Genomic DNA, 115343 nt, shown 5'->3' with positions numbered 1-115343 from the left:
TCCCATGCTGCCATCATCCAGCTGGACGAATTTACTCTTATTCCGGATGGCCCGGTGAAGCTGTTTCAGAGAAGCTTCTTTGGGACCAAATCCTACTTTCAGTTTAGCGTTAAACCAATCCAGTCCGCTGGTAATCTGAATATTGATTTTTGCCCGGTGAGGGTTTAATTTATTGTTTTTTAATTCGTTAAAGCCAAGTATGATGATCCCTTCGTTTCTCCAGGTTTCAAAAGCTTCAAGAAACCAGTTGTTATCCAGGAACTTATCCCTGTGAAGATAAAAATACTGATAGCCGTCCATCTGGTCTTCAAAATCAGGATGCTGCTGCATCACCAAAGAAGTAAAGCGGGCTTCGGCTGATTCATTTCTTTCTATTTTAAATGGATTTCCGTTCTGATCTGTATCAAAAAGCTGCTTCCTGGAATAGACCGGAACTTCCACATCACCATATTTCATGACGGGAGTAATTCCTATATAATTTTCCTGCTGACGGAGATAAATGACTTTTTCAGTCTGATAATTCTTGTCTTCAAGCTGTACTTTCGTTGCAGGTTGTATGTAGCTGTAATTAATATGAATACGTTCTTCTAAAGCAGACAGAATGTCCTGCATGAAAGCTTCATATTTTGAAGAATGAACCAGTAGAATTTCATTATGAGCCTTAAAGAACCGGATGATTCTGAGCATGTCCGGATTGTCTACAAAGCTGAAAATATTTCGGTTATACACAAAATACTCATTTCTGAGAACAATATTTTTAAAGGGAAGAGCAATGTCATTAAACAACAGTTCTCCGGTGATTTCAAAAAACGGATATTTCTTAAAGACAGATAGTTGAACCTCTGCATCTAAAGTGTTTAGTTCAATATGGGAAAGTGACTTTGCGGAAACGGTTTCTGCGATTTCCCGGTCATGATAATAGACTTCCAGCTCCAGAGGATTCCGTACAATAAGTTTTAACGCTTCCAGTTCTGCAGGATTGTAATCTTCATTATAGTTGTTCTGAAAAGTAGTAATGGCAGTATAAAATTTGATGTCTGCCGGTTTCTCTGCTTTCCAGATAAGCTGCATAGCATCTACAGGAGTTACGGGATTTTTGAGCTTTCCTGTCTGTGTTATTTCTGCCTCCATCAGAGAGAAGGTCATGTGATTGTAATAACGGTGTTTACCGATAACCAATATCTGTTTTTTACCTGTTTCCAGTATGGCCAGCTCATCCAGTTTAGATGGAAGCTGAGGAAGAAGGTCCCTTGTCAGCATCACATCATCTGCAGGAAGCATTTCTTTGATTCTGGGCTGTATTTTAATTTTGCCTTCAGTATATTCCAGTTCAAAATACTGATCCAGATCCGGCTCATTTTCCAGCCCATATTCTTTTGCTTTAGGAAGAAAGGTTTTTTTGCGGAGTGTTTCATCAAAAAACAGGCGATAGTTTTTATCTTCAATAATGCAGTGAATTATTTCTGCCTGATGAGAACAAAGCTGGTTCTTTTCATTGCTGCAGGTGCATGAACAAAGCAGAGTGCTGTTTATTTTGCTGATGGTAACCACCGGAAAATCCTGCAGTGAAGATTGTTTTGTAAATATTCCTATATTGTTTTCAATAGCAACAAGATAGATTTCACGAAAATCCCTGATCCCGATAAATGCACTGTCTGATGTATGTTTCAGCAGGTCATATACGGAAAGTGTACTGATATTGATGTTGTCAAGAATATATTCTGCCATAAAAATAGATCGGGACAAACTTACAAAAAACAAATATATTGAAGAATCCGTTTTGGCTACACCTTACCCCATTTTGGCAACTCGGGCGTTTGTTGTAATGCAGAACTTTGTCCTGTAATTTTAAACCAGGAAAAATGAAAACAATTTTTATAACAGGTGCTTCTACAGGATTAGGAAAAGCAGCTGCCCAATTATTTCAAAACAACGGATGGAAAGTAATCGCGACTATGAGAAACCCTGAAGCAGCAGCTGATCTTGCGGCTTTGGAGAATGTAACTGTACTTCCGCTGGATGTTACCGATCCGGAACAGATTAAGTCTACTGTAAAGCAGGCTCTTGAACTTGGAGACATCGATGTGGTGTATAATAACGCGGGATATGGTCTTATAGGACCTTTGGAAGCGCTTTCTGATGATCAGATCGTCAAACAGCTTGACACGAATTTATTAGGGGTTATACGCGTTACACAGGCATTTATTCCTTACTTCAGAGAACAGAAAAGAGGAATGTTCATTTCTACAACGTCTATAGGAGGACTGGTAGCGTTCCCATTGGGTTCTACTTATCACGCGACCAAGTGGGCGCTTGAAGGGTGGAGTGAAAGCTTAGCTTTTGAGCTTAATACTTTGGGGATTGATATTAAAACTGTTTCTCCCGGAGGAATCAAGACGGATTTTGTAAGTCGTTCTCTGGACTCAGCATCCAGTCCTGCTTATGAAGACATGACGAATTCTCTGTTTTCTAAAATGGAAGGGATGATGGAAGCGGCTTCTACACCGGAACAGATTGCAGCAGTAGTCTATGAGGCTGCAACAGATGGTAAAAAACAACTGAGATATGTGGCCGGAGAAGATGCTAAAGCCATCTATGCACAGCGTCTTGAACTAGGTGATGAAGCATTCAGAGAGCAGTTCGGAAAACAGTTTATGTAATCAGGTTTTTGAAAGACAGTATAAGTAAATTACATTTGTACTGTCTTTTTCACCCAATAATTTATAATTTTATATCATGGAAAAGAAAGATAATATTCCACTGAAGATCTCATCCATATCAGAATTGCACAATATGCTGCAGCTGCCCAAGCCGCTTCATCCGTTGGTAAGCCTTGTGGATAATACGAAAATGAGCATCAGAAAAGATATGCTGAAGAGAAGCTTTATCCTGAATTTTTATAAGATCTCGTATAAATATTCCACGGTTGGAAAAATGGGCTATGGACAGGGATATTATGATTTCAATGAGGGAGGAATGATGTTTACTGCTCCCGGTCAGGTTCTTTCTACTGATGAGAATGCAGAATACTGCGGATATACTTTGTTGGTACATCCGGATTTCATCAGAAGTTATCCTTTGGCAAAGAATATCAAAAACTTCGGTTTCTTTTCTTATGATACAAATGAAGCACTGCACTTGTCTGATCAGGAAAAGACAACGATAACAGGCTTGTTGGATAATATTGGAAATGAACTCAATACAGCTATTGATGAAGTGAGTCAGGACGTTATTGTTTCTTATATTGATGTGCTTCTTAATTACAGCAACCGTTTTTATAAAAGACAGTTTATCACCAGAAAGGCAGTTAATAATGATGTACTGGCTAAAATGGATGTTGTGCTGGAAAAGTATTTTAACGAGCAGGAAACCTTAAATAAAGGGCTTCCTACGGTAGAATTTCTGGCCTCCACGCTCAATCTGTCACCCCATTATCTGAGTGATATGCTTCGTAACCTTACCGGATTAAATGCCCAGCAGCATATTCATGAAAAACTGATTGAAAAGGCGAAAGAATATCTTACTACCACAGGTTTTTCTGTATCTGAAGTAGCGTATGCTCTTGGATTTGAACATCCGCAGTCTTTCAATAAGCTCTTTAAAAAGAAAACCGATAAAACACCATTGAGTTACAGACAGTCTTTCAATTAAATAAATACAAACACCCGTTTCAAATATCGGGTGTTTTTTATGGTATACTTTTAACCAATACTTTGCTTTTCTTTAATCAAAGCTTCAATTTTAAATTTTGCAGTGGCCCATTCATCATCCAAAATACTATAATAAGCCGCATTTCTTGTGCTTCCATCCCTGAGAACTTTGTCTTTACGTAAAATACCTTCAAATACACCACCGATTTTTTCGATCGCTTTTCGTGATCTGAAATTATCGTCTTTCGTTTTCAACTGTACCCTGTTTGTTTTCAGTACATCAAAGCAGAAGGTGAGCAGTAGTAATTTGCATTCCAGGTTGATGGCTGTTCCCCAGAACTCTTTGGTGATCCATGTCCATCCGATTTCCAGTTTTCTGTCTGCTGGATATATTTCAAAAAAGCGGGTGGAGCCGATCAATTTTCCGGTTTCTTTATGTCGTATGACAAACGGGTACTGATTTCCGGTTTCTCTTTCTGATAAAGCGAATTCATAAGTTTTATAAAACATCGTCTCCTCTGAACAGTCAGTAGGAATGAGTTCCCAAAGTTCTTTATCTGATGCGGCAGTATATAATTCTTCAAAATGCTGTTTTTCAAGAGGAATTAATTCAACTGTTTCCCCTTCCAAAATGGTGGGATAAGCAATCCATTTTTCTTTCATGGCTCATTATTTATACAACGAAATTAATGAAAAAGTTATTTAAACGTTATAAAACCACAAAAGACACAAAAGCTTTTTAAACACTTAAACTATTTAAAGTTATATGCTTTGTGTATAAAAGTATCCTAAAGTTTTGTTGAAAATCAAAGATTTTCATCTTATGTGAGCTTAATTACACGGTATTTACTTAAACTTTCTAAAGTATACCAAAGTGTTTAGAAAATAAAAACTTTTGTGACTTTTGTGGTTAAGTTTAAACAGACTTGAAAATAAAAATTTGTGTTCAAAAAATAATGTGATTTTCCACCATAATGAGGTCGGCAATTTCATTAATTGGTCAAAATGGAACATAAAAATGACAAAAATGAACTACATTTTAATAGCGCAGCGTGTCTAAATTTGCAAAAAGGATTTTTATTACCCTGTTATAATGAACGAGACCCCATCTTTTAATGCAAAAATGCCGACCGCCTGTTTTTTACTATTCTTTGCCCACGGGCTTGTTTTTTCCTCCTGGGCGAGCCGGATTCCTATCATTAAAACTGCTCTTTCCATTACTGAAGCACAGTTGGGAACGCTGTTGCTTCTGATGCCGATAGGACAGCTGTCGACGATGGTTCTGGCCGGAAAACTGATCAGCATCTACGGAAGCAGCGGAATTATTAAAAGATGCTTTATGCTGTATCCTTTTTTTCTTCTCTTAATTGGTTTATCACCTTCTTACTGGACTTTAGGGGCTGTTCTGTTCTTTTTCGGTGTGTCCGGGAATATGTGCAATATTGCCATCAATACACAAGCAATTGAGATAGAATCTATTACGAAAAGAACTCTTCTTTCTTCTTATCACGGAGCATGGTGCTTTGCAGGGCTTACGGGGGCAGTCATAGGTTTGCTGATGATTAATCTCCATGTAGGAACTTTTTATCATTTTGCTGTTATTTTCCTTCTGGTAGGAATACTTTGGTTGTACAGTACAAAAAATCTGACCAATATTATTCATAAAGCAGAACCGCAGACCCGTTCAATTTTCAAAGCAGTGAATCCTACACTGATTGGTTTGGGAATTATAGGCTTTCTGAGTATGGCGATTGAAGGAGCGATGTTCGACTGGAGCGGGGTTTATTTTCAAACTATAGTTAAAGCACCTGAAAACCTTGTCATACTGGGATATACAAGTTTTATCTTAATGATGACTTTAGGTCGTTTTATCGGGAATAAAATCATTGAAAAATATGGAAAAAAGATTGTTCTGCAGTGCTGTGGGCTATTGATGAGCAGCGGACTTTTTCTAAGTGTTTTCTTTCCGGAACTGTGGATCTGCATCATTGCTTTTATGATCATTGGCCTTGGAAGTTCCCTGAGTGTGCCTTCCGTTTACAGTACAGTAGGAAAAGTGAGTACAGTAGCTCCGAGTATTGCTTTATCATTTGTTTCCAGCATATCATTTTTAGGATTTCTGATGGGGCCGCCTCTTATCGGATATATTGCAGAAAGCTTTGATCTTAGGTATTCATATGGTCTTTTTGCCTGCTTTGGAATATTACTGGCTATTATGGCCGGACAGATGAAAGTATTCAGAAAATCATAATGAATTTAACAAATCATAAAACCTGAAGCTCTTTAAATACTTCTATAATGGCTTCAATAAGTCCTTTATCTACATTTTTTTCGGAAGCAGCATCGGGGAGAAGAGCTCTTAAGTCACCGTGATCATCACGCTCAATAACGACTTCAGTTCCATCTACGTCTACATACAGTTTATATCCGTAAGAGAATGTAGCCAGCTTTCCATTGAAAAGCAGTTCTTTGCCCTTATAAGTTACCGGTACTTCAAATTCTTCCATGCGTAAGCTTCTATTATAATTGGAGCAAATGTCGGAAAATTTTAATTCATATCATCATATTAACTGTAATGATAAAGCCAGATCATGCAAATTATTAAAAATATTAATGGAGTAAATCTGTATATTTATCCTTAGTTATGGAGTCATTCCCAAGCAGGAATGATCAATGAATTTGAATTAAGCAATTATGAAAGATACAATCACCATTTTCTGGTTCAGGCGTGACCTGAGATTGGAAGACAATATCGGACTTCACCACGCTCTGCAGTCTGATGCACCGGTACTACCCATTTTTATATTTGATACTGATATTCTCGGAAAGCTGGAAGATAAAGAAGACCGCAGGGTTGATTATATACATCAGGCTTTGACAGATATCAATATTTCATTAAAAAAGTATCATTCAAAAATCAATATCTATCATGGTAAGCCTATAGAAATATTCAGGAAATTGTCTGAAGAATACACTATCAAAAGTGTTTTCTGCAACAGAGATTATGAACCACAGGCGATTGAGAGAGATAAGGAAATCTATTATTTTTTCAAAGAAAAGAATATTCCTTTTAAGGCCAGTAAAGATCAGGTGATTTTTGATAAGGATCAGATTGTTAAAAAAGACGGTTCGCCTTATACGGTTTACACTCCTTTTGCAAAGAAGTGGCGGGAAGCCTTAACTCCTGAGCATTATCAATCTGTTGAATTGGATTTTAAGAACCTCTTTCCACAGAAATATTCTGAGATTGTGGCATTAAAGGAAATAGGTTTCAAAAAAACAGATTTTGATTTTAAAAAACCGGTCCTGGAGGCGTCTATTATTGATGATTACGATAAGTACCGTGATTTTCCGGCATTACAGCATACCACACAGCTCGGAATTGCTTTACGCTTTGGAACCATCAGCATCAGAAAGTGTGTGGCTTTTGCATTGAAGCATAATGCGGTATGGCTGTCGGAGCTGATCTGGCGTGAATTCTTTATGCAGATTTTATATCATTTCCCACAGGTGGTTCATCAGTCTTTCAAAAAGCAGTATGATAATATCCACTGGCGGAATAATGAAAAAGAATTTAAGCATTGGTGTGAAGGAACCACAGGGTATCCGATTGTAGATGCCGGAATGAGGGAACTGAATGAGACGGGCTATATGCATAACCGGGTAAGAATGATTGTGGCGAGCTTTTTATGCAAACATCTGTTGATCGACTGGCGCTGGGGGGAAGCGTATTTTGCCTTAAAACTGAATGATTATGACCTGTCTGCCAACAATGGAAACTGGCAGTGGGCTGCAGGCTCGGGATGCGATGCAGCACCTTATTTCAGGGTTTTTAATCCAACGGCTCAGACAGAAAAATTTGATAAAGACTTACTGTACATCAAAAAATGGCTCCCTGAATGGAATACACCAACATATCCATCTCCCATAGTAGAACACACATTTGCCCGTGAAAGAGCTTTATCCGAATATAAGAAAGCATTAACATAAATAATGTGATATGAAAAATGCCCGGTAACAAAATTGTCACCGGGCATCAACCAATTGATATTTAATATGAAAAGTTACTTGCTAAAGTAACAGGATCATCAGATTGTTTTCAGATACAGCTCCTGTAATTCCTGCGCTGTAAATGCTTTGGAAGGTAAATTCTGGACAAGTTCTCCCTGTTTCATAATACCGATATTGGTAGCAACACTTACCGCATTGAAAATGTCATGAGTTGCCATTAAAACCGTTCTGCCTTCTTTACCCAGCTGTCTTACAATTTCTGTAAACTCTGCTGTAGCTATGGGATCCAGACCGCTGGTAGGCTCATCCAGAAGAAGCACTTTGGCATCTTTGGCCAGAGCAATGGCAATTCCAACTTTCTGGCGCATCCCTTTGGAATAACTGCCCAATGCTTTATGATGGGCGGTTTCCTGCAAACCGGTACGTTTAAGGAGCGCAGACAGTTCATCTTTCTGGTAATCAAAACCTGCAATTTTGGAGAAAAAATCAAGGTTTTCTATTCCTGTAAGGTTAGGATATAAAAGAACGGTTTCAGGAATGTAAGCCAAATGTTTTTTTATTTTTTTGGGCTCTTCTGTTACCGAAGTATCATTAATAAAAGCATCTCCGGAAGTTGCTTTAATGAGTCCCAGAAGAATATTGATGGTTGTACTTTTTCCTGCTCCGTTTTGTCCGAGCAGTGCAAAAATTTCACCTTTTTTTACTTCCAGATTAAGAGAATGAAGGGCGGTGAAATCGTTGTATTTTTTATGCAGGTTGACTGTTTTTAACATAGTTTTCTGTATTTGTATTGTGAAAGAATGATGAATAAAGTAATGAAGATGAGGTAGGGAAGAAGTATCTGTATCCATTTGATAGAGGAAGAGAATTTGAAAACCTCTATCGTTTGCTGTGCCCAGTTGACAGATTCCGCACTCTTACCTGAGAAAATCAGAGGGTAGAAAAACAGCCTTTTTTTCTCATGGAATTTTTTGAGCGATGAAGCATACTGTAAATGATTATTCATATCAGATTTTGCTAAATGGCTTTGTGCCAGCTGAGTATGAAGATTCGGGAGGAAATAGCCTAAATAGTCTGCTGCCTGATTCCGTTTCTGCATTTTTTCCGTATACAGTTCGGATGATTTTGCAGATTCCAGGTCTCCCATATGCTGCATGGCATAATACCAGGTCCAGGTGAATGCATCATTCTCTTCCACGGTAAAATTTCTGTATTGAGGATATGCTTTGTAGAATTTTTCCATCGTAGGCTGCTTAGCTTCATCCCATTTGTTATGATAGCCTTCTCTCTGTTCCATCACAGCTTTAAGGGACTCATGAACCGGATACAGCTTCTGTATCAGAATATTACTGCTCATCGGGATAATAAAATTGATGCCCACCCAAACAATCAGCAGAATTAATGCATTCTGGGCCGATGTTTTACGGAACGATACCATCCATCTGCACAAGGCAAACCAAAGAATAATATACAGCCAGCCACTGATGATAAAGGCAGTATAATAAGAATCTAAAGGTATTTTTATCCAGACTGAAGCGATGATAATTAATGCGAAATAAACAGCTGTAACAGCCAAAAGACGTACGAACATCTTTTGATCCAGAAACTTTTGTAAATTACCGCTCTGAACGGACAGCAGCTTCCAAGTTCCTTTTTCTTCTTCTTCAGAAATCAGATTATAGCAGAATGCGACAATCACCAGTGGAAAGAGGAAAACAACAACAAAACTAAAGTCAAAATTTCCAACAGCTGCATTGGCGGGATTATAAAAATCTGCATTATAGCGCTGTTCTTCCAGATTCCGGATGGTTACTCCCTGAATAGAAGGGTTTAAATCACGCATTCCGATATTTAAAGCAGCCAGCCTGGGTGTTTCATTCACCAGATTGAATTTAATATAATAAAGAACCAGTCCCAGATCATCCTTATGAAATTTCGTATTTCTTTCAATACTTTCTTTCTGAAATGCTCCGCTTCGGGAGATGATGTCTTCGTTCCTGTCCAGGAATTTTTTTCCTGTATAAATAGCCATAAGTCCTGCCATCAATAGAAACAGAAGTGCAATGATGTACGATTTATTACGGTAAAATTGGATATATAAATAACGGTTCATTTAGATGAGTTTTAATTTTCTTCCACTTATTTCGATAGCAATGATGCAGATAACCATCCACAGAACTAATGCAGCAGCAGGTATTGGCTGTTGCTTTAAACTTTTCAGAACAGAAGTATACTGATACTGAAAATCCGGAAACTTTTCCCAGTTGTGCCTGTCGATCACAGCGGCCGGTCCGCCGTTTTCCGGTTTAATATTGCTGATGTGCTCGATTTGTAAATCATTTAAGTGCTGAGCCATTTTATAGCGATATTCTTCTGCCTGTTTCTGAAACTGGTTATAAGAGAAGAAATCTGTTCCTGCAGCAGTCATGGAAAAGTTTTTAATGGCAATGGCGGGATTAATGAATCCTGAAATATCAGTCAGATTTTGCTGTTTACTGTAAATGTTCTGCAGTTCTTTCTGATGTCTGATATAGATATGTGAACTTATTTTTTCCCCTTCCTTCATAACGAATCCGCCATAGTTGAAAGGAAGTTCATTGGTTGTTTTTACCTGATATTTTGCCAGTAAAGAATCCTTGATTTTTTTGAAATGCGGATCATCAGGATTATGGCTGTCTCCAGACTTTAAAATATCCTTTTCCAGGCTCGTTTCAAAAGCAATCCGGGAAGGTGCAGGATATAAATTCTGTGCTGCAAACTGAATTCCTTTAGGCAGAACGATAATAAAAAGAAGCCAGAACCCGATAAGGCTGATCAATGCTGATGAGGTACGTTTACTGTTTGCCGATACGACAACGGTTAATGTGCAGATAAAAAAATAATAAATCATGTAAGCAGGCAGCAGTAATGACAAACGTAATAGAATATCCGCAGAATCTGTTGTCTCGGACATCAGTGCAGCGACGAAAACAACAGGAATTACAGGAATAAGAAAACAGAGAGAAAACAGCCAGAGTCCCAGAATTTTGCCCCAGATAATCGCTCTTCCGGAAGTTCCCTGGACACTGATGATTTTTAAAGTGGCATTCTCACGTTCCTGTACAATTAACCCAAATCCTGAAAAGAGAATAATCAACGGGACAATGCTCTGCAGAATAAATGCACTGCTGAACGCTCCGAATCTTACCAAAGTACCCGAGCTTCCCGCTTCCGACAGATTGGCGGTATTCTGTTTATGAGCCTCCAGAAATATGACATTTCCCAGAAAGTCATCCAGTCCGTTGTCAAAAATATTCAGCGGATGTCCGATTCTGAAAACCAGATAGCCATAGTGAGCCATACGGTGCGGATGCTTATCCGGTCTGTGTTCCCAGTTTTCCCGGACTTCCTTCCGGTATTCTTTTATTTTCGAAAAAGAATCGGTGTATTTTGTATATCCTATGCCAATACTCAGCATACAGAACAGGAGTACGGCAATCGTGGTGAACAGATTTTGTTTTCCTTTAAACAAATCCTGCCAGGTTTTTCTCACCATCAGTTGTAAATTAGAAATAGCCATAGTTTAAAATTTATAAGTAGCAGTTAGCAGATAATTTCTCGGAGTTCCCGGAAACAGTCTTAAGTAGTTTTGAGCCCCGATCCAATAGACTTTGTTGGTTATATTATTCAGATTGAAAGAGAGCTGGACAGTTTTTGCCGGAGTGTAATACAATGCTGCATCCAATGTCGTATAGGCGGGAAGTTCAAAGCTTCTTGTAAACCAGGGGATTTTAGAACTCTGATAAAGCATTCCGGCACCGATTCCGAAGTCTTTCAGAAATTCAATGTTTGAAAAGTTGTAGCGTGTCCAGATATTCACCGAATTTTTAGAAGTGTTTTCCTTTCTTTTTCCCACAAGATCACGGTTGGTATCATCCAGTATTGTAGCATCAATATAGCTGTAGCCTCCGTAAATATGCCATTGAGGAAGGATATGTCCGGAAAATTCAGCTTCAAATCCACGGCTTCGGTCAGCACCACGCTGTACAAGCTCATCAGGTTCTGAAGGATTATTGGCATTGATGATTATATTTCTTTGTTTAATCTCATACACTGCAAGATTCAGTGAAATTCTGCCAAAAAGCTGCGCTTTGATTCCCAGTTCTTTAAGATCAGAAGTCAGAGGCTTAAATCTTGCTGCAGATCCGGTGAGGACTGAGGTATTGGGCATCAGCGTTACCGTATTGGACTGAGGTTGATACCCGGTTAAATAAGTTCCGTACAGATTAATATGATCCGTTACACTGTAGGTAATCCCGAATCTGTACAGCAGTTTATTATTTTTGAACGATGACTCATTGGCTTCTTTGAAATTGGTGATATCCTGAAACCATTCCTGACGTATTCCCGATAATATTGTCAACTTTTTCCAGGTAAGAAGATGCTGAATATAAGCAGCATGCGTTGTGGTAAGAGCAGAAGGCAAGGGTGTGATCACATTAAGGGTATTAAAATCAGTACCCTGATAATTGGCTGCTCCCGGATTCAGGTCAAATGGTGTTACATTAGGTCTGGGAATGATTGTTCCATTATAATTGATGGTCTGATAATCTGACGCTTTTGCAGGATTATAAGAGGAAATCACAGAGCCATTCTTTAAAAGAAAACCTCTTGCTGCATTCTGCTCTCCGCCTTTGCGTTTCTCCCAGATCTGGCTGTCGTAACCTATCAGAGCCTGATGCAGAACAGAACCCGTTTTGAATTTAAAATTGAAATACGCATTGATATTATCTGTTGCCCAGTTTTGTTTTCTTTGAACAAACTGCATCATAGCAAGGCTGGAAACCGGGATATTGTTCATATCAGGAACAAATGAATTGGTAGTTCTGTGCTCCTGAAGATTTTCTCTCCAGTATTGCTTCATATAAGATGCATTAAAGCTGATATATTGGTTAAAATGATGGGCAACGGTTCCCATCAGGATCAGTTCCCTTGTTTTAAAAAAATCATCAGGAGCTCCCAGGTTCAAAGATCGTGGAGTGCTGTATAAATCTGTTTTTCCTGCCACTGCCCCGAAAATAGGTTGTCCACGATCCAGATTTCCATAGAGATTATTGAAAATCATTTCCACATTCACGGATGTTTTTTCATTCGGAACAAAAGTGATGGAAGGGGAGATCAGGATACCACTGTTTTTAACATGATCCCTGAATGAACGGGCATTCTGATACGCTCCGTTAAAACGGTATAATAAAGTTTTGCTCTTATTTAAAGGACCTGTAAGATCTGTAGTAACACGATAAGTTTCAAAGCTTCCACCGGATAAACTGATTTCATGACGAGGATTGGATAATGGTTTTTTAGTAACCATATTGATGGTTCCTCCGGGATCTACACTGGACATAGTAATACTTGCCGGACCTTTGAAGACCTCCACACGTTCTATATTGGAAGTCATGGGCTGCAAAAAATAATATTGCCTTGTCCGCATTCCATTGATGATCTGGCCTTCTTCATTCTGGCTGATCCCACGGATATTGTATTGATTATAATAGCTTGAAGGAGAAACACCGTTCACATTTTTCATGACATCTCCAAGCTGAAAAGCCTGGCGGTCGGTGATCAGTTCTTTGGTAACGGTATTGAGCGTTAAAGGGAGATCTTTGTTTTTCATCGCAATCTTGGTGGCTGCAAAAGAGTAGTCGGAAGTATAATCTTTAGACTTTCTTCCGATAACCTCAACAGTTTGTACCACCGTAGATAACGAATCTTCCGGACGTGACTGAGCACAAAGAAGTGATGAGACTGTGATAAAGCCTGTGCTGAAAAGCTTTACAGGATTTGGGGAAATACAATAAATTATTCCCGAATAATTAAAATTACTGGTAGTCATGAATAAGCATGTACGGGCAGCGAATGGCCCATTAATAAAAGGATATCCTTAATTGTGTAAAGACACAGGTATCCACGGAATTACAGTACAGACCAAAAAATCTGTAAACGAAATATTAAGGCAGCATCGATTAAGCTACCGCGGAAAATAAGGCTGGGGGAGCTCTGGAGCTGAAAAAGTCAAGAAGACAACGATATGAAATGGCTTTTGGCTGCGGCATTTCATTATCACTGGTTGTGTCAATGGCAAAATCCATGTTCAAAGAGTCAGGAAGAAGAATTTGTGTCATATGCATATGAAGGGCACACTGACATTCGTCGTCCTGAGAAATGGAAAGAATTTTCTCTTCTTTTGACCCTTTTTTATAGATCACTTTACTTTTGGCGTGTCTGGCATGATCAAGACACGTGGTTACCCCGCTGACATTTGAAACAAATATCAGAAGTAAAGAAAAAACAAAAAAGACCCTGAGAAATTTTTGCATAATAGAAAACAAATGTACAATTTAATTTGATAAAAATTGAATGATGAAGAAAAAGTAGGTGATGTTTTCTTTAAAAATTAAAATAATTCAGTTCCAACTATCATTTACCGGATCGAAATGATTGTCTATTTGGGTTTGCAGCAATATTGATAAGCACTGATATGAAATAAAGCACTTATAAAACTACGGTATTTCGTATAGTATTTTTTGGTGACTCCATTTAAATAAGTTTATAATCAATGTATTATGATTTTGTGCCTGTTTATTGATTATAGATTATTGTAAAAATAAATACATTATGAATACTAAAGAATTCAGAACTTTTGATATGCCCTGGGAAAAGGCATATGGCTATGTGCAATCTGTAAAAAGCGGTGACACAGTGTGGATTTCCGGACAATTGGGCCACGATATGCAGGGAAATCTTGCAGAAGGAATGGAGAACCAGTTCAGACAGACCTATCAGAATATAGGCAAGTTGCTGAGTGAATTTGGATTAAATGCCGGCCATATTACAGAAGAAGTCATCTATGTTACCGATATGCAGGAAGGCTTTGAAAGCAGAAAGGTTTTAGGAAAAGAATTTTATGGTGAGTTCTGTATGGTTGCCAGTACCATTGTCGGAGTGACTGAGCTGGCACTTCCCGGACAGAAAGTGGAAATTAAAGTTACAGCTAAAGTTTAAAGGATTATCAGAATTCTTTGTACTGTTTTATCCGGTATATGATTGAGATCATATTCGACGGTATTGGCACTTTATTATATTTGGCCATTGAAAATTTCATATTTCTGACAAATTACAGTATAACCTCTCAGTGATTCGGGAGGTTTTTTGTTGAAAAAATTTAAGTATAACAATGTACAATTTGTTTCATGATTATTATTTATTTTCCTAAAATACAAATAATTAAACGCTAACATTACGGTTTCCCGTAGAGAATGATTACAGCTTATCCGTATATTTACAAAGTTTTAAATAACAATAAGTACAGAAAGTTTTTTTAGCCTCCTCAGGGAGGTTTTTTTATGACCATAATCATAACTCAATTTATGGAGATTTATTAATTTTGAAATGTTAATCAAATTTTTTTTATAAGTTTTATCCCCGGAGAGATCCGGGGATTTTTCATTGTATAATTTGGTATATCAGATTCAACCAGGGAAGCAGGCTTTGGAAGACTGTTTTATGATATTATGGATTGACAGGAAGATTGCAATCTGAAAATAAGATCAATCATACTTCCGGCTCAGACAGATGAGGCTATTTAATCTCATCTTTCAATTGAATCACAACTATTTCAAGGGTCTTTTTTATTTTTTCAAATAAGGAATACAGTTCAGGAAATTCCTTATTTTGTTCCTTTGCAAGTAATTCAAGCTGTTTTACAACATCCTCAATAGAAACTATTCCAATAGACTGTATGCCCGGTCTGATTTTATCCATCAGTGTTGCAATTTCGGTGTAGTTTTTCTCTTCAAACGCTTTTTCCACCAATGGAATTATTGTCTCGGTCTGCACAATAAATAATGAGATCATTTTCTGTATAAATTCTTTATCACCCCTGCTGAGTGCTTGTATCTTTTTCAGGTTGTAGAGGCTTTTTTCATCTGTATCAGATACTGTCTCTGCAGTTTTTTCATGAATTTTGACATACTTATAAATGATATTCAGTAAATTTTCTTCATTAAAAGGCTTAGTGATATAATCATTCATTCCCGCGTTAATGCAATGATCTATTTCTGTTTTAAAAGCATTGGCCGTAAGTGCTATTACGGGAGTCTTAATTCCAAGTTCCTTTCTTACTATTTTAGTTGCTTCGATACCATCCATTTCCGGCATTTGCAGGTCCATCAAAATAATGTCAAATTCTTCTCTTTTTAAAATTTCTATGGCTATTTTACCATTTTCGGCTTTGGCGACGCTGCATTTAAAATGATGTAGTGATTTTTCGGCAACCAGCTGATTAAGGGCATTATCTTCCACCAAAAGAACTCTTGTGCCGGCGATGGAAATATGTTGATTTTTCCAGTCATTTTTTTTCAGATCCTCTTCACTGCCTCTGTCCAGAAGTAAAGTTATTGTAATAGATGTACCTGTATTTTTTTCACTTTCTACATTAATTTCACCCTTCATAAGGTAAATAAGTTCCCGTGTAATAGACATTCCAAGACCAGTACCTCCATATTTTCTCGAAATTGAACTGTCTTCCTGATTGAATTTTTTGAATATATCACGTACATATTCTTCGCTCATTCCAATTCCTGTGTCCGTAATGCTGATTGAAATGGTCTGTTGGTCGGGGAAATTTTTCAGGACCTTGGATTCAACTCTGATCTGGCCCTCATTGGTGAATTTTAGGGAATTCCCAATAATATTATACAGAACCTGTTCAAGCCTTAACGAATCACCTTTTAAAACAGAAAAAATATCAGGTGAAAAATAGGTAATCAGTTTGAGTTTTTTCTCATCCGCTTTTGGTTTAAGAACAGAAATCACCTTTTGAATGCTGTCTTTTAAAGAAAAACTTTTGTTTTCCAGAGACATTTCTCCCGATTCAATTTTAGAGATATCCAGTATGTTATTGATAATTGATAATAAATGTTGTGAAGCATTATAGCTGTTTTCTACAAATTCTTGCTGATCTGAAGACAGGTGGCTTCTTTTAAGTTCACGCAAAAAACCAATGATGCCATTAAGAGGAGTTCGGATTTCGTGGCTCATATTGGCCAGAAAAACCTCTTTTGCTTTTGAGGCCTCCAGGGCTTTTGCTTTTTCAAGTTTTAATTCGTCTTCCAGTTTTTTTTGGTCGGTTATGTCAAGATGAATTCCTATGGACCCTAATAAATTTCCCTGATCATCATAACTGGGAGCTCCACTTATGGCCCACCATCTTGTTTCCCCCTTCTTATTCCTGACAGGAAGCTGATACACACTAGAAACTCCTTTTTTTCTTAATTCTATCTGATCTTGTATGAAACGGATATTATTTTCTCCATACAGGAAAAGTTCACTGGGATTTTTGCCAATGACTTCATCCAGTGAAAACCCTGAAACATCACAAAAACTCTGATTAGCGTAGCGGATAATTTCATGATTATCTACTTCAATGAGCCCTAAATTCATATTAGCAATAATATTACGGTATTTTTCTTCCTGTTGCTTTATGTAATCTTCGGCCCTTTTTCTTTTTCTCAGCTGTTCAGAAAGATACAGGGATAATTCTTTAAGGTCTTCTGATTTTTTTATTTCAATATCGGAGTCAATAATCTTTAATGACTCGTATAAATTGCTGATAGATTCCTGTTTAAGGGTATTTTCATCTTTAAGATTTTGATAAAGCTCCTGATATTCTTCTTCACTTTGTTTGAAAGCGTAGTCCATGAGTTCCTTATCCCTGTCAAATGATTTGTAGGATTCATTAACTGCATTGATGAAATTAGTAAACTGCGAATGATTTTTACAGTCGTCCGTAAGGTATTTATTAATCTGCCTTTCAAGCAAATTGTGTAATTTGATTTCCATAGCTATTCAATTTCATTCACTGTGGTAATGGTAATCGTTTGATTGTGCAGAGCACAGTTGCCAAACGGGCTTAAAGGAGATAATTCTCCATATGAATAAAATCCGGTCAGTACCGTATCTGATTTGAAAACATCCCGAACAATATCTGCTTCTTCATACACTCTGTCACCCAGTACGATCTTTCTTCCCACGCAGCTGATAATGATTCCCAGTTTAATGTTATGTTGGGTCATCCGTAGGCATTCATTGGCTGCGTCATTTGCTGCATCAATAAGCCTGTCCATATTGGCTTTCATAAACCTTACTTTGCTTCCTTCCGGTAAATCTCCCGCAAAAATCATTGTGTCATCTTTAATGGACAGAATCGTTCTTACTACTGATGACGGATCTTTGGATAGCTTAAGCGATAATGGAAAAAGCAGGGCAGAGCCGGGAAGCTCTTCAGCATATTTTCCCAGATATTTTTTATAGAGATCCAGTGCGTTTTTATTATCAATCTCGTAAAGAAGATTATTTTGTGATTTTGTAACTATCCTTTCAAGTCCAAAGCTTTCCCAGCCTCCGATTGAAGAATGTGATAATTCAAGATGTTCTCCATAAAATCCAACAGCAAGAATTTTATTGGGCTGGGGAACCTGATTGAGCCCAACCACTGTTTTTTCAAATTTATCCCCATCTCCGGCAAGTCCCCCTGAGATCAAAACTTTTTCCGGACGGCTGGCGTTAAGTCCATGTACCAGCTGGCTGCCATTTACCTTGTTGCCATCTGAAAGGATGAATACCCATCTAAGCCCTTCTGAAGGCAGATTTTCAATTAATTTTTTTCCTGCGTCATAGCTGTCTGAAAAATTTTCAATATCAATTTGTGACGTTTTTATGAAAGATGTTGAAAAACTGATTGCGGTTAAAACAACTGTTCCATCATACACTTCATTACAAAAAATTTCTCCTGAGGAAGAGGAGAGGGCGATCTCTGCATTCGGAAACTTTTTCTTTAAAAGAATAAAAAAGTCCTCTTTTTCTATAATATTTCTGGTTCCAAATCCTATGACGAGCTGCACTTCGTGATAGTCAAGCTTTTCTTCATTTCTTTCTGATTTGAAATCTCCGTTTATAAAAAGTAATTTGGCAACTTTCATGTAATTATTGCTGTTTCAAGGTTATTAATCGCTTATAAATAATTGATTTTCCTATTTTTTTTAGATGGCTTTAATCTGTTTAAAGAGTTCACCATCTTGAATGTCAGGTAATCGAAAGTCAGTACAAATTATACCAGGATATTTGTATGGGGTTGAAATGCAGTTTTTTGTATTGCTGAATAGCAGGACTTCGTAATCGGGATTTAGCGGGAGATGATATTTTAACATTTCTCCAAAGAAATTATTATCGTCGGCTATAAATATTTTACACATTTGCGTTGGTTTTAGTTTTAAGTTTACTACTAAAATAAGTAATTTTCATCAACTAATGAATTATTTTATCATAAAGATTGATAAATTTAAATTATAATCGATTATTATTGAATATAGTGTGTGAAAGTAGTAGGTGAGTATTTGAATCTATTAAAACAGGCTCTCACTTATTCCTAGTCTTTTTTTTGAAATATCCTCTCAATAAAAAGTTGTTTCGGGCCGCAGCCTCTAATTCCCTGAGTTCATCAACCCCTTTACCGATATTATTGATGGTAGAATCTACAGACCTTCCCAATCTTGGATTATCAACCAATTTGGAAACTACATTTTCGTCATTGTTGATCTTTGTAGTGAATTTTTTCAGATCCTCAGAAGATTTCTCCAGATTTGTCAATGTTTTTTCCAGTGAGGCCGCTAAAGTATCATTTGTCGTTATTTGAGAAAGTATATTGTTCTTATCATTGAGTTTCGCAGCGAAAAGGCTGATCTGCCCTGCACTGTTTTTTAAATCAAGAATACTGCTTTCCATATTATGGCTCAGACTTTTATCAGCAAATACCCTGTAGATAATTCCATCCTTATTGTGGAGAACAGGAGTGAATGAAGCGAAATCATTCATGCTTGTCTGAAGATTCTGTACCGTTTTGTCTATACGGTTCGCAAAATCCTTACTGGTCATTATTTTTACCAGTAAACCGTCCTTATTGTTCATCTTGGCTGTGAAATCAACCAGTCCGGTGGTAACGGTCCGGATATTGTCTGCGCTTTTCTTAATGCTGAAAAGGACATCTTCAATTTCCGTGCTTTTGTATGAAGCAATTACAGTATTATTACCAACTACATTGGCAGAACCTGTTCCCGGAGAAATAACAAGTACTTTATCACCAACCAATCCGTCTGAAGCGATGCTTGCAACCGCATCTGTCTTAATATACTGCTGAACATCTTTTTTGATGCTCATTTTTACCATAACCAGTGAATCAGAAATAAAATCTATTTTACTGACAGTTCCGATATTGATCCCGGAAAGGCGTACATTGCTGCCTTGTTTTAATCCGCTTACATTTTCGAATTCTGAACGCAGAATAAAGTTAGAACCAAATATATTTCTTTTAAGGCCAATAAAATAGATGGTCAATATAAAGAGGATGATCCCTGCGATAACAAAGATTCCTAATTTCAGATTATTTGATGATTCGTTTTTCATGACTTCCTCCGTTTATTTTTCAAAAAATGATTTTATCCAGCTGTCCATATTGCTTTCAATAGATTGATAGGTTCCTTCCATATTGACCTTTCCATCTTTCAGTACAATAACCCGGTCACTGGTATACTTTGCACATAATAAATCATGGGTGATAATGATAGAAGTTGTATTGAACTTCTGCTTAATGCTGCGTATCAGTTCTATAATTTCTTTGGCAGTAATCGTATCCAGCCCTCCGGTTGGTTCGTCATAGATCATTATTTCAGGCTTGATGATCAGAGCTCTTGCGAGGCCTATTCTTTTGCGCATTCCTCCTGAAAGTTCCGATGGCATTTTGTCGATGGCTTCTTCAAGGCCAACATTGCTTAGCGCTTCTGTAATGGCTTGATATATTGTTTCTTCACTCAGATTTTTATTATGATGCTGTAAGGTGAATGCTAAATTTTGTCTCACCGTCATAGAATCATATAAAGCTCCGCTTTGAAACAGAAAACCAATTTTTTTCCTCACCTTGTTAAGCTCTTCTTCATTAAGGCTGGTTATTGCTTTTCCGCCAATATAGATTTCTCCTTCATCAATTTTGGTAAGACCTACAAGGCATTTTACCGTAACGGACTTTCCTGAACCTGATCTTCCTAATATCACCAGATTTTCTCCTTTTTTAACCTGAAAGCTGATCCCGTCCAATACCTTATTATTGCCATAAGATTTGCATACATTCTTAAACTCGATTAGCGGTCCGTTAATCTGAGGTAAGGTAAATTCAGCGTTAAGGTTTTCATATGTTTTCATTACAGTTCAAAAAATAAATCCGCAATCTGTACTGCGAGCAAGTCAATAATAAAAATCATCAGGGAAGCTGAAACTACGGCTGTGTTGGCAGCTTTTCCTACACTCTTTGTTCCTCCTTCGGCACTAAAACCATGATAACAGCCGATAATTCCGATAAAAAAACCGAAAAAAAATGTTTTCAGGGTTGCCGGAAGAAGATCGGCAAATTCCAGTGACTCAAAAACATGGGAAAAATAGTGACTGATACTATTATCTCCGTGAATATTGATTCCTATAAAACCTCCCAGAATTCCTACCAGATCGGCAAAAATTACCAGGACAGGGATCATTAATGTTGTGGCAAGGGTTCTTGTCACTACAAGATAACGGTAAGGATTAATGGCAGAAACCTCCATAGCATCAATCTGTTCGGTAACCTTCATGGATCCAAGCTCGGCACCTATTCCGGATGAAACTCTTCCTGCACAGATTAAAGCGGTAATAACCGGGGCAATTTCTCTTATTAATGAAAGGGAAACCATACCCGGTATCCAGGATTCAGCCCCAAATCTGGACATTGCCGGACGTGACTGAATGGTAAGTACCAGCCCCATAATAAAAGCAGTTACGGTGACCAGAGGCAATGACTGGTATCCCACAACAAAACACTGTCTGACAAACTCCCTATATTCAAAACCGGGTTTCATCATCTCTCTGAAAAACCGGGCAGAAAAGGAGGCAATATTGCCTGCAAGAGTAAAGCTTTTTGTAAGAAAAGGTTTCACAATATTCTGTTTAATTTCTGATAACCGGAATCGTTTACTTATACATTGTATTCATAATCAACTTCCAGTTTGTTTTTTAAATGTTTAATACCAGGAGTTTTCCAGGCAATCCGGCCTGCTTCTTCCTTTTGCTGCCATGAATGGACAGTTCCTGTCAGGGTTACTGTTGTATCAGATACAGAAACCGTTATTTCTCTTTCATCAACAGCACTTCTTTTCAATGCTTCCTCTACTTTTTTTTTGTTTACTGTATCATCAGTATCGGGATTGATGGTGATATTATTAAAGATACCTTTTATTCCGGGGAGGAATTGTATTGCATTTTCAGTAATCTCTCTCTGATAATCCCAGGGAAGCTCACCATCCAGATCTACCCATCCGTTTTCGACCTTAACCTTTATCTTATCCTGAGGAATAATAACATTGGAAGTAAAAGCACTGATAATTTCAGCACCAATTTCAGCATCAGTTTTTACTTTTGAATCCGGGAGTTTTACCTGGATGTTTTCTACCAGTACCTTTACTCCGGCTACATTTCTGGCTGCATTTTCTGCCTGTTTCTTTTTCGAAAAGCTATCAACAGTTCCGGTTAAAGATACAACCCCATCTGCTGCCGTAACTCCTATTTCTGCAGGGTGGAGCAGAGGTTCCCACTTGATGGCATCCTGTACATCTTGCTGTAATTGTTCGTTTGTTTTCATCTGTAGTCAATTTTATACTTCAAAGTTCAGGAAGACTTACAGTTAAAGGAATGATGGCAGTCATTCTGAAAAATGATGTTGATCATATGATGGTTGTGCATATAATTTTTAAGTTGATTTATCAAAACAGATGATTGCTGTATTCATATAAGAAAAATAGAGTACAGGATTATGTCATTTTTTTATGTGATAAGGGTCATTATTCATCAGGCAATGAATTTGGAACTTTACATTCATAAATTAAGGATTATGAAGACTTTATTGAATTGGATAACTGTTATTTTCAGTATTACATTTTTCCACGGACAAGATATAAGTGCTGCCAATCAAATAGCAATTGTACTCCGTGATAAAGCTGAACTTACGGAACTGCACTTTCCAAAATCTGTAAACCAGTTTTATCATCAACACGGGTTTGAATATGTCTGGATCAATCCTTCTGTAAAGAAGAGCCTGCTTCAGGATGCCATTCTTTTATTGAAAGATACCGGTAAAAGGGGATTGTCTTCCAAAGATTACCATGGACAGAGTCTTACCCCGGAAATTTTAAATATTGTTGCAGAGCAAACTCAATATACAGATACCAAAGAAAATGCTGTAACTGATATTTTAATGACAGATGCTCTTATTACTTATATCAATTACCTGCACTTTGGAAAATACAATCCTTTTTACAGTTCGTCTTTTATTGATGGTAATAATATAGAAGGTTTTAAGGCAGTAGAGATATTGCATCAGGCATTACAGAAAGATGATTTACAAAAAACAGTTCTGGATGTTCAGCCTGAAATTAAGGAATACGTTGATTTTCAGAATTATCTGAATGTGAATTATGGCGATGGTGTTAAAAGCCGGGAAGAAGAATTTAAAAAGATAGCTATCAATATGGAGCGTTTGCGCTGGATGGACGCAAGCAGAGATACTTATCTGTTGGTGAATATTCCTGCTTATTCCCTGGATTTCGTTCAGAAAGACAGGATACTCCATTATAAAGTGATTGTAGGAAAGCCTTCTACACCAAGTCCTGTTTTAAAGAGTACCGTTGATTATTTTACAACTGCTCCTGACTGGAAAGTTCCTCAAAATATATTCGTAAAAGAAATGCTTCCTAAAATAGTAAAAAACAGCCGGTATCTCGAAGATCATCATTATTCACTGTATGACAGATCAGGAAAAGCAATACCTGCTACTTCTTCAAATTTGAAACAAATATATAAAAACCCGTATCAATACAGTATAAGGCAGTCTTCCGGCTGTGATAATGCGCTTGGAGCTGTCGTTTTCAGGTTTTCAAACTCCTATGGGGTATACCTTCATGATACCTCTCAGAAACAATTATTTGAAAAGACGCAGCGGGCCTTAAGCCATGGATGCATCCGTGTAGAAAATGCAGGAGACCTGGCTGCCCGGCTGCTGAAATATGATGGAGCTGAAAAAGAGATCCCGCTTATGAAATCTTTTATGGATCGTTATGAAAGAAAAGATTTTGTTTTAAAACAACCGGTTCCTATCATGATTGCTTACCTTACCTGCCTTATCAAAAACGGAAAGGTGGTATTCTATAATGATATTTATAATCTTGATCCTATCCTGGAACGTAAACTTCAATTTTAATACCTAAAATAATGAGAACAATTGTAGTACCCACCGATTTTTCAGAGCCCGCCAGAGCTGCCGCAGAATATGCTCTTCACCTGGCACATACATTAAAAAGTAATATAGAGCTGTGTCATGCCTTCCATATTCCTGTAGAAGAGCCGATGCTCGGACAGACCGCTTGGACTTTATATGAATATCCTGTACTAAAGAAAGAATATGAGGATGAATTGAAGAAAGAGGTAAAAAGTATTGAATATAAAGAAAAGCATTTGTGGGGAGAGGATTCTTTTCCTTTTCATCCTTCCATCTATTATACATGCGAAACAGGAGATCCCATACGGCTGATCAACGATACAGCGGCTAGAAACAGAACATTACTGGTGGTAATGGGAATGAAAGGAGCAAGCAATCTTGCACGGTTTCTTCTCGGGAGCAACAGTATCAAAATGATTGAGCATACTGAATATCCATTACTTCTCATACCGGCAGGATATCAATATCAGGACCTGAAAAAGATTGCATTTGCTACAGATTTGAATATACAGGATATAAAAATATCACATGCGCTGATCAAATTTGCGAAGTATTTCAATGCTGAGCTGCTTATTACCCATATCACAGACACCGCTGTTGATCTTATAGATAATACATCCTATCAGCAGAAGAAAGATACTTTTTTTAGAGATCTGGAAGGAAAAATTTGTTATAACTATATTGAAAGCGAGAGCATTGATACAGGACTGAACATTTTAAAAGAGAAAAGCATCGATATGCTGGTTATGGGTCATCAGCAAAAAGGTTTTATAGGCAGGCTTATTGCCGGCAGTCATGCAGCCAGACAAGCTCACGATTTGCAGATTCCTTTATTGATTATTCCGGAAGGAGGACACATCTATTTTTAAACTCCGGAATATTGATAAAAATAATAATTAAAAAATATTTATTTGTTAACATATTAAAGTGTTTCATAGGAGATTGATTTAAAATACTTATCTTTAATAAGGGTAAGTATTTATTTTTTTATGGAAAGCACCAGACTCTTACAAGCAATTATTGAAACAGCAATAGACGGGATTATTACTATTGACAGTCAGGGTAAGATTGAAAATTTAAATCCCTCTGCGTTAAAGATATTTGGGTACAGAGAAGAAGAGTTAATTGGTAAAAATATTTCTGTATTAATGCCGGAACCCGATCACAGCAGACACGATGGTTATCTTCTGCGCTATCAGCAGACAGGAGAGAAAAAAATAATTGGTAAAGGCAGAGAAGTAAAAGGACTTAGAAAAGATGGTACCCAGTTTCCATTCAGGCTTGCTGTAAGCGAAGTCCAGCTCCAGGACAGGGTTATTTATACCGGGTTTATTCACGACCTGTCTAAAGAGAAAGAAGCTGAGGAATTCCTTAAAAAATACACCGGAGAACTTGAAGACCTGGTTGAAAAGAGAACAAAATCTCTTCAGGAGATGCTAAGTGCTTTGGAAAAGGCAAAAGAAGAAGCGAATCTTTCCCTTGAAAAAGAAAAGGAGCTTAACCGGATGAAAAGCCGTTTTGTATCTATGGCTTCGCATGAATTCCGTACCCCTTTAAGCTCTATGCAGCTTTCTGTCGTTCTTATTGAAAAATACCTTCAGCTTGCTGATCATTCTCAAATCCTGAAACATCTTCATAAAATAAAAAATGCAATTGCTGGCCTCAACGGGATTCTTAATGATTTTCTTTCCCTGGAAAAACTGGAAGCGGGTATGGTAACCCCGGCTTATAATGAGTTTGATATTATAAAATTCTCAGAAGAACTTGTGGAAGAAATGCAGCTGATTACCAAAGACAATCAAATTATAATTTATCAGCATACCGGAGTAGAAAATCTTGTCAATCTGGATCAGAATTTATTAAGAAACTGCCTCATGAATCTGATCAGTAATGCCATAAAGTATTCCGGGGAAAATACACTTATTGAGTTTTGTACGGAAATAAATAAAGAATATTACCTGATGACGGTAAAAGACAATGGAATAGGGATTCCTGAAGATGATCATGCAGGGCTCTTCCAGCCTTTTTTCAGGGCTCATAACATTGGTAATATTCCGGGAACCGGGCTGGGACTAAATATTGTTCTCCGGTATGTTAATCTGATGAACGGGAATATAGATTTTAATAGCGAACCTGGTAAAGGAACTCAGTTTACGTTGTCTTTTACAAGAAAATAAGTTCATTATGTATGGAAAAAACAAAAATATTGATCATTGAGGATCATGATGACATCCGGGAAAGCACTTCTGAAATTCTGATGCTGGCCGGCTATGAGGTTTTGCAGGCAAAAAATGGCAGACAGGGAGTGGAGCTGGCCATCAGATATATCCCTGACATCATATTGTGTGATATTATGATGCCGGAGCTCGATGGGTATGGCGTATTATATCTTTTAAGCAAAAGAGAAGAAACTTCACTGATCCCCTTTGTCTTTATTACAGCTAAAGCGGACAGGGCAGAAATACGCAGGGGAATAGAAATGGGTGCGGATGATTATCTGACAAAGCCGTTTGATGATATTGAACTTTTAAATGCTATTGAGAGCAGGCTTAAGAAAAGAGAGCATCAGAAAAAGTCTTATAGCACCAATGATGATCAGATGAATCATTTGTTCCGATCTGTAAGCGGCCTTGAAGAACTGAAAAAATCTTTTGATGTCCGCAAAATCAAAACTCTCAAAAAGAAACAGATTATATACACTGAAGGTGATACGGCAAATGCTGTGTACCTCATACTTTCAGGGTCGGTAAAGACTACAAAAATGACGGAGGAGGGAAAGGAGCTGATGACATGTGTATATTACCCTGACGAATATTTTGGAATTACCTCATTGTTTACAGGAAGAGAGTATAAAGAAACGGCCGAAGTACTTGAAGATGCTGCTTTATGTTCTATTCCCAGAGAAGAGCTGGATCAGCTGATCTGTAAATATCCTGATGTGGCAGAAAAGTTTATTAAAATTCTTGCACAAAATGTGGTCAATCATGAACAGCAGCTTTTACATCTCGCTTATTTTTCAGTAAGAAAAAGGATGGCAGAAATTCTCAGCAGATTATATCAGGTGCATTCGGAGACGGGAAATTTTGAAATTTCCAGGGAGAATCTCGCTTCTATGGCCGGTATGGCTATCGAGACAGTAAGCAGGATACTCGGAGACTTTAAAGAAGAAGGTCTTATTGACAGAAATGCAGGGAGAATTACAATTTTGGACATTACCCGATTACAGAAAATGAAAAATTAAAATACAGATCATCTTTAATAATGATTTTGCACACGGCTGGCTTTTTTATTCTTCAATACATTTGATGAATGAACAGAAGCTATGAAAGTGATCGCATATAATATAAGTCAGATTGATAAACAATTTCTTGCTTTAGCCAATCATAAAAGACATAAAATGACCATCATCAGCGCTCCGTTGGATGAGACAACAGTATATTTTGCCCAGGCAAAGGATGTTGTTATCATTACCGGTGATGACTGTTCTGTTTCGCCCTCTATTTTTAAAATTCTTATTTCATTAGGAGTCAGATATATTATAGCATGGCTTAACGACCCTTTAAAAGATGATGTGCCCGGAATACAAAATGACAGTTTACGATGGACATCTGTCAGAAATGCAGATCCGTCCGGTGCCTGGGAAGTTATCAATATTATCAATAGGTGGCAGAAGGATGATGACGATCACAATTAAGTGCAATCACTGTCACGGTTTCTGAATACGTCTTATGGTACCTTTGATATCTAATCAAAAACGGTTATTATGAAAACTTTAGCCCAAAAACAATCTGCAGTAAAACTATTAACAGAAGAGTTCTGGAGTAAAAACGAAATTGTTAACCAGCCTGCTAAAATAGAACATTCAGTCAATATCATTGATAAAAACGGAAATTACAAGATACAGGTTAATGCTCCCGGCTTTAAGAAAGATGAATTTAAGATAAAGATAGAAAACGGCGTTTTGAACATTCAGGCTTATACATCAGATAAAAAAGAAGAAATTAAAAAAAATTATGTAAGAAAAGAATTTTTAACCTCTTCTCTTGCAAGAAGTTTCAGGCTTCCGGAAGGTATTGATATCAGTAATATCAAAGCCCACTATAAAAATGGCCGGCTGTACATTAAAATGGGTAAAGCCAATACCGTAAAACAGATGAATAAAAAAGTAAAGGTCCAGTAAATTATATCAAAATGAAAACGATTACTTTAAAATCACTTGGCGGTGCAGAAACAGTTACCGGATCGAAACATTTATTAAAAACTCCTGAACTTACTATTCTTATTGATTGTGGTCTGTTTCAGGGCGTAAAATACCTTAGAGAGCAAAACTGGATGCAGCTGGATACCGATGTTTCGGAAATAGATGCCATTATTCTTACCCATGCCCACCTTGATCATTGCGGATATATTCCGCTTATCGTAAAAAATGGGTTTAAAGGTAAAATTTACATGAGCGGCCCTACTAAGGAACTTACAAAATTGATATTACTTGACAGCGCCAAACTTCAGGAAGAAGATGCCGAAAAAGCCAACCGTCATCATTATACAAAACATCATCCGGCAAAACCTCTGTATACGGTAAATGATGCAGAAAGATCTTTCAAACAGTTTTTTGTGATTGATGAGAATAAGGAAATTAAGCTAAGCGAGCATATAAGCTGTATGTTTAAACCCTGTGGGCATATTATAGGAGCCTGTTCTGTGAGAATTACCTGCTTTGGGAAAATAATAGTTTTCTCAGGAGATATAGGAAGAAATCACAGCGCAGTTTTAGCTCCTCCCGATTTTTTTACACAGGCTGATTTTTTGGTTATGGAATCAACTTACGGAGACAGACTCCACGAAAATAAAGATTTATCTGATCAGTTGGAATATTGGATTAATAAGACTGTAAAAGACCGGGGAAATATAATTATTCCCTGTTTTGCAGTGGGGCGGGCACAGGAAATCATTTATATCCTTCAGGAACTTAAAAACAAGAATAAAATCCCGGTCAGTATTCCAGTGGTTCTGGATAGTCCTATGGCAGCTGCTGCTACCGAAATTATGGTAAGATACTCAGATTATACATTAGTCGGTAGGCAGCAATGGAATGATATTATGGAAAAGATTTGCATAACAAAAGATTATACTGAAACCCAGGAAATAATTGCAGAAAAGCAATCAAAAATTGTCATTGCAGGAAGTGGTATGATTACAGGCGGAAGAGTGCTTGAATATCTGAAACACTATATCGGCGACAGGAGAAATACAGTGCTGATCGTTGGATTTCAGGCTGAAGGTACGAGGGGCCGGGCATTGTTAAATCAATCTCATGAACTTAAAATGCACGGAAAATACTATGAGGTCAGAGCCCATATTGCAGAAATTACAGGGTTATCCGCTCATGCAGATCAGGCTGAATTATTGGAATGGATCAGAAAATATAAAATTCCTCCAAAGCAGGTCATGCTTGTCCATGGTGAGCTGTCTGCATTGGAAGCCCTCAGGGTAAAAATCCAGACGGAACTTCAGATCCCGGTTAAGATTCTTAAAAAAGATGAAGAAAGTATTTTAGCACAAGCGGAATAGGAAATTATTATTTTAAATGATAAACCGCATTGCCACTGAAATGGTGTCCATAAAGATAAAAGTGAACCACAATGAATTTTTCCAATTCTCCACAGTACGTTTCTTGCTGATAAAGTTCAGGTCTATATAATAATATAACAGAAAGCATAAAATAAGAGAGGCCTTTTTCCTTCAGGAACAAAACCTCTCTTTATTGTTGATATTTTTTAGGATTATTTAATGAGATATATCGGATATTCTTCTTTCAATTTCAATTTCAATTTCAATTACAATAATTGTTTCGTGGATTGGTATTGCTTCCGCAGAAAAACTGATATTTACTTTGCAAATACTTCGGGGTAGGATTATCTGTGACTTCGAGTGGGGCCATTATCTGTCCGTTGTAGGACGGCATAGTAACCTGTGCCGTTGAACCATTACCTAAAGCAACATTCTTGGCATTGACATTTCCATTAAAGCTATAATCCATCATGGCATCCAGAAGACGGTATACCCCATAATAATCCAAGGCATCAAAAGCTTTCCGTGAACTTGGCATAGCATGATCAGTGATGTAATTGTATCCATTAATAGCAGACGATTTAAAATAAATAAAATCTTTTTCAGTTGTAGAAATATTAATGTTTTTAAATATATCAATTGCCATTCTGTGATCATTTACAGTATCTTCATCATAAACCTGGGTAATCATTTTGGTATTGGCTGGAAAATTCTGCAGTTGCTGTTGTGTGGTTAACGGGCTGTTCCAGTTAAAAGAATACCAGGGTGCCATGGTAAAAAGAAAGCGTGCATTTTGTCCCCATCCTCTTTCTGTAAATGCTTTATAGGCAAGATCTATGCTGGCCCCACCACCAAAAGAATGTCCCATAAAACCTACTTTCTGCGTATCTATGATGTTGGGATAATCTGTTGCAGCTTTTATAAATCCTTCCCAAAGTGTCTGGTAACGGTGATCAACACTTATATCTACGGTACGGTATGGTACAAATACCACAACATAGCCTTTCTTGGCAATAAAATGATACAGCTCTATATTGTAATCCTTTTCTTCACCACCAAACGGATGCGAAAAGAATATAGTGGGTCTGGGTGAAGTAATCCCTTTTGGATAGAAAATTGAAACTTGTGTTCCTGCGTATTGCGGATTATTAAAATCGATTTCAGCAACTTCATAATTTCCATCTGAGCCATACCCTGATGCAGGTTTTTGTATAGGTCCCTGAAGACTGTTGGTGAGCTTGGATTGTTGAGAAGAGCCTTCCTCAGTATCATTATTACTCTGAGAGCATGCCGAAGTGGTAATAAACATTATCATTACCCATGGATAAAATAGTTTTTTCATTGTTTTTTGTCTTTAATATTATGAATCATCTGATCTTTAGCTTCCAGATATTTTCTATATTGTCCTGCATCCAGAATGTGGCTTAGGGCATTAGATTTTTCATTCTGTAACGCTTTCATCTTTTTGAATTTAAAAAAATTACCCTCCTTACTTTGAATAATGGGATCATTCTTTTGGGCATACTGAAGGTTAAGAGCATATACCTGTTTAACTTGTATCGTGTTTAATGCAAGCTTCGTTCGCATCCATTCAGTCTGCATTTTTGCCCTCTGTTCAGGGGTAGCTTGTTTGAGGCTTTTACTTTGTGCAGATACTGTAAAGGGTATACATAATATAACTGCAGTAAACAGAAGCATTTTCTTTATTGTTTTTACATGCATATTTGATAAGTTTTAGTTTTTAATGAAACAAATGTAATAATGCAGGTAGATTTTATAAAGAAAAAAAAGGGTCAACCGACTAAATCCGGGGGTGAAATTGTTACTGATCTATCCATTTTCGAAAAGCTGGTGCTTTTGCTTTACTTATAAGTACTTGTTCCTCCGGAGCAGGGTGTATTATAACGGATAACCTTCCATTGAAAAAATACTCAATAGAATCAATAGCCTTCTTATTAATAATAAACTGACGATTGGCACGGAAAAAAAGCTCCGGGTTCAGTTGCTGCTCAAGTTGTTCTAAAGTATATTCTACAATATATTTTTGTCCGTTCTCCAGCTGGGCATATACCATTTCATTGGAAGTTTGAAACCAATAAATTTTAGAAGCTTCAACAGGAATCAGCTTTCCGCAGTAATGGATAAGAAATGTTTTTTTATAACGACTCACAGAAGATTGTAGCTGTTGTAATAAGGCAAGTAGTTTTGATTGTTCCAGACCATTATCAGTAGCAGTCAGCGTTATATATTTCAGTAAAGAACGGTTGATTTCTTCTTTATCAAAAGGTTTTAAAATATAACCAATACCATTATTCCTGAAAGCTTCCAATGCATAACCATCATAAGCTGTCACAAAAATAACGGGTTTCAGGATAAGAATCTGCCGGAAAATTTCAAATGAGAGACCATCCGAGAGATGGATGTCCGAAAATACAAGATCATAGTGATCCTCGTTTGAAGAAAACCACAGTACTGACTCCCGGACAGTTTGTAAAATGACTGTAATCTCAAAACCAGAATTGATTTCTTTTAAAATAAACTCAAGATCTCTTGCTGTGGCAGCCTCATCTTCAATAATTACGATGCGAAGTTGCTGGCTCATAATAAGGGTAGTTTTACAATAAAATATTCTTTTGTTGTATGAATTTCTATCTCATGTTGTATTTGCAGCTTGTATCTTTCACCCAGATTAATTAACCCAAGTCCAGTACCTTCCGTCTCATGAGGTAAAGGCTGAAGATTGTTTCGGACAACCAGACTGTTGTTTTCATTATAAATATCAATACACAAAGGTTGTGAAATTGTAGCAATATTATGCTTAACCGCATTTTCAACCAATGGCTGCAAGGATAAATGCGGAATCTCCCGCTGTAAAGTCTCCTGGCTTATGGCGATGTTGATTTGGAAACTATTTTCCAGACGCATGCTAAGCAGTTGGGTATAGGAAGAAAGATGCAGAAGTTCCTGATTGATAGTTACCAAATCATTACCCGTGTGTACCAATGTGTATCGGAAAACTTTAGACAGATGTACAATATAGGATTGTGCCTGTTGGGGATTTTCCCGGACAATGGCAGACAGACTGCTGAGGGTATTGAAAAGAAAATGAGGATTAAGCTGCTCCTGAAGCTGTCTGAGCTGGGCCTGAAGATAGGCTGTTTGCAGTTGCTCATTAATCTGGTCCTTATTTCTGCTCTCCCGCATCAGCAGAATTAGCCGGATGACTACAGCAATCATAATGGTACTGAGTAAAAACCTGGCAAAATATCCTCTGATCATAGTCCCCGGAAGATGCACTGTACCGAAAAATATATAATGGATAGTACTTCCGGCAATAAAAAAAACAGCAATAAGAAAAGTATTTGCCAGATAGAACCTGATCCATTGTTTGTTTTCTCTGAATATGCCAAAAAATCTGTTGCGGGAAAGATTAAAATAAAACAGCAGAAGACAAAATACGAAGTTGTAAAGAAACTGAAAACTATATTCCCAAATATTGAAGTGCCAGTAGCGGGCAATAATTCCATTCGTGTTAAGTGCCATGAGTTTAGCTGAATTGACTACTAAAGTAATCAATAGTGAACTGTAAAAATATATTTTTCCTTCGTTTTTAATCATTTATACAAAGAAAATAAATATTAAGTTTAATATGATGAAATAAAATGCTGAAACTGGAAAATTAAAGGATGAACTGACTGCTTTGCTTCAGAAATCTTTATTATGAGCTATAGAACCTGTTATTTAAAATCATTCTTAATGAAAAAAGTTGTAATTTTGATAGAGTGAAAAAGCTGATTTCCATACTGTTGTTAACATTGTATTTGGTTTCTACAACCGAACTTTATCAGCTTTTGAAAATGCCGTTGCTCATTGAGCATTACATTCAGCATAAAGACCTGAATCCTGAAATGTCATTTACTGCATTTCTGAAAACCCATTACGATCATCCTGTAAAAGACAGTGACCACGATCAGGACCAGAGATTACCTTTTGTTTCACATGCAAACCTGCTAGCTGTGGTTTTCACTATTAATTCTTCCTTAGATTTTCATTGTATAGAAAAGGTTTGTAATCCTATTGAAATAAAAAAGACCTTTTACAAAAACGCACTTTATAACAAGGAAATTCTTAATTCTATCTGGCAGCCGCCAAGATTTTGTCAATCTTAATCTTTTTTCCCAGTCATTTTTTGACCGGAAAGGTATTCTGTATCTGTATGTCATGCGGATGCATTGAGTCTATGCGTCAGAATACCAGAATTTTATTACGATAATTAAGATTAATTAATCATTATATGCTTACAAAAATCATTGAGTTTTCTGTAAAGAATAAACTCATTATTGCATTGTTGGTATTGGGACTTATTGGTGTAGGCGCCTATCAGGTTACCAGACTGCCGATAGATGCGGTACCGGATATTACCAACAATCAGGTACAGGTTATTACCACTGCGCCATCATTTGGTGCAACAGATATAGAACGGCTTGTTACTTTTCCTATAGAGCAGGCCAACAATAATATTTCAGGATTAAAGGAAATCAGAAGTTTCTCCAGGTTTGGACTTTCCCTGGTGACTATTGTCTTTGAAGATGATGTTGACATTTACTGGGCGAGGCAGCAGGTTGCCGAAAGACTTCAGCAGATACAGGCTGTTATTCCGCAGGGAATAGGAAATCCACAGCTTGGGCCTATTTCTACAGGGCTTGGTGAAATTTTCCAGTATGTAGTAAGACCTGAAAAGGGATACGAAAAAAAATACAATATCACAGAACTCCGCACCATTCAGGACTGGATTGTAAGAAGACAGCTTTTGGGAGTAAAAGGAGTGGCAGAGGTGAGCAGCTTCGGAGGCAAGCTGAAACAATATGAAATTGCTGTAAATCCAGACAGGCTTAATGCCTATGGAATAACAATCAATGACGTATTTGATGCATTGCAGGCCAACAATCAGAATACAGGAGGTGCCTATATTGAGAAAGGGCCTACTGTTCTGTACATCAGGAGTGAAGGGTTAGTAGGAAGTATTGAAGAAATCAACAATATTTCTATTGCGACAAAAACAAATGATGTTCCGTTGTTTATACGGGATATTGCTGAGGTAAAGCAGGGGTTTGCAACCCGTTATGGGGCCATGACCTTTAATGATGAGGGAGAAGTCTCTGGAGCTGTAGTAATGATGCTCAAAGGCGAGAATAGTAATCAGGTCATAAAAAATGTAAAGGAAAAAATTGCCCAGGTTCAGAAATCGCTTCCGAAGGGAGTGGTGATAGAGCCATTTCTGGACAGAACCAAAATGGTGAACAATGCCATTGGAACAGTAGAAAAAAACCTTACGGAAGGAGCATTGATTGTAGTCTTCGTACTCGTTTTATTTCTTGGGAATATAAGAGCAGGTTTGCTGGTTGCCTCTGTTATTCCTTTGGCGATGCTTTTTGCAATATGTATGATGAACCTCTTTGGAGTCAGCGGAAATCTGATGAGTCTTGGGGCTTTGGATTTCGGGCTGATTATTGATGGAGCAGTGATTATTGTGGAATCTGTTTTACATCAGTTCAGTCATAATTCAAAGTTTAAAAAGATTTTCTCTGTCGGAAAATCAGAAATGGATACCGTCGTTATAGAATCTGCAGGAAAAATGATGAACAGCGCCGTTTTCGGACAGATTATCATTCTGATTGTCTATCTCCCGATCCTTACCCTGCAGGGAATTGAAGGCAAAATGTTTAAGCCTATGGCCCAGACCGTAGCTTTTGCACTGCTGGGAGCATTTTTGCTTTCATTGACCTATATTCCAATGATGAGCGCGTTATTGCTTAGAAAAAGAAGCGGTAAGCCTACATTATCAGACAGAATGATGAAAAAGGTAGAGAAGGTATATCTGGCAGTTTTGCTCAAACTTCTCAGAGTGCCCAAAATAGTTTTTGGGATAGTGGCAGTCTTATTTATAACTGCTGTTTTCATTTTGTCCAAAATGGGTGGTGAATTTATTCCTTCCCTTGAAGAAGGTGATTTTGCCGTAGATACCAGGGTTTTACCTGGAAGTAATCTGACGACAACTATCGAAAGTACCCAGAAAGCAGCACACATTCTCAAATCCAGATTTCCCGAAGTGGAAAAAGTGGTCACAAAAATTGGAAGCGGGGAAGTTCCTACAGACCCGATGCCGATGGATGCTTCTGATATGATGGTTATTCTAAAAGATAAAAAAGAATGGACTTCAGCGTCCACTTTTCCGGAGCTGGCTGATAAAATGGGGAAACAACTGCAGGATGTACCAGGAATTACTGCCAGCTTCCAATATCCTGTTCAGATGCGTTTTAATGAACTGATGACCGGGGCAAGACAGGACGTCGTGATCAAAATTTTTGGGGAAGACCTTGATGTACTTTCCCAAAATGCCCAGAAGCTCGGGAAAATTATAGAAACAGTGGAAGGAACCCAGAATCTCTATATAGAACCTGTTTCGGGAATGCCGCAGGTAATCATTGAATACAACCGTCCTCTGATCGCTCAGTACCATTTATCTGTCTCAGATATCAACCGGGTGGTTAATACCGCATTTGCGGGGCAAAGTACCGGATTGGTTTTTGAAGGTGAAAAACGCTTTGATATGGTCGTACGTCTGGATAACAAAGACCGGAAAAATGTTACCGATATTAAAAATCTTTTGGTTCCTACACCATTTGGAAATCAGATTCCGCTGTCCCAGCTTGCTAAAGTGGAAGTGAAGAATGGTCCCAATCAGATTCAGAGGGAAAATGCCCAACGAAGAATTGTAGTAGGTTTTAATATCAAAGGCAGGGATGTTCAGAGTATTGTAGAAGAACTTCAGCAGAAGGTAGATCAGAAGATGAAACTTCCTACAGGATATTATATGACGTATGGAGGTTCGTTTGAAAACCTCAATAATGCCAAACAGCGTCTCATGATAGCAGTTCCCATTGCTCTGGCTCTTATTTTCGTAATGCTTTTCCTTGCCTTTAATTCCGTTAAAGAAAGCTTGTTAATTTACACCGCGATTCCACTTTCTATTATTGGTGGTGTATTTCTGATGGCACTTAGAGGAATGCCTTTCAGCATTAGTGCGGGTGTGGGATTTATTGCTCTATTCGGAGTGGCAGTACTCAATGGAATTGTGCTGATCTCAGAGTTTAACCGTCTTCAAAAGAGAGGAATTAAAAATATTGTAAGAATCATTACAGATGGTGGAGAGTCGAGGCTTCGTCCGGTGCTGATGACAGCATTTGTTGCTTCCTTGGGGTTTATTCCGATGGCTGTCAGCAACGGAGCAGGAGCAGAAGTACAAAGACCTTTGGCCACAGTGGTCATTGGAGGACTGATGGTCGCAACTTTTCTTACTCTGTTCGTCTTACCATTATTGTATGTAACTATTGAAAAAGGATTTAAAAATGAAAAAAATAAAAAATAAAAAACAGATTTCCGTTCTGGTCTGTTTTATATGTTTCGGTTTTGCGGGGCAGGTAAACTCCCAGACTTCTGTTACATTGCAGGATGCTGTTGATATTGCTTTGAAAAATAACAGAAATCTTAAAAATGAAAAATTAAAATCAGAATATACAAAAGCCCTTATCAGGTCATCATCTGATATTCCTCAAACGGGAGTAACAGTAGATTATGGTCAGATCAACAGTGCACTGACGGATATGAAATTCGGAATTTCACAGAATATCGCATTTCCGACTGTGTATAAAAAGCAGAAGAATGTATACACGGAAGAATGGAAAAAGTCTCTGCTGAATGTTTCTCTTAAGGAATATGAACTGAAGAAAGCGGTGAGTCTTACTTTTTATAATATCCTGTATGCGAAACAAAAAGAAAAGCTGCTTCAGGAAACATTAAAGCTGTACACTGATTTTCTCGATAAGGCAAATATCCGTCTGAAAGCAGGAGAAAGCAATATTCTGGAAAAAACTACGGCTTCCAATCAGAAATCTTCTATTGAAATTCAGCTGAAGCAATTGCGACAGGAGCTTACTGTGTTGGGATATCAGCTTCAGTGGCTTTTAAATACAGAAACAGATTTCCTTCCTGAAGATCAGAAAATTTACCATGGAGGTCTTAAAGAGGAGCTTAGCTTGCATCCGGCTATTAAAGTATTACAGCAACAGAAAAATATTTCTGAACAGCAGATTGCCCTTGAAAAAGCAAAAATGCTTCCCGGACTTCAGCTGGCCTACAACCTCAACAGCTTTAGAGGGACGGGTGCTGATGAAAAAGTCTACAACGGTGCACCACAGTTTCATTCTGTACAGCTTGGGGTTTCGGTTCCTGTTTTTTCAGGCGGACAGAAAGCCAGAATTCAGGCCGCAAAAATTGCTGAATCTGTTGTGGACAGTGATATTGCCAACATGGAATTCAACCTGCAGAATCAATACAGAAAGGCATCCGGAATTTATCAGGCTAACCTTGATATTGTTTTGCAATACGAAAACTCGGAACTGAAAAATGCCGATATCATCACTGAAACAGCTAAAAAACAGTTTCTTGCCGGCGAAATCAATTATCTGGAATTTGTCATCCTGATCAATCAGGCGGTTACTTTAAAAAACAGCTATACCGATGCAGTCTGGAAACTGAATCAGAGTGCTATAGAGCTGGAATATCTCACTTTAAATCCATAACAATGAAACGTACATTTAAAATTATATCATATTCCCTGTCAATAATAGGATTGCTCATGTTTTATGAGTGTCGAGACCATGGAAAAGCCAAGCCGGCACCAGCCGCAGTATCTTCTAAAGATGAAAATGTTGTAACGCTTACGGATGCTCAACTGAAAAATGCACCTGTCGTAACAACGGTACTTTCTTTACAGAAGATTTCCTCTGTTTTAAAACTTAACGGAATGATAGATGTACCACCGCAAAATCTGGTTTCTGTCAGTATTCCTTTAGGCGGATACCTGAAATCGAGCAGCCTGCTTCCGGGAAAGCCGGTATCAAAAGGGCAGGTGATTGCAGTGATAGAAAATCCACAGTTTATTCAGCTTCAGCAGGATTATTTAATGGCAAAATCTAAAAATCATTTTGCCCAATTGGATTATAACCGCCAGAAAACCCTTAACCAAAGTCAGGCCACCAGCGATAAGGTAATGCAGCAGGCTCAGTCTGAAATGAACAGTCAGAAAATCCTGATGAACTCCCTGGCTCAGCAGCTCCGCCTTATCAATATCAATCCTGAATCTCTCAATTCGGGAAGTATTCAAAAAAGTGTACCGGTTTACAGCAGTATCAATGGCTTTGTAAGCAAGGTCAACGTGAATATTGGTAAATATGTGAATCCCTCCGATGTCCTTTTTGAACTTATTAATCCGGATGATATTCATCTAAATCTCAAAGTATATGAAAAAGATCTGGTAAATCTGAAGAAAGGGCAGAGGTTTGCTGCCTATACCAATGCCGAACCTGACAAAAAATACTATGGTGAAATTCTGCTGATCAGCAAAGATATAAACCCGGGCGGATGGGCTGAAGTACACTGTCATTTTGAAAAATATGACCAGAGTCTTGTACCGGGAATGTATATGAATGCCGAGATCGAGACCAGTACTTCTTTTTCCAATGCTGTTCCTGAGCAGAGTATTGTCAATTTTGAAGGAAAAGACTTTGTCTTCGTTGAAGAAAAAAAACAGACCTACCGATTGACTCCTGTAACATTAGGTGAAACAGAAAACGGATTCGTACAGATTATGAATACTGACGATTTTAAGAATAAAAAAATAGTCATCAAAAATGCATATACACTTCTTATGAAACTTAAGAACACTGCAGATGAATAAAAATTATAGTAAAATAAAAGAACTTATCAATAAATACAAATTATGAAAACATCATCTTTAATAAAAACAGGAGCAGGTTTTATAGCCTTGTTTCTGATTGTGATTCAGTTTTTTGATACTGATAAAAATATTGCAACAGTTCCTTCGGATAATGCCATTGAAAAACATTATCAGGTTCCGGTTCATGTACTGGGATTATTAAAAACAAGCTGTTATGACTGCCATTCCAACACCACGGCTTATCCATGGTACAATAACATACAGCCTGTAAAATGGTGGCTGGCAGATCATGTGAACTCAGGAAAACGGCATCTCAATTTTGATGAATTTAACAGTTATTCAAAAGAGAAAAAAATAAAGAAACTTGACGAGGTTGCAGAAACCATCAGAGAGGGCGAAATGCCCCTTACATCCTATACCGTTGTTCATCAGAATGCAAAGCTGACTGATACCCAAAAGTCAGAAATTGAACAATGGGTAAATGAGGTGAAAAAGCAGATTGAATAGGAGGCTGTAAAAAAACAGAAATAGTACCCTGATATAACAAAACAATCAGTAAATTTAATATCATATCCATTTCGTATGAATTACAATATACCGGAAAATTTGAAAGGGCTTACAGAATCTGAAGTAGCCGCTTCCAGAAAAAAATACGGATATAACCGTCTCGAAGCGGTTAAGAAAGAATCATGGGCAGATCTTCTTCTCAACATCCTTAAAGAACCGATGCTGATTCTTCTTATATGTGTTTCCTTCATTTATGTGCTTACAGGAGATTATGGCGAGGCTTTATTTATGTTTGCTGCTATTGTTGGAGTTACTGCAATTTCTTTTTATCAGGATAACCGGAGCAAAAAGGCACTGGAAGAACTTGAAAAATTGAATGAACCTTTAAGTAAAGTAATCAGGAATTCAAAGATTATAGATATTCCCACTTTTGAAATAGCAGTTGGTGATCTGTGTATTACCGAAGAAGGAAACCTCATCAATGCGGACGGAAGAATTGTTCATAGCAACGATTTTTCTGTCAATGAATCTTCCCTTACCGGAGAGAGCTTTTCTGTTTTCAAGGACAGCAAATCTGAAGATAATAAAGTCTATAGCGGAACAATTACAGTTTCAGGACTTGCGGTTTTTGAGGTTGAAAATATTGGAAAGGAAACAAGAGTAGGAAAAATAGGACAGTCCATACTCAATATAAAAACAGAAATATCTCCTTTACAGCTTCAGATCAGGAACTTTGTAAAGGGGATGGCTGTTATCGGGCTCATCATCTTCCTGGCAGTATGCATCTTCAGCTTTGTCAAAACAGGAGATTTTGTGACCAGTTTATTGAGTGGGCTTACATTAGCAATGTCTGTTCTTCCTGAAGAAATTCCTGTAGCCTTTACGACCTTTATGGCCTTGGGCGCATGGAAACTGATGCGGGAAGGAATTATTATTAAACGAAGCAGTATTGTAGAAACGCTGGGAAGCGTTTCTGTAATCTGTACTGATAAGACAGGAACGATTACGGAAAACTCCATGCAATTGAAACATCTATATGATTACCGTTCTGACAGAACTTATGAAGAAACAGAGTTTGAGACAACAGTGCTGCATGAACTCATTGATTATGCGATGTGGAGTAGTGAACCTGTACCTTTTGACCCCATGGAAATAACACTACATAAGGTCTATGAACAGAATCGTAAGCCTGATCAAAGAAAAGACTATCAGCTGTTTCATGAGTACCCGTTGGAAGGTAAACCGCCGATGATGACCCATCTTTTTGAAAATGAGCAAAAAGACAGAATTATAGCAGCTAAAGGAGCTCCGGAAGCCATTATAAGTGTTTCCAGTCTTTCAGAAGAAGAAAAAAATAAAATAAGAACGTTAATAAAGAATTTCGGAGAACAGGGATACAGAGTTCTCGGTGTTGCCAGATCTCATTTTGAAGGAAATGATTTCCCTGACAAGCAGCAGGATTTTAAATTTGACTTTTTAGGTCTGACTGTATTTTATGACCCTCCTAAAAAAGGAATAAAAGAAGTTTTTAAACATATCTATGATGCTGGTATTAAAGTAAAAGTCATTACAGGAGATAATGCAGATACTACAAGAGCTATTGCATTGCAGGCAGGAATAGAAAACAAGACTCTGCCCGTTAATGGAAGTGAAATAGCAGGGTATTCACAAACAGAGCTTATAAAAGTTTCAGAAGATACCACTTTGTTTACAAGAATGTTTCCCGAAGCAAAGCTGGAAGTGGTTTCTGCCTTGAAAGCGCAGGGCCATGTAGTTGCCATGCTGGGTGACGGAGTGAATGACGGCCCGGCTTTAAAAGCGGCTCATATTGGAGTGGCCATGGGAAATAAAGGGACTGAAATTGCCAAATCAGCCGCAGCACTGGTCATCACCAATGATGATCTGGATAAACTCGTAATTGGGGTTGCTGCAGGAAGAAGAATTTATGCCAATATAAAAAAAGCGGTCCAGTATATTATTTCTATTCATATTCCTATTATACTCACTGTTTCTTTACCTTTGTTTTTGGGTTGGGTATTTCCACATATATTCACTCCGGTACATGTTATTTTTCTGGAATTGGTTATGGGGCCAACATGTTCCATTGTTTATGAAAATGAGCCAATGGAAAAAAATGCAATGAAAAGACCTCCAAGAGCACTGACAGATACTTTTCTGAACTGGAGAGAACTCACAATAAGCATTATTCAGGGGATCATCATTACCGCAGGGATATTATGGCTGTATCAGTACTCTGTCAGTCATGGAAATGGTGAAGCTAAAACCAGAGCATTGGTTTTCACTACGCTTATATTTTCCAATATACTGCTAAGTCTGGTGAACCGTTCTTTCTATTACAGCATGTTGGAGTGTTTTAAGAACCGAAACGTCCTGCTTGCCGGGATTTCAGTATTGGTTGTAATTTTCCTTCTGATTATTCTCTATGCAGCTCCTGTTTCCGGGTTTTTCAGCGTAACCGCTCTCAGCATAGAAGAACTTGGACTGGCACTGCTCACTGCTTCAGTTTCCGTACTGTGGTTTGAGGTTTATAAATTCATAAAAAGACTTTATTTTAGGAAATAATCTATAATAAGAAAATAGAATTTAGATCGTATGCAGGAATATACATTAATAAACGTCCATATATTAATAAAAAAATAACATATTTTTGTTATATTGACTTGATTTTTTCCCCGGCGAGATCCGGGGATTTTTCTTTTCATAATTTAGGGTAAAAATCAACTATAGAAGTAAAGAAATTGCTTTTTAGCAAATTAATGACCGGAAATGGTAAGATGTTAGGAATTGATTTTTAATAAAACTACGATGCCCGGGAAATCATTTTCACTTACTCTCCAAAATTTACGTTAAACTTTTGAGCTGGTCGCAAAAGCTTTACAAGTATAAAAATTTTATTTTTTAATCGAATATCTCTTGTAATCATGTTTTTTAAAATAAACACCAATGGAGAAAGATGATATACAAAGTAAACTTTTATAAAATTGATAAACCCATCTTTAACACTTTAATTGTACTCATTTTCCAATATCTGCTGACAAATTTTTAAATTAATTTGTTAATATTACAAAATGACCTATTTTTAGTATTTTATTGCCAAAATACGATTAAATGCCAAAAAAAATTATTAGAAATCTTCAAATTGGAGTAGTAATTTCTTTGATGCTTCTGATTGCTAGTTCCATAGCATCTTATATCAGCATACATAAGCAGATGGAGAATAGGAAAGAGTTATTAAAAAATAAGGAATCTATAAGCTTAGCAAAAGATATCTTAAGTACTCTTTTAAATGCTGAAACTGGAAATCGGGGATATCAGCTTACCGGGAAGGAGAATTTTCTTGAACCTTTCAATAAAAGCAAGAATGAATATCCGCAGTTTGTCTCTCACAAAGATAGGCTTAATCTTAGAGATAAAGATCAGATTAATATCCTAAATGAACTGCTGTATACTTCAGAGGTGTTGATGAAAGAATATGCCTTGCTTATTGAGAATCGTAAAAAAGGAATTGTAATGAGTCCGGCAGAACTTGTACAAAACAAGGAGGCTATGGATAGATGCCGCATGCTCGTTCAGAAATTTGTAAAACTTGAGGAAGTTCAACTTGCCATAAAAAATGAAGATCTGAACAAATCTTCCAATCGGACTGTTTTATTCATCATCTTTTCTGCTGTTGCAGCTATCGGTGTAACCCTTTTTGTTTATATACAACTAAAATCTGACCTTATTCGTCGTAGTAAGTTAGAAAACGACCTGTCTTATACTAAAGAAATGCTTGAGGAAACAGGTTCAGTAGCCCAGGTGGGAGGCTGGGAAGCTAATATGAAGACGGGAAAGCTTTTCTGGTCTCAAAGTACAAGAGAAATTCACAAAATAGAAAATAATTTCCAGCCTACTTTTGAAAATGCCCTTGGATTTTACAAAGGAAAAAGCGGGGATAGAATAAAATATCTTTTTAACAGGGCAATACAACAAGGAATTCCTTTTGATGAGGAGCTTCAGCTATTGCGTAATGATGGCGCTACGATCTGGGTAAGAGTAAAAGGCATTCCCGAATTTGAAGGTGATAGTTGTAAAAGAGTTTTCGGAATCATTCAGGACATTGATGCCTTCAAAAAAATGTTTCTTGAAGTTACCCGAAAGGAGGCTATAATGCAGTCTTTTGCCACTGATGTTCCTGTTCCTTTGGCTATGTTTGATAAAGACCTTAACTATATTGCTGTAAGCAGCAGATGGAGAGAGGAATTTAATATGAATGATATAGATCTTATCGGTAATAATCTTTTCACAATATCACCTAATATTCCCGAAGAAGGAAAAGAGATCTATAAGAATGCGCTGTTGGGAAAAACGTACATCAACGGTGATTTTACGTTAAAGGTGGAAGGAAAAGAAGAAATTCAGCATTACGACCTTAAAGTGGGACCTTGGTATCTTACAAAAAATGAAGTAGGCGGTGTCATTATTTCCATACAGAATATTACCAATGCTGTTAAGATCAATGAAGAACTGAAAAATGCCAAAGAAACAGCAGATACAGCCAGCCAAGCAAAATCCGAATTTCTTGCTAATATGAGTCATGAGATCAGGACTCCTTTAAACGGAGTTATAGGTTTTTCAGACCTTCTCCTCACGACACCGCTGAATGAAACCCAGATGCAATATCTGAATTACATCAATGAGTCTGGGGAAAATCTTCTTAGCATCATCAATGATATATTGGATTTTTCTAAAATAGAATCCGGAAAAATGGAGCTCTTGATTGAAAAATGTGATGTTTATGATATGTTGAGCCAGGTGATCAATGTGATTATTTATCAATCCCAGAAAAAAGATATTGAACTTCTGCTCAATATTGAGCCGGGTCTTCCCAAAATACTTTTTATGGATGAAGCAAGGTTAAAACAGATCCTGATCAACCTTCTCGGGAATGCTGTGAAGTTCACAGAAAAGGGAGAGATTGAGCTGAAAGTTGAGAAATTGCGCATGGATGATCGTACTATTGCTTTGCGCTTCTCAGTAAGAGATACTGGGATTGGCATCCCTATTGAGAAACAAAAATACATTTTTAATGCCTTTACACAGGAAAACAGTTCCATTAGTAAACAATATGGTGGCACGGGTCTGGGACTTACGATTTCAAACAATATCCTGGGATATATGGGAAGCCATTTGTCGCTGAGCAGCGTAAAGGAAAAAGGGTCTGTATTTTTCTTTGACATTGAGATTCCTTACGAGATCCCTCCATTGAGAGACGAGGAGGAGATAACTATTAAAACAGCCTTAGTGGTTGATGATAATGAAACCAACAGGATCATTCTTGAGCATATGCTTACCTATAAAAATATCAAGTCTACCTTGGCTTCTAATGGGATGGAAGCCTTAGAGATCCTGTTGAAAGGTGAGCGGTTCGATGTGATCCTGATGGATTATCATATGCCTGTTATGTCCGGATTGGAAACAATAGATAAAATAACAGGACTGTTCAATCAGCGAAATGAGACTTCTCCATTTATAGTACTTTCTTCTTCTTCTGAAGAACTGGGCATACTTAGCTCAGTTAGAAAAATAGAAAATGCACATTTATTATTGAAACCCATCAAATCTCATGATCTATACAAAACCTTAAAAAAGGTAGACCAAAGTTATACAGTGAAAATTAATAAGGATCAGCCTGAGAAAACTTCGCATGTATTTGATTCGGAATTAGAAGTGCTTTTGGTTGATGATAACGTAGTGAATATGGTCCTGAATAATAGAATAATGAGATCTCTTGCACCTGGTATACATCTAACGGAAGCCGTTAATGGGCTGCAGGCTTTGGAAGAATGCAGGAAAAAACAGTTTTCCATTATTATGATGGATGTACAGATGCCGGTAATGAGCGGTATTGAGGCAACACGAAATATTAGAATGCTTCCGGGGTATGAACATATACCTATCATAGGTGTTACAGCTGGAAATGTGCTGGGTGAAAAAGAAAAGTGCCTTGAAGCCGGAATGAATGATTTCCTTCCCAAACCTGTAAAGCAGGCGGACCTTCTTGAAGTACTCAAAAAATATATTATCGTTTAGAAATGATGAAAAAACAGGACTTGATTTCTTCTTAAAATAGAAAGAAAATAAAATAATATATCTTATTTAGCTAGTGCCATTTGGCAAATTTGTGGCCTCACCAGGAATCGAACCTGGATCTAAAGTTTAGGAAACTTCTATTATATCCATTGAACTATGAGGCCTTGGTTTGATTCATAAAAATACAAATTATTTAATTTTAATAATCAACAATTAATGCAGAGAATGGAGACTGGGGCAAAGATGTTTGTACCGTTTTGTACATTTTATAGCAAATATGCGAAAATACTTCTATAAAAGGATGTAGGATAAAAGAATCTGCCCTTTAGAGGCAGATCCAGTAGATAAATACATCTCATTTTTTTAATTAGACAACAATAAAAAGCACAGCCGACAATGCTGTGCTTAAATTTTTATTTCAAATTTAATTGCAATTTCAAGAGTAGTAAGAAAAGCAAATAAAGTTTCCACTTCGATGTTTATTACATAGTAAATGTAGTAATTATTTTAATACGAAAAATGAATTAAATGTTAAAATTCACAAGTTATCCACATTTTTTTGTGGATAAGTCTGAAACTAATTTAAAATCCAGGCTTTAGCAGTCTCCAGATCCATATCGTGACCTTCTTTGGATTCTACCGGAACGTCCGGATCAATTTTCCCGTAGTAGACTTTCCCGTTTCGGTCCATTTCATAAGAAGAAGCCAGAGCAAAGCTTTTACCATCGCTTAACGGATAAATACTATTGGCCGAAGTATAGCCCGCAGATGGTTTTCCAAAGAGTTTTACATTGCTTTTTCCAATAAATGCAATTGTTGTAGCTTCTCCTGAACTGGCGGTGTTTGGACCTATCAGAACTGCAATTTTAGATTGTCCGCTTTTAAGATTATAAGGTTCTGTAATTTTATTGGAACCAAACTTCCTGTCTTTATAAATCCATGGAGTTTTTTTATCCTTATATACAAAATATCCCAAAGTTCCTTCTCCAATCAGACTTCCGAGACCTCCGATCATAGGATACATATTTCCTCCTGTATTGCCTCTCAGATCTACAATCCAGCCTTTAATCGTATTTTCAGAGTCCAGTTTTTTAATCATATTGTGAATCTGCAGGGCAAAATCATTTCCAACTTCTGTGTTGACGGAACCAAAGCCGGGAACAGAAATATAGCCAATACTCTGATCAATTAGTCTGGAATCGGGCTTTGCCTCATTGGTGTTGCTTTTCTTTTGTTTTTCTGAACGTTCTTTGCCGGAAATAAATGAATGGTTATCACCAACCTGTCTTAGATTTTGTATAATATAGCTCAATGCAGGGTCTGTATCATCAATGGTTTTCATGCCTTTTGAAAGATATTGAAGGTTGGTTTCAATATTTTTCCAGTCCAGTTGGTCTGAAAAGATTGAATTCTTTTTCACAATATCTTTAAACTCCTGAATATATTTTGCAGATTTTTTCGAAGGTTCTTCATTTGAAAATGCAATTCTGTTCAGTTCAAAGTGGTCAAACCAAACCGTTCCGTTTCCTGAGAATACGCCTCCAAGAAGAAGGCTTTTTACATTTTTATCAACAGTGAAAATTAAAGAATATTTTGTCCAGTCTTTATTCAATGCAATGGACTTTTGTTGTGACTCTGAGTTTCCAAAGTCTATCATCTGCCCCTTCTCATCCTTCACCTGTGTCCATAGATTGATTTTCCCATTGGTGTTCTCAGATTTTACATAGGCACTGATTTCTATTTTTTGCAATTGCTGAATATCAAGAGGTATTTTTTGAGAAAAAGATTGAAAGTCTTTGGAATGATCAGCCTTTCCTATAAGCTGCATAGAGGCTTTTCCTCCAAAATATTGGGTATAATCTACTTTTCCTTCGTACGAATCTGCTTTTTTTATATTCCAGTGATTGGGTAATCCATCGGTCATGTTCTCAAAACCGGCATTTTGTATCTGAGCTTGCACTGAGCAGAATAGAAATGCTGCTATAATCGTGAAGGACAATTTTTTCATAGTTATTAATTTTGGCTAAAATAAAAAACTTGCCAACAACTTTATACTCTATTAACAATATTTTAGTAATGGTTTAGAAGGATTAACATTTTACCATCAAAAAGGAGCTGCAAAAAGGCAGGACCGATTGTAGCTCATGAATTGTTTATGTGGCAGAATAAAAAAATGATCTCAGTTCATCTGCAAATAAATGAGGTAATTCCAGGGCGGCAAAATGGCCACCTTCATTCATCTTTTTAAAGCTGGTGACATTCACGAAACGTTCTGCCCATTCTTTCGGAAACTGAGCTTCACGGGGAAATACAAGCACTCCGGCCGGAATATTGCTCTTTTGATGCACATGTGTTCCGCTCCATAAAGCTGCTACATCTTCCTTATACATTCTGGCAGAAGAACCAATGGTTTGGGTTACCCAATAAATCATAATATTGGTAAGCAACTCATCTTTTCCGCCAAATGCTGTTTCAATCATTTCAGGTGGTGCGCCTGCATTGATAAAACTTATGATCCAGCCTGCCAGTCCGACAGGAGAGTCATTAAGACCATAAGCCAAAGATTGAGGTTTGGTAGACTGTACCATGGCGTAAGCTCCTTCACTGTACCACCATTGCTGAACAAACTGTGCGAATTTCTGTTCCTCTTCACTCATTGTAGCAGGGTCTTCCTGGCCGGTGGGGTAGCCAACATCTGTAAGGTGAACAGCTTCCAGGGCTTCAGGATATTTTGAAGTCAATGCCTTTACGACTCCCATTCCGATATCTCCTCCGGCAGCACAGAATTTTTCATAACCTAGGACTTCAGTCATCAGTTGTTTCCACAGATCTGCCACCTTTTCACTGCTGACCGCTGTTTTATCAGAAAAGCCAAATCCCGGAATGGAAGGAATAACCAGATCAAAACTCTGTTCACCTTCCGTAAGCAGTGGAATAATTTTATGAAAGCGGTAATAGCTGTCTGGCCAGCCATGAGTAAGAATCAGCGGTTTAGGATTTGACCCTTTTCCTCTGATGTATTGAAAATGAATCAAAATTCCGTCAATCCGGGTGACATACTGTGGATGCTGATTCAATTGCTGTTCGTGCATCTTCCAGTCGTAATCATTGATCCAATAGCGGGTAAGTTCTTTCAGGTATGTTTCACTGGTGCCGTAGTTCCAGCCGGATCCTTCCGGTTCTCCCGGCCAGCGGACATTTTGCAGACGGTTTTTAAGATCGGTTATAACCGATTCGGGTATGTTTACTGTAAATGGTTCCATATTATGATATTTTATTGGGTGTAAGTTTGTTTTAAGGAAAATACTGACAGTAAGATAGTTATCAAAGTTAAAAACTTTCTCTTTTAATACATGTTGTCAAAATCATAAATTTTTGATTTTTTTTGAGGGAAAAAATGTAACTTTAATTCATTAAAATCTCGTAATACATATTACTATGAGTCAGGTGTTACTTTTAAGCCTGAACATCTTAGGTTCAATTTTCTGAACCCTATATAGCTATTATTCTTATCTAAAGAAAAGACAATTCATCTTTTATAATACTAATGGTCATTAGCGGTGAATCAGCTGCTGATTATTGATATTTAATATTAAAAAAAATAATTATGAAAATCCATAAAATTGCCGTCATCGGCGGAACCGGAAAATCCGGACAATATCTGGTACAAAACCTTCTTGAGAAAGGATATCATCTTAAACTTTTATTAAGGCATCCCAAGAATTTCACCCTTCAAAATCCATTAATTGAAGTGGTAAAAGGAGATGCAAGGGATACAACAGCGATCGATAAATTGATTCTAGGAACTGATCTTGTCATGAGTACTTTAGGGCAGCCAAAAGGAGAGAAGTCTATTTTTAGTGATGCTACAAAAAATATCATTTCTGCAATGAGTCATCATGGAATCGGTCGTTATATTGTAACTACAGGCTTGAGTGTAAATACACCGTCCGATCATAAAAATGAAAAGGTAAAAATGGCTACAGGCTGGATGTATCAGAACTATCCTGAGACAACCGCTGATAAGCAGAAAGAATATGAACTTCTTCTGGAAAGCCATCTGGACTGGACATTGGTAAGATTACCACTCATTCATCTTACAGAGGAAAGCTTTCCAACGGAGACAAATCCTACAGACTGTAAAGGAGAAAGCATCAGTGCTACAGATCTGGCGGATTTTCTGGTTTCTCAGATTGAAAATTCTGAGTATATCAGGAAAAGTCCGTTCTTGTATAATCTGAAAGAGTAACTATTTTATTAATAAACAGAAGCAGCTGTCGCAATTTTGTCATTCTGAATGAAACGAAGTGTAATGAAGAATCTCATATCATTGGTTATTAATGAGATTCTTCCTTCGTAAGAATGACAATTGTGGCAGTTTTTTATTGGGCGTTAAGGTTTTCTATTTCTTACGGCCATACATCAGGATGCGCTTGAATGCATAGATAGCCGGATATTTTGTAAACCTTTTGGCGATACGCGATTTAAATTCGGAGATGAATTGTTCTTTCTGTTCTCCTTCCATGCGTTCTAAATAAGGTAACAATGCTGTTCCTGAAATAAAGGTGTATAAAGCCTCGTGATCATCCGCAATAATAGGGTATACCTTCTGAAATATTTCAATATCCTGAATTCCGTTATCAAATAATATCTGTGCATAGTCATCCATTGAAAGTACCGGAGAATCACGGTTGAAATGATTTAGTTGGGATGCGTAGGGTTCTTCACCTGCCATTTTTGTTAAAATCTGATTGAGGATATTTTCTTTCTGAACCGGCATTTGTATTGCTAACTGTCCATTCTCTGAAAGTAATCCAATGATTTTGGGAAATAAAGTTTCGTGATCATCAGCCCACTGTAAAGCGGCATTACTGAAGACAAGATCCCATTTCTCGTCAGACTGGGATGTTTCTTCAATGCTCTGAAGCTTAAAGTGTAAATGATCGTTTTCATATTTCCTCGATTTTTCAAGCATTTCTGCTGATGAATCAATTCCCAAGAATGTAGAGCCTGTCAGTTTTTCCGTAAGAATAGAGGTCTGTTCTCCGGTTCCACAGCCTAAGTCAATAGCTTTTATATTGTTTTCAGGCTTGATTAACGCTGCTAAATCATAAAATGGCTTATAACGTACATCTTTGTACTGATCATATAATTCGGGATTCCAGGGCATAAATAATAATTTTGTAATGGTTTGATAAGTTGAATAAAGATAAGTAATCTCAATAAAAAACCGGCTGTTTAAAAACAGCCGGTTGTATTTATTGTTCCAGTTTTTCTTTGATATATTTTGCCGTATAAGACTTTTTATTTTTAGTCAGATCTTCCGGTGTTCCTGCAAATACAACTTCTCCGCCGTGTTTTCCTGCTTCCGGACCGATATCGATAATATAATCGGCACATTTGATAATATCAGGCTGATGCTCAATAACAATCACCGAATGTCCGAGATCAATCAACGCCTGTAATGATTTCAATAATTTTTGAATATCATGGAAGTGAAGCCCTGTGGAAGGCTCATCAAAGATAAATAGCGTTTTATCCGTTGTTACCCCTTTTACAAGGAAAGAAGCCAGCTTCACACGCTGTGCCTCACCGCCGGAAAGGGTAGAGGAGCTTTGTCCCAGCTGTAAATAACCTAAACCTACTTCCTGCAAAGGTCTCAGCTTCGTTACGATCTTTTCTTCATTATTATCTTTAAAGAATTCCAATGCTTCATCTACGGTCATATGAAGGATATCAGAGATGTTTTTCTCATCAAATCTTACTTCAAGGATCTCATTTTTGAAACGTGTTCCTTTACAAACCTCACATTCAAGCTCGATATCCGCCATAAACTGCATGGAAACATTGATCACTCCTTCTCCTTTGCATTCATCACATCTTCCGCCATCTACGTTGAAAGAGAAGTGTTTAGGCTTATAACCCATCATTTTGGCTACTTTCTGCTTGGCAAAAAGATCACGGATATCGTCGTAAGCCTTTAGATAGGTTACAGGATTTGAACGGGATGATTTTCCAATAGGGTTCTGATCAATCAGTTCAATGTTTTTGATCAGTTTTTTTGGAAATTCGACAGTATCATAATCTCCTTTTTTACCGCCCATTCCCAACTGGATCTGGATGTCATTGGTAAGGATCTCTTTCATCAAAGTAGACTTTCCACTTCCTGAAACTCCGGAAATGACTACCAGACTTTCCAAAGGAACGTCTACATCTATATTTTTAAGGTTATTCTGACGGGCTCCTTTAATGTGAATCCATTCTTTTGCTTTTCTTCTTTTCTTCGGAACTTCTATTTCAAGTCTTCCGGTAAGGTATTCTGAAGTAAGTGTATTCGCTTTTTTCAGATCCTTATAATCTCCGGCAAATACCAGTTCCCCACCAAGATAACCTGCTTCCGGACCAATATCAATAATATAGTCCGCTGCTCTCATTACATCCTCGTCATGTTCTACCACAATCACGGTATTTCCAAGGTCGCGAAGATTTTTCAATACTTCGATCAGGTTTTCCGTATCTTTGGAATGCAGCCCGATAGAAGGCTCATCCAGAATGTAAATAGAACCTACCAAAGAACTTCCTAAGCTTGTTGCCAGGTTGATTCTCTGACTTTCTCCTCCTGAAAGGGTATTCGATGTTCTGTTTAATGTTAAATATCCTAATCCTACTTTTAATAAAAATTCCAGACGGGTGGTGATTTCGTAAATCAGTCTCTTGGCGACTTCCTTGTCATGATCTGAAAGTTTTAATCCGTTGATCACCGGAGCAAGTTCATCCAAAGGAAGTTCAATCATCGACTGGATATTGTGTCCGTCTACTTTTACCCAGCTTGTTTCTTCACGAAGTCTCAATCCTTCACATGTCGGGCAAAGGGTTTTTCCTCTGTAACGGGAAAGCATTACTCTGTATTGAATTTTATAAAGATTTTCTTCAAGCATCTTGAAGAAATTGTTGATACACGGGAAATTACTCCTTCCGTCACCTTTCCAAAGGAAGTTTTTCTGTTCTTTTGTTAATTGATGATAAGGTTTGTGGATAGGGAAGTCACCTGCTTTTTTGATGAAATCCTTTTTCCATTCGCTCATGGTTTCTCCCCGCCAGCAGACAACGGCATCTTCGTAGATGGATAATGTTTTATTTGGAACTACAAGATCTTCGTCAATTCCGATCACTTTTCCGTATCCTTCACATACCGGACATGCTCCGTAGGGGTTATTAAAGCTGAAAAAATGAACGTTGGGCTCAAGAAACTCCATTCCGTCCAGCTCAAATTTATTGGAAAATTCTTTTACCTTCTCAGTGTTTGTATTCTTTAATGAACAATATCCGCGTCCTTCATAGAATGCCATTTGAATAGAATCTGCAAGTCTTTGTAAAAAGCTTTCGTCTTCTTCGTAAGAAAAACGGTCGATGACAAGGTTGATCGTCATTCCTTTTTCCGGGGCAAAACCAAAACTTTCCAGATCTTCAATCCCGGCTACATTTCCATTAATTTCAAGTCTTGTGAAACCTGCCAGTTTTAAAACATTCAGGGTTTCTTTAAAATTGTCTGCATCATATTCCAAAGGAGCAGTTAATAGAAAGGAAGTATCTTTTTTTGAAGCCTTGATGAAGTCGACTACATCAGAAACCGAATCTTTCTTCACTTCTTCTCCCGAAACCGGTGAAAAGGTTTTCCCGATCCTTGCAAATAAAAGCTTCATATAATCGTAAATCTCTGTAGAAGTTCCCACAGTAGAACGCGGATTGGAAGAAATTACTTTCTGCTGGATGGCAATAGAAGGTGCGAGTCCTTTGATATCGTCCACTTTTGGTTTTTCTAATTTTCCCAAAAACTGACGGGCATAAGAGCTTAAACTTTCTACATATCTTCTCTGTCCTTCTGCGTAGATCGTATCAAAAGCCAAAGATGACTTACCGCTTCCCGAAACTCCTGTAATAACAATCAGTTTGTTCTTTGGAATAAGGACGTCTATATGCTTCAGATTGTTAAGATGTGCATTCTTAACGAAAATCTGTTTTTTTATATCTATTTCTGTTGTGTTAGCCATATTTTGTTTATTCATATAAAGACTGCACAGCATTAAGGCTGGCAGTAATGGTGTTTGGCTACAAATATTCTGTGGCCGGTATCAATTGAACTTTTACATATATCCTGATTCCTCCGAAATCTGTTGCTGCAATTTTTATAAACGCTGGCAAAATTACTGTTGAAATAGAATACTTTCATCGTAAAATTAAGACCCACAAAATTACGAAATTTTAGCGAAAAATTTACGCTTATCTTATTGTTAAAAATTGTTATAATGATCGTTACATTGAACAGGTTAAACCCATATTTTGCTTTCAAAACCACCTGAAAAGATGTATGTTTTGTGGACTTAATTTTATTTTGCTGTTTATTTTACAGTGTTTTATATAATTTTTTAAAATATATTGTGTTTTTTTATTGAACTATTGTTTTATATTGTAAAATTATTTAAAATTGCATTCATAAATATGTAATAGAGAAATGAGAAAATTATTCAGAGATCTGGTTACACATTTAATGAGAAAAAGATAGAAATTACTCCCTCAGAAAGATGCAGCGTGAAGCTGCATCTTTTTTATGACAACTATCATTTGCCTGTCTTGGTGAACTCCCTTACTTTTGGACTCTCTTAAAAAACTACGGAAACGATTATGATCAAAAAGATAGGAAGTGCTTTTTTTCTGGGATCTTTACTTTGGGTAAATGCACAGGAAAAGACTACAGATATTGAAAGCATTGAATTTCAGGGTAAATTTATCTCTACACCTTATAAAAGCGCTAACCAGAACATCAGCGTTATCACCAGAGAAGATATTGTAAATTCTCCGGCTAAAAGTATTGACGAAATTCTTCAGCAGGTGCCGGGAATGGATATCAGAAGGAGAGGAGCCAATGGAGTGCAGAGTGATATCGGTTTCCGTGGTAGTTCTTTTGAGCAGGTTCTTTTATTATTGAACGGAATCAGGATGAATGACTCCCAGACCGGACATAATAATATGAATATTCCGGTAGATCTGGATGAAGTAGAAAAGATAGAAATCATAAAAGGCCCGGCTGCAAGACGTTTCGGACAGAATGCTTATGCTGGTGTTATCAATATCATCACCAAAACTTTTCCGGGGAAAAAAGTGAAGATAAGCGCAGAGGGAGGAGATTACGGCAGCTATGGTCTGGGATTTAACGCGCAGATCGGAAATGAAAAATTTACGAACTCCCTGCAGGTGAATTCAGCTTCATCAGAAGGGTATATGTTCAATACTGATTATGAGATCAGAAATGTATTTTATCAGGGAAAACTGAATATCAAAAACGGAGATGTAAGAGTTCAGGCCGGCTTTTCGGAAAAGAAATTCGGAGCCAATGGCTTTTATGCTTCCAGTGCTGCAACGAAGCAGTATGAGGAAACGCAGGCTTCTATCGTAAGTGTAGCTCATCAGCAGACTTTTGGTAAGCTGAAACTTAACTCTAATGTATATTGGAGAAGAGGGCAGGATATGTACCTTTATGACAGATGGAATCCTGATTTTTACCGAAATATGCACATTGGAAATAATGCAGGTGGAGAAGTGAATTCCAGCTATCAGTGGGGGTTGGGAACAACCGGAATTGGTGTTGAACTGAGAAAAGAATTTTTAGTAAGCAGTAATTTAGGAGACAGAAACCGTTTTGTATCTCAGGTTTTCTTTGAACATCATTTTTCATTACTGGATAAAAAACTGAATATCAGTCCGGGGATTTCATGGGCCAATTATTCTAAAGAAGGGAATTTCTTCTATCCGGGGTTGGATGTAGGCTATAACTTTAATAACAATTCAAAAATCTACGGAAACATCGCAAAAGTACACCGTGTACCAACATTTACCGAACTGTATTATGTAAGTCCCACGGAACATGGAAATCCGGATTTACTTCCTGAAAATGCAGTTTCATCCGAGGTAGGATATCAATACCAGAACAACAGAATTTTGGCTAAAATCAGTGGTTTCCTGAGGAATTCCAATAATTCCATTGACTGGGTGAAAAAGGATCTGAGTGATAAAGTATGGTTTGCTCAGAATGTGGGAAATATTAAAACGAAAGGAATAGAAGCAGAGTGGAGCCACAGACCGACAGACTGGTTAAAATATACGGTTGGATATACCTACATTGACAGCAAATATGAAGAAAAAGCCGGTGTGGTTTCAAGATATATTCTGGATAATTTGAAACATCAGTTTGTGTCCAAGTTAGAGGTGAAATTCCTGAAAAACTTTACCAACGAGCTTGTTTACCGTTACAATGAAAGAGTTAATCTGGGAACCTATAACCTTGTAGATGAGAAGCTGAGCTTTGCCAAAAAAGATTACTCAGTATATGTGTTGATTAACAATTTGACCAACACAAAATATACCGAAGCATTTGGGGTGGGAATGCCGCAAAGGTGGTTCCATATTGGCTTTTCTTACACAATCAATATTAAGTAATTGTTAATTTACACATGAATAAAAGTTAATATTAACAAATTGTTAAAAAATATACATTTGCAAAAATTTTTTATGAAACGTCTTATAGGTTTAGGTTTATTACTTGGAATATCTTTTTTTAAAGCACAGGAACACATTTCCAGCTTCAATGCAGTGACTCTGACCTATAAGTTTCATCCGAAATTTTTCCTGTACGCAGAGGGGCAATTGCGTGGTAACGAAGATTATACCTACCCCGATTATTATGAAATAAAAGGGGGATTAGGGTATAATCTTACCAAAAACCACAAACCTTTTGTAGGGCTGGGAAGATATGTTAACTATAAAGAACATAGCCTGAGCAGAGAGGAGTTCAGGGTATGGCTTCAGGACGTTATTGATATCAAGAAAGGTATCGTAAAGTTTGAAAACCGTTTTCGTGCTGAAAAGAGCTGGTTCTATGAGCCGAAAACAGATCAGACTTCCCAGAGAATGCGTTACCGGTACCGTCTGAATGTAAGTGTTCCTTTAAACGCCAAAACCATCAAGAAAGGAACTGTTTTCGCCAATGCTTATGACGAAGTATTCTTTGTCTCTCCGATGAAGCCTACTTTTGCCAGAAACAGAGTTTATGGCGGTTTCGGCTATCAGATCGATGATTATTTTGGAATCGTGAGCGGATATCTGTGGCAGCGTGAATTTGAAGCAAAAGGGAACAAAAATTTACATTTCGTTTACCTTGCGTTAAACATCAACATCGATGGAACAGATCATCACACGAAAACATATGATTTCCCAGGTGCGGATTAATATTTCTCTATCAGATAACGATAGGCTTTCAGATATTTATTGAATCTTTTGATATCTTTAGGAGTAAGCTCTCTGTTTACTCTTCTGAGATCCATATTGTCTCGAAGGTCATTTAGTTTTACAGCTACAGAAAGGAGAGATCGTTCCGTTCTTTTGATGAATTCATCATAATCTTCTTCCGGATCAAGCTTTGTAAGGCAGCTGATGGCAAAAATAATATATTCAGGGAATCCCTCAGATCTTAAATAATCCAGACTAAACTCCTGTGGATGGTCTTCCACAACATCGTGAAGTACTCCAACGATTTTTTCATCCAGTGTTTTACCATAGTTCATCACACGCATTACGTGGGCAATGTAGGGAGCATGGTATTTATCGGTTTGTCCTTTATGAGCCTTATCGGCGATTTTGATTGCTTTATTCAGTAATTCTTCTTTTGTCATTGCTAATGAAAAATAGAGTACAAAAATAAAAAATGCCTTAAGAACTAAGGCATTTTTTATGAAGAATATTTTCAGATGATTTTACAAGTTTGTTTCATCCTCTATATGAGCATGCGGAGCATTGTTTTTTACAGATTCTATTCCGTTTTCCATACCATTGTCAGATTCATACATCTGGCTGGTTCCGATGATCTGTCCGTTTCCGGCTTTTAGATTAAAATAGCATCTGCCGTCATTGGCCGTATTTCTTTCAAATTTTGCATCTTCCTGTGCATTGAGTTTTACGGATCCGATTCCGCTTTCACAGGAAGGTTTGGTACTGTATCCCTGGCTGGTTAAAATGACCTGTCCGTTTCCAGCTTTGAGGTTGAACTGAAAGTCTCCGTTTGTTCTTTTAGAGATAATAAATTTTCCCATGGTAATAGTTTTTAGTTTGTGTTATGTTATTTGGATGGTAGTATTTTTTTCCGATTGACCTGAAGCTTATCAGGAGTAATCGAATTTAAAATTTTATATTGTGAATAATCCTTTGAAGATTCTTTTAAAGCCAGATAAAGAATTGTATCATTGGGCTTAACCGTTAATATTTTGTAAAGTTCTTTTTGAGGTTGATCGGGTTTCAGAGTAAAATATCCCGGGAATTTCCCTTTAGCAACAATTTTTGTGGTATCTACCTTGGGAACAGGAAGTAAATTGTCTTTTTTTTGTGCTGAAAAAGTAATGGAAATAAGGAGTATTGGAAATAATAAAATTTTCATGTGTTAGTTATTTTAAAATAAAAATAATAATTTTTTTTGAATAACCTTGCTAAATACCATTAATTTCAATGGATGTCATCATTGATAAAGATCAAAAAAGCGCCCCAAAAATTGGGACGCTGAATCAAATTTATATTATTAAAGACTAATAAGCTCCTTTCTCAATATAGTGAGCTGCTACTTTTTCAGTAAGGGCTACCACATTTGGATGGTTGGTATATTTTGTGAATCTTCTTAGTCCTGAAAGCATCATTCTCTGCTCATCTCCTTCAGCAAAAGAAACAATTCCTTCTTTAGCTGCAGTAATGATTTTCTCCACAGCTTTGTAAAGGTTTAACTGAGCCATAGCTGCTTCTACAGATTCAGGAGAGAAGTGTTTTTCTGCTCTTAATACTGCGGATTCTGCCATATAGATCTGGTTAAGGATTTCAGATGCATTCAGTAATAAATGCTGCTGTTTTTCAATATCCATCATATATTTCTGAAGAGCTGCTCCGGAAACCATTAAGAATACTTTCTTAAGATTGGCGATAATTGCTTTTTCTTCGCTCATGAATTCTGAATAATCAGGAACTTCAAATGAAGGGATGCCCATCAATTCTTTGCTGATCGCCATTGCAGGAGATAAAAGATCCAGCTCACCTTTCATGGCTCTCTTAATAAGCATTCCTACAGCCAGCAGTCTGTTGATTTCGTTGGTACCTTCATAGATTCTTGAAATTCTTGAATCCCTCCAAGCCGCTTCCATAGGAGTGTCTTCAGAGAATCCCATTCCTCCGTACACCTGAATTCCTTCGTCTGCGGTGTGTTGTGCTAGATCAGAAACGAAAACTTTAAGGATTGAACATTCAACAGCGAATTCTTCTACACCTTTTAATTCTGCTTCCTGATGGCTTAATCCTGCTGCAACAAGCTCATCAATTTTATCCTGAACATTTTTAGCGGCTCTGTAAGAACCTGCTTCACTTACGAAAACTCCGGTTGCCATTTCTGCCAGTTTCTTTCTGATCGCTCCAAAAGTAGCGATTGAAACACCAAACTGTTTTCTTTCGTTAGAGTACTGGATAGAGTGGTTTAAGATTCTTCTTTGTGCATCAAGACAAGCGGCAGCCAATTTGATACGGCCTACGTTTAATGCATTTAAAGCGATCTTGAAACCATTGTTTCTTTCTCCTAAAAGATTTTCCACAGGAATCTTCATATCATTGAAGAAAACCTGACGGGTAGAAGAAGCACGGATACCCAGTTTATGCTCTTCCTCACCGAAAGTTAAGCTTTCAGGGTTTTCAAGTTCAGATCTGTTGATGACAAATCCTGTGATATTTTTATCATCATCAATTTTAGCGAATAATGTAAATGTATCTGCAAATCCTGCATTGGAGATCCACATTTTCTGACCGTTGATGATATAATGTTTTCCGTCTTCGGAAAGTTTTGCTTTTGTTTTTCCTGAATTGGCATCAGAACCAGCATCTGGCTCTGTCAAACAGTAAGCTCCGAATTTTGTTCCCGTTGCTAAATCCGGAAGGTATTTTTTCTTCTGCTCTTCAGTTCCGTAAAGAACTATTGGCAGGGTTCCAATTCCGGTGTGTGCACCATAAGCTGTAGCCAATGAACCTGTAGTTCCTGATAGATAATCACAGGCAAGCATTGTAGTCACAAAGCCCATTCCAAGACCTCCGTATTCTTCAGGAACAGCGATTCCCAACATCCCCATTTCTCCCAGTTTACGCATGATCTCTTCAGTAAATGCGTAATCTTTCTTCTCAAAACGTTCTCTTTGAGGAACTACTTCTCTATCTATAAATTCCTTCGCAGAATCACGAAGCATCTTTTGTTCTTCATTCAGTTCTTCAATACTGAAAATTTCGTTTGCAGGAATTTGTTTGATCAGGAATTCCCCGCCTTTTAATGTAGCCATATATTATTTTGTTTTTTAAATTTTTTGAGACCTTCAGATAATAGACGGATAGATGATAGATTATTAGTGGCATCTATTTTCTATCTGTCTATTCTCTCTTTGTCTTTTGTCTTATTAGTCTTTATTTAAAGTATTCTGAAATACCGTTGTTGCTTTTTAAAATTCTTTAATCTTAATTTCAAAGATTTCAGTTTTTTCATCAGATAAATATTTTCTATGATTTGCTAACAATATTTGTGTTTGCAATTCAAATGAAGAACCTAAAGAAATATCCAAAAAATGACTAAAAGACTGATTTGTCCTGCTTGAACCTTCAGCTATATTTGATGGAATTGAAATTGCAAATCTGTCCATTTGATTTTTCAAACCATACTTTTCATAAGTCGGAAAAGTATCTGTAAGATCTAAAGTTAATCTTGATAATTCCATACTCATTTGCCAGATTTTAAGCTTTTTAAAATTGTGCCTCTTAGAAAATCATTCATTCATTTTTTGGTGTCTTTAAGTCTATTATCTATCCGTCTATTCTCTATTGTCTATTAAAGAAGTTCAAAAATAGAAGCTGCTCCTTGGCCGGTTCCTACACACATAGAAACCATTCCGTACTTGTTGCCTCTTCTTCTCATTTCGTCAAGAAGTTGTACTGTCAGTTTTGTTCCTGTACATCCAAGCGGGTGACCAAGGGCGATAGCTCCTCCGTTTACGTTTAAGATGTCAGGATTTAATCCTAATTCTTTTTTGATTGCAACCGATTGAGAAGCGAATGCTTCGTTAAGTTCGATCAAATCGATATCTTTTAATTCTAAACCAGCCTGTTTCAATGCTTTTGGAATAGCATAGATAGGACCCATTCCCATGATTCTTGGTTCTAATCCGGCTGCAGCATAAGCCACTAATCTTGCCTCAGGCTCCAGTCCTAATTCTTTTACCATTTCCTCACTCATTACCATTACGAAAGCCGCTCCGTCACTCATTTGAGAAGAGTTTCCGGCAGTTACGCTTCCTCCGTTGGCAAATACAGGTCTTAGTTTTGCTAAACCTGCTAAAGAAGTATCTGCTCTAGGCCCCTCATCTACTGAAAAATCAAACTTTTTAGTCTGCAGTTTCTGATTTTCGTCCAGGAAATTATACTCTACAGGAATCGGAACAATCTGGTTGGCAAATTTACCTTCCTGATTAGCCTTTAAAGCTTTCATATGAGATTCAAAAGCAAACTGATCCTGTTCTTCTCTTGTAATATTATATTGTTTTGCAACTTCTTCCGCAGTGTAGCCCATTCCCCAGTAGTAATCAGGGTTTGTTTTTGCGATATCCGTTTCAGGAACCGGCTTATAACCTCCCATAGGAATATATGACATAGATTCTGTACCACCAGCGATGATACAATCTGCCATACCAGCCTGAATTTTCGCAGAAGCAATAGCAATTGCCTCACTTCCTGATGCACAGTATCTGTTCACGGTAACTCCCGGAACTTTATCGGTATTTAACCCCATCAAAGAGATCAGACGCGCCACATTAAGCCCTTGTTCAGCTTCCGGCATTGCATTTCCTACGATAAGGTCATCAATTCTGTTTTTATCTAATTGGGGTAGCTCAGCCATTAATTTTTCAATAACGGTAGCCGCCATGACATCAGGTCTTGTAAATCTTAAACTTCCTTTTGGAGCTTTTCCAACGGCAGTTCTAAAACCTTTTACTATATATGCTGTCTTTGACATTGTTTTATTAATTAATTGTTATAAAAATTAACCATACTGTTTGTCATGCTGGAAGCATCTATTCAATGTTTGGATTCCTTCAGAATGACAAAGTGTTTGTTAATTATTTTTGAAAGTATTAGTTTCTTAATGGTTTTCCGTTCTGTAACATGTACTGGATTCTCTCTAAAGTTTTTCTTTCCCCACAAAGCTGAAGGAAAGTTTCTCTTTCAAGGTTCAATAGATATTGTTCCGTTACAACTGTTGGCTCTGATAGATTTCCACCTACCATCACGTTGGCTAGTTTATCAGCAATTTTCTTATCGTGTGCAGAGATGAAATTTCCGGTTAGCATCTGGTCTGTTCCTACATAGAACATTCCTAATGCGTCTTTACCAAGAACTTTTACTTTTTGCTCGATCGGCTGGGTATAGCCTTGTTCCGCTAATAGTTTTGCTACTTTTTTAGCCTCGGCAATCTGTCTGTTTTTGCTTACGGAAACGATGTCTTTCCCTTTTTCAAGGATTCCCATATCGTAAGCTTCGTAGGCAGAAGTAGCTACTTTACCCATGGCGATGTTCATAAATGCATCACGAAGTCTGTTATTTTTAACATCATCGTTGTGGAATTCTCTGGAAGTTCTTAAAGTCAATTCTTTAGTACCTCCACCACCAGGAATTACTCCAACTCCGGTTTCAACAAGTCCGATATAGGTTTCTGCAGCGGCAACCACCCGGTCTGCATGCATCGTCATTTCGCATCCTCCACCTAAAGTCATTCCGTGAGGAGCAACTACTACAGGAATAGAAGAGTAGCGTACTCTCATCATTGATTTCTGGAAGTAAGCGATCGCCATATTCAGATCATCCCAATCCTGTTCGATTGCCATCATAAGAATCATCGCAAGATTGGCACCTACAGAGAAATTAGCTCCCTGGTTACCAACTACTAATCCGTCATATTCTTTTTCTGCCAAATCAATCGCTCTGTTCAATCCGTCAAGAACTTCGCCTCCAAGAGAGTTCATTTTTGAACGGATCTCAAAGTTGATAATTCCGTCTCCTAAATCTTGAATTGCAGCCCCTGAATTACTCCAAAGCGTTTTATTTTTTCTGATATTATCTAAGATGATGAATGCATCCTGACCAGGGATCTTGTTGTATTCTCCTGAATTTTTATCAACATAGATACTTTGTCCTTCATCATTAACTTTATAGAAGGTTTCTACATTTTTCACCCAGTCAGAAACTTCGTATCCTGCATCTTTTGCCAGTTCAATACCTTTCTGAACACCTACGGCATCCCAGATTTCAAATGGACCGTTTTCCCATCCGAAACCGGCTCTCATCGCATCGTCAATTTTATAGACCTCGTCAGAGATTTCAGGTACTTTGTGCGAAACGTAAGCGAATAATGCCCCTAAAGACTTTCTGTACAATTCACCAGCTTTATCTTTACCACCAATTAATACTTTAAATCTGTCAATCGGTTTATCTATAGATTTTGTTAATTCCAGAGTAGGGAAGGATGATTTTCCTTGAAGTTCATACTCCAAAGTATCAAGGTTTAATCCATGAATTTCAGATTTTCCTTCTGCGTTTTTCACTTTTTTATAGAATCCTTGTTCCGTTTTTGAACCCAGCCATTTATTATCCATCATTTTCTGGATATACCCTGGAAGGGCAAATACATCATTGAAGTCGTTTGCTTCCGCACCGCTCTGGCGGACACCGTTGGCTACCATTACCAAAGTATCAAGACCTACAACGTCAGCTGTTCTGAATGTAGCAGATTTTGGACGTCCGATTACCGGACCAGTTAATTTATCAACATCAGAAACGGTAAGTCCTAATTTCTGTACATTGTGAAGAAGATCCATCATGGAGAACACCCCGATTCTGTTGGCGATGAAGGCTGGTGTATCTTTGGCTAAAACAGTCGTTTTACCTAAGAATTTTGCTCCGTAATTCATATAGAAATCGATGATTTCAGGAGCTGTATCGTTAGTTGGGATAATCTCTAAAAGGGGAAGATATCTTACCGGGTTGAAGAAGTGTGTTCCGGCAAAGTACTTCTTGAAATCCTCGCTTCTCCCTTCTGTAAGGAGATGAATAGGAATACCGGATGTATTGGAAGAAATTAATGTTCCCGGTTTTCTGAACTGTTCAATTTTTTCGTACACAGACTTCTTGATGTCAAGTCTTTCAACGACTACTTCAATGATCCAGTCGGTATTTTTTATTTTCGGCAAATCATCATCGAAATTTCCGATTGTAATTCTGTCTGCAAACTTGGGTGAATAAAGAAGTGCAGGACTTGCTTTTTTAAGTTTTTCAAAGTTTTCGGAAGCAATTCTGTTTCTTACTGCTTTGTCATCTTTGGTCAAACCTTTTTTCTGTTCAGCTTCAGTTAGTTCAAAAGGAACAATATCCAAAAGTGATACTTCAACGCCTATGTTGGCGAAGTGAGCAGCGATTCCGCTTCCCATAATTCCTGAACCAAGAACCGTTACATGTTTGATTCTTCTTTTCATATGTAAATTTTTATTTGTATAAGATGATATGAACCCGAAGGCTTCATCATAATTTATTTTCTGTTATTTAATAATTCGTTTGCTATTTTCATGATTTCACCCATCACATCCTTGAAAGCCTCCAGTTTTTCCGGAGAAATTTTTTCCATCACCTTCTTGTTGAAATTCACAACGACTTCCTTAGACATATTTCTGGAGTTTAATCCTTTGTCTGTAAGTTTGATGATCACCTCTCTTTTATCAGTGGTGGTTTTCTCCTTATAGATGTATCCGTTATCTTCAAGAAGTTTGATAATTCTTGTTAATGAAGTAGGTTCAATAGCCATCTTAGGTCCAAGATTCGTACTTCGGGTTCCTTCTTTAGGATCTATTTTTAAAAGTGTGAGTGCCTGTACCGCTGTGGAATCATGTTCCTGGGCTAATTCTGTGTACATTTTAGAAACAGCCAACCAGGTCTGCTTTAAAATTAAATCTACGTTTTCTATTTTTTCCTTATTATGATCCATCATTTTTGCGCCAATGGTTTTACCCAAATTTAATAAATATTATGCATGCATAATATTTATTAACGTTAAATTTTGTTAATGGGCTGTAAATAAACGGATTAAATTGTATGATTAGCATAATACTATGCATGCATAGTATATGGATAAATCAAAGAAAATCAAGTATTAATGAATGTTTGAGACTAAATTGATGATTTCTTCAAAAGATTCACATTGATAGATGGCGGAATCCTTAGTAATTACCCAAAATGGGTTCTGAAATTCGAAATTCAAGTCAGACAGGTCTTTTTGGAAGTTTTTTTGAAGCAGAGAATACAGCATTTCCTTATGAAACTGAGGTGCAGAAATAAATGGCGGAATAAAGGTCTCACTGATTTGAAATAAGGAAGCATTGGTAAGTTCATCATGCTGAAGCAAAATGTCCTCAACAATTCCCGAATACAGATGATTCTCCTTTACATACCATATTTTGTCCGCAAACTCTTTGGCAAGGCGCCAGTCGTGGGAGGAAAACAGGATAAGTTTGTTTTGTTCCTTAGCCAGCTTTCTCAGGGTTTTTAGAATGATGATTTTATTTTTTTCATCCAGATGGGTAGTAGGCTCATCCAGAATGATAATAGGCGAATTTTGGGTGATAGCCCGTCCGATAAATGCTTTTTGAAGATTTCCGTCAGAAAGGTTTTTCAAAAGAGTATATCTGTACTGATTCAGATCCAGTTCTTCAATAATATGACCAACCTCTTCGCGATCTTCTTTTTTGAGTTCAAAATAAAAAGGATAGTAGATATACTTTCCGAGAGAAATAAGATCTTCAACGGTATAATGCTGCGGAATAACTGACTTTGAAAAGACAATGGCAATATTCTGCGCAATCTCTTTTACCGAAAGATTTTTTACATTTTTTTCATTAATAGAAATTTCTCCATTCAGCAAAGGGAGCTGATGCAGGATAGATTTGATTAATGTTGTTTTTCCTACACCGTTATTACCAATCAGCAGGCATACATCACCAAGCTTTAAATCTGCATTGGCATTGGAGATTAATGGGGTATTGTAGCCGATATTTGCCTGTTTGATCTGTAGATGCATGTTTTTGTTCGTTTTCGCGAAGACGCAAAGTTTTTTACAAAAATAATGTTTTAAGACGCAAGGAATTTGACTTTGTCAAATTTTTATCATGTTTTATTTTATAAGTTGTTCACAATTCTTGTTACTCCGTTTTTGAAGACATCAGATTGAAAGTTAAGTAATAATCCCAATTTACAGTTTGTCATTTTTAAGTAAGTTAAAAGCTGCGCTTTATGAGTAGGTGATATATACTCAACTGTTTTTATTTCCAGAATTACTTTGTTTTCAATAATCATATCGAGTCTGAAAGCGTTCTCTATTTTCAAATCTTCATAAATGATTGGAAGTAGCTTTTGCTTTTCTACTAAAAATCCTGCTTTTGTTAACTCATAGAACATGCATTCTTCGTACACATGCTCAAATAATCCTGCTCCAAGTTTTCTGTGAATCTTTAAACCTGTTTCAAAAACTACTTTTGATAATTCATTTTCTGTCATTTGTGGTGTTTTGTTGGACTTAAATATATGAATAGTTGCTTAATAATTACAAAGACTGTTACTAATGATTTTGGAACATAGTATGCCTATTGATGCGAAATGTTGGGTAAACGCGAAGACGCAAAGGCTTTTAATATTTTGTGTAATATTTTAAGGCGCGAGAAAATCGAAGATTTTCAGCAAGGTATTGGAGAAATTTTTTGTTTAGAATATGAGGTGTTCAATTTTATCGGAGATAAAATCTTTGCGCCTTAAAACAATGTCAAACTCATTTTTATTGCGTCTTTGCGTTTATCCAACAAAAAAGCTACCTCTTATTCTGTTTCAACAGCATCATCAGAATCACAGGAATTCCGAATACAGAGCTTATCACATTCAGAGGAATCTGTGTTTTTTCGGCAATGACAGAGAAAAATAACATAATCAGCATTCCCAGAAACATATCAAGAATCTATTCCTAGCATAGTTGAGCTTAAATATATGAATTGTTAGATAAGTATAATAGATGTAAGTATGTACTTATCAACATTTCAAAACTATAATATTAAGTTTATTAGGAAGTCTGTTGGGTAAACGCGAAGACGCAAAGGCTTTTAATATTTTGTGTAATATTTTAAGGCGCGATAAAATCGAAGATTTTCAGCAAGATATTGGAGAAATTTTTTGTTTAGAATATGAGGTGCTCAATTTTATCGGAGATAAAATCTTTGCGTCTTAAAAATATAAAATTTTTAAAAGTTTTTTGCGCCTTTGCGTTTATCCAACAAAAAAATCACACTTTATTCTGTTTCAATAGCATCATCAGAATCACAGGAATTCCGAATACAGAGCTTATCACATTCAAAGGAATCTGTGTTTTTTCTGCAATGACAGAGAAAAATAACATAATCAGCATTCCCAGAAACATATTAAGAATCCATTGCTGCCATAATCTGGATGGATTATAAACAAGTCTGCAAAAGTGTGGCACAATGATTCCAATAAACAGAATAGGTCCTAAAAATGCAGTAACAGAAGCAGATAGGAGGGAAGATGCTACTATGATTAAGAGTTTCAGCTGTTTCAGATTGACCCCTAAACTTTGTGCATAGGAATTGCCCAGAGAATTTCCAATGAGTGGTTTTATCGCTCTGAAGCAGATCAACATACCGATTAAAACAAGGATGGAAAGTACATAGATCTGATTCCTCGTTACCATATTATTCGCTCCGAAAGACCATAAAATATAATTTTTCAGACTCTGGTTTTCCGCATAAAATTGCAACAGAGATACAATGGCACCGGCAAAAGCAGATACCAAAAACCCGAAAATAATAAGATATGATTTGTCCTGAAATCTATTGGACATAGAGAGGAGTACCAACATCAACAGTAAGCTGCCTCCAATAGCTGATAAGCTGAGAAAACTATTCTGTAAAAATTCAGGAAGGGAAATAGTATGGGAAAAGAAAATATAAAAAGCAACCGATAAACTGGCGACCGATGTTATCCCTAATATATCAGGCCCTGCCAGTGGATTTTGAAAATATTCCTGCATCAGAAAACCTGAAGTGGGAATGGATATTCCAGCCAGCATCATCACCAGAACACGGTTGATACGGATTTCAGCAATTTGATTCTGAGCGGAATCCTGAAAGAAATCCTGGAAGCTTAAACTTAAAAATCCTGTGTTCAGATTAATAATTGCGCTTGCAATAATGGCAATCACGAATAATAAACACAGGATTTTAAATCTTTTTGACATGATTCAGAAAGAGTTCAGTCTATTTATTTTAGGAAAGAATCGATTTTAGAATTCAATACATCTTCCGTCATCATTCCCAGATATTCGTCGGTTTTATCACCTTTTCTCATGAAAGTAAAAGGGATAGAACCTCCGTCCCATTGTTTGAAGTTGTTGTGAAAGAAGTTTGGATCTAATTTTTGTCCATCCAGTAATATAATGCTGCCTCCCAATTTATTTTCTGCAGCAAAATTCTTAACAGCACCAGCCCAATCTGCCTTATCATCAAGGTTGACGAAAGTGAACTTTACAGGTTTTCCTTTCAATTCCTCCATTTTACTTTTAAAGCTTGGAATTTCTCTGATACATGGGCCACACCAGGTTGCAAAAAAGTTGGTTACATATAACGTATCATTATTTTTTGCCAAATGCTGGCTTACGTTTTCAGGAGAAAGTTCTTTGGGAATAGCGGTACTTCCTTCTGCCTCTGCAGTTTGAGATACAGAAACAGAATCTGCAGCTGCGATATTTTCAGATTTCTGACCTTCTTTTTTACAGCTGTAGAGTGCAGTAAGAAGTAACGTGGAAAAAATTATCTTCTTCATAAATTATTTTTTATCTATTTTTGAATTGAAGTTATGGAACAACAAATCTATAAAGGGAAACTGATACAGTTTCATCCGTTAAAAATAGCGAAAAAGGAAGAGCTGACCAAAAATACTTTTTCTCTGGAGTTTGATATTCCTGAGAATTTAAGAGAAAATTTCAGGTTTGAAGCCGGGCAATTCGTCAGTATACGATTTCAATCACATGGGAAGGAGGTTATTAATGATTATTCAATGACTTCGGCTCCTTATGAAGGGAAAATATGTCTGGGGATAAAGGTGAATTCATCTGAAGGAGCGAGTTCTCAGTTATTTCAGAATTATAACGAAGGTGATGAACTGTGGGTAAGTGAACCTGCCGGAAGATTTACCATTGTATCCAAGCCCAGCGAATTCAGAACTATTGTTGCTTTTGCTGCTGGTATTGGGATTACGCCCATTTTGAGTCATTTTAAAAATATTCTCCACAACGAACCCAGAACACGGCTGTTCTTATTTTTTGGAAATAAAAGTTCAGAAGATTTAGCCTATCGCGAACAGCTGGATAATCTTGCCAGAACATGTGGTGACAGACTTCAGATATTTTACTTTTTTTCTCAGGAGAAAACGGCAGATCAGTTTTTTTATGGAAGACTTGATGAAAAAAAGCTGAATCTTATCATCAATCAGATCCTTCATTTGGATGATACAGACGAGGAATCTACAATCTGGGATGCTGTAGACGAAGTGCTGATCTGTGGAAAAGGTGAAATGATCAAAACTTTGGCTAATGCCTGCTATCATCACGGAATTCCGAAAAAGAATATCCATTTTGAACTTTTTGAAGAATTTAATGACGATATTTATCCTGTGGAAAAAGAATTTCCTCTTATTGAAAATATAGAGGTTGAATTTACCATGCTTGGAAAGAAATATACCACTTATCTGTCTGATAATAAGGATAAAATCTTACAGCAGCTTTTGATGCAGAAATTCCCTGTTCCTTATTCCTGTAAGTCTGGGATCTGTGGAAGCTGTGAATGTTCTCTGGAAGAAGGGGAAGTAGAACTGCTGGAGAATGAGTATCTTACCGAAAAAGAGGAGGAGCAGGGACATATTTTAGCTTGTATGTCTATTGTGAAAAGTAAAAAAATAAAGCTTAACTTTGATCTTAGTTGAGAATTATTAGGAACATATTTAACCTTGGATTTATATCACTGGAATTGGGAATTCTGATGATATGCTTCTGTAATGTGTGGGTTTTCGGGCTTACCAACGGAAGAACTTATACCAAAATCTCAAAAATTCCGCCAAGGGAAATTGCACTGGTTCTGGGGACATCTCCAAAAATGAGATCAGGAAAATCAAACCCTTATTTCACCAAAAGAATGGATGCGACTGCCCTTCTTTACCATCATGGGAAAATCAAGAAAATTATAGTAAGCGGGGAAAAAAGCAAAGGTTATAACGAACCGGGAGCAATGAAAAACTATCTGATCAATCAGGAAGGTGTGCCTGAAGATATTATTGTGGAAGATCCTAAAGGTTTTAATACCTATAAAAGTATTCTTCGTTGTAAGGATGTTTATAAGAAGAAGAATGTCATCATTGTATCTCAGGGATATCACAACCTGAGAGCATTGTTTTTTGCAAGAAATAATGATATGAATGCTTTGGGATTTGATGCGCAGGATGTCACAAAACCCGAGAGTTTCTACAGAAACCAGACGAGGGAAATCCTCGCCCGTGTGATTGCTGTAGTCTATTTTATTTTAGGCGTTTCTCCGGATTAGAAAGGATATCCGAACGCGATATTAACTGTTGGTTTGAAAGGCTGGATGAATTTGAATCTCCATCGGTCGCCTTCAGGTTTATTCGGGTCATAGATCTTATACGCAAGGTCAATTCTCGCCGTTACATAAGCAATATTTAATCTTAATCCGAATCCACTTCCGATACCCACCTGTTTCCAGAACTTACCGAACTTAAATTCATCTCCATATCCATCGTTATAGTTACGAAGACTCCATGTATTTCCGATATCGGTAAATAAAGCGCCTTCATAAGTTTTATTGAAAGGAATTCGATATTCAATATTAGTGGTAAGCTTTAGATTGTCTGTCATATAGGTACGAACTCTTTCATCCACCTGGGAATCTGCAGGACCTAATCCTCCAAAGGCTACCCAGGCTCTGATATCGTTGGAACCTCCGTTGAAATAAGACTTGATGATGGGCATATCCTGAGAGTTTCCGTAAGGTATTCCAACTCCGATAAACTGGCGCAGCACCAATGTCTGGTTTCCGTTAAACTTGAAATATTTTCTTGTATCAATATCAAATTTTACAAACTGTGCGTAAGGCAGTCCGAAAATAGTTCCTTGCGGGCCGGTAACAATACCTCCGCCGTTATCCTTTTTATTGAATATACTCAATATATTTCCCGCAAGCTCAACTTTTCCGTTAAAATAAAAGGCATTTGGATATTCCTTTTTTCCAATTTCACTATAAACAAAATTATAGATCATAGAAGAGATAAGGACATCTTGGGTCTGTCTGTCTTTGTTGACCAATGTTCCGGTAAAGGCCGTTAAAAGATCTCTTCCCTGCTGATTAAGACTTCCACGGTAAGCATCGTTCTCAATAATCATTTTGGAAACTTCATCTACATTCAGTTTTCCATCTTTGTAATCTTGTCCGGTCTGCGCGGTTTCCGGGCTAAACATAAAATAATTTCCGAAAACTTCATCTTTTACCCTTCCGTCATTCACAAAGTAGTCATAGTACGCATCTTTATTTTTTGTCAGACTGACCTGAGTATTGAATAAAGTAAGCTTGTGATACACCTGATCATTAACACTTGCCTGATAATTCAGTCCCGTATTGAAAATCAACCTTCCCAAACCGATGTTGTTCTGTATCGACGCCCCCAGCAAAATAGATGATGTAGGTGTGTATCGTTTTGGAATGAATTTATAATAATTAAAAGGAAGCAGCAGTCTTGGGAAGTTCAGGGATGCCTGAGCCGATATTTCGTAGGCTGCAACTCTTTTACTGATATCTTTTGTACTTCTGATAGAACCAAATGTTCCTGAAAGACTGGTAGAAAGGTTTTCCGCTCCTCTAAAAACATTTCGGGTGGTAAGGTCCACAGAAGGAGAGATCCCCAGGTTTAAAACCTGAGAATAGTTAATATCTGTTCCCACTTTAAGTTCGTATTTCGGAAGTGGTTTCAGTACATACAAAACATCAACAATACTGTCGTTAGGAGAGGTCATTCCGCCTTGTCTCAGTGAGTCTCTCGCTTTAACGATGCTGAAGTTATTCATCGATAAAAGATTTCTCTTGGTTACGTCCAGTTTCGTTTGGTCAAAAACCTTTTTACTGTCCGGAATAATCGCTCTCCAAACCGATGAAAGTTTGTATTTGTCATTCATCGTATGAAATCTTATTCTCCTTAAGCTGTCTTTTTTGGTATTTTTAGGATAATCACCGGGTTCATCCACAATAGCAACGTCAATATTTCCAAAAGTGGCTATTTTATAGGGAGTATCCAGAGAATCTTTATGAATTTCCAGGGTTAAAGGAACCTGTTTTCTACTTTTAAGGGAATCTGCAACGAAATAAACTTCATCATTGGAAGCATTGAACCTGTAGAAACCAAACTCTCTCATCAGATCGGTGATTCTGGTAACCTCTCTTTCCAGAACGGTCTGGTCAAGGATCTGTCCGGATCTTACAAGACTTCTGTTCAGATTATAGTTGTAATACCCTTTGATCCCCTGATCCGGAATATTATAGAAGTAATCCTTGATACGTGTAGGATCATTATGTTTGATGGAATAATTAACCGATGCTTTTTTGGAAGCTGAATCCAGTGTATGTTTAAAATTGACATCAGCATCCCAATATCCCCTGTAGGTAAGTCTTTTCTTGATAGATTCAGCACTTTTTTCACTTCTTGTCTGATCAAGAATAACCGGCGGTGTTCCCCAGTTGTGCAGTAAACGGTCGAAAAGAAGACTTTTTCCGACACTGCTTTTCATATTATATTTAAGGAATAAAGAATCTCTCAGCTTCTGATTTCTCATCTCACCGGGATAGGTCATATATTCATTAAGTATGGTGTCGTATTTCGGATCCGCCATATTGTACAGAAGGAGACTTAATGGCATGAAAAGAAACTGCTTTTTATTGGGCTTCTGCTGAATATAATCTTTAAGTTCCTCATCGAAAAATACTTTCTTATCCTCGAACTCTAAATTGTTCTTGGTAAGCAGATATTCGCCGTCAGGAACTTTTTTTGTCGTACTACAAGCATAAAGGAGACCAACAAATGTTGCAAATGAGATAATTTTATAATATTTTTGAGGAGAATTCTTATAATGCTTACAGCTCATACAATAAAAGTTTTACAATCTTTAGATAAAAAGAAGTTCAGACAAAAATACAATTTGTTTTTGGTTGAAGGTAATAAAATCATTTGTGAACTTTCTAATTCTAACTTTAAAGTTAAAGAAATATTGTCAACCGATCCACAAAAATTGGACCGTACTGACGTTCCTGTTACCCATATCTCTGAAAATGAATTAAAAAAAATAAGTTTTCTTAAAACTCCAAAAGATTCCGTGGCGGTATGTTATCTTGCCGAGGAAGAAAAATGGGAAGATAAGAATATACAATTGGTTTTGGATGGAATACAGGATCCCGGAAACCTGGGAACCATTATACGTCTTGCAGACTGGTTTGGTATTGAACAGATCATCTGTAGTGAAGATACCGTAGATGTGTACAATCCGAAAGTCATTCAGGCAACCATGGGATCTTTTACCAGAGTGAATGTGGTGTATACTGATCTGGTGGAATATCTTTCCAAAACAGAGAATGTAAATATCGGAACGGATATGGAAGGGGAGAATATTTATACTTTCCAGAAACCCGAAAAGCTAAACCTTATTTTAGGAAATGAAGGAAACGGAATGAGACCTGAGACGGAAAAACTGGTACAAAAAAGTATCAGTATTCCTAGATTTGGAAAATCCCAGTCTACAGAAAGCCTGAATGTATCAATGGCTGCAGGGATTATTTTAGGACAGTTATTTTCAAAATAGAAAATCAGAAACCAGAGGTTGGAATGGTGGATAAACTACTTATCAATATTCTCTAACTTCTGGTTTCTGATATTTAAACCTATATCAATTGTTCCATACTTGAAACACTTTTGTTTTTCTGGTATACTTCTATTTTTTTTCTGACATATTTCAGTGCAATAGGAGCAAGGTAAATCAGAGCTGCACCAATCAGTTTTTTCTTCCAGTTGGAACTTTTCATATTCTTTTTGGCATAGTTCCCTACGATAGCAGTAACCCCTAGTTTTACAAGCCCGTCTGCAAGATTTCCTCCTTTGAAAGCAGAGCTGGCAATTCCTACAGCTGTATTTTTGCTGATTAAAAGGTCTTTCACCTCTGAAGTAAGCTGTTTGGCAATGACATCCTTCCTTAGGACCACTTTTTCATCACCGTCTTCATCAATCTTTTCCTGAAGATACTGATCAGTTAAACCATTGGTAAATGCACTCAGGCTTTCTTTTGTATTTTTGAAGGTCAGAAGATTTTCAAGATCACTAATTTCACCCTGAAGCAGTTTTTTCTTTCTTCTTAATTCTTCTATGCTCTCGTATTTTCTGCCCATAGTTTAATGATTTAAAAATTTAATAACCTGATCTGCAACAGTATTCACAATTTTTGTTTTGAAGGCAACAACAAACGCCATTACCAGTGCATAAAATGCAGCAACAATTAAGAATCCATAGGAATAATTATCCAGTGCTTTTCCGATAAGGAAAGCAATTCCAAAGTTGAAAAGGATAATAAAAAAAGCAAAAGCAACAAGCAGTACTACAAAGTAAGTAATGAGCCCGGCAGAAAGTGACGACTTTTCAGTCGCTTCAATTTTCAGAAGATCGATTCTCTTGGAGGCGTATTCTTTAATAGTTTCTATCATTGTTTTTTTTTAAAGTTACAAAAAAAGGAACTTTCGCACAAAAGTTCCTTTCTGTAATTTACTTAAAAAGATAAATTACTTATTTTTTCAGATCATTCAGTTCTGCTTCTACATCTTTTGCCAAATCTGCAGTTTTAGAAACAATCTGATCTTTGTATTTGTCATATCCGTCTTTCACAGTATGTGCTACACTGTTAGCTGTTTCCTTGAAAGTAGAAGAAATATTGCTGTACTGGTCTTTCACCTTTTCAGAAACCTCACCGTATTTGTTCTTTGCCTGATCTTTAAGATCATTTGCCTTCGTTTTGATTTTTTTTCTGGTTTCTTTACCTTCTTCCGGTGCGTATAACATTCCTAAGATTACACCTGCCGCAGCACCTGCAAGAAGTCCTGCCAATATACCTGCTGTATTATTTCCTTTTCTAGACATTTTAAGTTTTTTAATAATTAATAATAGATTAGTTTTTACAGTAATAAAACTTACAATTTGTATACCAAAGGAGGCCTGAAGCCTATTAAAAATTGTTAAATCTTTTTGATGTGAGATAAAATAAGCTGTATGGTTTCTTCTTTGGTGAGTGCCGAATTATCAATAACAATAGCGTCGTCAGCCTGCTTCAATGGGGCTATTTCACGCTCACTATCGATTTTATCGCGTTCTATAAGGTTTTGCTTTACCTGTTCCTTATCCGCCTCAATTCCCAGTCCTTTCAGTTCCAGAAACCTTCTGTTGGTTCTTTCATCAATACTGGCAGTAAGAAAGAATTTATAGTCTGCATTTGGCAGAACTACTGTCCCGATGTCACGCCCGTCCATAATAACGCCACCTTTTTCTGCCAAAGTGCGCTGTGACTGCAGGAGGAAATCTCTCACCTCTTTTTGCTTGGCAACAAGGCTCACATTATCAGATACGATATTGGTACGGATTTCCGTAGAGATATCTGTGTCATTCAGGAAAAGAATAAGGGTGCCGTCGTTATTTTTAAATTCAAGTTTGATCTGATTAAAAGAAGAGAACAATGTATTCAGATCAATCTCACCGTTTTCATTCAGACAATGCTGCAAAGCATACCAGGTAACTCCTCTGTAAAGTGCTCCTGTATCCATATGAATAAGTCCCAGTTGATCAGCAATGATTTTTGAGATAGAACTTTTTCCGGTAGACGAGTACCCATCGATAGCAATTACAGGTTTTTTCATACTGCAAATTTCAAGATTTTTTTTAGAAAATCAAGAGGAAGTAAGAAATTTTCGGAATAATTAAGAAATTTCCGGCCAGGAAGATTATTCTCCTCTGTGGCTGGAAAGGTCCATAGAAATTCCTATCTGATTGACGTTCGAAGAGTTGTGATATCTCGCGTGGGCATAATCAATACGGAATCTGGAAACTTTAACTCCAAATCCTGCAGAAAGTCCCGAGAAATTTCTTTGATCCGCAACCGCCAGCTCATTTCCTCTTTTTACATTATATCCCAGCCTGATATTGAAATTCTTTTCCGGAAACAATTCGGCTCCCAAAGAAAAGTGATCGGCAATCTTTCTGCCGGCACCCACTTTCTGCCCGTCCAGGTTTTCTTCTGAAGAAATATCAAACTTCTGAAGGTCATGTGCGGTAATAGTAATGGCAAGAGGGAAGTTCTTGATGATTTTGGTATATCCAAGATCGATTCTGAAAGGAAGATTTTCTCTTGTCCCGTTAAAGGATTTCAGCTGAAACCCAAAGTTTCTCATGACCAGTGAAACGACTTCCTTGCTCTTTTTATTATGATAGGTAATTCCCGCTGTTCCTGAGATCGCGGAAGAAGTATAGTTGTCAATTTTTGAGGTAATAAAATTAAGTCCTCCACCAATCGTCCAGTCTTCTTCAAACTGGTAGGCATAGCCTGCGCCAATCGCTACATCTGAAGCTTTGAATTCTCCGTTTTCAAAACCGCTTTCATCCGTCCTCGGAATACTTCCATAGCTCATATACCTTGCATTGATGGTAGCCATATGGCCATTCTCAAAGTCTTTGGCATAAGCAATCGTTCCGTATTTCGAGTCGGCAAGGTAAGCCGTTGCGTTTACAGAAAGCTGTTTGTCAGAATCTTTATTTAACAGGGCAGGGTTTGCAATAGCAAAGGAAACATCATAATCTCTTACCGAAATTGCATCTCCGCCCAAAGCAGCCTGTCTTGCAGATACAGGTACATTTAAGAAAGGATAAACATTTGTTCCTGTTTGCGCATAAGAAACAATTCCTGATAGAAATAATGAAAAAATGATAATTTTCTTCAACTCAATTTATAATTAATGCAAAAATAATCCTTTTTCGTACTTTTCAAAATATTTCTGACATTATTTCTATTTAAATATTTTTCTTTCATCAATATCTTTAATGATTATATTTGCAAAATCAAATTCCGGGGAAACCGGTACTAATAAAAAGTTATTAAAAATAAAAGATGAAATATAAAAGAATCCTTCTGAAACTGAGCGGTGAGGCCTTAATGGGAAACAGACAATACGGTATTGACAACGAAAGACTGCAGGAATATGCAGCTGAGATCAAAAAGGTAGTTGAAAAAGGCTGTGAAGTAGCGATCGTAATCGGAGGAGGAAACATTTTCCGTGGTGTTGCAGGAGCTGCCAAAGGAATGGACAGAGTGCAGGGTGATTATATGGGAATGCTGGCCACGGTAATCAACGGAATGGCTTTGCAGGGAGCATTGGAAGATGCAGGAATTAAAACAAGACTTCAGTCTGCTATAGAAATGGATAAAGTAGCTGAACCTTTCATCAAAAGAAGAGCGGTAAGACACCTTGAAAAAGGAAGAGTAGTGATCTTTGGGGCAGGAACAGGAAATCCTTATTTTACGACAGATACAGCGGCTACCTTAAGAGCGATCGAAATCGGAGCTGATGTGATCTTAAAAGGAACAAGGGTAGACGGAATCTACGACAGCGATCCTGAAAAGAATGCAGATGCTGTAAAATACAATTCATTATCTTTTGATGAAGTATTTGAGAAAAACCTTAAAGTAATGGATATGACCGCATTTACTCTGAGCCACGAAAATAAATTGCCAATCATTGTATTCGATATGAACAAAGATGGAAATTTAGAAAAAATCGTAGACGGAGAAAATGTAGGTACTTTAGTTGATTTATAATCAGTTTAACCGTTTAAAATATAAAAACACCTGTTACAGTAATTGTGACAGGTGTTTTTTATTAATGATTGTTTTAAGTACTTATTTGTCTGCTTCAACATTCTGTGTGGCATTTTCCTTTTCAACCAAAACATAACGGGAAGAAATCCATCCGATGATCTGATTTATTATTTTAAGAATCATCTCCAATTCCGTGACAGCAGTTACTCCCGGTACCAGCTTCACCTCTGGTTTTGGTAATGGCTGTGATAAAATAAGTCCTTCTACCTGTGGATTGGATCCTTCCGCAGGAATGCCATTATACATTCCTACATGCTGTACGGATAGCTGCAGCATATAGTCCTGCAAAGACTCAGGAGGTGTCTTAATGCTCACCGAGGAGGCACTTGAGTGTTGGAGCCGGCCTGGCAGCGATTGGTTCTGTATTCTTGTATAACTGGCTCCTGAATTTGAAGAATCAGCAATTGCCATCTTTTGTAAAGCGTTTAATAAGGCTGCCGTCATATAGGTAGGAGCCTGGCCATAAATCGTTGCAATTTTCCCCAGTTCCGATACCGGCCATGCATGAGGAACAACGTCCAGATCGTTCCAGTGCATGGTATTCCAGCTTTGATAAGTACCTGTCTGTTGCTGCCATCCCGGAGGTAATGGTGGGAATTTACTATTGAACAGATTGGCGAATGCTGCCTCACCTGGCGTTGGCCCGGCAGTAGGATATACAAGCGTTACCCCGAAAGCATCCAGATCTTTATTTTCTTTCAGATAAAGAGCAAGGGTAGGAGATAATGCTCCGGCAAGGCTATGTCCACAGAATATGATGGCTGTATCCGGATCCGGACTTAAGCTGGCAAGAAACTGTTGAAGCGTGGTATTGGGTGCGGCTGCATCACCCGGACTTATAAGTCCCAGAAGTATACCGACTCCGGTAGCCGTTCCTTTTGAAATATAAGGGTCAATGCCGTTAAAGGCTGATGGAGCAAAGTTGGAAGGATTATAAGTGGTCCAGTTTACTACTTCTGCCACTGAGAAATCTTCTGTTTCCCAATCGTAAAGTGACGAAGGATTAGTGGCAGCAATAGCCACAACGTAGGTAGGCAATGTAGGACCTCCCGGAAATGCGACAGCATCAGATTTAACAACATATAATGCATTATCTGCAACTCCGGTAGGAACTCCCTTTTCATTTTTTTCTTCGATCAGGGCAGGTCCCCAGACCAGATCCCAGTTTCCTAATTCCGCTACTGCTGTAGGATTAGCTATGGAAGGTGTTTTCTGATCCATTATTTTAACCGGAGGAACATTGTTAAAATAATAGGATAAATCATACTGAAGCTGTTGCTGTAGTTGGATACCAAAACCGTTGTAGCCTCCGGCACGGTTGGCAAGACCTGCCATACCGAAAACTTGTTGATAGGCATCTAAAGATGGATTTGTCATGATGTGATGGGTTTAAATTAGTTTATAATTGTTCATTTCTGCAAAATGTCTTATCCAGGACTTTCCGTTTGAAATACCTGCCGACGTTTCGTTTAAAAGAATAGAGTAAAGGACGTTATTAAAAATGATATCACACTAAGTAGAAATAACCAAAATGTTTGGTAGGTATTTGTACCCGAAGCTTTTGCTTGCAGTTGGATTTTTAGGTAAAAACAAGTTTCTTTTTTCAAAGAGGAGATTAAGAAAGAAAATCCCATATCGCTGAAAACAGTAGTTTCTCAACAATATACAAGCATTCTTTTTAAGATGGCTTTTTATTATATTTGTGAAAACAGGTATTATGAAAGATTTTTTAACACATGCAGGATTGTATGAAAAAAAGGTTATTCTCGAAGATTATAAAGTTGGAAACAAGAATTATTATAAAGAGGAGCATTTTAGCGGCATTACATTCGATTATTATTGTGAAGAAGAGGAAAAAATCACTACTTTCCAAACAGGTTTAGAATATTCAGGACCTGCTTTCTATAATGGAGAAATACATGATGGCTATTTTAAAGATGAATTTTTAGATTTCACATTTAATGCAATTTGTACTTGTCAGTCTTGTAAAAAACAAATAGTAAACTTTTTGCTACATGTATTTAGGAGTTGGTGCCTTGGGCTATTTTAGAAGAATAGTGGAAAGCGAATTAATGCACATTGTTACTGAGGTGAAAAGCCTTCCGAATTCAGATAAAGGTGCAATACAAAAATTACTAGATGAATATGAAAGAAGTGGAAGAGTTGCTTCAATATATGAGAATATTTTTGAGTTCTTACCATTAAGTCTGCAGAGTATTGATTATAATCCACTAATGTTGTTGTATAACCAAACATCTGAAGGACTGCATAGTTATTCGGAGGAAGAATCTTTAGATAAAGCGTTTAAGGTGAAAGCTTTGCTTGATTTCGTTATCATAAAAATTAATGAAGAAAAATCAACACTTAAAGATATTAGGCAAATAGTAAAAGATTTGCGACCTGATCAATAAAAATAGCCCATTAATTGGGGCTTTATTTATTTTTCTTTTGTACAGAATTCAGAGTAAGATATTATTGCCTCATGGAAATAATTAAAGGAAATTCCTTTTTGTATTATTGTACTGCGTACTTTCTCAATTGATAAACCCGTAGCATTTGATAGTTTGTTAATAATCGGGATTCCAATATCAGTAATTTGTCGGTAATCCTCGGAACTCATAATGCCTTTTTCTTTTACAATGTTGTAAACATTAATAAGCTTTTTTGAAGGGACCGAAAACCATTTTTCAATAATGTCTAATTTAGCTTCAATATTTTCCATTAGTTTGTTTTATTTCAAAGTTAATTCTTTTCCTTTAAGTGCAAAGAAATGTTTTGGAATTGATTGAAGAGTAAAATAATAATACTTGGCAGGATACAAAACAAAAAACTCATTAAAAAAACATCTCCCTAATTGCTCAACTTAAATCCGCCAAAGCAAAACAAGCAACAAATAACGACTGGCAATAAAACAATTTTGCACAGTGTCCTATTTAAAAATATCAACGTTTTCACAAAATACAGAATGCAGTCTTACCAGAATATGGAAATAATCATTATTTTTGCAGCACTGAATAGCAAAAAATAATTTAAAATAGTAAGAAAACACTGATGTTTACAGTGTTTTTAGTTTTAATTGATTGATATTCAGATGGATTAATAGATGTGTAATTTATCAAACTATACTATAATAATGGAAGAATTAGATCTTATATTAGAATCTGTAAAACAAGACATGGATGCAGCGGTAAAGCACCTGGATCACGCATTTCAAAGAATTAGAGCAGGACGTGCTTCTACGACAATGGTTCAGGATGTAATGGTAGAATACTACGGAGCAATGACTCCTATCAACCAGGTTGCGAATGTTTCTGTTCCGGATGCAATGACAATCTCTATTCAACCTTGGGACAGAACAGCAATCAATGCGATTGAAAAAGCAATCATTAATTCCAACTTAGGTTTTGCACCTTCTAACAACGGGGAAAACATTATCCTTAATGTTCCGCCTTTAACAGAGGAAAGAAGAAAAGAGCTTGCAAAACAGGCTAAAGTGGAAACTGAGAACACTAAAGTAACGGTAAGAAATGCAAGACAGGACGGTTTGAAAGAACTTAAAAAACTGGAAGGAGTTTCTGAAGATGTCGTAAAAGGCGTGGAAGAAGAAATCCAGGCTTATACTGATAAATACGTTAAGCTTTGCGATGAGCATCTTAAGACAAAAGAGGCTGAAATTATGAAAGTATAATTTTCAGTTTTTAAAATATTTGTAAAGAGGTTTCCGATGTGAGACCTCTTTTTTTATTATTTTTCAGCCATTATTTTAACTTTTTATGATGCAATGCATTCTTATTCCATACTATATTGTGAAGTATTTACGTTCATTCATTATATTTAATGAATTATTCCTGACGTTCAATTAAAAAACAGGAAACAGATACTATAATGATGACAAAAATAATCGGGGTAGGAAATTATATCCCATCGGAAACAATAACCAATTTATTTTTTGATAAACATATTTTTCTTAATGAAGAAGGGATTTTATTAAAGGAGAATAACGCTTCCATTACGGATAAGCTTAAAAAGATTACAGGTATTGAAGAAAGGAGATATGCACATAGTACACAGGTCACTTCAGATCTGGGCGTCATTGCGGCGCGTGCAGCTATAGAAAATGCAGGAATCGATCCTGAAACATTAGACTATATTATATTTGCCCATAATTTTGGGGATGTTCGCTTCGGAACGGTTCAGTCTGATACGGTGCCCAGCCTTGCTGCAAGGGTGAAGCATGTATTGGGAATCAGAAATAATTTCTGTGTGGCCTATGATGTTCTTTTCGGATGTCCGGGATGGATTGAAGGGGTAATTCAGGCTCACGCGTTTATCAAATCCGGTATAGCGAAGCGATGCCTGGTTATTGGGGCAGAAACACTTTCCCGTGTGGTAGATATCCACGACAGAGACAGTATGATCTATGCCGACGGTGCCGGGGCGGCTGTTCTGGAAGTAAATCAGGATGATGATGCCGGGATCAAATCCCATTTGTCAGCTTCTTATACCCTTGAAGAAAAAGACTATCTGTATTTTGGAAAATCTTACAACAACGAAAGATGCCCGGATACCCGGTATATTAAGATGGATGGTCGTAAAATATATGAATTTGCTCTCGTGAATGTTCCGGATGCCATGAAAAAATGTCTGGACAACAGTGGATATTCCATTGATCAGTTGAATAAGATTATTATTCATCAGGCGAATGAAAAAATGGACGAAGCCATCGTTAACAGGTTTTATCAGCTGTATGGAAAACCGGTTCCGGAAAATATCATGCCTATGGTTATTCATAAATTAGGTAACAGCAGTGTGGCTACGATTCCTTCTTTGCTGACGATGATTTTGCAGGATGAACTTGAACATCATAAAATCAAAAAAAATGATATTGTGTTATTTGCTTCAGTAGGAGCAGGGATGAATATCAATGCTTTTGTGTATCAGTTTTAAAAATAAAAAGAGGTTTCCAACCGGAAACCTCTTTTTGTATATTCTATTTACAGTTCTCATTGTAATCATAGATCACTTCATTGATAATTGAAAGTTTATCCACCGTTGAATTGTTGATTTCATCCCGGATGAATTTTCCAAGACCGCTTCTTTTCTTCTCTTCGTTTTTCAGGGAACCATATTCTCCCTTTGTTATTTTTGCTTTTACGTAAGGGCAGTCTGCCAGGATAATTTTGGCTTTTGCGGGCGTTAATTCTTCAGCTTTTCCTCCTTTCTTTGAAAAAATATAATTGGGATTCTCTCTTAACCGGTCTGTTTCTCTCTGCGTGATGGCCTGAGTACTGTTTGCAGAAAGAGCCGTAGGGTAGCCATAAAGCTTATAAACTGTAATTTTGCCCTCCGTTACGACTTCTGCAAACTGTTCTGTTCTTGACAGATTGTTGATTGCCTTAAAGCCGGCCGATAATCCTGTTGAACTTTCAGAGCTGTTCAAGGCTTCTCTCATGTTTGAGTATTTTACAGACTTGAAAACCCTCGGAGTGTCACCTTCATACAACATATATTCTTTGATATCGTCTGTGTCGTAGGTTTTGAATTTTATCTTATTCTTTACTTTGTCAATATCAGCAATGGCCGCAAATTTTACTTTTAACTGATTTTGCCACGGACTTGAATAGCCGCCGTGCAGATGTACAACACCTTCAATTTTCTTTCCGGATTTGTCAATGATGTAGCCGTATTTTTCACCGTTGTAGGTTCCGGTTTCATCCTGATCCTGAGCATGGGCATTGAGTGACACAAGACCGAACAGGCCAATAAGTAGTAATTTCTTCATGGTTTTGTTTTAAATTCCCACAAATATAAATTTTTAAATTCAAAATCATTATCAATTAAATATTGTAATAATAATCAACAAAAAAGCTCCGGAATTTCTCCGAAGCTTTTAATTTTATTTTAAAATCAGAATTATTGGTATCTCTGATGTTCCTTACTTTTGGTAAACCTTTTGGTGATAGGTTTGAACAATGCTTTGTATTTTTCTGCATCAAACAGTTGCGAATCTGTAAGTGCTTTATAAGTCATCCAGACTCCAAAGGGAAGAAGGATCAGGTTGGGAAGCCATGCTGCAAGATAAGGATTCATTTTCCCGCTCCATGACATATTTTCCACCCCGACATTCATGACATAAAAGATGATGAAAATAACGATAGCGATGATGACCGGAAGCCCCATTCCTCCTTTTCTGATGATAGAACCTAAACTTGATCCAATCAAAAAGAAGATGATACAGGTCACAGAATAGGCAACAATTCTCTGCTGGTAAATCACTACCTTACTGAAGTATTTTACATTAGAACTGTATTCATTCTTTTTGGATTCCAGTGTTGATTTCAGGTTGTCCAGCCTGGTGTAGGAATTATAAATGATTTCCATTTTTCTTTCACCTTTTACCGTATCCAGTTTGATCTGGGTTTTCGGAGCAGCTTTATGTTTATTCCCTTTATCCATATAGGTAATCACAGAATTGGTCTGGTTAAGAACTTCCGAACCTATATTGTCAAAGAACTGTTTATTGTCTTTTTTGGTTTTGGTAATCGTTCCGTCAAGCTGGTTGTAGGTCTGGAAACGGTAGTCATCCGTAATCTGTTCCTTTTCGATCGCTTTATTGATGATTTCACTGATGTCAAAGTGAGAAACCAGTGTATCGAATTTAATAGCCTGGTCCGGCTGTTTCAGCCTTACGTTATCGCCTTTTCCGGCAAAGGCATCTTCAAATACATAACCGTTATACAGTACCAGTTTTAAAAAGTTCTTGTTGGCCGCTGGAACAAATTTTCCTTTTTCTGCAACAACAGACTGCTGGTTTTCGTAAGCATTGGCTTTTTTATGAACAAAAACGCCTTCAATATTTTCACCGTTCTCCCCGTATATTTTATCAAATTTTACCATATAACCGGGAATCTGATCAATAAACTGTCCCGGAGTAAAGTTGATAGCCGGTTTGGTTTGAGCAATATTAAAAAGCATATTCTTGGCTTTTTTCTGAAAATCCGGAATAATATTGTTGGAAAAGAAAAACAGCATGATCGCAAGTGCTGTTGAGATTCCAAGAAGAGGCGTCATTACTCGGGTCAGAGGAATTCCCGCTGCTTTCATGGCAGCAAGCTCGTAGCGTTCTCCAAATTCACCGAACGACATAATACTCGCCAGAAGGATGGTAAGCGGTAGAACCATACTGATGACGTTTACTCCAAGATAAAAAAGAAGTTTAAGGATCTGCCAGTAGCTTAATCCTTTTCCCATAAACTGTCCCAACTGTACCCAGATAATGTTTACAATAAAAATGAAAAACAATACGCTGAATATAAAGAAAAACGGTCCAAAGAAGGTTTTTATAATGTATCGGTCTAGTATTTTTAACATGCGCCAAAATTAATCAAAAAGCCACAAAGTTTACTTGTGGCTTTTTATATTTTGTTATTTTTTTAACTTTAAAAGTAAATTTACATAGTTGCGAATTCACTTTCAGCTTTTTAAAGTTCTGTAACGATGTAGTTTTTAAACTTATTTTTGTCAAAAACAAACATATTAGGATCCAGTTCCTGGTTTTCTTTATATTCTTTAATAGCAATTACTGCAACATCTTTATTGTTTCCGTGCTGTTCCAGTTTTACCATCTGCTTTTTCGCTGAATCGACAAAAAGGTATACATACTTTATTCCGTTGGCTTTTACTGGAGTCAGTTTAATAAAATCGGCATTCACGCCATTCACTATTTTCTTACCGTTGTATGTTACATTATAATCGTTTCTATACGTTGTAAGATAGTTGATAGGGGAGAACATGGTGCTGGTTCCGTTGGGCTTGGCAATGGTAACTTCCATATCATCGGCGTTGATGTTGTAAATTTTATTTCCGTCAAAGATCTGTTCCGTATCCATGATCTTCAGTTTGTATTTCTCTCCGGCAACATAATAAATACCAGGTTCTGTTTTGGTCACCTGTCCGTTAAGGCCGCTTCCAAAAGAAAATTTGAAGTAAGAATTCTTTTTAGAATTGTAGTTGGCTGTAATATCATCCAATATCTTTTTAGCTTTCGCATCAATCTTTTGAGCGTTGGCCATACCTACTGCACCTACAACAAAACTTCCCAATATAACTTTTGAAATAATATTTTTCATTTTCTTAATTTAATAATCGTTAGATTTTCTTTAATTCTTAAGGTTAAAACGATGTGTTTTTCCTTTAACTACGCAGATCTTCCAAAAACTGTTCCAAAATCCACCTTTTAATGCCTGATACTTTATGGCAGATAGGTTACAGATTATCTTGTTTCCGGTCTTTCAATGTACTGATCAAATTTTTCAGGAAGAATATTGGTCACAGTTAACTTATTGGAAGTAATGGTTGGTTCAATTTTAATTACTTTAGTATTTTCATCAATTTCAACCTGATGCTTACTTCTCATATTTACCATATCTATATGAAGAACCGTAAACTCATGTTTTCCTTTCTCTAAATCAACAATAACATATTCTTTCGGTCTGATTTGTCCTAATGATTTGCCATCAAGTCCGATATTCAATCTTGCCGTGTTATCCATTTTATGGAGAATTCCGGCGCCGTTATAAATAAGTACTTTGCCATTTCCCAGCGTGTTATTATCAATAACGTCCAGTTTCACAGAAGCATAATCACTGGGAACAGTTCTTAAGGCGCATGAAGATAATGTTAATGTACATGCCAGAAGACTCAATGCAATAGTTTGTTTTAATGTAATTTTCATGGTAATAGTTTTAGTGATTCTTATATCCCGGTCTCCAATCAGGAGTATCCGGGATTAATCTTTGTATTGATGATTTTTTATAATTAGTTTCTTAAATCTTCAAGAAACTGTTCCAGAGAATGAAGATCACTGATCAGAACCTCTCTTGCTTTAGCACCATTGAATCCTCCCACAATACCACTTGCTTCCAGCTGATCCATAATTCTTCCGGCTCTGTTATAGCCCAGTTTCAATTGTCTCTGAAGCATTGAAGTAGATCCCTGCTGGGTAGAAACGATTATTCTTGCGGCTTCTTCAAATAAAGCATCTTTTTCGTTCGGGTCAAAAGCACCTACTGTACTTGATGAATCTTCAGATACGTATTCAGGAAGTAATAATGCTGAAGAATACCCTTTCTGTTCTCCGATAAACTCTGCCAGTCTTTCCACTTCCGGAGTATCCACGAAAGCACACTGAAGTCTCAGGATCTCGTTTCCGTTGAAATAAAGCATATCTCCTTTACCAATCAGCTGATCTGCTCCCGGAGAATCAAGGATGGTTCTGGAGTCAACACTGGAAATTACCCTGAAGGCAGCTCTTGCAGGGAAGTTAGCCTTGATCATACCTGTAATAACATTAACGGAAGGTCTCTGTGTAGCTACAATAAGGTGGATTCCTACGGCTCTTGCAAGCTGTGCAAGTCTGGCAATCGGTAATTCAACCTCTTTTCCTGCCGTCATGATCAAATCTGCAAACTCATCTACTACCAATACGATATACGGTAAATAACGATGTCCGTTTTCAGGATTTAATTTTCTTTCCGTAAACTTTTTATTATACTCTTTTAAGTTTTTACAAAAAGCATTTTTCAGAAGATCATATCGGGTATCCATTTCAATACAAAGAGAGTTCAGTGTATTGATTACTTTATTGGTGTCTGTGATGATGGCTTCTTCTGCATCCGGTAGTTTTGCCAGATAGTGTCTTTCAATTTTAGAATATAATGAAAGTTCCACTTTTTTAGGGTCTACCATGACGAATTTCAGTTCGCTCGGATGTTTTTTATAAAGAAGGGAAGTAAGGATAGCATTAATACCAACAGACTTACCCTGACCTGTTGCTCCTGCCATCAATAAGTGAGGCATTTTTGAAAGGTCAGCCATAAAGATTTCGTTGGAAATGGTCTTTCCGAAAACTACCGGAAGATCCATATCCGTATTCTGGAATTTCTGGGAAGCGATAACAGAACGCATAGAAACCATGGTAGGATTCTTTCTTGGCACTTCGATACCGATTGTTCCCTTTCCTGGCATTGGCGCTATAATTCTGATTCCTAATGCGGAAAGGTTCAGCGCAATATCATCCTGCAGTTTTTTAATCGCTGCTACTCTGATTCCTGCTTCAGGAACAATTTCATACAGCGTAACTGTAGGACCGATTGTTGCTTTAATCTCTGCGATTCCAACATTGAAATTCTTAAGAAGTCCGACAATCTTGTTTTTATTTTCTTCTAATTCTTCCTTATTGATAGAAATTTCTTCATTACCGTAATCTTTCAGCAAATCTACAGGTGGCATCTGGAAGTTGGCCAGATCTAGCTTGTGGTCATATAAACCATGCTTTTCTACCAGTTCCTGAGACTTTTTATCAGAATCATCCAAAACATCAACCACCTGTGCCACTTCTACATTGAATTTAATATTTTCCTGTGCCGAAGCAGTGGTTACTGCCGGAGACGGAGTAGAAGGTCTGATATCAAATGCTTCCTCCGGGCTTGAAACCGGAACAATGGGCTTGGTAGAAAGGTTTAAGCTTACCTGTTGAGAAACATCTCTTGGCTCTGCTTCAAAAGAAGTATGGTTGGGCGTAGAAATGGTTTCTATTTCGTTGGAAACCGGAACCTCAGGAAATCCTTTCGGAGCACTTACAGGTTCTGGTTCTTTCATTGTATTGACAGGAGTTGTAACGGGCTTGTTGGCAACATCACTCACCGTAACTCTGGAAAGCGTCTCTTCTTCCGCTTCCTCTGCTTCCTCTTTCAATTCCTCATCAGCTTCGAAATCATCATTGGAGTCCGGCATCATAGATTTTACTTTTCCAATCGTATTTTCATTGATTTTATCCAGTTTCGCTTTGATAGAACTTGGACGAAGATTGAATTCAAGAATAAAATAGAGAAGAATGCTTGCAGCTAATACCGTCCACAGACCTACTGCTCCGATGATAGAGTTAAGATAGTCCATGATCTGATATCCATAAACACCGCCTAAAACACCCTGGCCTTTCGTAAGTGCCCCCATAAAAATAGGAAGCCAGCAGATGAAAAATAAAGAGTGGCCGATCGTTTTCCACGGTTTGAAGATTTTCTTCTTAAGGATCAGAGTCCCCACTACAAGGAATAAAAATGCAATGATAAATGAAGCAATACCAATACTTTCAAAAATGAAAATATTTCCAAGCCAGTCACCTACCTTGCCAAAGATATTGGAAGATTTTATGCTTTTGTCCAGCATGGTTCCGGCCTGGCTTTGATCTGCTTTCCAGTTCATCAGATAAGAGACGAATGAGAGTGCAAGAACAGCCGATAAAAGTATAAAAGTAAGCCCGAAAAAAATACGTGGCTTAGATAAGATTCTGCCTTTCTCAGGCGATTCAGTCGGTTTTTTTTGTGTCTTTTTATCCATAATATCAATGTCGCAAATTTAATGTTTTATTCAACACTAAATAAATCTTTTTTATCCAAAAAACATTTTGGTAATCCCGCTTTTATAAAGGGTATTTAAAATTTTTACTTTAAGAATATTTTCTCTTATGACAGAATAAAATAAGGTTATTTTTTTGGCTTATCCAAATCTGATACCGTTAAATTATATTAACTGTTTATGAGTTGTTTTTCTTTAAAAAGGTAATAAAATTTTTGATTTAATCGGACAGAGATGAAAAAAATTAACAATATTAAAGTTTTTAGATAGCAACAGTGTTTTTTGAACTAGTTCAAAGGTCAGGAGGTGAAGCCTCTGTAATTTTGGCCAATACAATTTTACTCATGAAAAATAAATTTAAAACTATTCTGACCTCTTGTCTGATATTAATTTCAATGATTACAATGAACGCACAACAACAAAAAACGGAACACACGGCGCTATTAATTATCGACGTACAAAACGATTATTTCCCGGGCGGAAAAATGACACTGGAAAAAAGCGTACAGGCCGCTGAAAACACCAGAAGAATTTTAGAATATTTCAGGAACAATCATCTTCCTGTCATTCACATTCAGCATATTTCTACCAATGATGGTGCAACGTTTTTCCTTCCGGGTACAGAGGGCACTAAAATCAATCATCTGGTTTTACCGAGGGAAGATGAAAAAGTTATCGTTAAGCATTTTCCCAACAGCTTCAGAGAGACAGATCTTCTAGGTTATCTTCAGTCAAAGAAAATTAAAAATCTGGTGATTACAGGAATGATGACAGATGTCTGTGTGGAATCTACAACCAGAGCTGCTTTTGATTTCGGGTTTACCAATACCATTATCGGAGATGCTACAGCAACCAGAAACCGTGAACTGAATGGGGAAGTGATAAAGGCTGAAGAAGTTCAAAGATCCTTTTTGGCCGGGATTTCTGCTCTTGGAAATCTTTATGCCCGTGTAATAAATACTGATGAACTTTTAAAATAAGGCTATTTTTTAGATAGGGAACGTGTACAATGAACTTCAATTTTTGTTGGGTAAACGCAAAGGTGCAAAGTTTTATCATACGTATTGTTTAATTTAAGACGCAAGGAAATCGAAGATTTCCAGCAAAATGAATCTAATAAATTTTATCATAGATAAAATCCTTGCGCCTTAAAAACTGCTGATATTTCAAAAAAATCTTGGCGCCATTGCGTTTTCTAATATTTTTTATTTAGCAAATACCGAAGATTTCTAATAAACTTATTTAAAAAGATCATTTGCTTAATATAAAAACAGCTTAACATAACTTAATTTGATAAAGGTGCCAATAATTTTGATACCTTTATTTTGCTTAAATAATCCGATGTCCGATTTACTTTTTAAAAATATCAGTCAATATATCAATCTTCCAGAAGAGGATTTTCAAAAGTTTGCAAAGCCTTTTGAACGCAAAACATTTAAAAAGAAAGAAGTGGTGCTCAAAGAAGGAGATTATTGTTTCTTTGAAGGATTTGTTCTGAACGGGTGTTTTAAAATCTATTATCTCAATGAAAACGGATTGGAGCAAACCTTATATTTTGCGGTTGAAGGCTGGTGGATTACTGATATTGACAGCCTCATCAATACCGTTCCCAGTATTCTCAATATTGAAGCCCTTGAAGACAGTGAAGTTTTGATGATTTCTAGAAAAGATAAAGAAAATCTGTATAAAACAATGCCGCAGATAGAAAAGCTTTTCAGAATCATGAACCAGAAATCTTCGGTAGCGTTGCAGAGAAGAATTCTTTCCTTAACGGGCAAAACAGCAGACAAACGATATCTTGAATTCCTTGAAAAGTATCCTGGATTGGAACAACGGATTACCCAGCAGCAGGTAGCATCCTATCTGGGAATTACCCATGAGTTTTTAAGCAAAATCAGGAGGAAAATGTCATTGGAAAAATAAGTATATTGCAACAGTTTTCTTTATCATATCAGGATTTGTATCCGATTAGGATAAAGAATGATAATTAATAACCGATTGAAGACTTTTTAATGGAATTTTTTGGTGTCCCCGGAATTTTTATTTTCATCTTTTTAATATTGATCAGACCTTTAACAGTCTTTTTTCATGAAATGGGGCATGCCGTTACCGCCTGGCTGGTGACAAGAAAGAAAGTACATGTCTTTATGGGTTCTTACGGAGATAAGGATAACAGTTTTCTCATCAATTTCAAAGATTTTTCTTTTTTTTTTTTTAAAATCCCCTTAAATGGGGAAGAGGACTCTGTGAAAGTGAAGAAAAAAGATTTTCTGTCAATAAGCATATTTTATATGTATTTGGAGGGCCGGCTGCATCATTATTACTGGCTTTACTCTCTTATTTAATCATTTCAAATACTCAATTTCTTACTTTGTTTTTCATCATCTTAATGGTTTCTTCAGCAATTGATTTTTTGATCAATATTTTTCCGAGCCACAAACCTATTTATATGAGTGATGGAAGATTAATATTTAACGATGGAAAAGCTATTGTCAATCTTATCCGTCAGAAAAAACTGCCTAAAGAATATACAGAAGGAATCTATAAATTTAACGAAAAGAAGTATTGTGAAGCGGCATCAATCTTTGACAGTTTACTGCAGGAATCAAAAGATCTTGATATCTACAGGATGGCAATAGTATCTCATATTAATGCTAAGAACTTTGAAAAAGCAAAAGAGACAGCCATTACATTCAAAGAAAATAATTCTTCCATGACTACGGATGACTGGACGAATTTTGCATTGACCTTTACTGAAACAGGATCGTTGGAAGAATCTCTTGAATATTATGATAAAGCCTTAAAAATAAATCCGGACAACAAATTTGCTTTAAATAATAAAGGGTATACACTAATTCTCCTCGAAAAATACGAAGAGTCTATCCCTTTATTAAACAAAGCTATTTCAGTGGATAAAAAGTTTTCATATTCCTATAATAACCGCGGACTGGCAAAAATTAAATTAAACCTTTGTGAAGAAGGACGTAAAGATATTGAAGATTCATTAAAGCTTGATTCGCAAAATGCTGATGCCTATAAAAATTTAGGAATTTACCATATGAAAAAAATGGAGTATCAGGAAGCAATGGATTTGTTTTTAAAAGCTAAGAAAATGGATGGATCATTCACCGGAATTGATACTTTAATCAATAAGCTGAAATTAAAAATGGAGGTGAATCATACTTTGGATACGTAAAATGTTTTATATGAGTTGATTATGTTGAGAATATGGAATTGGTTATAGAGTTTCTCAATCAGTCGGATAGGCAATATAAATCCAGATATTTACATTTTTAAAAATTGAATTTTTCTTAATGTTTCTGGGGCTTATTAAGAACGTTTCAAAATAAGCAAAACCAAGGCCAAAGTGATAAAAAACAGCTTTTTTTAAGCTCTTTGTGGTTTATCATGCTTATTTTTGCATGTCAAGTACAATAAATCATGAAGAAGCTCCAAGATATTCTTATCTCAACCAGGACAATGGCTGTATTGTTGCTGGTGTACGCATTCGCGATGGCTTATGCAACGTTCTTAGAAAACGACTACGGAACTCCTACAGCAAAAGCATTAATTTATGAGGCTAAATGGTTCGAACTGATCATGGTCTTACTGATTCTCAATTTCATAGGAAATATCGGAAGATACAGACTGTGGAAAAAAGATAAGTGGCCGGTTCTTGTTTTCCACCTTGCCTTTGTTTTTATTTTTATCGGTGGTGCCATCACCAGATACATCAGTTTTGAAGGAACAATGCACATCAGAGAAGGTGAAACGTCCAACGAAATCGTAACCGATAAAAATTTCTTTAAAATTCAGATCGAAGAAAAGGGTGATGTACTGAATTATCAGGATGTTCCTTATCTGATGTCTCCGTTACACAAAGATTTCAAAGCAACTTATGACTTCCACGGAAAAGAAGTGAAAGTGTTTGCCAAGGAATACATCCAAAGAAAAAAAGACAGCCTTGTAGCTGAGCCAAATGGTGCTGAGTATCTTCATCTGGTTTCTACCGGAAATACTGGAAGACAGAATATTTACATCAAACCGGGAGAAACAAAATCCATCAACGGTACTTTGGTGACATTCAACAGAGCGATTGAAGGTGCTGTTGAATTTAAAAATGAAGGCGGAAAATTATTCATCAAAACTCCTGTAGATGCCAGCTATATGACCATGGCTACACAAGCAACAGGAACTACAGTGAAAGATGCGTTTCAGCCTTTGGCATTAAGAAGTTTATATACCATCAACGAGCTGAAGCTGGTAGTACCTGAAGGTCTTAAAAAAGGAAGACTGATGGCTATTGAAGGCGACAGAAAGAAAGATGCTAATGTTCCTGATATGCTTCAGATTGAGCTTCAGGGACCAAAAACAAAACAAATTGTAGACCTTTCGGTTGAAAAAGGAAACCCGAATGCTTACAAGCAGGTTACTATGGACGGTTTAAACATCATGGTAGGTTTCGGACCTAAAGTATACAACACGCCTTTCGCATTGAAACTGGATGATTTCGTGATGGAAACATATCCGGGAAGTTCATCTCCAAGTGCTTATGAAAGCCACGTAAAAATCATTGACGAAGGTAAAGAAACTCCTTATAAAATCTATATGAACCACGTTCTTAACCATAAAGGATACCGTTTCTTCCAGTCGAGTTTTGATCCGGACAGAATGGGAACCGTTCTTTCTGTAAACCACGATTACTGGGGAACTTTGATTTCTTACATCGGATACGGACTTTTATTCCTTGGAATGTTTGTCATTTTCTTCTGGAAAGGAACTCATTTCTGGAAATTAAATAAAATGCTGGCTGACGTGAATAAAAAGAAAGCAGCAGGTATCCTTTTATTGTTCTTAAGTTTAGGTTTACATGCACAAAAAATCGAAACTCACGGAACTACCGACGGAAGCAGAGAACATATTCATGTTGAAGGAGACAATCATTCCCATGCTCCGGCACCGTCTGCCCAGCCGCTTGATGGCGCTGCTCCAAAGCAGAACTCTCTGGCAACTCCAATGGGAAAAATGAGAACTATTTCTCCGGACGAGATCATTGCAAGAAACAAAATCAGTAAAGAACACGCTGATAAATTCGGATATCTTTTGGTTCAGAACTTTGAAGGAAGAATTGTTCCTATCAATACAGAAGCAATCGATATTTTAAGAAAATTATACAAGAAAGACGAATTTAAAGGAACAGACGGAAAATCTCTTACAGCCAACCAATGGTTCCTTTCTATCAATACAGATACTCCGAGCTGGACAATGGTTCCGATTATTAAAGTAGGAACTAAAGGAGGTGATGAGCTGAAGAATAAAACAAAAGCAGATGAAGATGGTTATACTTCATTGATGAACCTTTTCCCTGCAGATGCAAACGGTAATCTTACTTATATTCTTGAGCATGATTACAACACCGCGTTCCGTAAGAAACCGGCTGAACAAACAAATTATGATAAAGAAGTAATTGCTGTAAACGAAAGAGTACAGATCTTCAATGAGTTTTTCAGCGGTCAGTTTATGAGAATTGTTCCTGTGAAAAATGATGCTAATCACACTTGGCATTCATGGTTAGATCAGAAATTCGAACCGGATATGGAATCTCAGCAGGTAATGGGACCTTATTTTGCAGAAGCGCTTACGGCACAAAAAACCGGTGACTGGAGCAAAGCAGATGCAGAATTGAAAAAGCTTTCAGACTATCAGCAGAAATGGGGTAAAGCAGTTGTTCCTGCTAAATCCAAAGTAGATCTTGAAGTATTTATGAATAAAGTAGATATTAACTTCAAATTATTGATCTTCTACACGCTTATCGGTGGTCTTCTTCTGATCTTAGGTTTTGTTGAATTATTCAAATCAAATAAAGTATTAAATAAAGCAATTAAAGTAATCATTGCGATTGGTTTAATTGGATATCTGTGTCATTTCTTAGGACTTGTTGCAAGATGGTATATCTCAGGACACGCTCCTTGGAGTAACGGATACGAAGCAATTATCTTTATCTCCTGGGTAGGTATTACGGCAGGTTTAATCCTGTACAGAAATGCCAATGCATTGATTCCTGCAGCAGGATTTATGGTAGCTGTTATCATGATGGGATTTGCCCATGGAGGTTCAGCTCTTGATCCGCAGATTACACCACTTGTTCCGGTATTGAAATCTTACTGGTTAATTGTTCACGTAGCTATTATTACATCAAGTTACGGATTCTTCGCGCTCTCCATGATTATTGCTGTAATCTCATTGGTATTCTATATTATCTCTAATAAAGAAACGTATAAAATTCACCACGATACGACATTGAAGGAACTGGTAATTGTTTCTGAAATGTCATTAACCATCGGATTATTTGCTTTAACAGTAGGAAACTTCTTAGGAGGAATCTGGGCGAACGAATCATGGGGAAGATACTGGAGCTGGGATCCGAAAGAAACATGGGCTTTCATCTCTATCATGGTATATGCATTTGTACTGCACATGCGATTAGTACCGGGATTGAGAAGCAGATGGGCATTCCACGTAGCAACAATGTTTGCATTCTGCTCAATGGTAATGACCTATTTTGGAGTAAACTATTACTTAAGCGGACTTCACTCATACGCAGCGGGAGATCCGGTACCTGTACCAGCCTGGGTATACATCGGAATCTCAACAATGATTATTTTATCAGCTGTTTCTTATATCAAGTTTAAAGCTTTAACAAAGAAATAAAATACTGAAACTATAAATTAAAATCCCGGAATTCACTTTCCGGGATTTTTTTATTTCTATTGTTTTTAGCATTAGGGTCAGCTGTTTTAACGCTAAGGATCGCAATGATTTTGGGATACTAAATATTGCTCTCAAAGGCGTTTCACTCAGCAAAGAACTAGCGGTCTTAGCTAAACGAATTGGCTTTGCGAACAAAAATATAAGACATCCTAATAAATTAAACTTCCGAACTTTGCATTAGTTAAAAATTCCCGGATCCCGAAACTCGTACCTCAAAAAAATCAAAATTTATAATTCATAATTCATAATTCATCACTATCTTTATGATATCAAAATAATATCAAATTAAAATTCAATCATGGAAAAAATCTTAAAACCTATGTCCGGCTATCTTACATTGGTTATTTGCCTGGCTTTGTTTATCGCAGCTGTCTACTTTTTTATTACCGGAGTAGACCAGAATATAACTTTTGTTGCGCTCGCTATGCTGTGTTTTCTGATATCATGCTTTTTCTTAAAAGGATTAATGATTATTCAGCCTAACCACTCAAGAGTGCTTAACTTTTTTGGAAAGTATGTTGGAACGGTAAAAGAAAACGGACTTTTCTTTATCAACCCGCTTTATTCATCACAGAAAATAAGTCTTCGTTCCGAAAACCTTCAGGGGCAGACTTTAAAAGTAAATGATAAGATGGGGAATCCTATTGAAATTGCAGCCGTAATTGTATGGAAAGTAGGAGATACTTACAAAGCAGCTTATGAAGTAGAAAGATATACGGATTATGTAAGAATGCAGAGTGAGGCCGCAGTAAGACACCTTGCGGTAAGCTTTCCTTATGATAACCTTGAAGATGAACATGCGAACATTACCTTAAGGGACGGTGGGGATCAGGTCAACAAAATTCTCGAGCAGGAATTATTAGAAAGACTGGCACCGGCAGGAATCATTATCCAGGAAGCGAGAATTACCCATTTGGCTTATGCTTCAGAAATTGCGGGAGCAATGCTTCAGAGACAGCAGGCTACTGCGATTGTTGCTGCAAGAACCAAGATTGTGGAAGGAGCGGTAGGAATGGTAGACCTTGCCCTGAAAAAGCTTTCTGAAGATAATATCGTTGAACTGGATGATGAAAGAAAAGCGGCGATGGTAAGCAATTTAATGGTGGTTCTTTGCGGTGAAAAAGCGGCAACACCTATCCTAAATGCAGGAACACTTTACAATTAAGAAATTTAACAGTGGGCTTTTGGTACAGACAGTTTCTATACTGACAGCAACTGTAAATAATGTTAGAGAATTAAAAAAATGAAATCAGAAAAAGCTCAGAACTCTTCAGAAAGCAAAGGCAAAAAATCCTTTGTGATAAGAATAGACGAGTCTACTTATAAACTCCTTGAAAAGTGGGCCAATGATGAATTCAGAAGTGTAAACGGACAGATAGAATACCTGCTGCATCAGAGTCTTGTTAACGCAGGGAGAAAGAAAAAAGAGTAAATGAAAGGAAAGAATAGAGAAGGAATGATAATATTTTGGGGAAGTATACCCACAAAAAATGATGATATCCCCCTTTTCTAAAATTACAGAAAATATAAAAAAGACCTTCTTTTTTAGCTTTTCAATAAAAAAATAACAATTCAGTTAATCTTATACCAAAAAAGAAAGCAGAGAAATTTTCTCTGCTTTTTTATTGTATACAACTTTGAAGACTATCTGCTCCAACGTAGAATATGACGAGCCAAATCAAGCCTTTAATGGTAAAGAAAGCTAATCCTGCCCATCCCACACGCTTGAACCACTTTTTAAGCTTTGAGTTGTTTTCCTGTGAATTTTCCATTGGTGATTATCAAAATGATTACTTTACAAAGATAAGCATGTTTATAATTAGTCCAAATAAAAAGCCTATTAAAAATTAAAGTTTTGAGGTTCACATAATATTTTTATCTTTAGAGAGAACGAAAAGTAAGATTTTATGTCAAAAAAAGTAAAAGATTTCGGAATCGAAAAAACACTCAGAAATCTTGGGATTAAAGAAGAGAACAAAGGGACTTCAGTGGGCGGAAAATATTTCGCATCAGGAAAAGTGATAGAAAGCATTTCTCCTGTGGACGGAAAGTTGATTGCTAAAGTAAAAACTTCCGGAGAAAGTGATTATGACAAAGTAATTGAAACTGCTCAAAAGGCATTTCATGAATTCAGGCTGATTCCGGCTCCCAAAAGAGGAGAGATGGTAAGACAGCTGGGCTTAAAATTAAGAGAATATAAAGACGACCTGGGTAAACTTGTTTCTTATGAAATGGGTAAATCATTACAGGAAGGTCTTGGAGAAGTTCAGGAGATGATCGATATCTGTGACTTTGCAGTTGGACTTTCAAGACAGCTTCAGGGGTACACTATGCACTCTGAAAGACCTGGACACAGAATGTATGAGCAATACCATCCGCTGGGAGTTGTTGGGATTATCACCGCATTCAACTTCCCGGTAGCCGTATGGTCCTGGAACACTGCATTAGCATGGATCTGTGGTAACGTTACCATTTGGAAGCCATCTGAGAAAACACCGCTTTGTGCTATTGCATGCCAGAATATCATGATGGAAGTTTTGAAGGAAAATAATCTTCCTGAAGGAATTTCAAGTGTATTGGTATCGGACCACGAAATCGGGCAGAAACTGGTAGATGATAAAAGAGTAGCGCTGGTATCTTTCACTGGATCTACAAGAGTTGGAAGAATGGTTTCTTCTAAAGTAGCTGAAAGATTCGGAAAGTCTATCCTTGAATTGGGTGGAAACAATGCGATCATTATTACAAAAGAAGCTGATATTGATATGTCAATTATCGGAGCTGTTTTCGGAGCTGTAGGAACTGCAGGCCAGAGATGTACTTCGACAAGAAGACTGATTATCCACGAAAGTGTGTATGATGAAGTGAAAACAAGATTGGCAAAAGCTTATGGCCAGTTGAAAATCGGAAATCCATTGGATGAGAAAAACCATGTAGGACCGCTTATTGATACTGATGCTGTAAACCAATACGAAGAAGCCATCAAAAAATGTAAAAAAGAAGGTGGAAAGTTCGTTGTTGAAGGCGGAGTTTTATCTGGTAAAGATTACGAATCCGGATGCTATGTGAAACCTTGTGTGGCTGAAGTGAAAAACTCTTATGAAATTGTTCAGCACGAAACTTTTGCACCAATCCTATATCTGATCAAATACAAAACATTAGAAGAAGCGATCGCTATTCAGAATGATGTTCCTCAGGGATTGTCTTCTGCAATCATGACCCAGAATCTAAGAGAGGCAGAATTGTTCCTTTCTCACGCTGGTTCAGACTGTGGAATTGCCAACGTCAATATCGGAACATCCGGTGCTGAAATTGGTGGAGCTTTCGGTGGTGAAAAAGAAACCGGTGGTGGAAGAGAGTCAGGATCTGATGCCTGGAAGTATTATATGAGAAGACAAACCAATACTATCAATTACACCGCACAACTTCCTTTAGCACAGGGAATTAAATTTGATTTATAAAAGCTTTACTTAAAGCACTCAAAAAACATAAAACTTAATAACCTGAATGATTAAAGGCTTCATTTTTGGATCATTTAATCGTTCATTTATTAAATCACACTACAATTTATTATGGAACACACATTAGATATAAAAGCAAATAAAGTAAAAGAAACAGTAGGAAAACATGTGTTGGCAGACGGTTTCGATTTTGTGATGGATATTGAAAAGTCACACGGATCATGGCTTTATGATAAACTGACAGACAGAGAATACCTGGATATGTTCTCTATGTTTGCATCTGCATCCATCGGATACAACCACCCTTATCTTGTTGAAAGATCAGAATGGTTAGGAAGAATGGCTGTTAATAAACCTACTCTTGCGGATGTTTACTCAGAAGAGTACGCTCACTTCCTTGAAGTATTCGAAAGAGTGGTTATCCCTGAAGAATTACAATATGCTTTCTTTATCGAAGGCGGAACGATGGGCGTTGAAAATGCAATGAAAGCATGCTTCGACTGGAAAACCCGCAAAAACTTTGCAAAAGGATTAGACACTGAAGCAGGAATCTGTATTCATTTCAAACAGGCTTTCCACGGAAGAAGTGGTTATACTTTAAGTTTAACAAACACTGCTGATCCGAGAAAATACCAATATTTCCCGATGTTCAACTGGCCGAGAATTTTAAATCCCAAATTAAAGTTCCCGATTACAGAAGAAAACCTTGAAGAAACTATCAAAAACGAAAACCTTGCTTTACTTCAGATTGAAGAGGCTATTTTGATGAACCCCGATAAAGTGGCGTGTATCATCATCGAACCTATTCAGGCTGAAGGCGGTGACAATCATTTCAGAGACGAATTCCTGCTGGGATTAAGAAGAATCTGTGATGATAACGAAATCTTACTTATTTTTGATGAAGTTCAGACGGGAATTGCCATTACAGGGAAAATGTGGGCATTCCAGCATTTTACAGCAAAACCGGACATTATTTCTTTCGGGAAAAAAGCTCAGGTTTGTGGTGTGCTGGCTAATAAGGAAAAATTTGATCAGGTTCCAAACAATGTTTTCAGGGAAAGTTCAAGAATCAACTCAACATTCGGAGGAAACTTTATTGATATGCTTCGTTTCCAGCTGGTAATGGAGGTGATCGAAAAAGAAAATCTTGTAGAAAATGCAAGAGTAGTGGGAGATTTCTTACTGGAAAGCTTAAAAGCTCTGGCAGAAAAATATCCTGAGAAAATTTCAAATGCAAGAGGAAGAGGGCTTATGTGTGCGATCGATCTGCCAACTGCAGAACAGAGAAACCACCTGATGAATGAGCTTTTCAATGACGGATTGATTATTCTTCCTTGCGGGGATCAGTCTCTTCGTTTCAGACCTCATTTGAATGTTACTAAAGAAGAAATCCAGCTTGCTTTAGACAAAATTGAAAACAATATTAATAAAATTTAAAATCCGGAATTTGTAATTTTAAAAAAAACATTGTATATTTAGATACTCAAACAATTAGAATATGGAAAGAAGTACGAGAGTATCAGTTTATGAAAGTGATAACCCTTCAGAAATTCAGTTGGTTAAATCTAAATTGGATGACGCACAGATTACAAACACGGTTGAAAATAACTATCTTACATTTACTACAACGCCAACAGCCACTTCGCTGAAGGTAATGGTAGATCTGGAAGATGAATCCAAAGCATTTGAAATTATTGATGCTTACCTTCAACAAAGTGAAAATCAATAAACAATTTCATAATTTTAAATTTTACTACTTCGAACCGAAAATTAATTTTAATTAATTTTCGGTTTTTTAATTGCAACCCATCAAAAAATAAATATTTCAAAGATTGAACGGAAAGCAGCAATTCTGATTTTAAATTCTTAAATCATTCAATCTTTTAATCAAATTTTATAACATGAATCCAGAGATTAAACTAAGACAAGCGGAAATTGAAGACAGAAACATTATTTGGAAAATCATCCAGCAATCCATTGAAAGAAGAAGACAGGACGGAAGCACCCAATGGCAGAACGGATACCCTAATCTAGGAACGGTAGAAAGTGATATTGCGAAAGGATTCGGGCATGTATTGACCGTAGACGGAGAAATTGCAGTATATGCAGCCCTGATTTTGAATGATGAACCGGCTTACAGTACCATTGAAGGAGCATGGCTAAGTGACGGTGAATTTGTTGTGGTTCACAGAGTGGCCGTAGATGAAAAATTTGCCGGACAGGGAATGGTAAAGAAACTTTTTGATCAGATTGAATATTTTACCAAATCTCATGGAATTCAGAGTATTAAAGTAGATACCAACCATGATAATATCGCCATGCTGAAAATTCTTGAAGGCAGAGGGTATTCCTATTGTGGAGAGGTTCTTTTAAGAGACGGGATGAGGAAAGCTTTTGAGAAGATTATAATTTAGGCAAAAAGTTAAATCAACTTTCATTGAATTTTTAAAACGTCCAGTATTTATAAACTCTATCGGGTTTGTTCGTTTGGTTCTGAACTAATTTCTACTTTTGTTCAAATTTTTATATTATGCACCAAAGTATAGAAATTGATGAAAAAATTTTTCAGGATGCCGTAAAATTTTATGGTACTGTGTTCAGCTTACCTCCTTTAGCATCAAAAATTTATTCCTACCTTCTTTTTGACTATGAGAAAGTAGGAATTACTTTTGACGAGTTCGTTGAAGTGCTCTCCGCGAGCAAAAGTTCTGTTTCCACCAGTATTTCATTACTACTGAATGCTCAGCTTATCGTAGACCATAACAAAATGGATGAGCGGAAACGGTATTTTTTCATCAATGATGAATACAAAAAAATACGATTCGAGAAAATTGTCCAGAAAATGCAGGACGAACTAAGACTATTAGATGATTTAAACAATTTTAAAAAAAGTAAAGACGATGGATACAACGAAAGAATAGAAGTTTACAAAGCACTCTTAAATAAAAACATAGAAAATATTCAGGAATCTCTTAATAAACTATAAAATGAATAATAAGCTAGTTATACTTTCCATTGCAGCGCTTTCACTGACTGCCTGCAAAAAAGAAGCTCCGAAACAGGATGGTGCCAAGCCATATCCTGTTATCTCAGTGGAGTCAAAAAATATAGTGGGTTATCAGACGTTTCCGGCTACCATCCAGGGTAGAGTAAACAATGATGTACGTGCAAAAATACAGGGATATATTACCCAGGTATTGGTAGATGAAGGACAATATGTTACAAAAGGACAGCCATTGTTTCGTCTGGAAACCAATATCCTGACCGAAAATGCAGCTGCTTCCAAAGCAGGAATCGGTGCTGCAGCATCAAGCGTTGCCGCAGCGCAGGCTTCTGTAAATGCAGCTCAGGTTGAAGTCAACAAACTTAAACCACTGGTTCAGAAAAATATCATCAGTAACGTACAGTTACAGACCGCTCAGGCTCAGCTGTCACAGGCACAGGCACAGCTTCAGCAGGCCAATGCTGCTAAAAGACAGGCAGAAGCCAACTATAAAGGAGTAGAAGCCAACATCGAATATTCTATTATCCGTGCTCCTATTTCAGGGGTAATCGGAAGACTGCCATTGAAAGTAGGAAGTTTGGTAGGGCCGTCTGATCAGACTCCTCTGACAACGATTTCTGATACCTCTGAGATCTATGCTTACTTTGCCATGAATGAAAAAGAATATTTTGATTTCCTTGAAAAATCTCCGGGAGCTTCTATGCCTGAGAAAATCAAAAACTTACCTATGGTTGAACTTCAGTTAGCCAACGGAAGTCTTTATCCTGAAAAAGGGAGAATTGAAGCCATTACCGGCCAGATTGATCCTACAACCGGAACCATTCAGTTCAGAGTTGCTTTCTCGAATGCCCAGAAATTATTAAGTAATGGGAACAGTGGAACGATCAGGTTCCCTCAGCATTATGACAATGTACTTGTAGTACCTGAAAGTGCTACTTATGAGCAGCAGGGTATTGTTTACGTTTACAAAGTAGAAAAAGGAGATACTGCCAGAAACGTTGTTGTGAATGTTATCGACAGAATCGACAATATGGCTCTTATCAAATCCGGAGTTAATAAAGGTGAAAGAGTTATTGCAGCTGGTATCGGAGGTCTGAAACCGGGAACAGCCGTGAAACCGCAGCCAATTAAAATGGATAGTCTTGTTCAATCAATAAAACCGAAATTCTAATGATAAAAAACTTTATTAACAGACCGGTTTTATCCACCGTAATCTCAATCCTGATTGTGATTCTCGGTGTGCTGGGACTGATCTCGTTACCGGTTACACAGTATCCGGACATTGCGCCGCCTACGGTAAGTGTCTCCGCAAACTATACGGGAGCCAATGCCGAGACGGTAATGAAAAGTGTAGTAGTACCTTTGGAAGAACAGATCAATGGGGTGGAAGGTATGGATTATATCACTTCCAGTGCCGGAAACGACGGTTCTGCCCAGATCCAGGTTTTCTTCAAACAGGGAATAGATCCGGATATTGCAGCGGTAAACGTACAGAACCGTGTAGCGAGAGCTACGCCGCTTTTACCTGCCGAAGTAACGCGTTCAGGGGTAGTAACCCAGAAGCAGCAGACCAGTGCCCTGATGTATATGTCCTTCTATTCTGAAAATAAAGACCTGGATGACGTATACCTTCAGAACTTTTTGAATATCAATATTATTCCTAACCTGAAAAGGGTAAATGGTGTTGGAGATGCGAACGTTTTCGGGGGTAAAAACTACTCGATGAGAATCTGGCTTGATCCTGCAAAAATGGCTGCCTACAGTGTAACTCCTACCGACGTTACCAATGCCATCAATGAGCAGAGTAGAGAAGCAGCAGCAGGTTCTATCGGCCAGAACAGCGGTAGTTCTTTTGAATATATCATCAAATACGTAGGAAAATTCAACGATAAGGAACAGTACGATAATATCATCATCAAATCTCTTGCAAACGGACAAAACCTGATGCTGAAAGACGTTGCCAAAGTGGAACTGGCAGGACAGTCTTACACAGGAATCGGGGAGAACGGAAACAATCCTTCCATCAGTATGGGGATCTTCCAGACTCCGGGATCCAACGCACAGGAGATTATTAAAAATATCAAAGCCTATCTGAAATCGGCTGAAGGAACTTTCCCGCAGGGAATCAAGTATACATTTAACTTCGATACCAACGAATTTCTGGAAGCTTCTATTGAAAAGGTGGTTCATACCCTTATTGAAGCCTTCATTCTGGTATTTATCGTAGTATATATTTTCCTTCAGGACTTCAGGTCTACGCTGATCCCGGCTATCGCGGTTCCGGTATCTATTGTGGGGGCATTCTTCTTCCTGAATCTCTTCGGATATTCATTGAACCTCTTGACTTTATTTGCATTGGTACTGGCCATTGGTATTGTAGTGGATGATGCCATCGTCGTCGTCGAGGCCGTTCATGCCAAGATGGAACATGGTATTTCTGATGCTAAAAAAGCGACCGTAGAGGCAATGGATGAGATCACAGGGGCTATTATTTCGATTACTTTGGTAATGGCAGCTGTATTTATTCCGGTGACGTTCATTACAGGTCCTACAGGGGTATTCTATCAGCAGTTTGGTATTACGCTGATTATAGCCATCATCATTTCTGCGATTAATGCATTGACCCTGAGTCCGGTTTTATGTTCATTATTCTTAAAACCTCACGAAGCGCATCATGCAGAATATAAAAATCTGAACCTGTTACAGAAGTTTTTCTATAAGTTTAATATTGCTTTTAAAACAACTACTGAACGTTACGGAAGAGGATTTGTATTCCTGTTGAGACATAAATGGGTAACCCTGATAATTTTTGCTGTTACCGGAGGTATTCTGTTCTGGGCAAGCAGCAGCATGAAGAAAGGGTTTGTACCTACAGAAGACAGAGGGATTATTTTTACCGATGTTCAGCTTCCTCCGGGAGCTTCTATGGAAAGAACTTACAACGCATTGAAAACTCTTCAGGCTAAAGCATTGAAAGTTCCGGGCGTACAGAACGTAACGATTTCAACAGGTAGAGGGTTCTTGTCCGGAAACGGAAGTAACAACGGTCTTGCCTTTGTTAAACTGAAACCATTCGAAGAAAGAAAAAAAGACGGACAGACTTCTGAAGATATCACCAAAAAACTATTCGGAATTGTAGGATCTGTTCCTGACGCTAAAGTAGTATTCTTCCAACCGCCAAGTGTACCGGGATTTGGTAACAGTGCAGGTTTTGAAATGGTATTGCTTGATAAATCAGGTGGAGAATATGCCGATCTGGATGCTAAAACCAATGAATTCATCGGTAAGCTGATGCAGAGACCGGAAATTCAGTTTGCACAGACTTCATTCAATACCAAATATCCTCAGTATCAGATGGAAATTAATGTTCCTCTGAGCAAACAGCTTGGAGTTTCTGTCAATGAAATTCTGGCTACAATGCAGGGGTATATCGGAGGTATTTATACTGCAGACTTTACCAAGTATGGAAAGCAGTTCAGAGTGATGGTTCAGGCTCTTCCTGAAAACAGAAAGAATATTGAAAACCTGAATCAGCTTTATGTGAGAACAGGATCAGGGATCATGACTCCGATTTCACAGTTTGTAACATTGACAAAAGCATACGGACCACAATCCGTAAGCCGTTACAACCTCTTTACTTCAGTGAAGGTAACGGGAGCAAACTCTGACGGATACAGTTCTGGGGATGCCATTGCTGCGGTGCAGCAGGTGGCAGATGAAACCCTGAATCAAAACTATGCCGTAGAATTTACCGGGTTAACGAGAGAAGAATTAAATTCAGGATCTCAAACGCTTTTGATTTTTGGACTGAGTTTGATCTTTGTTTACTTTATCCTTTCCGCACAGTATGAAAGTTATATCCTTCCGCTGATTGTTATTATTTCTCTTCCTCTTGGGGTAATGGGAGCTTATTTCGGCCAGAAGATCATGGGACTTGAAAATAATATTTACTTCCAGATTGCCCTGATCATGCTCGTGGGACTACTGGCGAAAAACGCAATCCTTATTGTTGAATTCGCTGTCCAGAGAAGGCATCATGGAGAAACGATTGTGATGTCGGCCATTAATGCAGCGAAAGCCAGGGTAAGACCTATTCTGATGACCTCATTCGCCTTTATTTTCGGTTTATTGCCGTTGGTACTGGCAAGCGGAATCGGAGCAGTAGGTAACAGATCTATCGCTACGGGAGCGGCCATCGGACTATTGATAGGAACTGTTTTGGGATTATTTGTAATTCCGGTTCTGTATGTGATTTTTGAAACACTGCAGGAAAAAATCAAACCTATCAAAAAAGAAGATATCAATTTAGCAGAATAAAATTAAGATTTAAGAAATTAGAAGTTAGCAATTAGAGATAAGTCTAAAAACTAACTTCTAACTTCTAAACTCTAACTTCTAATTAAAAATAATGAAGAGTTTATTAAACATCATAAAAGGGATCACTTTTTCAGTTTTCATACTCGGAGCCATCTCATCCTGTATGGCGAGAAAAGAATATGAAAGACCGAAAAATGTTGTAGACGAAAAGCTTTTTCGTACAGACATGCTTCCTTCGGACAGCACGAATATTGCAGATATTTCATGGAAAGAAATATTCACTGATCCGATATTGCAGGGGCATATTTCCAAGGCACTGGAAAACAATCTTGATATCAGAATTGCTTTGGAAAGTATTAATTCTGCGGAAGCCTATCTTAAACAGAGTAAGGCAGCGTATCAGCCGACGCTTTCTATCGGACCCAACTATACATTTCAGACCCAGTCTATCAATACCCAGTTTGGACAGATCATCGGAGAAAGACGTTATGTAAACCAGTTTGACATTACGGCAAGTATCGGATGGGAAGCTGATATCTGGGGCAAATTGAAAGCACAGGAAAAAGCCCAGCTTGCGACTTATTTAGGAACTGTTGCCGCTCATAAAGCCGTTAAAAGCAGCTTGGTGTCTTCCATTGCTTCTGCGTATTATCAGTTGCTGACTTTTGATGCCCAGAAAAGAATTATCACGGAAACAATTGCTGTAAGGGAGAAAAATCTTGAAGCCACAAAAGCTTTAAAAGCTTCCGGGTCTCTTACTGAAGTAGCAGTTCAGCAAAGCGAAGCGCTTGTTTTCAATGCCAAATCATTACTGATTGATATTGATACACAGATCCAGCTGCTCGAAAATACAATGAGCCTTTTGATGGGAGAGCCTTCTCATTCTATAGAAAGATCTACATTGGAAGGGCAAAAACTCCCGATCGATTTAAAACTGGGTTACCCGACTCAGCTTCTGGCCAACCGCCCGGATGTAATGAGAGCAGAGTTTAACTTAATGAATGCTTTCCAACTGACGAATGCTGCCAAAGCTCAGTTTTATCCTACTTTAAAACTGACAGGAAGCGGCGGATTGCAGTCTGTGGATATTGACCACTTATTCAGTGTAAACTCTTTATTTGCGAATGTAGTGGCAGGACTGGCCCAGCCGATTTTAAATAAAAGACAGATCCAGACCAACTATGACGTAAGTCTTGCCAATCAGGAAACGGCTTACCTTAACTTCAGAAAAACAGTTTTGACTGCCGGAAAAGAAGTTTCGGATGCCATCAGGGTTTTCTCTGTTCAGGATTCATTTATTGAATTGAAACAAAAAGAACTTGATGCCTACAAAAAATCGGTTGACTATTCCCAGGAATTAGTGAACTATGGAATGGCGAACTATCTTGAGGTATTGAATGCAAATGTGAATTCATTGAATGCAGAACTTAACATTTCCAATGCAAGATACAGTAAAATGAAAGCAGCCGTAGAGCTCTATCAGGCTTTGGGCGGAGGCTGGAAATAACCGCTTCAGCAATGTAATATCATAAAAACGTATGTCAGGAATGGCATACGTTTTTTTATTGACAATATTAATCTGATTTTACCAGTGTTGTTATTATTTGTAAAAAATAAATGATCAGGTTTTAAAAGTATAAAAATGAGACTGTCTCCTATATCTGACAATACAAACATAGGAGACTTACTCAAAGTTAATTTTTATTGAATATAGGCTACATAAGATTCATTTATAGCTCCTTTTCTAGCCTTGGCAAAAAATGCATAGTCTATCCAGAAAAATCCATTGTTTCCCCATGTGGTACCCCAGGAATTTTGTACTTTAAAAGCTTGTTTAGCATCGTCATAACCCACTACACAAATGGCATGTCCTCCTCTTACAGCACCAGAATGACTTTTCCATATCCAATTGTTTGCCGAGCTTAAACTATCAAAGCTTCCATCTACCGTCACCGTAATAATTATTGGTAAATTCATGCTTAAAAGTGTCTTTACATTGGTGATATTGGTCTTATCTACAGTAGCCCAGGTTGTAAATTTATGAGTACTTGCTGCACTTTTTTGTGTTGCATTGGGCTGTGTAGAGCACTCTACATCTGTGTAGGGCATTTCATCCCAGCTGCAAACTCCCTGATCTTTTATTAAATTTAATCCACTGGATGCATAAGTTCCATTAGCGCAGCCATTTATCTTTATCTGATTATATACGTACTCAGGGCTTCTTGGGGTTGTTATCCCTTTAAAATTATATTCCAGAATACTTGCAGCAGCATAAGCTGTAGCAAATGCAACGCATGAACCTTCCTGTCCCTGATTTACTATTGGAGGAGTGTTGGGTATGGTATAACTTGATGGAATAGAAGCTATAAGCGTTTCTGCCGATTTGCCCTTAAATTTTATAGTTAATGCATCTATATCAGCTTTAGCAAATGAACTGTAAGTTTTGTCATCTACCAGGATTGCTCCTAAGGAACGCATTGCCTGATTTTCCTGCTTAGGCTGCTGAGTATTTTGTTCTTCTTCATTTCTGTTACATGAAGACAGAGATAGCATCCCTAATGCGATTGCAATTAATTTTAGATTTTTCATCATTGTATTATTTAAAATTTATTATATAAAAATATAAATTATTTTCATATAATTGCGATATAATTTATGAATAATATATTATTTTAGCTTTTTTTATGTGTTTGTATGTTTTTATTTATCGATTTGTTGATGGGTGTTAATATTATTCATTATTTTGTGAATTTATTATAACAGGAGTACCCGTTTCTTTTCCAGCTATAAAGTTGTCAATATCTCCATAGTTCTTTTTTCTTTTCCAGATATCTCTTTTAAAATATCCGAAGCCTGATGAATATATTGAATTTCCTTTGTCTGGTTTACTTTTTCAAACAGCTGAGACACATTTGTCCAGAGTCCGGCAATTTCAGTGAAGGCTTCATAGCCTGATTTTAAAGGATCAAGCTGAAGGAGTTCATAGCTTTCTTTCAAAAAATCACGGTATAAATTTCTGAACAATGCACCTCCGGTTCCTGCTTTTTCCATTAGTAAAGCCGCTTGCTTAAATTCTCCTTCAATATCTTTACTTGTATTGAACCATTTGACAATTTCAGTACTTGTTTTTAAAATCCCTTTGTAAGAAATATTGGTAATGGGTGGATTTAGGTATTCGGCCGCATTATTCCTGATTGCGGCGGATATGGCTTTTTCCAGATCAAATTTTCTGTCTGTGTTCCTGAGGGTATAATACATATTTTTGGAAGCCATCGGGCCTTTTTCAGAACGGGCCATAGCCAGACTTTTTAAAGATGTTTGTACTTGTCCGCCTTGTTGTCTGGTATCAATCAGGAAAGCATTTTCATCATCATAACCATAAATGGCGGCATAATGTCCTGCAAAATGGAAAGGATTTGAGAAATATTCCAGATGATAGCAATCCATTTTCAATCCTACTGCCTGTCCGTCATCGAGAAGTTCTTTTACCTGATCCCAGGCCTTTTGTTGTGAAGAAGTTTCCTTTATGGTTAATTCCAGATTCAGATTTCTGGCTAAATTTTGAGTGAGCAGGTCAGGTTTTATCCTTCCTCCAATGAAAGGGAAGTCCATTGTTTTCATGTTCCAATAGATAAAGCCCAGCCCTTCACCCAATCCGAAAAGCATTGGTTCGGAAAGGTCGATCCCGATTTGTTGTAATAATGTTCCCGTAGCGGTCGTTTCACAATGCTGTCCGTTAAAAGGTTTTATGTTTTCTATTTTCATTGTTAAAGTAAAGTTTTGAATGGTATTAATTTTTTGAGAAAATTACATAAATATCATCATGTAGAAATTCCGGTTTTGAAAATTTAGTGTTAAAATTTTTTAAAAAGTAGAATTGATTTGTATTTATGTATTCAACTACGTAGTTTTGTGCTTTAAAAGGTGAACACTATGAAATTAGAAATACAACCCATAGGAAATTCTTATTCGGAACAAGCCATTGATTTGATTTTGACGATCCAGCAGAAAGAGTTTAATATTCCGATTACCATAGAAGATCAGCCTGACCTTTTGCAGATAGAAAGTTTTTACACAGCAGCCGGAGGTAACTTTTGGGGTGCTTTTGCAGATGGTGAGCTGGTAGGTTCTATCGCTTTGGTTAAATTTGACGAAAGGGCAGGAGCCATCAGGAAAATGTTTGTTAAAAAGGAATTCAGAGGAAAAGAACTGAATATTGCGCAAGAATTACTGGAAGTTTTAATTTCTTTCTGCCGTGAAAACAGAATTGATGATCTATATCTGGGAACCATAACGGTACTGAAAGCAGCCCGGCGTTTCTATGAAAGGAATCATTTTGTAAAGATTGAAAAAAGCAATCTTCCTGCGAAATTTCCTTTAATGAGTGCCGATGATGTTTTTTACCACTTAAATCTCGACTGAATATGAATGTAATCAACGAAGCAGGAATTCTTGCCATATCCACAAGGCTACACCGCCTCAGTGAACAATTGAGGAAAGACGGAGCACTCATCTATAAAGCATTCGGAATTGATTTTGAACTGAAGTGGTTTCCGGTTATTTTCACCATTTATAAAAAAGAAATGGCAAGTGTTGTTGAAATAGCCAATGAAATAGGATATACCCATCCATCCACCATAACACTGCTCAAAGAACTTGAAAAGCAGGAGTTGATCCAATGGGAAAAAGATAAACAGGACGAGCGCAAAAGGCTTTTTAAACTCACTTCAAAAGGGCAGGAGCTCATTGAAAAAATGAAACCCGTTTGGGAACTGATGTCCCAGATTTTAGGTGATATTGCAGACAATAAAAATAATCTGCTGACTGGCATTGATGAAGCCGAAGAGAAAATTGCCAATCAGTCCTTTTATCAGAGAGCACTGCAGGTGAAGAACTCGAAAAAATAATTTATTCTATTATGATGTCAAGTGGATCTCTGACAGGCATGATATTTTTTAAATATTCTTTATCTTCTGCAGTTAGCTCATCTATGCCCAGTGCAATATCTTCCCACGCTTTTCCGCCTTGACGTGTAAGGGCAAATTCAATGGATTGAATTTTAGGCTTTTTATTAAGACCCAATATTCTTAAATCTATTCTTTGTCCTTCTTTTATTTTACCTTCTTCAATTTTTCCTATTAAGAAAAAATTTCTTCCTGTAACTTGAAATGTATTATTGAGTTGAAATTGAGCAACCGTTAAATGATGCCAGTTATATCCACAATATCTGCATTGCTTTGCACGTGGAGTACGGGCTAGTTTGTGGCATTTAGGACAATTGTTGAAAAAAACTTTTTCAGGAGTTTCTTTCATGATCCGGGTTACAACATTTTGTTCAAAAACTTCATATCCATGTTCTAATAGTTGTATGACTTCAGGATCAGAATTTATCCAGCCTCGCTCAATCATTATATTTCTCATACGTGTATTTTCAGAGCTCTTCAAAGTATACATATGATGATTCAGTGCTAAAGCTTCATCCTTGGTCATTAATTTGCTAAAATATCTGATCATATAATCTATAGTTTCTCTGTCCATATCCAAGTGAAAAAAATAGAATGTTTTTTAATGATTTATTTTGCCTAATTTATAATTTATTTCTTGAAGATAAGTTTGCGTATTATGAAATTAAATATTTAATACTGACAAACTATTGTCACTAAAGTATTTTAATTTTACATCATCAATAAAATAAAAGCTATGGGAAAAATTGCAGAGAAACAAACTTTCAATGTTAATACCAGGGCAGAATGGCGGCAATGGCTGGAAGAGAATCATCATACAGAACAATCGGTATGGCTGATCTGCAATACCAGAAAATCCAATTTACCCAATGTTTCCTGGAGCGAACTGGTAGATGAAGCGCTTTGTTTTGGCTGGATTGACAGCACAAGAAAGACTATTGATGAAGGCTCGTTTATGCAGTTATTCAGCAGACGCAAGCCGAAGAGTACATGGTCTAAAATCAATAAAGAGAAGGTTCAGAAGCTGATCAAAAATAATCTGATGATGAAAGCGGGATTTGAAACCATCAGAATTGCCAAAGAAAACGGCTCCTGGACTATTTTAGACAGTGTGGAAGACCTGATAATTCCGGAAGATCTGAATGAAGCATTTAAAATTCATGAAGGCTCTGAAGCCTATTTTCAAAGCTTGAGCAAGTCCATAAAAAAATGCTGCTTCAATGGATTGTGTTGGCCAAAAGACCTGAAACAAGAAAAAAACGTGTTGACGAAATCGCAAAACAGGCTGCTCAGAATAAGAAGCCAAAAAATTTTTAATTTTTTATTGATGATTAATAGATATAAAGACAGGCTGATCCAAAAAGGAACAGCCTGTTTAATAGTTTCATTATTGAAACGATATTGTATTAGAATCTCAAAGTCGCTGCAACAGACCAGGTTCTTCCGAAACCAAGGAATCCTGTATTACCGTCTGCAACACCCTGATACACTCTGCCAGCTTCCTGATATGTTTTTCCGGCATCCGGGCCATTGGCAATTTTATCGCCTGCAAAGATATTGGAGCTTAATTCAGAAATATAATATTTGTTGAATAAGTTGTATATGTTCGCTCTCAATGTCAAAGATTTTTTCGCATCAAGCGTGAATTTGTAAGAAGCTCCTACATCAAATAAATGATAGCTTGGCAATTTTACAATTCCTTTTTCTCTTGCCGCTTCAGTAAGGAAGTTGATCGGGTTGAACTGAGCATAAAGCTTGTCATAATATTCCCAGTTGGCATCGATACTGAAAGCTTTGGTAATATTGTAATCAGCTCCGATGCTTGCTGTTGTCTGGGCCGCATCTCCAACCTTTAGGTCTTTGATATTGATCATTCCGGTTGCTCCTGCTATTTCCTGATTGCTCTGAACATCAAGAATATTGAAGTTAGCGTTTCCTTTATATTTCCAGTTACCCATTGATACCATTCCTCTTAATCTTAGATTCGTAAAAGGTCTGGCTTTTGCTTCCAATTCGATTCCCTGGTGGAGCTGACCTACGTTCAGAGCATTGTAGAAATATGCACTTCCAAGGTTAAGCTGAGGGAATTTAGCAACATCTGCCGCTGTAGCATTGAATGTTCTTGAGATAAATCTGTCATCCCACTGCGTTCTGTAAGCATTGATGTTCACATCTATATAACGCGATTTGAAACCATATCCTAATTCCACAGAGAAGATTCTTTCATTCTTAGCATCATTATAGATATTCTGGTTAGACGGGAATAATGCATTGAATAAAGGCTGTCTTGAGATAACTCCTGTATTGAAAAATACATTGTGGTGGTCGTCAATATTATAGTTGGCACCTCCTTTTACAATATAACCTGTTTTATGATACCATTTTGTCTCCTGATTTCCAGGAGTATATAGCATATAGTCTCTTCTCTTGTAATATTGCTCGGAAACAGATCCCTGAACGGATGCACTTAGCTTTTCAGAGCTGTATTCAACCATACCGTAGATCCCTGCCCATTTTACAAGACCTTCGTTGTGTATGGATACTTTCTGAGCATCTTTAAGCTTGGTAAGCGGCTCCGGTTTTACAGTTTGATTAATATAATATCCTTTTGGAGCATTGGCTGTAGTAGGAACAAATAGCGCATCAGATCCTAACATATCAGTTACAATGTCATACAAAGCTCCTTTGTACGTTTTAAGATCAATACCTCCGTTGAAAGTCCAGTTGTTCTTTTTGTAATTAAGGTCTGCAATTACGCCATACCAGTCATGAGCATTGATACTCTGCTTTCTTACGATACCAGTGGTTCCGTTCAGAGTAGATACATATTGTCCGTTATAATCACCAGGAGAGCCTACAGGAGCCGTAAAAGTAGATTTCTGGAAGCTATTTCCATTATAATCCGTCACCATACCGCCTCTGTTATAACGGTAAATCATATCCCAGTTGATGGTACCGTCTCCTCCTGCACCATAATTCATGAAATTCATGGTTTGTCCTGCAGCGTTTTTGATAGAACCGTTAAGTCCGGTACCGCCGCCACCGCGTCCCCATGAGCCGTAAACCACTGTAGATAACTTCAGGTTGTCATTCATGGTCCAGTCCCAGTTCAAAGAGGCGATAGGCTTATGATAGAAATTAGGAGCTAAATTGAATTGAGAACCAT

General features: G+C 37.2%; 96 protein-coding genes, 1 tRNA gene and 2 pseudogenes (2 of these 99 running past the window's edge). 46 read left to right on the top strand and 53 right to left on the bottom strand.

Annotated elements, in window-relative coordinates; all coding sequences use genetic code 11:
- Positions 1-1728: the 5' portion of a DEAD/DEAH box helicase gene (locus tag ACLI50_RS04800; protein WP_411413276.1), read on the bottom strand. 1614 nt of this gene lie to the left of the window's left edge; only the first 1728 of its 3342 coding nucleotides appear in the window; it begins with the start codon at positions 1726-1728; the stop codon falls past the left edge of the window.
- Between the two features lie 134 nt (positions 1729-1862).
- Between ACLI50_RS04800 and ACLI50_RS04795 the strand changes: the two genes are divergently transcribed.
- The gene (locus ACLI50_RS04795; RefSeq protein ID WP_411413275.1) at positions 1863-2660 is read left to right on the top strand and encodes an SDR family oxidoreductase; all 798 of its coding nucleotides are present in this window, start codon (positions 1863-1865) and stop codon (positions 2658-2660) included.
- Between the two features lie 76 nt (positions 2661-2736).
- Positions 2737-3651 carry a helix-turn-helix domain-containing protein gene (locus ACLI50_RS04790; protein WP_280211672.1) on the top strand — a complete coding sequence of 305 codons (915 nt, stop codon included), beginning with the start codon at positions 2737-2739 and terminating at the stop codon, positions 3649-3651.
- Between the two features lie 50 nt (positions 3652-3701).
- On the opposite strand, the gene ACLI50_RS04785 is transcribed toward ACLI50_RS04790, so the two are convergent.
- A complete protein-coding gene (locus tag ACLI50_RS04785) occupies positions 3702-4313 on the bottom strand; it encodes a GNAT family N-acetyltransferase (protein ID WP_411413274.1) in 612 nt (203 codons plus the stop codon).
- A 430-nt stretch (positions 4314-4743) separates the two neighbouring features.
- On the opposite strand from ACLI50_RS04785, the gene ACLI50_RS04780 reads away from it, so the two are divergent.
- Entirely contained in the window at positions 4744-5901 is a 1158-nt protein-coding gene (locus ACLI50_RS04780) for an MFS transporter (protein WP_202842570.1), read from the top strand.
- A 13-nt stretch (positions 5902-5914) separates the two neighbouring features.
- Here ACLI50_RS04780 and ACLI50_RS04775 read toward each other — a convergent pair whose 3' ends face one another.
- The gene (locus ACLI50_RS04775; RefSeq protein WP_110008709.1) at positions 5915-6157 is read right to left on the bottom strand and encodes a hypothetical protein; all 243 of its coding nucleotides are present in this window, start codon (positions 6155-6157) and stop codon (positions 5915-5917) included.
- Positions 6158-6344: 187 nt separating this feature from the next.
- On the opposite strand from ACLI50_RS04775, the gene ACLI50_RS04770 reads away from it, so the two are divergent.
- Positions 6345-7640 carry a cryptochrome/photolyase family protein gene (locus ACLI50_RS04770; protein ID WP_411413273.1) on the top strand — a complete coding sequence of 432 codons (1296 nt, stop codon included), beginning with the start codon at positions 6345-6347 and terminating at the stop codon, positions 7638-7640.
- Positions 7641-7738: 98 nt separating this feature from the next.
- Here the strand turns inward: ACLI50_RS04770 and ACLI50_RS04765 are convergent, their stop codons facing one another.
- From ACLI50_RS04765 to ACLI50_RS04745, 5 genes are all read right to left on the bottom strand, one after another.
- Entirely contained in the window at positions 7739-8434 is a 696-nt protein-coding gene (locus tag ACLI50_RS04765) for an ABC transporter ATP-binding protein (RefSeq protein ID WP_411413272.1), read from the bottom strand.
- Positions 8428-9774, bottom strand: coding sequence for a DUF3526 domain-containing protein (locus ACLI50_RS04760; RefSeq protein ID WP_411413271.1), 1347 nt, complete (start codon positions 9772-9774; stop codon positions 8428-8430). The genes ACLI50_RS04765 and ACLI50_RS04760 overlap by 7 nt, the downstream gene beginning before the upstream one ends.
- Entirely contained in the window at positions 9775-11220 is a 1446-nt protein-coding gene (locus ACLI50_RS04755; protein WP_343639996.1) for an ABC transporter permease, read from the bottom strand.
- 3 nt (positions 11221-11223) lie between these two features.
- Positions 11224-13533: a TonB-dependent siderophore receptor gene (locus ACLI50_RS04750; RefSeq protein WP_411413270.1), complete on the bottom strand. Its 2310-nt coding sequence runs from the start codon at positions 13531-13533 to the stop codon at positions 11224-11226.
- 130 nt (positions 13534-13663) lie between these two features.
- Positions 13664-14017, bottom strand: a complete 354-nt coding sequence (locus tag ACLI50_RS04745) for a hypothetical protein (protein WP_411413269.1) — start codon at positions 14015-14017, stop codon at positions 13664-13666.
- A gap of 298 nt (positions 14018-14315) precedes the next feature.
- Between ACLI50_RS04745 and ACLI50_RS04740 the strand changes: the two genes are divergently transcribed.
- Entirely contained in the window at positions 14316-14702 is a 387-nt protein-coding gene (locus tag ACLI50_RS04740) for a Rid family hydrolase (protein WP_202842553.1), read from the top strand.
- Between the two features lie 576 nt (positions 14703-15278).
- Here the strand turns inward: ACLI50_RS04740 and ACLI50_RS04735 are convergent.
- From ACLI50_RS04735 to ACLI50_RS04710, 6 genes are all read right to left on the bottom strand, one after another.
- Entirely contained in the window at positions 15279-17540 is a 2262-nt protein-coding gene (locus tag ACLI50_RS04735) for a PAS domain-containing hybrid sensor histidine kinase/response regulator (RefSeq protein WP_411413268.1), read from the bottom strand.
- Between the two features lie 2 nt (positions 17541-17542).
- Positions 17543-18679: an FIST signal transduction protein gene (locus ACLI50_RS04730; RefSeq protein WP_110008718.1), complete on the bottom strand. Its 1137-nt coding sequence runs from the start codon at positions 18677-18679 to the stop codon at positions 17543-17545.
- Positions 18680-19115: 436 nt separating this feature from the next.
- Entirely contained in the window at positions 19116-20159 is a 1044-nt protein-coding gene (locus ACLI50_RS04725) for an MlaD family protein (protein WP_411413267.1), read from the bottom strand.
- 12 nt (positions 20160-20171) lie between these two features.
- Positions 20172-20951 carry an ABC transporter ATP-binding protein gene (locus ACLI50_RS04720; protein WP_110008721.1) on the bottom strand — a complete coding sequence of 260 codons (780 nt, stop codon included), beginning with the start codon at positions 20949-20951 and terminating at the stop codon, positions 20172-20174.
- Positions 20951-21715: an MlaE family ABC transporter permease gene (locus tag ACLI50_RS04715; protein WP_411413266.1), complete on the bottom strand. Its 765-nt coding sequence runs from the start codon at positions 21713-21715 to the stop codon at positions 20951-20953. Before ACLI50_RS04715 ends, ACLI50_RS04720 begins: the two co-directional genes overlap by 1 nt.
- Before the next feature lie 38 nt (positions 21716-21753).
- The gene (locus ACLI50_RS04710; protein ID WP_330746232.1) at positions 21754-22416 is read right to left on the bottom strand and encodes a BON domain-containing protein; all 663 of its coding nucleotides are present in this window, start codon (positions 22414-22416) and stop codon (positions 21754-21756) included.
- A 249-nt stretch (positions 22417-22665) separates the two neighbouring features.
- On the opposite strand from ACLI50_RS04710, the gene ACLI50_RS04705 reads away from it, so the two are divergent.
- The 7 genes from ACLI50_RS04705 to ACLI50_RS04675 all read left to right on the top strand — a co-directional run bounded on the left by ACLI50_RS04705 (position 22666) and on the right by ACLI50_RS04675 (position 29619).
- On the top strand, positions 22666-24030 hold the full coding sequence (locus tag ACLI50_RS04705) for a L,D-transpeptidase family protein (protein WP_411413265.1): 1365 nt from the start codon (positions 22666-22668) through the stop codon (positions 24028-24030).
- 11 nt (positions 24031-24041) lie between these two features.
- Complete coding sequence (locus ACLI50_RS04700; protein ID WP_330746234.1) at positions 24042-24917, top strand: universal stress protein; 876 nt, start codon at positions 24042-24044, stop codon at positions 24915-24917.
- Between the two features lie 120 nt (positions 24918-25037).
- Complete coding sequence (locus ACLI50_RS04695) at positions 25038-26225, top strand: PAS domain-containing sensor histidine kinase (RefSeq protein WP_411413264.1); 1188 nt, start codon at positions 25038-25040, stop codon at positions 26223-26225.
- An 11-nt stretch (positions 26226-26236) separates the two neighbouring features.
- Complete coding sequence (locus ACLI50_RS04690) at positions 26237-27289, top strand: response regulator (protein WP_411413263.1); 1053 nt, start codon at positions 26237-26239, stop codon at positions 27287-27289.
- 81 nt (positions 27290-27370) lie between these two features.
- The gene (locus tag ACLI50_RS04685) at positions 27371-27742 is read left to right on the top strand and encodes a hypothetical protein (protein ID WP_411413262.1); all 372 of its coding nucleotides are present in this window, start codon (positions 27371-27373) and stop codon (positions 27740-27742) included.
- A 69-nt stretch (positions 27743-27811) separates the two neighbouring features.
- On the top strand, positions 27812-28228 hold the full coding sequence (locus ACLI50_RS04680) for an Hsp20/alpha crystallin family protein (RefSeq protein ID WP_202842537.1): 417 nt from the start codon (positions 27812-27814) through the stop codon (positions 28226-28228).
- A gap of 11 nt (positions 28229-28239) precedes the next feature.
- Positions 28240-29619 (top strand): MBL fold metallo-hydrolase RNA specificity domain-containing protein, encoded by a 1380-nt coding sequence (locus tag ACLI50_RS04675; RefSeq protein ID WP_411413261.1) that lies wholly within the window; start codon positions 28240-28242, stop codon positions 29617-29619.
- A 262-nt stretch (positions 29620-29881) separates the two neighbouring features.
- Here ACLI50_RS04675 and ACLI50_RS04670 read toward each other — a convergent pair whose 3' ends face one another.
- The 4 genes from ACLI50_RS04670 to ACLI50_RS04655 form a co-directional block, all read right to left on the bottom strand.
- On the bottom strand, positions 29882-30961 hold the full coding sequence (locus tag ACLI50_RS04670) for an alpha/beta hydrolase family protein (RefSeq protein ID WP_343639968.1): 1080 nt from the start codon (positions 30959-30961) through the stop codon (positions 29882-29884).
- The gene (locus tag ACLI50_RS04665; protein ID WP_343639966.1) at positions 30958-31341 is read right to left on the bottom strand and encodes a DUF4890 domain-containing protein; all 384 of its coding nucleotides are present in this window, start codon (positions 31339-31341) and stop codon (positions 30958-30960) included. The genes ACLI50_RS04670 and ACLI50_RS04665 overlap by 4 nt, the downstream gene beginning before the upstream one ends.
- A 100-nt stretch (positions 31342-31441) precedes the next feature.
- Positions 31442-32221, bottom strand: a complete 780-nt coding sequence (locus tag ACLI50_RS04660; RefSeq protein ID WP_411413260.1) for a LytR/AlgR family response regulator transcription factor — start codon at positions 32219-32221, stop codon at positions 31442-31444.
- A complete protein-coding gene (locus ACLI50_RS04655) occupies positions 32218-33162 on the bottom strand; it encodes a sensor histidine kinase (protein ID WP_395973415.1) in 945 nt (314 codons plus the stop codon). Before ACLI50_RS04655 ends, ACLI50_RS04660 begins: the two co-directional genes overlap by 4 nt.
- Positions 33163-33401: 239 nt before the next feature.
- Here ACLI50_RS04655 and ACLI50_RS04650 point away from each other — a divergent pair, with 239 nt between their 5' ends.
- The 6 genes and pseudogenes from ACLI50_RS04650 to ACLI50_RS04625 all read left to right on the top strand — a co-directional run bounded on the left by ACLI50_RS04650 (position 33402) and on the right by ACLI50_RS04625 (position 46018).
- Entirely contained in the window at positions 33402-33788 is a 387-nt protein-coding gene (locus ACLI50_RS04650; RefSeq protein ID WP_202842525.1) for a hypothetical protein, read from the top strand.
- A 125-nt stretch (positions 33789-33913) separates the two neighbouring features.
- Positions 33914-38261 (top strand): annotated as a pseudogene (locus tag ACLI50_RS04645) (CusA/CzcA family heavy metal efflux RND transporter).
- 2 nt (positions 38262-38263) lie between these two features.
- Complete coding sequence (locus tag ACLI50_RS04640; RefSeq protein ID WP_411413259.1) at positions 38264-39418, top strand: efflux RND transporter periplasmic adaptor subunit; 1155 nt, start codon at positions 38264-38266, stop codon at positions 39416-39418.
- A gap of 42 nt (positions 39419-39460) precedes the next feature.
- Complete coding sequence (locus ACLI50_RS04635) at positions 39461-39925, top strand: heme-binding domain-containing protein (RefSeq protein WP_120230995.1); 465 nt, start codon at positions 39461-39463, stop codon at positions 39923-39925.
- Between the two features lie 75 nt (positions 39926-40000).
- Positions 40001-42508 (top strand): cation-translocating P-type ATPase, encoded by a 2508-nt coding sequence (locus ACLI50_RS04630; RefSeq protein WP_411413258.1) that lies wholly within the window; start codon positions 40001-40003, stop codon positions 42506-42508.
- Positions 42509-43054: 546 nt separating this feature from the next.
- Positions 43055-46018, top strand: a complete 2964-nt coding sequence (locus ACLI50_RS04625; protein ID WP_238349679.1) for a response regulator — start codon at positions 43055-43057, stop codon at positions 46016-46018.
- A gap of 92 nt (positions 46019-46110) precedes the next feature.
- Here ACLI50_RS04625 and ACLI50_RS04620 read toward each other — a convergent pair.
- The 3 genes from ACLI50_RS04620 to ACLI50_RS04610 all read right to left on the bottom strand — a co-directional run bounded on the left by ACLI50_RS04620 (position 46111) and on the right by ACLI50_RS04610 (position 49281).
- Positions 46111-46182, bottom strand: a tRNA-Arg gene (locus tag ACLI50_RS04620).
- A gap of 413 nt (positions 46183-46595) precedes the next feature.
- The gene (locus ACLI50_RS04615; RefSeq protein WP_343639951.1) at positions 46596-48026 is read right to left on the bottom strand and encodes a S41 family peptidase; all 1431 of its coding nucleotides are present in this window, start codon (positions 48024-48026) and stop codon (positions 46596-46598) included.
- A gap of 145 nt (positions 48027-48171) precedes the next feature.
- Positions 48172-49281 (bottom strand): epoxide hydrolase family protein, encoded by a 1110-nt coding sequence (locus tag ACLI50_RS04610; protein WP_411413257.1) that lies wholly within the window; start codon positions 49279-49281, stop codon positions 48172-48174.
- A gap of 344 nt (positions 49282-49625) precedes the next feature.
- Here ACLI50_RS04610 and ACLI50_RS04605 point away from each other — a divergent pair, with 344 nt between their 5' ends.
- Positions 49626-50267: an NAD(P)-dependent oxidoreductase gene (locus ACLI50_RS04605; protein WP_123278372.1), complete on the top strand. Its 642-nt coding sequence runs from the start codon at positions 49626-49628 to the stop codon at positions 50265-50267.
- Positions 50268-50420: 153 nt separating this feature from the next.
- Here the strand turns inward: ACLI50_RS04605 and ACLI50_RS04600 are convergent, their stop codons facing one another.
- Positions 50421-51188 carry a methyltransferase domain-containing protein gene (locus tag ACLI50_RS04600; protein WP_411413256.1) on the bottom strand — a complete coding sequence of 256 codons (768 nt, stop codon included), beginning with the start codon at positions 51186-51188 and terminating at the stop codon, positions 50421-50423.
- An 88-nt stretch (positions 51189-51276) separates the two neighbouring features.
- Positions 51277-54069: an excinuclease ABC subunit UvrA gene (gene uvrA / locus ACLI50_RS04595; protein WP_411413255.1), complete on the bottom strand. Its 2793-nt coding sequence runs from the start codon at positions 54067-54069 to the stop codon at positions 51277-51279.
- A gap of 631 nt (positions 54070-54700) precedes the next feature.
- Here uvrA and ACLI50_RS04590 point away from each other — a divergent pair.
- Entirely contained in the window at positions 54701-56512 is a 1812-nt protein-coding gene (locus ACLI50_RS04590; protein WP_411413254.1) for a TonB-dependent receptor plug domain-containing protein, read from the top strand.
- Positions 56513-56584: 72 nt separating this feature from the next.
- Positions 56585-57301 (top strand): DUF2490 domain-containing protein, encoded by a 717-nt coding sequence (locus tag ACLI50_RS04585; protein ID WP_411413253.1) that lies wholly within the window; start codon positions 56585-56587, stop codon positions 57299-57301.
- Here the strand turns inward: ACLI50_RS04585 and ACLI50_RS04580 are convergent.
- The 12 genes from ACLI50_RS04580 to ACLI50_RS04525 form a co-directional block, all read right to left on the bottom strand.
- Positions 57298-57744, bottom strand: a complete 447-nt coding sequence (locus ACLI50_RS04580; RefSeq protein ID WP_041461800.1) for a phosphohydrolase — start codon at positions 57742-57744, stop codon at positions 57298-57300. The genes ACLI50_RS04585 and ACLI50_RS04580 overlap by 4 nt on opposite strands.
- Positions 57745-57825: 81 nt before the next feature.
- Complete coding sequence (locus ACLI50_RS04575) at positions 57826-58161, bottom strand: YegP family protein (RefSeq protein ID WP_110008738.1); 336 nt, start codon at positions 58159-58161, stop codon at positions 57826-57828.
- Positions 58162-58187: 26 nt separating this feature from the next.
- Complete coding sequence (locus ACLI50_RS04570; RefSeq protein ID WP_411413252.1) at positions 58188-58502, bottom strand: hypothetical protein; 315 nt, start codon at positions 58500-58502, stop codon at positions 58188-58190.
- Positions 58503-58647: 145 nt separating this feature from the next.
- Positions 58648-60423, bottom strand: coding sequence for an acyl-CoA dehydrogenase FadE (locus tag ACLI50_RS04565; RefSeq protein ID WP_411413251.1), 1776 nt, complete (start codon positions 60421-60423; stop codon positions 58648-58650).
- 156 nt (positions 60424-60579) lie between these two features.
- On the bottom strand, positions 60580-60858 hold the full coding sequence (locus ACLI50_RS04560; RefSeq protein WP_411413250.1) for a four helix bundle protein: 279 nt from the start codon (positions 60856-60858) through the stop codon (positions 60580-60582).
- A gap of 104 nt (positions 60859-60962) precedes the next feature.
- Positions 60963-62144: an acetyl-CoA C-acyltransferase gene (locus ACLI50_RS04555; protein ID WP_062670092.1), complete on the bottom strand. Its 1182-nt coding sequence runs from the start codon at positions 62142-62144 to the stop codon at positions 60963-60965.
- Between the two features lie 118 nt (positions 62145-62262).
- Positions 62263-64656, bottom strand: coding sequence for a 3-hydroxyacyl-CoA dehydrogenase/enoyl-CoA hydratase family protein (locus ACLI50_RS04550; RefSeq protein ID WP_411413249.1), 2394 nt, complete (start codon positions 64654-64656; stop codon positions 62263-62265).
- A gap of 53 nt (positions 64657-64709) precedes the next feature.
- Positions 64710-65162: a MarR family winged helix-turn-helix transcriptional regulator gene (locus ACLI50_RS04545; RefSeq protein ID WP_062671553.1), complete on the bottom strand. Its 453-nt coding sequence runs from the start codon at positions 65160-65162 to the stop codon at positions 64710-64712.
- A 165-nt stretch (positions 65163-65327) separates the two neighbouring features.
- A complete protein-coding gene (locus tag ACLI50_RS04540; protein WP_411413248.1) occupies positions 65328-66251 on the bottom strand; it encodes an ABC transporter ATP-binding protein in 924 nt (307 codons plus the stop codon).
- A gap of 98 nt (positions 66252-66349) precedes the next feature.
- Positions 66350-66727, bottom strand: coding sequence for a GxxExxY protein (locus ACLI50_RS04535; RefSeq protein WP_062670086.1), 378 nt, complete (start codon positions 66725-66727; stop codon positions 66350-66352).
- A 772-nt stretch (positions 66728-67499) separates the two neighbouring features.
- Positions 67500-68471 (bottom strand): FecCD family ABC transporter permease, encoded by a 972-nt coding sequence (locus ACLI50_RS04530; protein ID WP_343640981.1) that lies wholly within the window; start codon positions 68469-68471, stop codon positions 67500-67502.
- Positions 68472-68494: 23 nt separating this feature from the next.
- On the bottom strand, positions 68495-69055 hold the full coding sequence (locus ACLI50_RS04525; protein ID WP_395973434.1) for a thioredoxin domain-containing protein: 561 nt from the start codon (positions 69053-69055) through the stop codon (positions 68495-68497).
- A 33-nt stretch (positions 69056-69088) separates the two neighbouring features.
- Between ACLI50_RS04525 and ACLI50_RS04520 the strand changes: the two genes are divergently transcribed.
- Together ACLI50_RS04520 and ACLI50_RS04515 are read left to right on the top strand one after the other, a co-directional pair.
- Positions 69089-70213 carry a 2Fe-2S iron-sulfur cluster-binding protein gene (locus ACLI50_RS04520; protein ID WP_343640986.1) on the top strand — a complete coding sequence of 375 codons (1125 nt, stop codon included), beginning with the start codon at positions 69089-69091 and terminating at the stop codon, positions 70211-70213.
- Positions 70214-70269: 56 nt separating this feature from the next.
- Positions 70270-70827 (top strand): SanA/YdcF family protein, encoded by a 558-nt coding sequence (locus tag ACLI50_RS04515; RefSeq protein WP_373427997.1) that lies wholly within the window; start codon positions 70270-70272, stop codon positions 70825-70827.
- Here the strand turns inward: ACLI50_RS04515 and tamL are convergent.
- A complete protein-coding gene (tamL, locus tag ACLI50_RS04510) occupies positions 70824-73433 on the bottom strand; it encodes a translocation and assembly module lipoprotein TamL (protein ID WP_202842463.1) in 2610 nt (869 codons plus the stop codon). The genes ACLI50_RS04515 and tamL overlap by 4 nt on opposite strands.
- Between tamL and ACLI50_RS04505 the strand changes: the two genes are divergently transcribed.
- On the top strand, positions 73419-74144 hold the full coding sequence (locus ACLI50_RS04505) for a TrmH family RNA methyltransferase (RefSeq protein WP_110008752.1): 726 nt from the start codon (positions 73419-73421) through the stop codon (positions 74142-74144). The genes tamL and ACLI50_RS04505 overlap by 15 nt on opposite strands.
- Positions 74145-74223: 79 nt before the next feature.
- Here the strand turns inward: ACLI50_RS04505 and ACLI50_RS04500 are convergent, their stop codons facing one another.
- From ACLI50_RS04500 to porQ, 5 genes are all read right to left on the bottom strand, one after another.
- Positions 74224-74724: a phosphoribosyl-ATP pyrophosphatase gene (locus ACLI50_RS04500; protein WP_343640992.1), complete on the bottom strand. Its 501-nt coding sequence runs from the start codon at positions 74722-74724 to the stop codon at positions 74224-74226.
- Positions 74725-74727: 3 nt separating this feature from the next.
- Complete coding sequence (locus ACLI50_RS04495) at positions 74728-75036, bottom strand: phage holin family protein (RefSeq protein ID WP_034694332.1); 309 nt, start codon at positions 75034-75036, stop codon at positions 74728-74730.
- A gap of 79 nt (positions 75037-75115) precedes the next feature.
- Complete coding sequence (locus ACLI50_RS04490) at positions 75116-75466, bottom strand: YtxH domain-containing protein (protein WP_047431084.1); 351 nt, start codon at positions 75464-75466, stop codon at positions 75116-75118.
- A gap of 95 nt (positions 75467-75561) precedes the next feature.
- Complete coding sequence (gene cmk, locus ACLI50_RS04485) at positions 75562-76236, bottom strand: (d)CMP kinase (RefSeq protein ID WP_062670075.1); 675 nt, start codon at positions 76234-76236, stop codon at positions 75562-75564.
- A gap of 84 nt (positions 76237-76320) precedes the next feature.
- The gene (gene porQ, locus ACLI50_RS04480; protein ID WP_411413247.1) at positions 76321-77313 is read right to left on the bottom strand and encodes a type IX secretion system protein PorQ; all 993 of its coding nucleotides are present in this window, start codon (positions 77311-77313) and stop codon (positions 76321-76323) included.
- A 167-nt stretch (positions 77314-77480) separates the two neighbouring features.
- Here porQ and pyrH point away from each other — a divergent pair, with 167 nt between their 5' ends.
- A complete protein-coding gene (gene pyrH / locus ACLI50_RS04475; RefSeq protein WP_076355472.1) occupies positions 77481-78188 on the top strand; it encodes a UMP kinase in 708 nt (235 codons plus the stop codon).
- Positions 78189-78269: 81 nt separating this feature from the next.
- Here the strand turns inward: pyrH and ACLI50_RS04470 are convergent, their stop codons facing one another.
- Entirely contained in the window at positions 78270-79625 is a 1356-nt protein-coding gene (locus ACLI50_RS04470; protein ID WP_411413246.1) for a lipase family protein, read from the bottom strand.
- A gap of 340 nt (positions 79626-79965) precedes the next feature.
- On the opposite strand from ACLI50_RS04470, the gene ACLI50_RS04465 reads away from it, so the two are divergent.
- A complete protein-coding gene (locus ACLI50_RS04465) occupies positions 79966-80298 on the top strand; it encodes a hypothetical protein (protein WP_411413245.1) in 333 nt (110 codons plus the stop codon).
- Positions 80264-80659, top strand: coding sequence for a hypothetical protein (locus ACLI50_RS04460; RefSeq protein ID WP_411413244.1), 396 nt, complete (start codon positions 80264-80266; stop codon positions 80657-80659). Before ACLI50_RS04465 ends, ACLI50_RS04460 begins: the two co-directional genes overlap by 35 nt.
- Before the next feature lie 26 nt (positions 80660-80685).
- On the opposite strand, the gene ACLI50_RS04455 is transcribed toward ACLI50_RS04460, so the two are convergent.
- On the bottom strand, positions 80686-80970 hold the full coding sequence (locus tag ACLI50_RS04455) for a hypothetical protein (RefSeq protein ID WP_411413243.1): 285 nt from the start codon (positions 80968-80970) through the stop codon (positions 80686-80688).
- Between the two features lie 411 nt (positions 80971-81381).
- Here ACLI50_RS04455 and frr point away from each other — a divergent pair, with 411 nt between their 5' ends.
- The gene (frr, locus tag ACLI50_RS04450; RefSeq protein WP_034694343.1) at positions 81382-81936 is read left to right on the top strand and encodes a ribosome recycling factor; all 555 of its coding nucleotides are present in this window, start codon (positions 81382-81384) and stop codon (positions 81934-81936) included.
- A gap of 197 nt (positions 81937-82133) precedes the next feature.
- Positions 82134-83195 (top strand): 3-oxoacyl-ACP synthase III family protein, encoded by a 1062-nt coding sequence (locus ACLI50_RS04445; RefSeq protein ID WP_062670066.1) that lies wholly within the window; start codon positions 82134-82136, stop codon positions 83193-83195.
- Between the two features lie 43 nt (positions 83196-83238).
- Here the strand turns inward: ACLI50_RS04445 and ACLI50_RS04440 are convergent, their stop codons facing one another.
- The 5 genes from ACLI50_RS04440 to ACLI50_RS04420 all read right to left on the bottom strand — a co-directional run bounded on the left by ACLI50_RS04440 (position 83239) and on the right by ACLI50_RS04420 (position 89645).
- The gene (locus tag ACLI50_RS04440) at positions 83239-84030 is read right to left on the bottom strand and encodes a hypothetical protein (protein ID WP_202842444.1); all 792 of its coding nucleotides are present in this window, start codon (positions 84028-84030) and stop codon (positions 83239-83241) included.
- Positions 84031-84161: 131 nt separating this feature from the next.
- On the bottom strand, positions 84162-85619 hold the full coding sequence (locus ACLI50_RS04435) for an LptF/LptG family permease (RefSeq protein WP_137904035.1): 1458 nt from the start codon (positions 85617-85619) through the stop codon (positions 84162-84164).
- 110 nt (positions 85620-85729) lie between these two features.
- Complete coding sequence (gene lolA1 / locus ACLI50_RS04430) at positions 85730-86377, bottom strand: outer membrane lipoprotein periplasmic chaperone LolA1 (RefSeq protein WP_202842440.1); 648 nt, start codon at positions 86375-86377, stop codon at positions 85730-85732.
- 143 nt (positions 86378-86520) lie between these two features.
- Complete coding sequence (locus ACLI50_RS04425; RefSeq protein WP_110008766.1) at positions 86521-86982, bottom strand: hypothetical protein; 462 nt, start codon at positions 86980-86982, stop codon at positions 86521-86523.
- A gap of 83 nt (positions 86983-87065) precedes the next feature.
- The gene (locus ACLI50_RS04420; protein ID WP_202842436.1) at positions 87066-89645 is read right to left on the bottom strand and encodes an FtsK/SpoIIIE family DNA translocase; all 2580 of its coding nucleotides are present in this window, start codon (positions 89643-89645) and stop codon (positions 87066-87068) included.
- 362 nt (positions 89646-90007) lie between these two features.
- Here ACLI50_RS04420 and ACLI50_RS04415 point away from each other — a divergent pair, with 362 nt between their 5' ends.
- The 6 genes from ACLI50_RS04415 to ACLI50_RS04390 all read left to right on the top strand — a co-directional run bounded on the left by ACLI50_RS04415 (position 90008) and on the right by ACLI50_RS04390 (position 97866).
- Positions 90008-90643: a cysteine hydrolase family protein gene (locus ACLI50_RS04415; protein WP_202842434.1), complete on the top strand. Its 636-nt coding sequence runs from the start codon at positions 90008-90010 to the stop codon at positions 90641-90643.
- 361 nt (positions 90644-91004) lie between these two features.
- Positions 91005-91586 carry a Crp/Fnr family transcriptional regulator gene (locus ACLI50_RS04410; protein WP_202842432.1) on the top strand — a complete coding sequence of 194 codons (582 nt, stop codon included), beginning with the start codon at positions 91005-91007 and terminating at the stop codon, positions 91584-91586.
- 526 nt (positions 91587-92112) lie between these two features.
- Positions 92113-92859, top strand: a complete 747-nt coding sequence (locus ACLI50_RS04405) for a tetratricopeptide repeat protein (protein ID WP_411413242.1) — start codon at positions 92113-92115, stop codon at positions 92857-92859.
- 245 nt (positions 92860-93104) lie between these two features.
- Positions 93105-96374, top strand: coding sequence for a cytochrome c biogenesis protein CcsA (locus tag ACLI50_RS04400; RefSeq protein WP_411413241.1), 3270 nt, complete (start codon positions 93105-93107; stop codon positions 96372-96374).
- 358 nt (positions 96375-96732) lie between these two features.
- Complete coding sequence (locus ACLI50_RS04395) at positions 96733-97599, top strand: SPFH domain-containing protein (RefSeq protein WP_110008771.1); 867 nt, start codon at positions 96733-96735, stop codon at positions 97597-97599.
- A 78-nt stretch (positions 97600-97677) separates the two neighbouring features.
- Positions 97678-97866, top strand: a complete 189-nt coding sequence (locus ACLI50_RS04390; RefSeq protein WP_034694367.1) for a type II toxin-antitoxin system antitoxin — start codon at positions 97678-97680, stop codon at positions 97864-97866.
- 190 nt (positions 97867-98056) lie between these two features.
- On the opposite strand, the gene ACLI50_RS22680 is transcribed toward ACLI50_RS04390, so the two are convergent.
- Positions 98057-98206: an FAM210 family protein gene (locus tag ACLI50_RS22680; RefSeq protein WP_002979804.1), complete on the bottom strand. Its 150-nt coding sequence runs from the start codon at positions 98204-98206 to the stop codon at positions 98057-98059.
- Between the two features lie 135 nt (positions 98207-98341).
- Between ACLI50_RS22680 and amaB the strand changes: the two genes are divergently transcribed.
- The 8 genes from amaB (at position 98342) to ACLI50_RS04350 (ending at position 108720) form a co-directional block, all read left to right on the top strand.
- On the top strand, positions 98342-99892 hold the full coding sequence (amaB, locus tag ACLI50_RS04385) for an L-piperidine-6-carboxylate dehydrogenase (RefSeq protein WP_202842423.1): 1551 nt from the start codon (positions 98342-98344) through the stop codon (positions 99890-99892).
- A gap of 111 nt (positions 99893-100003) precedes the next feature.
- Positions 100004-101329: an L-lysine 6-transaminase gene (gene lat, locus ACLI50_RS04380; protein ID WP_202842420.1), complete on the top strand. Its 1326-nt coding sequence runs from the start codon at positions 100004-100006 to the stop codon at positions 101327-101329.
- 61 nt (positions 101330-101390) lie between these two features.
- Positions 101391-101621 carry a DUF2007 domain-containing protein gene (locus ACLI50_RS04375; RefSeq protein ID WP_002979801.1) on the top strand — a complete coding sequence of 77 codons (231 nt, stop codon included), beginning with the start codon at positions 101391-101393 and terminating at the stop codon, positions 101619-101621.
- Between the two features lie 172 nt (positions 101622-101793).
- The gene (locus ACLI50_RS04370; RefSeq protein ID WP_202842418.1) at positions 101794-102306 is read left to right on the top strand and encodes a GNAT family N-acetyltransferase; all 513 of its coding nucleotides are present in this window, start codon (positions 101794-101796) and stop codon (positions 102304-102306) included.
- A 116-nt stretch (positions 102307-102422) separates the two neighbouring features.
- A complete protein-coding gene (locus ACLI50_RS04365; RefSeq protein WP_034694378.1) occupies positions 102423-102878 on the top strand; it encodes a hypothetical protein in 456 nt (151 codons plus the stop codon).
- A 1-nt stretch (position 102879) separates the two neighbouring features.
- On the top strand, positions 102880-104067 hold the full coding sequence (locus ACLI50_RS04360; protein WP_202842413.1) for an efflux RND transporter periplasmic adaptor subunit: 1188 nt from the start codon (positions 102880-102882) through the stop codon (positions 104065-104067).
- Positions 104067-107213: an efflux RND transporter permease subunit gene (locus tag ACLI50_RS04355; RefSeq protein ID WP_062670038.1), complete on the top strand. Its 3147-nt coding sequence runs from the start codon at positions 104067-104069 to the stop codon at positions 107211-107213. Before ACLI50_RS04360 ends, ACLI50_RS04355 begins: the two co-directional genes overlap by 1 nt.
- Before the next feature lie 91 nt (positions 107214-107304).
- Complete coding sequence (locus tag ACLI50_RS04350; RefSeq protein ID WP_411413240.1) at positions 107305-108720, top strand: efflux transporter outer membrane subunit; 1416 nt, start codon at positions 107305-107307, stop codon at positions 108718-108720.
- 194 nt (positions 108721-108914) lie between these two features.
- Here ACLI50_RS04350 and ACLI50_RS04345 read toward each other — a convergent pair whose 3' ends face one another.
- Together ACLI50_RS04345 and ACLI50_RS04340 are read right to left on the bottom strand one after the other, a co-directional pair.
- A complete protein-coding gene (locus ACLI50_RS04345) occupies positions 108915-109805 on the bottom strand; it encodes a C1 family peptidase (protein WP_395973456.1) in 891 nt (296 codons plus the stop codon).
- A 192-nt stretch (positions 109806-109997) separates the two neighbouring features.
- Positions 109998-110978 carry a BtrH N-terminal domain-containing protein gene (locus tag ACLI50_RS04340; protein WP_343641043.1) on the bottom strand — a complete coding sequence of 327 codons (981 nt, stop codon included), beginning with the start codon at positions 110976-110978 and terminating at the stop codon, positions 109998-110000.
- 168 nt (positions 110979-111146) lie between these two features.
- Between ACLI50_RS04340 and ACLI50_RS04335 the strand changes: the two genes are divergently transcribed.
- Together ACLI50_RS04335 and ACLI50_RS04330 are read left to right on the top strand one after the other, a co-directional pair.
- Positions 111147-111635 carry a GNAT family N-acetyltransferase gene (locus ACLI50_RS04335; RefSeq protein WP_395973460.1) on the top strand — a complete coding sequence of 163 codons (489 nt, stop codon included), beginning with the start codon at positions 111147-111149 and terminating at the stop codon, positions 111633-111635.
- A 2-nt stretch (positions 111636-111637) separates the two neighbouring features.
- A complete protein-coding gene (locus ACLI50_RS04330) occupies positions 111638-112120 on the top strand; it encodes a MarR family winged helix-turn-helix transcriptional regulator (protein WP_411413239.1) in 483 nt (160 codons plus the stop codon).
- A 1-nt stretch (position 112121) separates the two neighbouring features.
- Here ACLI50_RS04330 and ACLI50_RS04325 read toward each other — a convergent pair whose 3' ends face one another.
- On the bottom strand, positions 112122-112751 hold the full coding sequence (locus ACLI50_RS04325) for a hypothetical protein (protein WP_411413238.1): 630 nt from the start codon (positions 112749-112751) through the stop codon (positions 112122-112124).
- Between the two features lie 162 nt (positions 112752-112913).
- Here ACLI50_RS04325 and ACLI50_RS22675 point away from each other — a divergent pair.
- Positions 112914-113180: pseudogene (locus ACLI50_RS22675) on the top strand (YdeI/OmpD-associated family protein); the annotation flags it as partial.
- A 403-nt stretch (positions 113181-113583) separates the two neighbouring features.
- Here ACLI50_RS22675 and ACLI50_RS04315 read toward each other — a convergent pair.
- On the bottom strand, positions 113584-115343 hold the 3' portion of the coding sequence (locus ACLI50_RS04315; RefSeq protein WP_395973468.1) for a TonB-dependent receptor. Its footprint extends 850 nt past the window's final position; 1760 of the gene's 2610 nt are visible here — the last part of the coding sequence; its start codon lies off the right edge, out of view — the gene reads right to left on this strand; the stop codon is at positions 113584-113586.

This window comes from Chryseobacterium cupriresistens (assembly GCF_046614675.1).
Classification (GTDB): Bacteria; Bacteroidota; Bacteroidia; order Flavobacteriales; family Weeksellaceae; genus Chryseobacterium; species Chryseobacterium cupriresistens.
Note: the sequence above shows the minus strand (reverse complement) of the source record. Positions and strands in the feature narration are given on the sequence as shown.

Excerpts from the sequence above, each read along its gene's own strand:
- ACLI50_RS04780 (WP_202842570.1), top strand. The coding sequence starts at position 4,744 with ATGAACGAGACCCCATCTTTTAATGCAAAAATGCCGACCGCCTGTTTT.
- ACLI50_RS04795 (WP_411413275.1), top strand. The coding sequence starts at position 1,863 with ATGAAAACAATTTTTATAACAGGTGCTTCTACAGGATTAGGAAAAGCA.
- ACLI50_RS04640 (WP_411413259.1), top strand. The coding sequence starts at position 38,264 with ATGAAACGTACATTTAAAATTATATCATATTCCCTGTCAATAATAGGA.
- cmk (WP_062670075.1), bottom strand. The coding sequence starts at position 76,236 with ATGAAAAAACCTGTAATTGCTATCGATGGGTACTCGTCTACCGGAAAA.
- ACLI50_RS04390 (WP_034694367.1), top strand. The coding sequence starts at position 97,678 with ATGAAATCAGAAAAAGCTCAGAACTCTTCAGAAAGCAAAGGCAAAAAA.
- ACLI50_RS04765 (WP_411413272.1), bottom strand. The coding sequence starts at position 8,434 with ATGTTAAAAACAGTCAACCTGCATAAAAAATACAACGATTTCACCGCC.
- ACLI50_RS04615 (WP_343639951.1), bottom strand. The coding sequence starts at position 48,026 with ATGAAAAAATTGTCCTTCACGATTATAGCAGCATTTCTATTCTGCTCA.
- ACLI50_RS04720 (WP_110008721.1), bottom strand. The coding sequence starts at position 20,951 with ATGAAAACATATGAAAACCTTAACGCTGAATTTACCTTACCTCAGATT.
- ACLI50_RS04355 (WP_062670038.1), top strand. The coding sequence starts at position 104,067 with ATGATAAAAAACTTTATTAACAGACCGGTTTTATCCACCGTAATCTCA.
- amaB (WP_202842423.1), top strand. The coding sequence starts at position 98,342 with ATGTCAAAAAAAGTAAAAGATTTCGGAATCGAAAAAACACTCAGAAAT.
- ACLI50_RS04345 (WP_395973456.1), bottom strand. The coding sequence starts at position 109,805 with ATGATGAAAAATCTAAAATTAATTGCAATCGCATTAGGGATGCTATCT.
- ACLI50_RS04415 (WP_202842434.1), top strand. The coding sequence starts at position 90,008 with ATGAAAAATAAATTTAAAACTATTCTGACCTCTTGTCTGATATTAATT.
- ACLI50_RS04400 (WP_411413241.1), top strand. The coding sequence starts at position 93,105 with ATGAAGAAGCTCCAAGATATTCTTATCTCAACCAGGACAATGGCTGTA.
- pyrH (WP_076355472.1), top strand. The coding sequence starts at position 77,481 with ATGAAATATAAAAGAATCCTTCTGAAACTGAGCGGTGAGGCCTTAATG.
- ACLI50_RS04445 (WP_062670066.1), top strand. The coding sequence starts at position 82,134 with ATGATGACAAAAATAATCGGGGTAGGAAATTATATCCCATCGGAAACA.
- ACLI50_RS04465 (WP_411413245.1), top strand. The coding sequence starts at position 79,966 with ATGAAAGATTTTTTAACACATGCAGGATTGTATGAAAAAAAGGTTATT.
- uvrA (WP_411413255.1), bottom strand. The coding sequence starts at position 54,069 with ATGGCTAACACAACAGAAATAGATATAAAAAAACAGATTTTCGTTAAG.
- ACLI50_RS04495 (WP_034694332.1), bottom strand. The coding sequence starts at position 75,036 with ATGATAGAAACTATTAAAGAATACGCCTCCAAGAGAATCGATCTTCTG.
- ACLI50_RS04630 (WP_411413258.1), top strand. The coding sequence starts at position 40,001 with ATGAATTACAATATACCGGAAAATTTGAAAGGGCTTACAGAATCTGAA.
- ACLI50_RS04580 (WP_041461800.1), bottom strand. The coding sequence starts at position 57,744 with ATGACAAAAGAAGAATTACTGAATAAAGCAATCAAAATCGCCGATAAG.
- ACLI50_RS04540 (WP_411413248.1), bottom strand. The coding sequence starts at position 66,251 with ATGCATCTACAGATCAAACAGGCAAATATCGGCTACAATACCCCATTA.
- ACLI50_RS04730 (WP_110008718.1), bottom strand. The coding sequence starts at position 18,679 with ATGAAAGTTGCCAAATTACTTTTTATAAACGGAGATTTCAAATCAGAA.
- ACLI50_RS04600 (WP_411413256.1), bottom strand. The coding sequence starts at position 51,188 with ATGCCCTGGAATCCCGAATTATATGATCAGTACAAAGATGTACGTTAT.
- ACLI50_RS04370 (WP_202842418.1), top strand. The coding sequence starts at position 101,794 with ATGAATCCAGAGATTAAACTAAGACAAGCGGAAATTGAAGACAGAAAC.
- ACLI50_RS04690 (WP_411413263.1), top strand. The coding sequence starts at position 26,237 with ATGGAAAAAACAAAAATATTGATCATTGAGGATCATGATGACATCCGG.
- ACLI50_RS04705 (WP_411413265.1), top strand. The coding sequence starts at position 22,666 with ATGAAGACTTTATTGAATTGGATAACTGTTATTTTCAGTATTACATTT.
- ACLI50_RS04330 (WP_411413239.1), top strand. The coding sequence starts at position 111,638 with ATGAATGTAATCAACGAAGCAGGAATTCTTGCCATATCCACAAGGCTA.
- frr (WP_034694343.1), top strand. The coding sequence starts at position 81,382 with ATGGAAGAATTAGATCTTATATTAGAATCTGTAAAACAAGACATGGAT.
- ACLI50_RS04785 (WP_411413274.1), bottom strand. The coding sequence starts at position 4,313 with ATGAAAGAAAAATGGATTGCTTATCCCACCATTTTGGAAGGGGAAACA.
- ACLI50_RS04440 (WP_202842444.1), bottom strand. The coding sequence starts at position 84,030 with ATGAAGAAATTACTACTTATTGGCCTGTTCGGTCTTGTGTCACTCAAT.
- ACLI50_RS04565 (WP_411413251.1), bottom strand. The coding sequence starts at position 60,423 with ATGGCTACATTAAAAGGCGGGGAATTCCTGATCAAACAAATTCCTGCA.
- ACLI50_RS04750 (WP_411413270.1), bottom strand. The coding sequence starts at position 13,533 with ATGACTACCAGTAATTTTAATTATTCGGGAATAATTTATTGTATTTCC.
- ACLI50_RS04560 (WP_411413250.1), bottom strand. The coding sequence starts at position 60,858 with ATGAGTATGGAATTATCAAGATTAACTTTAGATCTTACAGATACTTTT.
- ACLI50_RS04535 (WP_062670086.1), bottom strand. The coding sequence starts at position 66,727 with ATGACAGAAAATGAATTATCAAAAGTAGTTTTTGAAACAGGTTTAAAG.
- ACLI50_RS04670 (WP_343639968.1), bottom strand. The coding sequence starts at position 30,961 with ATGAAAAAACTATTTTATCCATGGGTAATGATAATGTTTATTACCACT.
- ACLI50_RS04725 (WP_411413267.1), bottom strand. The coding sequence starts at position 20,159 with ATGAAAAACGAATCATCAAATAATCTGAAATTAGGAATCTTTGTTATC.
- ACLI50_RS04745 (WP_411413269.1), bottom strand. The coding sequence starts at position 14,017 with ATGCAAAAATTTCTCAGGGTCTTTTTTGTTTTTTCTTTACTTCTGATA.
- ACLI50_RS04740 (WP_202842553.1), top strand. The coding sequence starts at position 14,316 with ATGAATACTAAAGAATTCAGAACTTTTGATATGCCCTGGGAAAAGGCA.
- ACLI50_RS04405 (WP_411413242.1), top strand. The coding sequence starts at position 92,113 with ATGAGTGATGGAAGATTAATATTTAACGATGGAAAAGCTATTGTCAAT.
- ACLI50_RS04460 (WP_411413244.1), top strand. The coding sequence starts at position 80,264 with ATGTATTTAGGAGTTGGTGCCTTGGGCTATTTTAGAAGAATAGTGGAA.
- ACLI50_RS04610 (WP_411413257.1), bottom strand. The coding sequence starts at position 49,281 with ATGGAACCATTTACAGTAAACATACCCGAATCGGTTATAACCGATCTT.
- ACLI50_RS04520 (WP_343640986.1), top strand. The coding sequence starts at position 69,089 with ATGGAACAACAAATCTATAAAGGGAAACTGATACAGTTTCATCCGTTA.
- ACLI50_RS04340 (WP_343641043.1), bottom strand. The coding sequence starts at position 110,978 with ATGAAAATAGAAAACATAAAACCTTTTAACGGACAGCATTGTGAAACG.
- ACLI50_RS04790 (WP_280211672.1), top strand. The coding sequence starts at position 2,737 with ATGGAAAAGAAAGATAATATTCCACTGAAGATCTCATCCATATCAGAA.
- ACLI50_RS04545 (WP_062671553.1), bottom strand. The coding sequence starts at position 65,162 with ATGGATCATAATAAGGAAAAAATAGAAAACGTAGATTTAATTTTAAAG.
- ACLI50_RS04490 (WP_047431084.1), bottom strand. The coding sequence starts at position 75,466 with ATGTCTAGAAAAGGAAATAATACAGCAGGTATATTGGCAGGACTTCTT.
- ACLI50_RS04375 (WP_002979801.1), top strand. The coding sequence starts at position 101,391 with ATGGAAAGAAGTACGAGAGTATCAGTTTATGAAAGTGATAACCCTTCA.
- ACLI50_RS04775 (WP_110008709.1), bottom strand. The coding sequence starts at position 6,157 with ATGGAAGAATTTGAAGTACCGGTAACTTATAAGGGCAAAGAACTGCTT.
- ACLI50_RS04470 (WP_411413246.1), bottom strand. The coding sequence starts at position 79,625 with ATGACAAATCCATCTTTAGATGCCTATCAACAAGTTTTCGGTATGGCA.
- ACLI50_RS04455 (WP_411413243.1), bottom strand. The coding sequence starts at position 80,970 with ATGGAAAATATTGAAGCTAAATTAGACATTATTGAAAAATGGTTTTCG.
- ACLI50_RS04425 (WP_110008766.1), bottom strand. The coding sequence starts at position 86,982 with ATGAAAATTACATTAAAACAAACTATTGCATTGAGTCTTCTGGCATGT.
- lat (WP_202842420.1), top strand. The coding sequence starts at position 100,004 with ATGGAACACACATTAGATATAAAAGCAAATAAAGTAAAAGAAACAGTA.
- ACLI50_RS04685 (WP_411413262.1), top strand. The coding sequence starts at position 27,371 with ATGAAAGTGATCGCATATAATATAAGTCAGATTGATAAACAATTTCTT.
- ACLI50_RS04410 (WP_202842432.1), top strand. The coding sequence starts at position 91,005 with ATGTCCGATTTACTTTTTAAAAATATCAGTCAATATATCAATCTTCCA.
- ACLI50_RS04710 (WP_330746232.1), bottom strand. The coding sequence starts at position 22,416 with ATGAAAACAAACGAACAATTACAGCAAGATGTACAGGATGCCATCAAG.
- ACLI50_RS04505 (WP_110008752.1), top strand. The coding sequence starts at position 73,419 with ATGCTTACAGCTCATACAATAAAAGTTTTACAATCTTTAGATAAAAAG.
- ACLI50_RS04590 (WP_411413254.1), top strand. The coding sequence starts at position 54,701 with ATGATCAAAAAGATAGGAAGTGCTTTTTTTCTGGGATCTTTACTTTGG.
- ACLI50_RS04735 (WP_411413268.1), bottom strand. The coding sequence starts at position 17,540 with ATGGAAATCAAATTACACAATTTGCTTGAAAGGCAGATTAATAAATAC.
- ACLI50_RS04555 (WP_062670092.1), bottom strand. The coding sequence starts at position 62,144 with ATGTCAAAGACAGCATATATAGTAAAAGGTTTTAGAACTGCCGTTGGA.
- ACLI50_RS04575 (WP_110008738.1), bottom strand. The coding sequence starts at position 58,161 with ATGGGAAAATTTATTATCTCTAAAAGAACAAACGGAGACTTTCAGTTC.
- ACLI50_RS04420 (WP_202842436.1), bottom strand. The coding sequence starts at position 89,645 with ATGGATAAAAAGACACAAAAAAAACCGACTGAATCGCCTGAGAAAGGC.
- ACLI50_RS04515 (WP_373427997.1), top strand. The coding sequence starts at position 70,270 with ATGATATGCTTCTGTAATGTGTGGGTTTTCGGGCTTACCAACGGAAGA.
- ACLI50_RS04365 (WP_034694378.1), top strand. The coding sequence starts at position 102,423 with ATGCACCAAAGTATAGAAATTGATGAAAAAATTTTTCAGGATGCCGTA.
- ACLI50_RS04395 (WP_110008771.1), top strand. The coding sequence starts at position 96,733 with ATGGAAAAAATCTTAAAACCTATGTCCGGCTATCTTACATTGGTTATT.
- ACLI50_RS04680 (WP_202842537.1), top strand. The coding sequence starts at position 27,812 with ATGAAAACTTTAGCCCAAAAACAATCTGCAGTAAAACTATTAACAGAA.
- ACLI50_RS04770 (WP_411413273.1), top strand. The coding sequence starts at position 6,345 with ATGAAAGATACAATCACCATTTTCTGGTTCAGGCGTGACCTGAGATTG.
- lolA1 (WP_202842440.1), bottom strand. The coding sequence starts at position 86,377 with ATGAAAAATATTATTTCAAAAGTTATATTGGGAAGTTTTGTTGTAGGT.
- ACLI50_RS04360 (WP_202842413.1), top strand. The coding sequence starts at position 102,880 with ATGAATAATAAGCTAGTTATACTTTCCATTGCAGCGCTTTCACTGACT.
- ACLI50_RS04655 (WP_395973415.1), bottom strand. The coding sequence starts at position 33,162 with ATGGCACTTAACACGAATGGAATTATTGCCCGCTACTGGCACTTCAAT.
- ACLI50_RS04605 (WP_123278372.1), top strand. The coding sequence starts at position 49,626 with ATGAAAATCCATAAAATTGCCGTCATCGGCGGAACCGGAAAATCCGGA.
- ACLI50_RS22680 (WP_002979804.1), bottom strand. The coding sequence starts at position 98,206 with ATGGAAAATTCACAGGAAAACAACTCAAAGCTTAAAAAGTGGTTCAAG.
- ACLI50_RS04625 (WP_238349679.1), top strand. The coding sequence starts at position 43,055 with ATGCCAAAAAAAATTATTAGAAATCTTCAAATTGGAGTAGTAATTTCT.
- ACLI50_RS04350 (WP_411413240.1), top strand. The coding sequence starts at position 107,305 with ATGAAGAGTTTATTAAACATCATAAAAGGGATCACTTTTTCAGTTTTC.
- ACLI50_RS04550 (WP_411413249.1), bottom strand. The coding sequence starts at position 64,656 with ATGAAAAGAAGAATCAAACATGTAACGGTTCTTGGTTCAGGAATTATG.
- ACLI50_RS04760 (WP_411413271.1), bottom strand. The coding sequence starts at position 9,774 with ATGAACCGTTATTTATATATCCAATTTTACCGTAATAAATCGTACATC.
- ACLI50_RS04335 (WP_395973460.1), top strand. The coding sequence starts at position 111,147 with ATGAAATTAGAAATACAACCCATAGGAAATTCTTATTCGGAACAAGCC.
- ACLI50_RS04695 (WP_411413264.1), top strand. The coding sequence starts at position 25,038 with ATGGAAAGCACCAGACTCTTACAAGCAATTATTGAAACAGCAATAGAC.
- ACLI50_RS04635 (WP_120230995.1), top strand. The coding sequence starts at position 39,461 with ATGAAAACATCATCTTTAATAAAAACAGGAGCAGGTTTTATAGCCTTG.
- ACLI50_RS04525 (WP_395973434.1), bottom strand. The coding sequence starts at position 69,055 with ATGAAGAAGATAATTTTTTCCACGTTACTTCTTACTGCACTCTACAGC.
- ACLI50_RS04325 (WP_411413238.1), bottom strand. The coding sequence starts at position 112,751 with ATGGACAGAGAAACTATAGATTATATGATCAGATATTTTAGCAAATTA.
- ACLI50_RS04500 (WP_343640992.1), bottom strand. The coding sequence starts at position 74,724 with ATGGGCAGAAAATACGAGAGCATAGAAGAATTAAGAAGAAAGAAAAAA.
- ACLI50_RS04675 (WP_411413261.1), top strand. The coding sequence starts at position 28,240 with ATGAAAACGATTACTTTAAAATCACTTGGCGGTGCAGAAACAGTTACC.
- ACLI50_RS04700 (WP_330746234.1), top strand. The coding sequence starts at position 24,042 with ATGAGAACAATTGTAGTACCCACCGATTTTTCAGAGCCCGCCAGAGCT.
- ACLI50_RS04570 (WP_411413252.1), bottom strand. The coding sequence starts at position 58,502 with ATGAAAATTTTATTATTTCCAATACTCCTTATTTCCATTACTTTTTCA.
- ACLI50_RS04435 (WP_137904035.1), bottom strand. The coding sequence starts at position 85,619 with ATGTTAAAAATACTAGACCGATACATTATAAAAACCTTCTTTGGACCG.
- tamL (WP_202842463.1), bottom strand. The coding sequence starts at position 73,433 with ATGAGCTGTAAGCATTATAAGAATTCTCCTCAAAAATATTATAAAATT.
- ACLI50_RS04660 (WP_411413260.1), bottom strand. The coding sequence starts at position 32,221 with ATGAGCCAGCAACTTCGCATCGTAATTATTGAAGATGAGGCTGCCACA.
- ACLI50_RS04665 (WP_343639966.1), bottom strand. The coding sequence starts at position 31,341 with ATGCATGTAAAAACAATAAAGAAAATGCTTCTGTTTACTGCAGTTATA.
- ACLI50_RS04585 (WP_411413253.1), top strand. The coding sequence starts at position 56,585 with ATGAAACGTCTTATAGGTTTAGGTTTATTACTTGGAATATCTTTTTTT.
- ACLI50_RS04530 (WP_343640981.1), bottom strand. The coding sequence starts at position 68,471 with ATGTCAAAAAGATTTAAAATCCTGTGTTTATTATTCGTGATTGCCATT.
- ACLI50_RS04755 (WP_343639996.1), bottom strand. The coding sequence starts at position 11,220 with ATGGCTATTTCTAATTTACAACTGATGGTGAGAAAAACCTGGCAGGAT.